We start from the raw sequence: 113830 nt of genomic DNA, 5'->3' as shown, positions 1-113830 counted from the left end.
TTCCCTTAAGGTGCAGCTAAATAATCGTCAGGACAACGCGCTCTCAAAGCCAGCAACGCTTTCAGATCGGAATTCCAAGGATGGAACGATCTCGTCCCGGGCACCGCTTTCAAGCCACAGCAGGACAAAAAAAGAGGCCGATGCGTCGCACCGGCCCTGGAGGGAAATCAGTCTCTGGGTGTCTCAGGCGGCGTTGCGAACGCTGCCGATGACATTGATCAGCTCGTCGACGATGCGCTCGACCTGGCCACGATCGTCGCCTTCCGCCATCACGCGAATGAGCGGCTCGGTGCCGGAGGGCCGGATCAGCAGGCGGCCGGACTTGGCGAGCTCCGCTTCGGCATCGGCGATCGCCTGGCGCACAGTGGCGTCTTCGAGCGGCTTGCCGGCGGAAACACGAACGTTCTTCAGCACCTGCGGCACCGGCTCGAAGCGGTGGCACACCTCGCTCACCGTCTTGCCCTGGCGCTTGATCACCGCGAGGATCTGCAGAGCAGCAACAAGGCCATCACCGGTTGTGCCAAAATCGGAGAGTACGATATGGCCGGACTGTTCGCCGCCGACGTTCAGGCCGTCCTGGCGCATCTGCTCGACGACATAGCGGTCGCCGACCTTCGTGCGCCGCAGATCGATGCCGCGTCCCTTGAGATAGCGCTCGAGGCCGAGGTTCGACATGACGGTGGCGGCAACAGCACCCCCGCGCAGCATGCCGTCTTCGGCCCAGCTATCGGCGATCACAGCCATCAGCTGGTCGCCATCGATGACTGTGCCGTTCTCATCGACGATCAGCACACGGTCGGCATCACCATCGAGCGCAATGCCGATGTCGGCGCGCACTTCGTGGACCTTTTTCGACAATGTGGCGGGATGGGTGGAGCCGCAATCGAGATTAATGTTGAGACCGTTCGGTTCGGTGCCGATGGTGACGACTTCCGCACCAAGCTCCCAAAGCGCCGTCGGCGCCACCTTGTAGGCTGCACCATTGGCGCAGTCGACGGCGATCCTGAGACCTTGAAGCGTGACGTCGCGCGGCAAGGTGCGCTTGGCATGTTCCAGATAGCGATAGATGTCGCCATCGACGCGCTTCGCGCGACCGATGTCTTCCGACTTCGCCAGCTGCCCCGAGAGATCCTGGTCGAGCAACGCCTCGATCTTCGCCTCGATATCGTCGGAAAGCTTGTAGCCGTCTGGGCCGAAAAGCTTGATGCCGTTGTCCTGGAAGGGATTGTGCGAGGCGGAGATCATCACGCCGATATCGGCCCGCAGCGAGCGGGTAAGCATGGCAACACCCGGCGTCGGAATCGGCCCGAGCAGGAAGACGTCAAGACCAGCGGCCGTAAAGCCCGCCACCATGGCGTTCTCGAGCATATAGCCCGAAAGGCGCGTATCCTTGCCGATCACCACGCGGTGGCGGTGAGCGCCGTTGCGAAAGATCGTACCGACCGCAATGCCGACCCGCATCGCCAGATCCGGTGTCATCGGAAACAAGTTGGACTGGCCGCGGATACCGTCGGTGCCGAAATACTTTCGCTTCATAAGAACTCCATCGTTCTGCCGGGTCAGGGCTGGCTTGGCCACCTCCGCCTGTCTGCGTTTTCCGCGACTGGGTTTCATTGACCGGACCTCATTCATACTTCTTGAATGCCGTCTGCCTGGCGATCAGCATTCCGTTCAAGGACAGCCATCGCAAACACGTCATGTCTTCTTTGACACAAAAGCGCAGCAAACGGCAGCGAGCCTAACATCAGAAATCGTTACATCCCGTTACCAAATGCCAGAGGCCGCGTGGCAACGAAAAGCCGCCGCTCCACTTGAGGAGCGGCGGCTCGGATATACTGCCAACCGTGGCAATTATTGCGGCTGTGGCTCGAACCCACCTTCGGATTCTTCGCCCTTGCCCGCCGGACCTTCCTTCTTGGAACCTGCCGAAGGAACGGCCGAGCCGCGATGCGGCGGCGTGTCGTCGCCAAGGTCGCGCGCCGGCTTTTCGCCGCGGATCAGCGCCTTGATCTCTTCGCCCGTCAAGGTTTCGTATTCCAGCAGCCCTTCCGCCAGCGCCACGAATTCGTGGTTCTTCTCGGTGAGGATCTTGCGGGCGGTCTCGTAGGCCTCATCGATCAGACGACGGATTTCGTTGTCGATCTTCTGCGCGGTCGCCTCAGAAACGTTCTTCTGCTGGGCAACGGAGTGGCCAAGGAAGACTTCCTGCTGGTTCTCACCATAGGAAACCTGGCCGAGCTGGTCGGAGAAGCCCCACTGCGTCACCATCGCACGGGCAAGCTTGGTCGCCTGCTCGATATCCGACGATGCGCCCGAGGTGATGTTCTCCTTGCCGAAGGTCAGTTCCTCGGCAACGCGTCCGCCCATCATGATGGCAAGGCGCGAGACCATCCACTTGTAGCTCATCGAATAGCGGTCGCCTTCCGGCAGCTGCATGACCATGCCAAGCGCCCGTCCACGCGGAATGATCGTCGCCTTGTGCAGCGGATCGGCCGAGGGAACGTTGAGCGCCAGGATCGCGTGACCGGCTTCGTGATAGGCGGTCAGCTTCTTCTCGGCTTCGGTCATGGCCGACGAGCGACGCTCCGCACCCATCATGATCTTGTCCTTGGCATCCTCGAATTCGAGCATGGTGACAAGACGCTTGTTTCGGCGGGCGGCCATCAGCGCCGCCTCGTTGACGAGGTTCATGAGGTCAGCACCGGAGAAGCCGGGCGTACCGCGTGCAAGCACCTTGAGGTCGACGTTCGGCGCCAGCGGCACGTTGCGCACATGCACCTTGAGGATGCGTTCGCGGCCGTTGATATCCGGGTTCGGCACGACGACCTGGCGGTCGAAGCGGCCGGGACGCAGCAGTGCCGGATCGAGAACATCAGGACGGTTAGTCGCCGCGATCAGGATGATGCCTTCGTTTGCCTCGAACCCGTCCATCTCGACCAGCAACTGGTTGAGCGTCTGTTCGCGCTCGTCATTGCCGCCGCCGAGACCGGCGCCACGATGGCGACCGACAGCGTCGATTTCGTCGATGAAGATGATGCAGGGCGCATTCTTCTTTGCCTGCTCGAACATGTCACGCACACGGCTGGCGCCAACGCCGACGAACATTTCGACGAAGTCGGAACCGGAGATCGTGAAGAACGGCACGTTGGCTTCGCCGGCTACGGAGCGTGCAAGCAGCGTCTTACCGGTACCGGGAGGGCCGACGAGCAGCACACCGCGCGGAATGCGTCCGCCGAGGCGCTGGAACTTCTGCGGGTCGCGCAGGAATTCGACGATTTCTTCGAGGTCCTGCTTGGCTTCGTCGACGCCGGCGACGTCGTCAAAGGTGACGCGGCCATGCGCTTCCGTCAGAAGCTTGGCCTTGGACTTGCCAAAGCCCATGGCGCCGCGCGACCCGCCCTGCATCTGGCGCATGAAGAACAGCCAGACGCCGAGGATCAGAAGCATCGGAAGAAGCGTGCCGATGTAGCTCAGGAAGCCGGACGAGCCGTCGGTTTCCGGGCGAACCGTGACCGTCACGTCCTTGGCTTCAAGGCGCTCGGTCAGCGCCGTATCGACTGAAGGCGCATAGGTCTGGAACGTTGCGCCGCTTTCGGAATAGCTGCCGATCACTTTCGAGCCGGTGATCACGACTTCCTTGACGCGGCTCGCATCCACGTCCTTGAGGAATTGCGAGAACGGGATCTCGCGCGAGCCGGTGCGCTCCGTCGGCTGCTGGAACATGCTGAACAACGCGATCAGCAGAAGCGCTATGATTGCCCAAAGGGCAAGATTACGAAAATTAGGGTTCATCGAACTCCCCGGAACCTGTCACGGCCCGCGCATTTCGCCGGGCCGCTGTCTTGCTCCCTAACATAGGGTTCTGGCGACGCATTGCCAAGGCAAACCGGCTTCTACCGTTCCATTTCTGTCAATAGATCGTGAACCGGTGGCGGAAGATAACGCTCTCGTCCGAACAATCCGGCGATCCTGTCTGCCATGATCCTGTCGAAACTCGGCAAAAAGGTGTCGTAGAGGCCGATCCTCGGCTCGATTGTGGCAGATGCGACATTTTTGACGTCGTCGGACACGATGCGGGGCGCCGACAACGACACACGACCGGCAACGCCCGGTGGCAGGCCTGCGGCAATAAGTCTCTGCTGTTGTGGTCCGCGACCGCCTTCCACCGTCAGCGCAAGAGGACCGTCGCCACCATTGCGGATCAGAAGGCGGTCATCCCAGACGCCGGTTTGCCCAGCCTGCAACGTCAGATCCTCGATACCGCGCGCCTCCCGATAGAGATAGAGCCCGGTCGAGCGCCGGTCGAAGACGACGCGTCCCGCGGTCAGCCGCCCCGGTGTCCCCTGCTCCAGGAAATTTGCCAGCCGTTCCACCGTCTCGGCCGCAGGCAGATGTGCACGGCCGCCGAGGACGGTCGCCAGCGCAAGCAGCGCCCGTTGCCAATCGATGTCGCGGCATTGGCCGGCCATCGAAGAAGGGATTTCCGCGACCAACCCCGCATGCACCCGCACGTGCCGTTCGAGCAGGGCGGCGGCAGCTGCCGACGATCGCGCCCGGGACCGGGCGTCCCAGGCGCCGGCACCGGTCTCCAGCGAAGATGCCAACGCGGTCCGCGCACGTACCCGCTCGAAGCGCGTGTTCAGGTTGCTCGGATCATCGAACCAGCCGACTTTGCGGTCGGTGAGAAAGGCGCGAATGGCTGTGCGGTCGAGCGTGAGGAACGGTCGCAGCACCCAGATGCGCCGGTCATAGAGCGTGGCCTCCGCCATGCCCGCGGCACCGGGTCCCTCCCCGCGCTGTGCGCGCATCAGGATCGTCTCTCGCTGGTCGTCGAGCGTGTGACCGGTGACGATTGAGGACGTTTCGAAGCACTGCGCAGCGTCGGCCAGCAATGCATAGCGCGCCTCGCGCGCCGCCGCCTGAATGCCGGTCCTGGGCTTCGGCCCGTCCCATCGGGTGATGATATGCGGTACACCCAGGCTCTCGCAAAAGGCCGCGACACCGCGCGCCTCATCGGCCGATTCCGGCCTCAGCGCATGATCGACCGTGCAGGCGGCCAGAGAAAACTGTGTGGGCTTGGTTGCCTCGATCGCCTCGTTGAGAGCGAGAAGCAGTCCTTTCGAGTCGCTCCCGCCGGAGACGGCCACGAGAATACGTGCTGGTCCGTCGAAGGAGGCAAGAAATCGTTTTGCCGTTTCGACAACGGCCATTGGCGGGTGGGCCTCAGCAGCCAAAACGGCTCTGCTCGCTCGTCACCTTTGCCTTTACCGCCGGCGAAGCCTTCGGGTAGCGCTTGTTGACCTCGCGCAGCGTCGCGCAGGCAGTTTCCTTGTTGTCGAGCGCGCCCAGCGACATGCCGAGCTTCAGCAGCATTTCCGGCGCCTTCGGCGACTTGCCGTGGGCCTGGTGCGCGTTCAGGAAGGTCTTGGCCGCGTCACTGTATTTGCCCTGCGAATATTGCGCCTCGCCCAGCCAGAAGCTGGCATCGGCCGCCTTGTCGCCCTGCGGGAACGCGGCCAGATAGTCGCCGAATTCCTGTTCCGCCATGCTGTAGTCACCGGAGAGAACGTGGCCGTAGGCCGACTGGTAGAGATCGCCGGGATTGTCGAGCGAGGCGGTCTGCTGATTGCCCGGGTTAGCGTTCAGGCCACCATCGTCGGCGGGCAGACCCGCACCGGCTTCGACACCCGGAGGCGTCGCGTTCGCGCCAGGTTGAGCATCGGTTGTCGCCGAAACCGGATTGCCGCTCTGGTCGAAGACGATCTGGCCAAGCGTGGTCGGCGCAGCCGCGCCATTGGAACCCTGGCTACCAGCCGAAGGAAGACCGGAGGCAGCCATGTCGCTGCCGCCSCCTGCCGGTGCCATCGTCTGGCTATCCGTCACCCCGGGGGTGACGGACGCCTGATCGCTGGTCTTCGGCGTCTGCAATGCGCCGCTCTTCTTCGGGGAGGCCTTGCCGCTTTCCAGGTCCTGGAAGCGGAACTCGTTGTCCTCCTGGAACTTCCGGATCTGCTCCTGCATCTGCAGCAGCTGGAAGCTCATTTCCTCGATACGCCCGTTGAGGGAGCGGATCTGTTCCTCAAGCTGGCCAAGCCGTGCGGTCTCGGCCGACTGCACCTTCACCACGGGCAGGTTCTGCGCGCCGGCTTGAGTTTCAGTCGTTCGGGCCAGCAGCCCTGAAAGCGGCATGGCGTTCGCCGTCTGGCCCAGGCCCGCAAGGGCCGCAAGACCGATCAGCCCCGCCACGACAAATTTCTTCATTTCATTTGTCCTGTTCGAATACCGGTTGTCCCACCCTTGACCAGGCCCCGCAATACATCTCGCCGAGTCAACTGGGTGATTGCCGCACAGTTTTCCAATTGCCCTGAAAAAGCAACGGAGTTCGGCCAAAGTGTGGTAAAAAAGCAAAGGGCGGCTGAGAGCCGCCCTTTTAATTTAGAAGTCTGTGATCTTAGGAACACGAGCATTCCCCCGAACACGTCATGCTACCCGACCGAGCCAGGCTCGGCCGTGAGATTACATGCCAGCGCCACCGAGGACGGTAACCGCGCGGCGGTTCTGCGACCAGCACGAGATGTCGTCGCAGACGGCAACCGGCTTTTCCTTGCCGTAGGAGATCGTCTTCATGCGGTTTGCCGGAACGCCCTGGCTAACGAGGTAGTCGCGGGTGGAGGCCGCACGGCGGGCGCCGAGCGCAAGGTTGTATTCGCGCGTGCCGCGTTCGTCGGCATGGCCTTCGATCGTGATTGCGTAGTTCGGGTACTTGGCGAGCCACTGAGCCTGGCGGGCGAGCGTCTGCTGCGCGTCGGCACGGATCGAGGTGGAGTCGGTGTCGAAGAAGATGCGGTCGCCGACGTTGACGGTGAAGTCCTGCTGCGAACCCGGCGTTGCGGCGCCCGCGCCGCCGAGGCCGAGCTCGTTGGCATTGTTCGGCATGTTCTTCTTCGATGCACAGCCAGCGATAGCAAGCGTCATGACCAGGGCGATCATGACCGGGTTGCGAGCGATGGTCTGCATGCGGCCTACGGCCGGGGTGTCAATTCGGCTCATGCGCCGGTCTCCTTGGGAAGTGTCTGAATTCACGGTTGCCAGACTGTAACCGGAAGCGGTTAATCGCTTTTCAACAGTTATGGTTAACAAATCGATAATTTTAGCTCGGGGCCTGCTAGACCAGCACTTTGCGGCGAGAAAGCGGCATCGCTGCCACATTTTCCCGCCGCAAATCGGGTCAGGCCAGAGCGGGATGAGGAAAACTGTGTGCGGTTTTCCGCCCGCATCCCGCTCCTCACCGTGATCTACTCAAGCAGCGGCGACCAGGCCGGGTCGGATGCGAAGCCCTGCGTCTGGATCGGCTGCTCGTTGTAGCCGGAAATATCGATCGAATAGAGCTGCGGTCCGCCGGCACCGGCGCCCTGACGGAAGAACATCAGCACGCGGCCGTTCGGCGCCCAGGTCGGCCCCTCGTTGTGGAAGCCGGTGGTCAGGATGCGTTCGCCCGAACCGTCGGGCTTCATCACGCCGATCGAGAACTTGCCGCCCGACTGCTTGGTGAAGGCGATGAGGTCCCCGCGCGGCGACCAGACCGGCGTCGAATAGCGACCGTCTCCGAAGGAGATACGGCGCTGGCCCGAGCCGTCGGCACCCATCACATAGATCTGCTGGCCGCCGCCACGATCGCTTTCAAAAGCGATCTGGCTGCCGTCAGGCGAATAGGACGGTGCCGTGTCGATCGCGGCCGTGTTGGTTAGGCGTGTCGTCGTGCGCGAGCGCAGGTCCATCGTATAGATGTTCGCGTTACCGTCCTGCTGAAGGCTCATGATCACGCGCTGGCCATCAGGCGAGAAGCGCGGCGAAAACGTCATGCCGGGGAAGTTGCCGACGACTTCGCGCTGTCCGGTTTCGAGTTGTAGCAGGTAGACGCGCGGCTGCTGGTTTTCGAACGACATGTAGGTGACTTCCTGGCGGTTCGGCGAGAAGCGCGGCGTCAGAACGATGTCGTTGGAATTGGTGAGCGCACGGGCATTGAAACCGTCCTGGTCCATGATCGCCAGCTGACGCTTGCGCGCCGTCTTCGGCCCGCTTTCGGCGACATAGACGATGCGGGTGTCGAAATAGCCCTTTTCACCGGTGACGCTCTCATAGATGGCATCGGCGATGATGTGGGCGACGCGGCGCCAGTTTTCCGGCTGGGTGAAGAACTGCTGGCCGGTCATCTGCTTGCTACCGAACGTATCCCACAGGCGGAACTCGGCCTTCAGCCTGCCGTCGCCTTCCTGCGTCACGCGGCCGGTGACAAGCGCCTGCGCATTGATGACCTTCCAGTCCTCGAAGCGCGGCGTGGCGTCAGGATTGCTGATCTTCTCGATGAAGGCGCCCTTGTTGATCGGTGCGAATAGGCCGGACCGCTTGAGGTCCGCTGCGACCACGTCGGAGATCTTCTGGCCGAGTTCACCCTGGAGGAAGTCGGTAACCGCGATCGGCAGGGGCTCGACCTTGCCCTTGTTGATGTCGATGACAACTTCCGCGTTTGCGGGCGCTGCCGCCACGACGGCGACCAACATGCCCGCAGCCACCATCAGGGCACGGAAAAGAGAGACCTTGATCATAGAGACAAGCCTTTCAGCTTAGTATGAAGGGTTTGCAGGGTTGGTTTGCTATCCGGCATGGGTTCCAATCCCGGCAGCGTTAAAGCGCGAATTCCGAGGGGTCGAAATTCAGCACGAGGGTATTCCATCCTTTTTCGCCTTCATATTTTTCAGGCGGCAGGTTTTGTAGCGGAGCTGAGCGGCGGAGCGCGCGCATGGTGCTGCTTTCAACGGCGCGGCGCGTACCCTCAGGCCCGCCAGTTGCAGTGACCTCAGGCTCGCCGACGATGTTGCCGGCCGGATCGAGCTGTACGCGGATCGTGACGCGAACCTCCGCGACACCAGTCAAGCCCGCGGTCAGCGCCCAATTGCTCTGGATCTGGCCCTTCACGCCGTCGATCTCGTTGGCGCTGAGGCCCACGCCGACGGTCTTCTTGCCGCCGAGCGCCGCCTCTTGCGTCGAGCGCTTGGCGCCACCGGCGGACGGATCCTGCCGGTTGAGCAGCGCTGCAATCTCGTCGGCGTTGAACTTGCTTTCCTCGGTGGAGGCTGCCTTCTTCTGTTCCTTCGGCGTTGCCTCGTTCTTGCGCTCAGGCGTCTTGGCGCTCTGGGCCGGCTTTTCGACCTTGGGCTTTGCGGCCGGCGTCGGCACCTTTTCGGGCAACGCTTCGGCTTCCGGGTTCTCCGCCGGCTTTTCTTCGGCTGGCGCCGGTTCCGGCTTGGTTTCCGGTTTCACTTCCTGCTTCGGTTCCGGCAATGCCGCAACTTCGGTCGCAGGCTCGGAGGCGGGCTTCGTCTCCTCGACCTTCTTGATTTCCTGCTCGACCGGATCAGGCGTCGGCTCGGGCTTTTCGTTCTTTTCCGGTGAGGCCGTGGCTTCGCTCTTCGACGGCTTGGCATTCGGCGTCGGCGGCGTCTTCAGATCGGTATCGTTGTCGCCGACATTCTCGGCAGGTTGGTTCGTTTCCGGACGCTTGGTCGGAACCGGCGACGACGTCTCCTTCTTCGGCGCCTTCTTGTCGCCCTGCTGAACCTGCGTCATTTCCGAATAGGGAACGATGTCGACGGGCAGAGCCTCGACGTCGGCGACCTGGAAGTCAGCCGGGCTGCCGAGCGACACCAGCGCCCAGGTCAGAACCAGGGCGTGGAGGACAGCAGATGTAGCAAGACTGCCCTTCATCGTGGACGATCACTTTTCCTGTTCTTGCAGCGTGACGAGGCCGAGGTTCTTGAACCCTGCGGCCGAGATGCGAGCCATGACCTTCATCACCGTGCCGTAGTCAGCATTGGTGTCGCCGCGCACATAGATGCGCTCGTTGTAACCGGTGGTGGCAATCGCCTCGAGCTTCGGCACGACCTCTTCGATCGCGATCGGCGTTTCCTGCAGGAAGATCTCGCCGGCCGGATTGACCGAAACGGTGATCGGCTGCGTATCGGAGTTGAGCGCCTTGGCCTGCGTTTCCGGCAGGTCGATCGGCACGCCGACCGTCATCATCGGTGCTGCCACCATGAAGATGATGAGCAGCACCAGCATCACGTCCACGAAGGGCGTGACGTTGATTTCGCTCATGATCGCTTTCTTGCCGCCGCGGCGACGACGACCGCCGCCCGAACCTTTGGCTCCGCCAACCGACATACCCATCAGCGTGGTCTCCGTGCTCTCTGGCGATTATTGCGCGGCCTGACGCGGGCTCTGCAGCTTCTCGTCGATCTGCCGCGACAGGATGGCAGAGAACTCGTCGGCAAAAGCTTCCATGCGCGCCGAGAGCTTGCCGGCGTCGGCCGAAAACTTGTTGTAGGCGATAACCGCCGGGATAGCGGCGAGAAGGCCGATTGCGGTGGCGAGCAGCGCTTCGGCGATACCGGGCGCCACGACCGCAAGGTTGGTCGACTTCGAACCGGCGATCGCCTGGAACGAGGTCATGATACCGACGACCGTACCGAAGAGGCCGATGAAGGGTGCGGCCGAACCGATCGTCGCGAGCGAGCCGAGGCGGGCTTCGAGCGATTCCGATTCCCGTGAAAGCGTCACGTCCATGGCGCGGTCGATACGCATCTGCAGGCCGATCGGCGAGCGGGCGCCGCGTTCGAAGCTCTTCTTCCATTCGCGCATGGCGGAAACGAAGATCGCCCCCATGCCGGCGGTCTGCCGGTCGGCAAGCGTGCGGTAGAGCTCTTCCAGCGACTGTCCGGACCAGAACACCTGCTCGAAGCTATCGAGCTGACGGCGCACACGGCCGTAGTTCAGCGTCTTGTCGACGACGATCGCCCAGGTCCAGACCGAGGCGGCAATCAGCCCCAGCATGACCAGCTTCACGACAAAGCCCGCCTGCATGAACAGCGACCAGAGGGTCACATCGTGCGTCGCAGCGGCCAATCCAACCTGTTCCATCGTCTTCAGTCCCCGAATCCAAACACCCGGCAAGAGCTGCTCATGCTCGTGACCGGGTAGCCCAAACGTCCTGTTTGCAAGAATGCCCGGCACCGCCGTAGATCGCACCATCGCGACCTTTATTAGCTTTAGGTTGCCTTCTTGCCGTCAATTTTGGTCAAAGGATGACGTGCACTGCACAAATCCTGATGCAGTGATTAAGACACCATTATGGTTAAGCAACCGTTACCGAACTGTGTCTTTGCAGTATCACCTGGCCGCCGGAACTTACGTTCGCCGGGCACGTTTCTTCGCCATGGCTCAGCAGACGACACGACAGCGCGACAAACGGCCCTCCTCACCGCATTTTGATCCGCGGGACCGGCTGATCCTGGCGCTTTACGCCCAACTCAAGGCCGAGCGCGAAACCCGCGCGGCGTTGGAGGACGCGCTTGCCCACGGCGTCCTGTCGTCCGATGTCCTTCAGGCAATCATCTCCGATCCAGTTCCGGTGGTCACAAGCGAGGAGATCGCCCACATCGAACGGGCCCTCGCCCACGAGACCCGACCGGCTGAATCCCCTGATGGGACGCCAACCCTCCGACGATTGAGTGGAGGCGGGTAATGGCTGCACGCCGTGATCCGCTCGCCGAATACAATAAGCGCCGCGATTTCAGCGAGACCCGCGAGCCCAGAGGCAGCCGCAGCCACAGCCGGTCGAACCGCAAGCGCTTCCTGGTGCAGAAACATGACGCCACGCGCCTGCATTACGATTTCCGGCTGGAATGGGACGGCGTGCTGAAAAGCTGGGCCGTGACCCGGGGACCGAGCCTCAACCCGCAGGACAAGCGTCTCGCCGTTCGCACCGAAGACCACCCGCTTGCCTATGGCGATTTCGAAGGAACAATCCCCGAGAAGCAATATGGCGGCGGCACCGTCATGTTGTGGGACACCGGTTGGTGGGAACCGGAAAACGATCCGGATGAAGGATTGCGTGAAGGCAAGCTGACGTTTCATCTGCACGGAGAGCGCCTGCAAGGTGGCTGGGCGCTGGTCCGCATGCGGCCACGCCCAGGCGAGAAGCGGGAGAACTGGCTGCTCATCAAGGAGGGTGACGACATCGCCACCGAAGATGGCGAAATTCTCTTGGAGGATTATCAGACGAGCGTCACCACCGGCCGCAGTATGGACGAGATCGCCGCGGGCAAGGGCGAACGGAAGAAACATGTCTGGGCTTCCAACGGGAGCACATCAGAGAACCTCAGGGCCGGCGCAGTCGATCCGCCGTCGACGAAACAGAGCAAATCGCCCACACTCTCGACCAGGACGATTTCCGAGGGGCAACGGAAGCGCAAGGAGGTAAGTGCCGTGACACCCGAAACGCCGAAATCGGCAACGAAGTCCGGGGGCAAATCCCAGGTGAAAGCCGCGAAGGCGTCGAGCACGAAAGGCAGCTCGAGCGCAGCAGAGGAAACGGTCCTCGGCGTACGGATCACCCATCCGGAGCGGATCCTGTTCGAAGGTCAGAGCATCAGCAAACTCGATCTCGCCCGCTACTATGCCGTCGTCGCGGATCGGATGTTGCCATACGCCGCCGAGCATCTGCTGTCGCTTGTCCGCGCCCCGCAAGGCGTCAAGGGACCACGTTTTTACCAGAAGCATGCGAGTGAAGGCTTCCCGGACGAGATCAAGGAAGTTCCCGTCACGGAGAGCTCCGGCGAGACCGAGAACTACATGTATGTGCGCGACGCCAAAGGCCTGGTCGCCGCCGTGCAGATGGGCACGCTGGAGTTCCACATCTGGGGCTCGCGCTTCGACAAGCTCGAGACCCCCGATCGGCTGATCTTCGACCTCGACCCCGACGAGGGCCTCGACTTCGCGGTGGTCAAGACGGCGGCCGTGGCGCTGCACGACGCGCTCGACGAGATCGGGCTGAAATCGATCCCCATGGTCACGGGCGGCAAAGGCGTCCATGTCATCGTGCCATTGGTAGCGCGGGCCACCTGGCCAGAAGCCAAGGGCTTCGCCAAGACCTTTGCCCAGGGTTTTGCCGAGCGCGAACCGGACAATTTCGTCGCCACCATGTCGAAGGAGAAGCGCAAGGGCCGCATCTTCATCGACTGGCTGAGGAACGAGCGCGGCGCGACCGCGATCGCCCCCTATTCCACGAGAGCACGATCCGGCGGACCGGTGGCAACACCCATCAGCTGGGACGAGCTTTCCGCGCTTGAAGCCGCCAACGGCTTCCGGATCCCCGACATTCTCGAACGGATTGAAAGCGGCATAGATCCCTGGCGGGACCTGGCGAAGGTCAGGCAATCCCTGACCAGGAAGATCCTGGACAAGCTCGGAGTCGAGGACGTCGACTAAACCGCGTTTGTCGAGGACGTGCCGGGCTATCCCGCGCTCTCCTTGGCGTGCTGGAACTTGTAGGCCAGCGCCTCCGGCAGCCGCCGCGGCCGGCCCTGGCCGTTGATGACGGCGATGATCACCCTGGCGGCGATCAGCAGTTGCTCGCCGCGACGGATTTCCTGCAGCAGCACCATCTTGGCGCCGCCGGCCTTCTCCGTAACCGTGGTGATCGTCAGGATATCGTCCATGCGCGCAGGCAGCTTGAAGTCGATCTCCATGCGATGCACCACGAAGACCAGACCTTCGCTGTCGCCCTCGATCGCAAGCGTCGCCTGTTCGACGCCGAGCAGGCGCAGGAAATCGGTGCGGGCGCGCTCCATGAAGTGCAGGTAGCGGGCGTGATAGACGACGCCGGAAAAATCGGTGTCTTCGTAATAGACGCGCTGGATCAGCCGATGGCCGTTTTCGGTCAGTTCGCCTGCGAGCGAAATCAGGGACATGCTTTTCTCCGCAAGTACATCCCGTTTCCTGTGCAGGAACAAAAAGCCATTTGCAAGCATTGCAGCGTTGTCACAATCCTATCCTATCACGTGACGGACTTCCTTCCATCGATCAGGAGAACGTGCATGAAGATTGCGATTCTCGGCGGCGACGGTTTCGTCGGTTGGCCTACGGCTCTTCACCTGTCCGATACGGGCCACGATGTCCATATCCTCGACAATCTCTCCCGCCGCTGGATCGATACGGAACTCGGCGTGCAATCGCTGACGCCGATGGATTCGATCCAGGAACGCACCCGCATCTGGCATGCCGAAACCGGCCGGCGCATCCATTTCAATCTCATCGATCTTGCCCGCGACTACGAACTCCTCAAGAACTGGCTCGCCGAGCACCGCCCGGATGCGATCGTGCATTTCGCCGAGCAGCGCGCCGCGCCCTATTCGATGAAGAGCGACCGCCACAAGAACTACACGGTCAACAACAACGTCAACGCCACGCACAATCTCCTGAACGCGCTGGTCGAACTCGGGCTCGACGCCCATCTCGTGCATCTCGGCACCATGGGCGTCTATGGCTATTCGACCATTGGTGCTGCGATCCCCGAAGGCTATCTGCCTGTCGGTATCGAAACGATGGGCGGCGAGACCGTCAGCCAGGAAATTCTCTATCCGTCCAATCCCGGCTCGATCTACCACATGACCAAGTGCCTGGATCAGTTGCTCTTCCAGTTCTACGCCAAGAACGACGGCCTCAGGATTACCGACCTGCACCAGGGCATCGTCTGGGGCACCCATACCGAGCAGACGCGCCGCCACGCCCAGCTCATCAACCGCTTCGACTATGACGGCGACTATGGCACCGTCTTGAACCGTTTCCTCATTCAGGCGGCGATCGGATATCCGCTGACGGTACATGGCACCGGCGGCCAGACGCGCGCCTTCATCCACATCCAGGATTCTGTCCGCTGCATCGAGCTGGCGCTGAAGAACCCGCCCGCCCGCGGCAGCCGCGTCGAGATATTCAACCAGATGACCGAGACCCACCGGGTGCGCGACCTCGCCGTGATGATCGCAGCGATTTCAGGATCGCAGATCGCCTGGCTGCCGAACCCGCGCAAGGAAGCGGCCGAGAACGAACTCGTCGTGCACAATGAGAAGTTCTTAGGCCTCGGCCTCAACCCGACGCGGCTGCAGGACGGGCTGCTGTCGGAAATCGTCGATGTCGCGAAGAAATTCGCCTATCGTGTCGATAGAACGCGCGTGCCTGCCGTCTCCGCCTGGACCAAGGACATCGCGCCGCTGATCAACCACGACCCAGAGGGCAAGCGGCTGAAATCCGTTTCATGACATCAAACGACCCTTCGGAGGGGCTGCGCCCCTCCTCGCCACCCTTGGCCGATCATGCCTTCGTGACGCTCGTCACTAATGCCGACTATGCGCTCGGTGCCCGCGCGCTCGCACGCTCCATCCGGCTCACGAGCACCAAGGCGGATATCGTCGTGCTCCATACGGGCGGGGTAGCGCTCGAAGCACTGGCGCCGCTGGCCGAGTTCGGCTGTCGCCTGATCGAGACCGATCTCTTGCCGCTTTCCGATGCCTTCAACGAGCGTCATCAGCGCCGGAACGTGCATGAGAAGGCACCCTTCACCAAGGGCCGCAAACCGGCCTTCCACTCGCCGCTCGACAACTTCTGCAAGCTCAGGCTCTGGCAATTAACCGAATACTGCCGCTGCGTCTTCATTGATGCCGACGCGGTTGTGCTCCGCAACATCGACCGGCTGTTTGCCTATCCGGAATTCTCCGCGGCCCCGAATGTCTATGAAAGCCTCGCCGACTTTCACCGGCTGAATTCCGGCGTCTTCGTCGCCGAACCGTCGTTGGCGACATTCGACAGGATGCTCGACCGGCTCGACGCACCCGATGCCTTCTGGCCACGCACCGACCAGACCTTCCTACAAAGCTTCTTCCCGGATTGGCACGGCCTGCCGGTGACGATGAACATGCTGCAATATGTCTGGTTCAACATGCCCGCGCTCTGGGACTGGCGCTCGATCGGCGTGCTGCACTACCAGTATGAAAAGCCCTGGGAAAAAGACCATCCGCGTGCCGGGGCCCTGCGGCCACTGATCGACCTCTGGTTCGCCTACCTGACCGGGGACGACATTCCGGAGATCGCCTCCCTCCCCAATCCGGCGCACCGATGAGCAGGGTGCTGGTCTCCGGCGGCACCGGCTTCGTCGGCCGCTTCATCGTCGAGCATTTGATCGCCCATCGCTACGAGGTGATCGTTAGCGGCCGCCATCCCCCCGATAACAGCTTTTTCTCGCGCAACCTCCCCTTCGTTCCGCTCGTCCTCGATCTGGATCGCGATCAGTCCGCCGCGTTCGATGGCATTGACGGCTTTGTTCATGCCGCCTTCGACCATGTCGAGGGCAAATATCGCGGCGGTGAAGGCGATGATCCGGAGGGCTTTCGCCGTGCGAACATCGATGGCTCGATCCGCCTGTTCGAGACCGCTCGCGCTGCCGGCGTCAAACGCTGCGTCTTCCTGTCGAGCCGCGCCGTCTACGGCAGCAGGCGCCCAGGCCCCATCGACGAGACATTCGCACCCGATCCGGACACGCTCTATGGCGCGGTGAAGGTCGCCGTGGAAGATCACCTACGCCTGCTTGCGACCGAGGATTTCAGCGTGGCAAGCCTGCGCGTCACCGGCGTTTACGGCGCGGCCGCTCCTGGCAGGCAGCACAAATGGGCCGAGCTGTTTGCGAACTATCTTGATGGAAAACCGATCCAGCCTCGGATCGGCACCGAAGTTCACGGCGACGACGTCGGCGCCGCAGTACGGCTCATGCTGGAAGCGGATAGCGACACCGTGCGCGGTGAGGTCTTCAACGTTTCGGACCTGCTGCTCGATGTCAGGCAAATCCTGTCGGTGGTGCAGACGCTGACCGGGTCTCGGCACCCATTGCCGGAGGCCGCTTCAGCGGATGGCTATCTCGTCATGTCGACCGAAAAGTTGCGCCGGCTTGGCTGGCAACCCGGCGGATCCGAGCTGTTGGCGACGACGATCAGGGAGTTGGTCACAGACAGCAAGTCGGCGTAAAACCCCCGACGCCTGACCGGGCTAACCGAGGTCGATGACGACGATCTCCGGCGGCACGCCGAAACGGACCGGTGCAAGCGAGCAGCCGAGACCGCCGGAGACGATCAGGTTGCGGTCGTCCTCGACCATGTGCCCATAGGCATAGCGATCGCCGAAACGCGAAGGCACCACGGGCGCGAAGCCGAGAAGCCGCACCTGCCCGCCATGGGTATGACCCGACAGTGTCAATGCGACCCGTGGGGGAACGCTCGGGAAGATGTCCGGCTCATGTGCCAGCAGAACGACCGGATCACCGTCATTCACCTGTGCGAGCGTGCCGTCGAGATCGTCGAGACCCGCCATGCGCTGGCGCTGCCACTTCTTGCCCGGCACCAATGCAAGCTGGTCTTCGAGACCGGCGATCCAGAAGCCCTGCCCGTCCTTTTCCAGCCGGATTGCCCGGTTGCTGTAAACGTTGATGCCGACATCCTGCAGCGCCTTGTGCCCGAAGGTCGGACCGCCGCCATTTTTCTGCGCGGTCTTGTCCTCCCACCAGTCGTGATTGCCCATGACGGCATGCACGCCGAGCGGCGCCGAGAGGGTCGCAAGCGCCTTCGCCCATTCGCTGGAATGCACGTAGCGGGTCACGAAGTTCATGCCGGCCGCATAATCCCCGAGCAGCACCGTCACGTCGCCGCCCAGCGCGTTGGCCTGACGGCAGATCGAAGCGATGCGACCTGCCGGCATCCAGGGCTCGCAGGCATGGATATCGGCGAGCGCGACGACGCGCAGCTTCAACCCGGGCGTCCAGCCGGGCGGCGTCAGGGTGTAGCGGGTCACGTTCAGCCGGGCCAACGGCTCGACGGCGAAGGCGTAACCGCCGAGCGCCGCCATGCTGGCGATACCGCCGCCGATCACTTTCAATAATCCGCGGCGGGTAATCATCTATTCGTCCTCGAGTGTCAGCCGGAACTGCGTCGCCTCGACCTCTTTCGGCGGGTTGAGGCCGATATGTTTCCAGGCATTTGCGGTCAAGATACGACCGCGCGGCGTACGCTGTATGAAGCCCTGCTGGATCAGGTAGGGCTCGATGATGTCTTCGATCGCATCACGCGGTTCCGAGAGACCGGCGGCGATGGTTTCGATGCCGACAGGCCCGCCGGCGAAATTCTGTGCGATCATGAAGAGATAGCGGCGGTCGAGCTGGTCGAGCCCCATATTGTCGACCAGCAGCCGCGTCAGCGCCTCGTCAGCGATCTTCCTGGTCACGGCTTCGGCGCGCGCCACTTCGGCGAAATCGCGCACCCGCCGCAACAGCCGGCCGGCAATACGCGGCGTACCGCGGGCGCGGCGGGCGATCTCGCGCGCGCCATCGTCTGTCATGCCGAGGCCCATCAGCCGGGAACCTCGGCGCACGATCGATTCCAGTTCCTCGACCGTGTAGAAGTTGAGACGCACGGGAATGCCGAAACGGTCACGCAGCGGCGTGGTCAAGAGGCCGAGGCGGGTCGTCGCCGCGACCAGCGTGAACTTCGACAGATCGATCTTTACCGAACGCGCCGCCGGGCCTTCGCCGATGATCAGGTCGAGCTGGAAATCTTCCATCGCAGGATAAAGAATTTCCTCGACCGCCGGATTGAGCCGGTGGATCTCGTCGATGAAGAGCACGTCGCGTTCTTCGAGATTGGTAAGCAAAGCCGCAAGGTCGCCAGCCTTGGCGATAACCGGACCGGAGGTCGAGCGAAAGTTGACGCCGAGTTCCTTGGCCATGATCTGCGCAAGCGTCGTCTTGCCGAGGCCGGGCGGGCCAACGAAGAGCACATGGTCCAGCGCCTCGCCGCGGTTCTTGGCCGCTTCGATGAAAATCTTCAGGTTGGCGCGCGCTTCCGCCTGGCCGGTGAATTCGTCCAGCGACTGCGGGCGCATGGTCGCATCGAGATCTTCACCGCGCTTTTCCGGCGTTATCAGACGTGCCGCGTCAGTCATGCATTCGTTCCAATTGGTCAGTCGTCATGGCGCAGGTACTCACCTGCGTCCGGCCCTCTTCCGTTCTGCCTTGAGCGCCCCGCCAAGGCAAGCGATCATCGCGCCAGTTCCTTGAGGCCGAGGCGAATGAGCTTGGCACTGTCGCCCCCCTCACCGCCATTCTTCAACGCGGCGGCCACCGCATTGGCCGCCTGGTCGCGTGAATAGCCGAGATTGGTGAGCGCCGAAACCGCATCCGATACCGGCGCGGACGCGACCCCTTCGCCGAGTTCCTGCTTGAGGCCGATCGAGCCCGACATCTCGCCGGCAAAGGACGGTGCCTTGTTCTTGAGCTCGGTGACGATACGAACCGCCACCTTGGGCCCGACGCCCGGCGCACGCGAGACCGAGGTCTTGTCCTGCAACGCAATTGCATTTGCCAGTTCGCCCGGCGTCAAGGTCGAAAGTACCGCGAGTGCCACTTTCGAGCCGACGCCCTGCACGCTTTGCAGGAGGCGGAACCATTCCCGCTCCAGCGCAGTCAGAAAGCCGAAGAGCTTCAACTGGTCCTCGCGCACATAGGTCTCGATGAAGAGCATCGCCGCCTCGCCGGCCGATCCGAGCTTGGACAGCGTGCGCGCCGAACAAAAGGCGACATAGCCGACGCCATGCACGTCGAGCACGACATGATCCTCGCCGATCTCGTCGATGGTACCCTTCAATTTGCCGATCATATGGCGTCTCTCGCGGTGGGCTGGGATGGTCGCTCAGACCATCGGAAAATTTCTTGTCTACAGTGCCGCGCGTCTACAAGACTCGCTAAGGTCGCTTTAACACTTTAGATCTGCTGCAACTACGCCATCAATGCGGCGAGCCGGCTTGTCACCGATTGGCGGTTGTGAGCATGACAAATGGCGATGGCCAATGCGTCCGCCGCATCGTTGCCCTTGAATTCGACCTTCGGCATCAGAACCTTGATCATCATGTGGATCTGCTGCTTCTCGCCGTGGCCGACGCCGATCACAGCCTTCTTGACCGCGTTCGGTGCATATTCGGCGACCCTGAGGCCCGCGCGCGCCGGCACAAGCATCGCAATGCCACGCGCCTGGCCGAGTTTCAGCGTCGCGGTTGCATCCTTGTTGACGAAGGTCTGTTCGACCGCCGCCTCGTGCGGCTGGTAGCTGTGCACCACCTCGGCAAGCCCGTCGTGCAGCTGGCAGAGTCGCGAGGCGAGATCCATCTCGCCATCGGAGGTCACCGTGCCGGAGGCCACGAAGCGCAGCGAGTTGCCGAGCGTCTCGATGATGCCCCAGCCGGTACGGCGGAGGCCCGGATCGATGCCGATGATGCGAATCGTGTTCTGCATGAAATTCACCCTATGATGCTCGCCCGGACGCTGCCAGCAAAAAGTGAACAAAACAAAAACATACGCACAGGTGAGACGGGCTTCAGGATTTCTTCGCCACTGCCCTTGGATTGAGGAAAATTGAGCTTACATAGCCTTTCATCAATTTCCCTCAATAAAGGGCTCCATGCCATGGCGACTTTCTCCGTCCTCGATCTTTCCCCGATCACGCAAGGAGGCAGCATCGCCCAATCACTCGAAAACTCGCGCCGTCTGGCCCAGGCTGCCGAGGAAAACGGCTACCAGCGCTTCTGGCTCGCTGAGCATCACGGCATGAAAGGCATTGCCAGTGCGGCGACCTCGCTGGTGATCTCGCATGTGGCCGCAGCCACGAAGACGATCCGCGTCGGCTCCGGCGGCATCATGCTGCCTAACCATTCGCCGCTGGTGATCGCAGAACAGTTCGGCACGCTGGCCGCACTCTATCCCGGCCGCATCGACCTCGGCCTCGGCCGCGCACCCGGCACCGACATGCGCACCGCCCAGGCGCTGCGGCGCAACATGGAAGCAAGCGGCAACAACTTCCCGAACGACGTCGTGGAACTGCAGGCCCTGCTCGGCCCTGTCGCAGAGGATCAGAAGATCATCGCCGTTCCGGGCGCCGATACCAACGTGCCGATCTGGCTGTTGGGCTCAAGCCATTTCAGCGCTCACCTCGCCGGCATGCTCGGCCTTCCCTTCGCCTTCGCATCGCATTTCGCGCCAGACATGCTGCTTTCGGCGCTGGAGATCTATCGCGAGCGCTTCACGCCGTCCGAGACGCTCGACAAGCCGCATGTCATGGTCGGTGTCATGGGCGTCGCCGCCGATACGGACGAAGAGGCCAACTATCTCTTCACCTCGATGCAGCAATCCTTCGTGGCGCTGCGGCGCAATGCGCGCGGACAGTTCCCGCCGCCGGTTCAATCGATGGATGGGCTCTGGAGCTATGACGAAAAGATCTTCGTCGACCATTCGATGATGTATGCCGTCGTCGGCGGGCCCGAGACGATCCGCCGGAAAATCGGAACCTTCCTCGATCAGACGAAGGCCGATGAACTGATCATTTCCATGCCGATCTTCGACATGGAGGCGCGCCTGCATTCGCTTCGCCTCTTCGCCGACGCGCAGAAGGAACTCGTCAAGGCCGCATGAAGCCGCAATCAGATCGCTCCGAAGGCCGGTGCGATTTCATCCATGCGTGAAAAGAACCGATCCGGTCCGAGCCCCTGCAGAAAGTTCGGATCGGCATAGCCCCAAGAAACGGCGCCAGCCGCCACGCCAACCTTGCGCGCAGCCTCGATGTCGCGCGCCTCGTCGCCGATCGCCAGCACGCGCGCCGGATCAAGACCGGAGTGACGGATCGCCCGCTTGAAGTGCTGCGCCTTGCCGAAAAGCGCCGCGCCACACTCATAGAGATCGACGGTCGCCGCCACGTCGCCGAGCGCGGCGCGAATGCCCTCCTCCGCGTTCGAACTGACAATCGCAATGCCGATGCCTGCCGCCTTCAATCGCAAAAGCAGATCGGCCGCACCTGGAAACAGCCGCACGGACGCGGCCTCGGACGCCATGGCCCGGCGCATGAAGCCGGCAATCTGCGGCAGCTTCCACATTGGCACGCCGAGATGCGCGATGATCTCGCGATTGCCCATCGTCCTCAGTGACTGGAATTCCTCGACGGAAAGCTCGCGGAAGCCGTAGCGCCGTGCAGCACTGTTGCACGCGGCCATGAAGCTCGCCGCCGTGTCGGCAAGCGTGCCATCGAAATCGAAGATCGCGAAGTCATAGGTCATCGGGCCATCCAAAGAAAAACCCGTGCCCTTTCGGACACGGGTGCATATTCCGGTAACGATAGGCCGTCCGATCAGGCCGACAGCTTCGCCAGGATCTCGTCCGACACTTCGAAGTTCGAATAGACGTTCTGGACGTCGTCGTCGTCTTCGAGCGTGTCGATGAGCTTCATCAGCGACTGCGCCTTTTCTTCATCGACCGGCACGGTGTTCTGCGCCTTCCAGATCGCATTGACAGTCTCGGCTTCGCCGAGCGTGTCTTCGAGCGCCTTGGAAACGTCGCCGATCGCTTCGAAACCGCAGATGATGGTGTGGCCGTCCTCGTCGGTGGTCACGTCGTCGGCTCCGGCCTCGATCGCCGCTTCCATCACCTTGTCGGCGTCACCGGCGGAGAGCTTGTAGGTGATTTCGCCGACACGATCGAAGGAGAACGAAACCGAACCGGTTTCGCCAAGCGCGCCGCCGGCCTTGGTGAAGGTCGAGCGCACGTTGGAGGCGGTACGGTTGCGGTTGTCGGTCAGCGCCTCGACGATAACGGCAACGCCGCCCGGGCCGTAGCCCTCGTAGCGGACTTCTTCGTAGTTTTCCGCGTCGCCGCCGGAGGCCTTCTTGATCGCCCGTTCGATGTTGTCCTTCGGCATCGACTGTGCCTTGGCGTTCTGGATCGCCAGACGCAGACGCGCGTTCATGGCCGGATCGGCCATGCCGGACTTGGCGGCAACCGTGATTTCGCGCGCGAGCTTGGAAAACATTTTCGAGCGCACCGCATCCTGACGGCCCTTGCGGTGCATGATGTTCTTGAACTGTGAATGGCCAGCCATGGCACCCTCTGCATGCATGAATTTGAATGGAATGGGGCGCCTTATAGTTTTATTGCTGCTTTCCGTCCAGCCGGGGCGCGGCTTTTCAGTCGGCAGAGACCTGCGCACGGCTGAGCAGAAAGCTGTGTCCGTCGTCGCGGCGACAGGAAAGGCCGGTGCGTTCGGAAGCACACGCGAACGGCCCCCGTGACCAGCTTTGCCCATAGTCGAGCACCTGAGCTGCCGAGCAGCAGCTCGGATCGCCAACGGCGTGATTGAGTGTGGCGGCCCCTGCACGGCCGAGCGTGGCGCGCACATAGCGCGGCGCGACGATATCGCAGGCAAGCTCAGGCCCACCGTCCTGAGGCTGGTACACCGCGGTGCCGCCGGCCGGCGTGTAGACGCAGCCGATATTGCCCGACGGCATCATGAACATCTCCTGTTCGCCCACGGGCTGTGCTGCCGTCTCGGGTAGACTTTGCTGCTGTTGTCCTTCGGGAGAGGGCATGCGCGGTGGCGGTGCGCCGCCCGCCGCGGCAAGGGTCGAAAGGGAGAGAAAAATCGAAACGCCGACCACAAGCAACTTCATTGGGCGATCCTGAGTGTTCAGACGCCCTTGAGAATATAAATCAATGGTTTGCTTGGCAAGGAACGCAACGATACTTTGATGCTGGCGCTGTCAGCGAAGCGTTTGTCGTAGTCGTCGCCGAACATGTCCAGAAAGGCGTCGATCGGCGGGCCACGGCGGTGCATCGGCAGGATCAGCGAGGCGCGCAGCCGGCTGACCACCCGGCTCATGCTCTCGGCACCCATGGTCAGGCCGCCATCGACAGGCACCATGAGCACATCGAGCCGGCCGATCTGGCGGTAGTGGCTGTCGTCGAGCTCGTGATGAAGATGGCCGAGGTGACCAATGCAAAGATCCGCTACCTCGAAGATGAAGATCGAGTTGCCATCGTGCTCCATTGCGCCACCCGCACGGATATCCGTCGTGACGTTACGGATATAGGTGTCGCCCACCACGAGGTCGTGACGGGCGGGTACGCCGTTCTCGCCCCAGCCATGCAGCACATTCTTGATCGCCGGGTCAGGCGCCAGCGTATAGTGGCTCGAATGCGCCTTGTTCATCGTCGCGACCGTCGGAGGCGACGAGGGCGCGAACCAGCCATTGTAATCGGTCGCGATCGACACGCCGTCTGGCGTCTCGATCAGAAAGGTGGAATGGCCGAGATAGGTGATCGTTACCTCACCGACCACGGCCTTTCCCTTGGTGGCAGCAACGGGCGTGAAGCTGGCGAAGGTCGCCTGCGGTATGGCTTCTGCAATCGCCTGGCACTGACTGACATGGCGGGGTGGTTGCTGCGCATGCGCGACCGACGGCCAGAACGCGTGAATGAGCCAGATGGCGGCGAACGTGTAGACAAGGTACCGGAGCATCAGCCTTCACCTCTCTCACTTGCTTTTCTGACCTCGGGCCCGAAGGGCACGTGGCAGATAGCCGTTGCACAGCGAATGGAAGCCTTTGCCTTCGCTCGGCCTGATGATGGCGTCACGGGCAGGGAGAGAATTGTTCAAGGGCCTGTCTGCGTCCAGTTACAAACGGCTGCCCGTGCTCACATTTGCGTCACCGCCCTCGGCAGGAACAAGGAAACCTGACTCGTCCAACGACAACGCCCCGGCATTGCTGCCGGGGCGTTGCAACCTTGCGATTGCGTCCCGCTACTCTGCTGGATGGGGCGCCGGTTCGGTCATCGTCGCCGGCTTGCGCCGCCGGAAGGACCTGAGCGCGACGTAAAAAACCGGCGTCAGGAACAGGCCGAGGAAGGTCACGCCGAGCATTCCCGAGAACACCGCGGTGCCGAGCGACTGGCGCATTTCCGCGCCGGGACCGGTGGCGATCATCAGAGGCACCACGCCGAGGATGAAGGCAAAGGCCGTCATCAGGATGGGCCTGAGGCGGAGTTGGCTCGCCTCCACCGCCGCCTCGATCGGGGTCTTGCCCTCGTCCTCACCTTGGCGTGCGAACTCGACGATCAGGATCGCGTTCTTGGCCGCAAGGCCGATCAGAACGATCAACCCGATCTGCGTCAGCACGTTGTTGTCGAGACCGCGGATGGACACGCCGACCAGCGCCGAGAGCACGCCAAGCGGCACGATCAGGATAATCGCCAGCGGCAGCACCCAGCTTTCATACTGGGCCGCCAGCGCCAGGAACACGAAGACCACCGACAGTGCGAAGATGAACACCGCGGTGTTGCCCGTCTGGCGTTCCTGGAAAGCGAGTTCCGTCCACTCAAAGGTCGTGCCCTGCGGCAGGATCTGGGCGGCGAGCGCCTCCATCTTGTCGAGGGCTGTGCCGGTCGAGACGCCCGGCGCAGGGTTGCCCTGCACCGGAACCGATACGTACATGTTGTAACGCTGCACGAGCGTCGGACCGGCGGTGTCGCGGATTTCGACGAGCGTGCCCATCGGCACCAGCGCCCCGGTTGCGGAGCGAACCTTCAGCGCCAGAATATCGTCGCGCTCGATACGGTACTGCTGATCGGCCTGCGCCCGCACCTGGTAGACACGGCCGAAGGCGTTGAAGTCGTTGACGTAGGAGGTGCCGAGGTTGATCGACAGCGCCTCGAAGATGTTGGGGATCGGCACGTTGAGCGTGCGCGCCTTGTCGCGGTCGATCGCCAGGAAGTATTGCGGGCTGGAGGCTGAGAAGGTGGTGAAGACCCCGGTCAGCCCTTCCGTCTGGTTGGCCGTACCCATCATCTGATAGGCAAGCCCCAGCGCGCGCCGCATGTCGGCGCCCTGCCGATCCATGATCTGCATCTTGAAGCCGCCGGAGTTGCCGATGCCGCGCACCGACGGTGGCGGTACGGCAATGATGAAGGCTTCCTGGATGCTCTGCAGGCTGCCATAGAGCTGGCCGATGATCTGGTTGGCACTCTGGCCGTGCTTCAACCGTTCTTCGAAACTCTCGAAGGGGGCGAAGACCACGCCCGAATTGGACGCGTTGGTGAACGTCGCACCGTTGAAGCCGGCAAAGGCGACGGCACTCTTCACTCCAGGGACGTCCTGGATGATCTTCGACGCCCGCTTGACCACCGCATCGGTGCGGTCGAGCGAGGCACCGTCTGGAAGCTGGATGACGACGATTGCGTAACCCTGGTCCATGGTCGGCACGAAGCCGCTCGGCACGATCTGTGCCATGTACCATGTGGCCCCGAGCAGGCCCACAAAGACGAGGAGCGCCGCGGCCACTGCCGTCTTCGTCGACACCAGTTTGCGCACGATCCAGGCATAGCCTTCGGCCATGCGGTCGAAACCGTTGTTGAAGCCGTTGGCCAGTGCCCGGCCGAAGCGCGTCAGCGGGTTGCGGCTCTCGTGATGGCCGTTTTCGTGCGGCTTCAAGAGGATCGCCGCCAGTGCCGGCGACAGCGTCAGCGAATTGAAGGCAGAGATCACTGTCGCCACCGAGATCGTCACGGCGAACTGCAGATAGAACTGGCCGGCGATGCCGGGGATGAAGGCCGTGGGCACGAAGACGGCGGTCAACACCAGCGAGATCGCGATAACAGCGGCACCCACTTCGTCCATGGTCACATGCGAGGCTTCGCGCGGGGTCATGCCGCGCGCGAGGTTTCGCTCGACGTTCTCGACGACCACGATCGCATCGTCGACGACGATACCGATCGCCAGCACCAGGCCGAACAGCGTCAGCATGTTCAGCGAGAAGCCGAAGGCGTAGAGGAAGGCGAAGGTGCCGACCAGCGACACGGGGATGGCGACGATCGGGATGATCGCCGTGCGCCAGGACTGCAGGAAGACGAGAACGACGATGGCGACGAGCAACGCCGCTTCGCCGATCGTCTTGTAGACCTCGTTGATCGATTCCGAAATGAACTCGGTCGGATTGTAGACGATCCGGTATTCGAGCCCTTCCGGGAAATCACGCGCGACGTCGGTCATCACCTTCTGGATCTGCTCGGCAGCGTCGAGCGCATTGGTGCCCGGCCGCGAGAAGATGCCGAGCGCCACCGCCGGGCTGCCGTCGAGATAGCTGTTGTTGACGTATTCGCGGGCACCGAGCTCGACGCGGGCGACATCCTGCAACTGCACGAGGCGACCGGTTTCCGTCGCCTTGACGATGACGTAGCGAAACTGCCGCGCATCGCTGAAGCGACCGTCGGTGGTGACGGTGTACTGGAAGGCGCTGTCGCCCGGCGCCGGCGGACCGCCGATCGAACCGCCGGAGACCTGCACGTTCTGCTCGCGCAACGCTTGCACCACGTCACCGGCCGTCATGCCATAGGCGGACAGTTTTTCCGGATCGAGCCAGACACGCAGCGCATATTCGCGCTCGCCGAACAGGATGACGTCGCCGACGCCGTCGAGCCGCACCAACAGATCGCGGATGCGCGTGCGGGCATAGTTCGAGACGTAGAGCTGGTCATAACGTTCGGTCGGCGAGAGCAGATGCACGACCATCATCAGGTCGGGCGAGCTCTTGGCCGTGGTGATGCCGATGCGTCGGACCTCTTCCGGCAGGCGCGGTTCGGCGATCGACACGCGGTTCTGCACCAGCACCTGTGCCTGGTCGAGATCGGTGCCGAGCTTGAAGGTAATCGTCAGCGCCATCGAGCCGTCAGCGGTTGAATAGGAGGACATGTAGAGCATGTTCTCGACGCCGTTGATTTCCTGTTCGAGCGGCGTCGCCACGGTGTTGGCGACCGTATTGGCGTCGGCGCCGGGATAGGCCGCCCGCACGACAATGGTCGGCGGCGCGATTTCCGGGTACTGCGCCACCGGAAGCTGGAAATAGGCAATGCTGCCGACGATCAAAAGGACGATCGAAAGCACCGACGCGAAGATCGGTCGATCGACGAAGAAGTGAGCGAACCTCATTGCGTCGTCCCCGCCGCTTGCGCCTCAGGGGGAAGCTGAATCATCTCGGGCTTTACCTTGGTGCCGGGGCGCGCCCGCATCAGGCCGTTGACGACAATGGTCTCGTCGCCCGTCATGCCGCTGCGGATGACCCGATAGCCATGCAGTTTCGGTCCGAGCCGCACGGGCTTGGTCACCACCGATCCATCGGCTGTCACCTCATAGACGATCCGCTCGTTCTGGTCGGCGCCGATCGCCTCATCCGGAATGAGCACGGCCTTGTAGGTGTTCGAGCCTTCGATCTGCACACGGCCGAAGAGACCAGGCTGCAGCACCAGCTTCGGGTTGTCGAGACGGGCGCGCACGCGCATGGTGCCGCTCTGCGGGTCCACACGGTTTTCGGCGAAGTCGAGCTTGCCCTTGAACGGTTCCTCCTGCGAGTCGGCGATTGTGACGAGTACCTCGAGCGCACCGCCGCCTTCCTGCAACGCACTGCCGCGTTCGCGCGCGACCCGCGCATAGGACAAGAGCCGCCGTTCGTCGACGTCGAAGTAGAAGTCGATCGGATCGAGCGAGACGATCGTCGTCAGGACGGTCTGGTCCGCCTGCACCAGGTTGCCCGTCGACAGCAAGCGCCGGTCGACGCGGCCGCTGAGCGGCGCGGTTATGGTCGTGTAGTCGAGGTCGAGCTTGGCGCGCTCGACCGCCGCTTCCGAACCGCGCACCAGCGCCTGCGCCGAAAGCAGCGCACGACGATGATCGTCAAGCGTCGAAACCGACAGCGTGCCGGTGCCCGTCAGCGATTGCGTGCGCTTGAACTGGGACTCGGCGAATTCCAGCGTTGAGCGCGCCGATTCCAGGGTCGACTCGGCCTGGGAGAGGGCCGTGCGGTAGGGACGCTGGTCGATGACGAAAAGCTTGTCGCCCTTCTTCACCAGGGCGCCGTCAGTGAAATTGACCTCGTCGAGATAGCCGCCGATGCGGGCGCGAACCTGCACCTCGTCGACCGGCTCGAAGCGGCCGATGAACTCGTCGCTGTCGATCACGTCACGCACGACCGGCTTGGCGACGGTCACGACAGGCAATTGCGCGTCCTGTGATTGGGCACCAACAGCGGAAAGAAGGGAAAGAGAAGCGCCGACGATCATCGGCAAATGCCATTTAGACAACATGCATGCCCTCCGAATGCACTCGGGACGACGATGGGCAGCCCGACCGACCAACCACCGCAATCGCTTTGAATACTTCAGAACAGGACATGAGCGGAAAATCGCCGCATCACTCTCCCGCTCCGCACAAATACTCGGATCGGCAGCGACCCAAGAGGCAAAGTCACACAAGCAATTAAATGATACAGCGGTCCCCGCTCTGGGCCGGCGAACACTGTTGGATCGAGATCGCCGGGCAGAGAGCGCCTGCTCCCTATTGTCCGGTGACGGCAGCACAAGCCCGCAATTCAGGACTGCGGACGGTATTCATTACTGGAAAACACTCGAATACATCACGCCCCGGCCCGGCGTGATTTCGCGATAACCTGCCATCATTTGATGGGGTTGTCACCTTGAAAAAAATCAATTCCCGGAAGGCGATACGTGGCAGCGCGCGCTTCAACCGGAAGCGCGTTCGACAAGCAGGCGGTGCTGCTGGCTTCGTTTTTTAGGACCAGAAATCCGGGATCGTCTCGGCCAGCCTCGGGCCGAGCCGCAGCGGCGCGATCTTTTCGGCAAGCCCGGTGCGGTCGGAGATCTCGACGCCAAGCCCGCAGATGGTCGCGGGACCGGAGGCGGCCTCGAAACGCCCCTTCGGCATCTTCGAAATGAACCGGTTGAGCGGCTCTTCCTTGTCCATGCCGAGCGAAGAATCGTAGTCGCCGCACATGCCGGCGTCGCTCATATAGGCCGTACCGCCATTGAGGATCTGGTGGTCGGCGGTCGGCACGTGCGTATGGGTGCCGACGACGAGGCTGGCGCGGCCATCGACGAAATGGCCGAAGCACTGCTTCTCGCTGGTGGCTTCCGCATGGAAGTCGAAGACAATCGCATCCGCCTGCTCGCCGAGCGGGCAAGCGTCGAGGATGGCTTCCGCCGTCTTGAAGGGATCGTCGAGCTCCGGATGCATGAAGACGCGGCCCATGACGTTGGCGACCAGCACGCGGGCGCCGTTGCGGGCGAAATACAGGTTGGAGCCGCGGCCGGGCGTGCCGGCCGGATAGTTGGCAGGGCGCAGGAACTGGTCGTGCCGCTCGCAGAAGACGACCGCTTCCTTCTGGTCCCAGACGTGATTGCCGGTCGTCACCACATCGGCGCCGGCATTGATCGTCTCGAGAAAGATGTCTTCGGTGATGCCGAAACCGCCGGCGGCATTCTCGCCGTTGACGATGACGAAATCGAGCTTGAGGTCACCAACCAGCCCTGGAAGCCGCTCCCAGACCGCCGTACGGCCCGTCTTGCCCACCATATCTCCCAGAAACAGAAGCCTCATGCTCGCTCAAATCCCACCAGGGCAGCCCCGGCGGAAGCGCGTCAGCGGTTGTTGCGTCCGGAACTGCATAAAACAAAGAGATAGAGCGTCTACACGATCCCGGCCGCGCAGGAAACGCCTTAGATGAAATCAGCGAAAACCGCGCAACGACCTGCCGCCCCCGACCTTTGCGATCTCAAGGCTTTAGCCCACTCCACCGTCTCGGCGAAATGAACTCAGAAATGCCGAAACCCGCTCTCGGTGAGCACGGCGTCGAGCGCGACATCGTGCGGTTCGGCCGGCACGGATGTCACTTCCTGGCAATCGAAGGCGATGCCGATCAGCTTTGGCAGGTGGCCCTTGTTGCGCAGCCGGTCGATGGCGCGGTCGTAATAGCCGGCGCCATAGCCGATCCGGTGGCCGGTCGAATCGAACGCGGAAAGCGGTACGAGCATGATATCCGGATCGAGTTCCGGTGCGTCCGGTCCCGGACCTGTCGTTCCGAATCCGGTGGCGATGACGTCGATGCCATCGAGCAATTCGCGGAAGATGATCGTCTGCTTGTCCATGATCACGGGAAGGCAGAGCCTGGCACCACGCTGCTTCAGCCGCGCCATCAGCGGCCGGATGTCGACCTCGGAGCGGATCGGCCAGAAGCCGGAGACGATATGTCCGGGATCGAGCGCGATGACGTCGCCAGCGTGATCGGCCATGGTCAGGCTCGCTTCGATCCGCATCTCCGCCGACATTGCATCGCGCAATGCCAGCCTCTCCTTGCGCAGTGCTGCCTTCAAATCCCTCGGTGACATCGCATCCTCTCCTGCCAACCCGCCGCCCGCCATCGTCGCCGGAGAAAAATCACTTCCCGAAATGGCACAAGTTCCCCATCTCTCGCCGATTCCCGGGCCGGCCACCAGCCTGTTTACGCAATGGTATCTTTCGCCCACCCACCGACATCGCCGCATTTGCAGCAGATTGCGACAATCATGCCACCCCCTTCCCGGTTCGGCACAGCATTAGCTTTCCATTCATCATGGGCAAGGGTTCCGCTTTCGCGAAACAGGAGCCGCGTGCAAATAAGGACACGATTTCAAATAATTAGCAGGAACTAATGCCCGTGTTCGATGTATGGACGCGCTCCTGCAGGCAGCAGTGGAAAAGCCGACGTCCATGAAGGACCAGATGAACGAACTCGACCCGTTGGAACTGCGTTGCCTGACGCTTGCCGCACGCGGCCGCACGCGCCAGGACATGGTGCGCGAGACCGACATTCCGCTCGATCGGATCGATCGGGCACTAACGGATGCCATGCGTAAGTTGCAGGCGGGCAATCTCGCCGAAGCGGTGTTTCGCGCCGCCAGGCTGGACCTCATCTCCTAGAGCATCCCGCTCTCAAGTGGAATCACTGGAGGCGGAAAGATGCTCTAGAATCAAAGTGCTAAAGCGTCTTTGTGCGTTCACCTGAACGCACGGCGCTCTAGTCCCGTATCTGCCGGCAGATACGCTCACAACAGCCAGTGCGACCGGTAGGCGATCGCCAGCTTTTCCCGCTGCATCATGTCGGCTGCCTCATGATAGATCCCCGCATCGCGCAGGAGCGCCGGCTTGCCTGATGGCACGTCCACCGGCACCTCGGGAAACAGGACGTCGCAAGACCATTGCATCGCTCGACGCCGGAGCGCGATGGAGGCTTCGGAAAACGCGAAGAGGGCAAGCACGCTCATGGAGAATGACCCTGCGCAAGATGATCGAACCAGCCAATCTTCGTCCTCGCGTTGACATCTGACAAACGAATTGCGAGCATGGCTGCTATCAGAATTTCTGATGGATACAACCATGTCCCTCCCCCTCGACAGCGAATTGCTCAGAACCTTTCTTGCGGTCGTCGACACCGGCAATGTCACACGCGCCGCCAATATTGTCGGGCGCACGCAATCCGCCGTCAGCATGCAGATCAAGAAGCTCGAGGACATGCTCGGCGACGCGCTGTTCGAGCGCCACTCGCGTGGCGTCGTGCTGACGCCGCAGGGATTGCGGCTGCTCGACAATGCCAGACGCATCGTCACGCTGCTCGACGACACGGCCACCGCGATGCGCCAGCCCGCTCTCGACGGCGCGGTCCGGATCGGCATACCCGAGGAATACATCAACTCTACCCTGCCGAAAGCGCTCGGAACCTTCGCCGCCATCCACCCCGGCGTCGAAGTGACCGTTCAGCAGGGCGCTTCGATGACCAACATCGCGGCACTGGAAGCCGGCGAGCTCGATCTCACTGTCGTCTTTGAACCCGGCGGGCGCACGAAGAACGAAGTGCTCATGATGGACCCGACCGTCTGGGTGACCTCGGAGCAGCACCGCACCGACGAGCGGCGACCGCTCCCGATCGCCACCTATACCTATCTGGAAGGCGGTTGGTGCGACGACCTCGCCCAGCGCAATCTCAGGAAATGCCGCCTGGAAAGCCGCGTGGCCTATGTCAGCCGCACGAGCGGCGGCTTGATGGCTGCAGTGGTGTCGGGCCTTGCCATTGCGCCGCTCGCCCGCAGCAGCATTCCGGCCGGGTGCCGCGAACTGACGGCCGATGACGGCTATGAAGTGATCGACCACTCCAACGTCGTGTTGCGGGTATCGAAAGCGGGGAACGGCAAGGACCGGATCGTCGAGGCCATGGCCGACGCCATTCGCCGGGCCTTTGCCGGAGATTGAACGGCTGCCTGAAGGGGGGGAGAAGGTGCGATCCACACAACCGATGGATAGTTTACGATCCCGGGTACCTACAAAGTAGGTGGGCGCCATGTGTCCAGACCCACGAGCCCGGACAGGGACGGCTCCCTTGAGATCGAGTATGGCCCCGGGGATTGTGGTTCCTGTCGGGAAGCGCAGACCGCAGTCGATATATAAAGTGTCTCGGTGCTTCGCGCCAGAGGCTCGCCACCGAAACCTTTAGCTTGCTGGTGTCGTGGTGCGGCCGTTCAGCTTGGCGGCAATGCTGTGGATCTGCGCGGTGACTTCGCTGAGCGCAGAGGCCAGCGCCTCCTCGCTCTTCATCTGGTCGGAAAGTGCGGCATCGCGACCATCAGTCAGATTGCCGACCTCGGCCTCGAGGCTCTTCAGCCGGCGGTTGACCTCGCTGAGCTCGTCCATGACCATGATGCCGGCCATGACGGTGAGGCGCAGATCGCCGATCTCGCCAAACTGGCTCTTGAGATGTCCGACATACTGATCGAATTTCGTGGCAAGCTCGGTCAGGTGACCTTCCTGCCCTTCCTCGCAGGCCATCCGGTAGGCCTTGCCGTCGATCGATACTGTGACCTGCGCCATGTCGCTTTATCCTAGCGGTCGAGCACCGCCCGAATGGTTTCCATCGCCGTCACGAGGCGGCGGGAAACCTCGCGGTTAACCTCCTCGAGCCGGTTCGCCCGGAACTGCGACTGGTCGAGTTCCTGTGCCAGTCGCGACCGGTCGGTGTTGACACGCCGAACCTCGCCTTCGAACTCGCCGAAATCCCGTTCCCTGTCAAACCGACCGTCGATCGCATTCTCCAGGGATTGCACTGCGTTCCGCAGTTCATCGATCGCCGCTTTGACAGTCTTTGCCGGCATGTGTTCCGAATACCTCGCCCGTGAGGCCGAATCGCCCGAATCCCGTCCGCCGCTTCGGCTCGATCTTTTTTAAACCTATTACGTAAGTCTCAACAATGCCAAGCTCCGCAAACAACTACGGAAGCTGTGGATGGATTGCGTAGCCGGCTTTCTTCAACGGCAGTGCGAAAGCTCTGTTGCATTGCGAGACAAGGACCGGAACGACCTGCCGTCAAATGGCCGCGGAAGGCCCGTATTTATTGACTCGCACGGCGCACCTGCTATGTGTCAGCCGCTTCTTGCGCGGTCTTTGGAGGATAGAGACCGTTCCCTGACCACCGAACGCAAAACGGAACAGTCATGATCTCTCGCGAAAAACACGACCGGATGGCAAATGCGATCCGTTTCCTTTCCATGGATGCCGTCGAGAAGGCAAATTCCGGCCACCCAGGCCTGCCCATGGGTGCAGCCGACATAGCGACAGTCCTCTTCACGCGCTATCTGAGCTTTGACCCCAAGAACCCCTCCTGGCCGAACCGCGACCGCTTCGTGCTGTCGGCCGGCCATGGCTCGATGCTGCTCTATTCGCTGCTCTATTTGACCGGCTACGAAGACATCACCATCGACGAGATCAAGAACTTCCGCCAGCTCGGCGCCCGCACCGCCGGCCACCCGGAATACGGCCACGCCGCCGGCATCGAGACGACCACCGGTCCGCTCGGCCAGGGCCTTGCCAATTCCGTCGGCATGGCGATCGCCGAACGCAAGCTTCGCGACGAATTCGGTTCCGACCTGATGGAGCACTATACCTATGTGCTCGCCGGTGACGGCTGCCTGATGGAAGGCATCAGCCAGGAAGCGATTTCGCTCGCCGGCCACCTGAAACTCAACAAGCTGATCGTCTTCTGGGACGACAACAACATCTCGATCGACGGCCCGATCTCGATCGCCGACTCGACCGACCAGCACGCCCGCTTCCGCGCCTGCCACTGGAACACCATCGCCGTCGACGGCCATGACCCGGAAGCGATCGCCGCCGCGATCGATGAGGCCCAGAAGTCCGACAAGCCGACGATGATCGCCTGCAAGACGACGATCGGCTTCGGTGCGCCGAACAAGGCCGGCACCCACAAGGTCCACGGCTCGCCGCTCGGCGCCGAGGAAATCGCCGCCACCCGCAAGGCACTCGGCTGGGAAGCCGAAGCCTTCGTCGTTCCCTCCGACGTGCTCGACGCCTGGCGTCTGGCCGGCCTGCGCTCGACCAAGACGCGCAAGGAATGGGAAGAGCGCCTCGAAAAGAGCGATGCCGAGAAGAAGGCCCAGTTCGTTCGCCGCTTCTCCGGCGAGCTCGAAGGCCGTCTGTCCTCCGCCATCGACGACTACAAGAAGAAGCTCGCTGAAACCAAGCCGTCGCCGGCAACCCGCAAGGCTTCCGAAGACGCGCTCGAAGTCATCAACGGCGTTCTCGCCGAAACCATCGGCGGCTCGGCCGACCTGACCGGCTCGAACAACACCAAGACGAGCCAGACCAAGTCGATCACGCCTGACGATTTCTCCGGCCGCTACATCCACTGGGGTGTGCGCGAGCACGGCATGGCCGCTGCCATGAACGGCATGGCGCTGCATGGCGGCGTCATTCCCTATTCCGGCGGCTTCCTGATCTTCTCGGACTATTGCCGTCCGTCGATCCGCCTCGCCGCGCTGATGGGCATCCGCGTCATCCACGTGCTGACGCACGATTCCATCGGCCTCGGCGAAGACGGCCCGACGCACCAGCCGGTCGAGCACATGGCAGCACTTCGCGCCATTCCGAACCTCCTGATGTTCCGCCCGGCGGACGCCACGGAAACGGCGGAATGCTGGCAGCTGGCGCTCGAAAGCCACAACCGGCCGTCCGGCATTGCGCTCACCCGCCAGAACCTGATGGCCGTTCGCACCGAGTATGAGGAAGAAAACCTCTGCGCTCACGGCGCCTATGACCTGATCTCGGCCGCCGACGCCAAGGTGACGATCTTCGCCACCGGCTCGGAAATCGAAATCGCCGTCAAGGCCTGCCAGGCACTGACCGCCAAGGGCATCTCGACGCGCGTCGTCTCCGTTCCCTGCTTCGAGCTCTTTGCCGAACAGAGCGAAGACTACCAGCAGGCGATCATCGGCAACTCGCCGGTCAAGATCGCCGTCGAAGCCGGCATCCGCCAGGGCTGGGATCATTTCATCGGCAGCGACGGCGCCTTCATCGGCATGTCGTCCTTCGGTGCCTCCGGTCCCTACAAGGACCTTTACAAGCACTTCGGCATCACGCCCGAGGCGGTGGTCGCCGCTGCGGAAGCAAAGCTTTCCTGATCAAGTTGCGGGGCGCGCCGAAAGGCGCGCCCCGATTTTTTCGTACTACGTCATCCAGACAGGGAGAGACCCGATATGACAGTAAAAGTCGCCATCAACGGTTTTGGCCGCATCGGCCGCAACGTGCTCCGCGCGATCGTCGAATCCGGCCGCACCGACATCGAAGTCGTTGCCATCAACGATCTCGGCCCCGTTGAAACCAACGCCCACCTGCTGCGCTATGACTCCATCCACGGTCGTTTCCCGGCCGAGGTGAAGGTCGAAGGCGACACGATCACCGTCGGCGGCCGCAAGCCGATCAAGGTCACGGCGATCAAGGATCCGGCAACGCTTCCGCACAAGGAACTCGGCGTCGACATCGCCATGGAGTGCACCGGCATCTTCACCGCCCGCGACAAGGCTGCAGCGCACCTGACCGCCGGCGCCAAACGCGTCATCGTTTCGGCTCCGGCCGACGGCGCTGACCTGACGGTCGTCTACGGCGTCAACCACGACCAGCTGACCAAGGACCACCTGGTCATCTCCAACGCATCGTGCACCACGAACTGCCTGGTTCCGGTCGTCAAGGTCCTGAACGATACCATCGGCATCAGCCACGGCTTCATGACCACGATCCACTCCTACACGAACGACCAGCCGTCGCTCGACCAGATGCACAAGGACCTCTACCGCGCCCGCGCTGCCGCTCTGTCGATGATCCCGACCTCGACCGGTGCTGCCAAGGCCGTTGGCCTGGTTCTGCCGGAACTGAAGGGCAAGCTCGACGGCACGTCGATCCGCGTTCCGACCCCGAACGTCTCGGTCGTCGACTTCAAGTTCGTCGCCAAGCGCAACACCTCGGTCGAGGAAATCACCAACGCCATCAAGGCCGCCTCCAACGGCGCGCTCAAGGGCGTTCTCGGCTACACGGAAGAGCCTCTCGTTTCGCGCGACTTCAACCATGACAGCCACTCCTCGATCTTCGCGATCGACCAGACCAAGGTCGTCGAAGGCAACTTCGTGCGTATCCTCACCTGGTACGACAACGAGTGGGGCTTCTCGAACCGCATGGCCGACACGGCGGTCGCGTTCGCCAAGCTCATCTAAGTCAGATGTTTCGCGCCCTTTCTCCAAAGACGGTCCGCTGGCGTCCGCTGGAAGGGGAAGGGCTCGAACACCTGACGCTGACGCAAACCGAAACAGCCGACGGCGCGGTCATCCGCGCCGTCGGCGTTCTGATCGGCAACCGCGGCGGCACGCCCTATGGCGTGCGCTACCGGATCGATTGCGACGACACTTGGCACGTTCGCAAGCTCATGGTCGACACGACGGACGGCCGGAGCCTGCATCTGCGCTCGGACGTCCCGGGCCAATGGATGACGGCGCGAGGCGCTCCCCTCTCCGAGTTCGATGGTTGCATCGATATCGACCTCGCCGGTACACCCTTCACCAACACGCTGCCGATCCGCCGGCTCGACCTCGGTCGCCAGTCCGGCACTGTAAAGCTCAAGATGCTCTACGTGCCGTTCGACACGTTCGAGCCCGTCGTGGACGGCCAGCACTACACCTGCCTCGATGATTTCAGGCTCTACCGCTACGAGGCCGAGGATCGCAGCTTTGCCGCGGACCTGCCCGTGGACGAGGACGGCCTCGTCATCCACTATCCCACCCTTTTCCAAAGACTATCACCGGAGACTATCTGATGACTTTCAAGACCCTCGACGATCTGACCGACATCGCCGGCAAGCGCGTGCTGGTGCGCGTCGATCTCAACGTGCCGGTCAAGGACGGCGTGGTGACGGACGCGACCCGCATCGAGCGTGTGGCGCCGACCATCCGCGAACTGGCCGAAAAGGGCGCCAAGGTCATCCTGCTCGCCCATTTCGGTCGCCCGAAGGGTGAACCGGTCGCCGACATGTCGCTGAAGACGATTGCGCCGGCGGTCGAGGACGTGCTCGACCAGCGCGTCCACTTCGGCGCCGACTGCATCGGCGACAAGGCGAAGAACGCCATTGCCGAAATGAGCGACGGCGACGTGCTGCTGCTCGAAAACACCCGCTTCCACAAGGGCGAGGAAAAGAACGAGCCGGCCTTCGTCGAAGCGCTTGCCGCCAACGGCGACATCTACGTCAACGATGCCTTCTCCGCCGCCCACCGCGCTCATGCCTCGACCGAGGGCCTTGCCCATCACCTGCCGGCCTATGCCGGCCGCACCATGCAGGCCGAACTCGAAGCGCTCGAAAAGGGCCTCGGCCAGCCGAAGCGGCCGGTCGTCGCGATCGTCGGCGGCGCCAAGGTCTCGACCAAGATCGACCTCCTCCAGAACCTCGTGACCAAGGTCGACGCGCTCGTCATCGGCGGCGGCATGGCCAACACCTTCATCGCCGCCAAGGGCATCAATGTCGGCAAGTCGCTCTGCGAGCATGACCTCGCCGACACCGCCAAGGCGATCATTGCTGCCGCCGACAAGGCCGGCTGCGCCATCGTTCTGCCGGACGACGGCGTCATCGCCCGCGAGTTCAAGGCCGGCGCCGACAACGAAGTGGTCGATATCAACGCCATTCCCGCCGATGCCATGGTTCTCGACGTCGGTCCGAAGTCGATCGCCGCCGTCAACGACTGGATCTCCAAGGCCGAAACGCTCGTCTGGAACGGTCCGCTCGGCGCCTTCGAGATCGCCCCCTTTGACAGGGCGACGGTTGCCGTTGCCAAGCACGCGGCCGCCCGCACCCGCCAGGGATCGCTGGTCTCGGTTGCCGGCGGTGGTGATACCGTCGCAGCACTGAACCATGCCGAAGTCGCCGACGATTTCAGCTATGTCTCGACCGCCGGCGGCGCATTCCTGGAGTGGATGGAAGGTAAGCCGCTCCCGGGCGTCGACATCCTCAAGCAGAAGTAACGCATCCAATCGGCGCGCGGACACAACCGCCGCGCGCCGGTCAATCAAGAAAAAATCTTGATTGTTCAATCGATTAAAAAATTTTAAATCGTTTTAGTCGCTTTTCTCGCCATTTTCCTGGACAATTTCGCCTGTTACTCGCGCCTCGTTTGGAGCGTGGCGGCTGCCCTGTGCGCCGTCGGTCCGAAACTGTTTGTTTCAGTACCTGCCTGGTCCCTGGTGATCAGCGCTGTCTAGGGAGAAAAACATGAGCGAAAGACTGGAAGACATCGCAATTGCCATGGTCGCCAACGGCCGGGGGCTGCTCGCCGCCGACGAGTCTACGGCCACGATCAAGAAGCGTTTCGATACGATCGGCCTCGAATCCACCGAGACCTCCAGGCGCGATTACCGCGAGATGCTGCTGCGCGCCGACAAGGCGATGCGCAAGTACATCTCCGGTGTCATTCTCTATGAGGAAACCCTGTTTCAGCATGCCGTCGACGGCACGCCGCTGGTCGAAATCATCCGTGCCGCCGGCGCGATCCCCGGCATCAAGGTCGACGCCGGCGCCAAGCCGATGACCAATTTCCCGGCAGAGACGATCACCGAAGGCCTCGATGGCCTCGCGCAGCGGCTGGCGAAATATTACGAAGCCGGCGCGCGCTTTGCCAAATGGCGTGGCGTGATCGCCGTCTCCGATACCCTGCCGAGCCCGGGCGCCGTTCGTGCCAACGCTCATGCGCTCGCCCGTTATGCCGCCCTTTGCCAGGAAGCCGGCATCGTGCCGATCGTCGAGCCGGAGGTGCTGATGGATGGAGCGCCAGGCGACCATTCGATCGACCGCGCGGAGGAAGTGACGGAGTGGGCGCTGCGCACCACCTTCGAGGAACTGGCCGCCATGCGCGTCAGACTCGAAGGCATGATCCTGAAACCGAGCATGGTCATCGACGGCAAGAAGGCCCGCAAGGCTTCCGTCGCCGAGGTGGCCGAGCGCACGATAAGGGTGCTGAAACGCACGGTGCCTTCGGCCGTGCCTGGCATCGCTTTCCTTTCCGGCGGTCAGTCGACCGAAGAGGCGACGGCCCATCTTTCGGCGATGAACGCCACCCACGACCTGCCGTGGAAACTCACCTTTTCCTATGGCCGAGCCCTGCAGCAGGAGGCACTCAACGCCTGGCACGGCAAGGCCGACAACATCGGCGATGGCCAGCGTGCCTTCTCGCATCGCGCTGAGATGTGCAGCCTTGCGGCCAAGGGCACCTGGAAGAAGGATCTCGAGAAGGCCGCATAAGGCATGGTCGAGAGATGAGATCCGAGGGGCCGCAAGTCGGCCCCTCTTTGCTTCGGCTACATCCGCAGCAGGAATGCGTCGTCAACATCGCGGAGCGCCTGGACAGCAGGGCCAGCCAAGAGCTGGCTGCCCGTGCCGGATGGAACTTGTCACCGGAACAAGTTGGCGCCTTTGACGCGTGCGAACGCTGGCTTAAGTCTTGGCTTCACAGCCAACCGTAGAGAAAGCCGGTGCCATGACCTCCGCCGCCTCGCCACAATCCATCGCCTACGTCACTGTCGACGTCTTTACCGCTGAGCGTTTCGCCGGCAACCAACTCGCGGTCATCCCGGATGCCCGGGGCCTGAGCGACCAGCAGATGCAGGCGATCGCGACCGAGTTCGGCTACTCCGAAGTCACCTTCGTGCTGCCGCCGCGCGACCCCGCCAACACGGCGGAGGTCCGGATCTTCACGCCGACGATGGAGATTCCCTTTGCCGGTCACCCGAATGTCGGCACCGCCTTCGTGCTCGGCCGACAGAAGGAAATCTTCGGCCGTGTGCCCGGCGGCATCCTGCGCTTCGAGGAAAAGGCGGGGCTCGTCGAGGCAACATTGTCGCGGGAGAAGGGCGAGGTCATCGGTGCCCGCATCGTCGTTCCGCGCGGTCTGACGGCCGGCCCGGAAATCGACGCCGGGACGATCGCTGCCTGCGCATCGCTCACATCGGAAGCCATCAGCACGCGCATCCATACGCCTATCCGGCTTTCCGTCGGCCTGCCCTTCGCGGTCGCGGAAATCAGTGATATCGCGTCACTTTCGACGGCGCGGCCGAATGTTACGGCCTTCCATGCAGCGAATGCGCGCTACAAGCCCGAGGAAGACAGCTTCAGTCTGTTCCTTTATGCACGATCGCCGCAAACGCCGTGGCAGATCCGGGCGCGCATGTTCGCGCCACTCGACAATGTCAACGAAGACCCCGCCACCGGCAGCGCCTCGGCCGCCCTTTCGGCCTATCTCGTCTCGCTGCTGCCGAACCAGGATATCGATGTCGAAATCGCGATCGAGCAGGGCGTGGAGATGGGCCGGCGGAGCCTCATCGGGGCGCATGTCCGCAAGCAGGGCGGCATCGTTCGCCAAGTCAGCCTTTCCGGCAATTGCATCAGTGCGATGCGCGGTCTGATCGACCTGTAGCGCTTTCCCGCGGCGACCGTTAGAGCATTTCACTGTTTCAATGAAACAGTGAAATGCTCTAACTGTTTGAAATTGCGCAATTCCGGACGGAAAACCGTTTCACACTTTTCCTCGAATTGCTCTAGGCGGCCTCGCCGGGCTCCGGCAACAGCTTCAGAATATCGGCGAACATATCCTGCCATTCGGCGTCGTCCATCTCGGCGAAACCGAAACCGCGCAACAGGAAGACGCCCTCGGTGGCGAGGAAGGCAAGCCGCGCCCGGCGCCCAGCCTCCGTCGACAGGTCGATGCCATCGAGGCGCGCGCGGTACCAGGCGCGGTTCTTCGCCATATGCTCTTCCCGCTGCAAAAGGGCTGCCATCATGCCGGATGTGCGGGCATTGTCGGCCGTGTTCATTCGCGCAGTCACCGACGCATGGGCGCGCATCGCCTTGACCGGATCAGGATCGTCGCCGCCCTCGGCCGCAACCGCGGTGTCGAACTCGTTGAACCAACGCTCCATCATCGCGTCGATCAGACCGTCCTTGTTGCCAAAGCAATATTGCACGCCGCCCTTGGTGATGCCGGCCGCCTTGGCGACGGCATCGATCGTCAGGCCGGCAGCGCCGACGGCGTTCACGATCGCCTCCGCCGCATCCAGAACCTTGTTACGATCGATTGTTCGACGTCGTCCCATCTTGACTTCCTATTTCAAATCCATACGTACGTATTTAAATAATGACCCTGACGTTAACAAGACCTAGCCCCCAATTCCCTGTGGGTGGCCAATTGAGGTGTACTATGCATCCGCAAAATCGCTGGCTCATTCTGGCCATCGTATCGAGCGCACTCCTTTTGATCGTCGTCGATATGACGGTGCTCTATACTGCCCTTCCCCGCCTGACCCATGACCTCGGCGCGAGCGCATCCGAGAAGCTCTGGATCGTCAACGCCTACGCCCTCGTCGTCGCCGGCCTTCTGCCTGGCCTCGGCACGCTCGGCGATCGGCTCGGGCACAAGACGCCCTTCATCGTCGGTCTCGCGGTCTTCGGCGTCGCGTCGCTGATTGCCGCCTACGCGCCCACCCCTGCGATCCTGATCGGCGGGCGTGTGCTGCTTGCAGTCGGCGCCGCGCTGATGATGCCGGCCACGCTGTCGATCATCCGCCTCACCTTCACCGACGAGCGCGAGCGGGCGCTGGCGATCGGAGTCTGGGCCGCGATCGCCTCCGGTGGTGCCGCCATCGGACCGGTGCTTGGCGGCTTCCTGCTCGAATATTTCTGGTGGGGCTCGGTCTTCCTCATCAACGTGCCGATCGTCGTCATTGCCCTCCTGCTCGGCCTCGTCGTGCTGCCGAACACATCAGGCAATCCGAAACATCCGTGGGATGCACTCGGATCGTTCCAGATCATGGTCGGTCTCGTCGGTCTCGCCTATGCCGTCAAGGAAACGAGCAAGCGCGAACCATCGCTGGAAGCTGGCCTCGCCGCCGTCGTGATCGGCGCCATCGCGCTCATTCTTTTCGTGCGCCGCCAGCGCCGGAGCCCGCATCCGTTGATCGATTTCAGCCTCTTCCGCAATGCGGCGTTTTCCTCCGGCGTCGCTGCCGCGCTGGTCGCATCCGCCTCGATCGTCGGCATCGAGCTGGTCCTGAGCCAGCAGTTGCAGCTCGTGGATGGTCTTTCGCCGCTTCAGGCCGGCCTCTTCATTCTGCCAATCCCACTCGCGGCGTTCGTCGCCGGTCCGCTGACCGGCACCCTGCTGCCGCGTCTCGGCGCGGAAGTGGTGCTGCGCTCCGGCCTCATTCTCGCGGCCCTCGGTCTCGGCGGATACCTGCTGGCCCATGAGGCCGGCGCGCTGACCCAGATCGTCACCCTCGTCGTCCTCGGCCTCGGCATCGGCGCCTCGATGACCGCCGCCTCCAGCGCCATCATGTTCAACGCCCCGCCGGAGCGGGCAGGCATGGCGGCATCGATCGAGGAGGTCTCGTTCGAGCTCGGCGGCGCGATCGGCATTGCCGTTCTCGGCACCGTCATGTCGGTCGTCTACACCGCCTTCCTCGTGCTGCCGGAGGGTGCAGCCATTTCGCCGATGGCCCGCGACAGCCTCGACGAAGCCCTGCTTCTCGCCGAGAAACTGCCGGCGGATGTGGCTGGCGAACTGGTAACCCGCGCCCGGCTCGCCTTCGAGCAGGCCTTTACCGCAGTCGTGATCGTGGCGACGGCCATGCTCTTTGTCACCGGCGCGGCCATCTGGTGGTTGACGGGTGGCCGCAGCACTGCGCCGGCGGAATCCCGTCAGGCAAGCCACCACTGAAAGCAACCGCCGGCACCCTCCGGCGGTTAGCGCAACCCCGCCTCGCATTGCGCGATCGCCTCGACCATCGCCTGGAAGCGGACATGGTGGCGAACCGCGTCGAGGTCGGAATCCTGCTTGAACCAGAGCAGCTGGTAGCATGAACTCTGTGGCAGCAAGGTTTCGAGCAGGTCGAGCGCCGCATCGGTATCGCCGAGGATGGAATAAACGCAGGCCGTATTGTACCGCGCGACCACGTCGTCGGGATCGATTGCCAGAGCGCGCGCCGCCCATTCCCGGGCGCGCTGGGCTTCGCCCATATGAGCGAGGGCCAACGCGCCGCGATGCGCGGGGCCGGAGTTTTCCGGATTGAGCTCCAGCGCCCGCTCCGCCCGAGATATCCCGATCCTTGCCCATTGCGCACGTTCGACGTCACGGCCGAGCGATTTATAGGCGCTCATGAGATGGATCGGCGACAGATAGTCGTCCGGCCGAATGTCAGCAGCGCGCTTGAAGAACTGGATCGCCGTTTCGAAGGCACCCTGCATAAACAGGAAACGGGCGTAATGGAAATTCGCCTCATAGAGGCCGGCATCGAGCGTCAACGCCCGCTCGAATTCGGCGACCGCCTCATCGTCCTGGCCGTCCTGGTGCAGCACCAGGCCGCGTGAGGCATGAGCCTCCGCAAGGTTCGGATCGATCTCCAGCGCTTTCGCGGTTGTGGAAAGAATGCTTTGCAGCGGGAACTCGTCCTCGTGCCAGTCGCGCAGCGCCGACTCGCAATCGGCGATGCCGGCATAGGCGCGGGCAAAGTTTGGGTCGAGTTCCACCGCCTTCAGGAACATGCGCCGGGCCAAGAGCAGATAGGACCGGGTCCAGGCATGCGAAAACTGCCGGCCGCGCAGGTAGTAGGTATAAGCTTCGACGCTCGTGGTCGGGTCGTTCTCGATCGCTTGTCTCTCCGCCGGCAAAAGCTTGATCTTGAGCTGATCGACGATGGCGTGGGTGATCTCGTCCTGAATGGCGAAGATATCGGTCAGGTCGCGGTCGTAGCGGTCGGCCCAGAGATGGGTACCGGTCAAGGCATCGATCAGCTGGCCGGTGATGCGCACCCGCGAACCCGCCTTGCGCACGCTGCCCTCGAGGATGTAGCGGACGCCCAGTTCCTGGGCCACCTGCTTCACCTTCACCGACCGCCCCTTGTAGGTGAATACCGTGTTGCGGGCGACGACATGCAGCTTCGAAATTTTCGACAGATCCGTGATGATGTCTTCGGTGATGCCGTCGGAGAAATATTCCTGCTCGGGATCATGGCTCATGTTGGTGAACGGAAGCACGCCGACCGAGAGCCCGTAGCCGTCATCAAGCACGATGGGGCCGACCCCGCTTGGCGCCGCCGCAACTTTCGTCGGCGCACCGAGCGCCACCGAATAGACATGCACGCACGCGGCAATGTTCTTCAGCGTGTGCTCACCCTTGTCGATGAAGCCGATATCGAGGCGCGTACCGACGTGATCGCGCACCGTGGCGGAAACGGCAACGCCGGATGGTTCCGCCAGCCCTTCGAGACGGGCGGCGACATTGACGCCATCGCCGAAGATATCTCCATCCTCGACGATGATATCGCCGAGATGCACGCCGATGCGTAGCTCGATGCGCTTTAGCTGCGGCACGCTTTCATTGCGGATCAGCATGCCGCGCTGAATATCGACGGCGCAGGCGACCGCATTCACCACGCTCGCAAACTCGACGAGAATGCCGTCGCCGGTCAGCTTGACGATGCGGCCCTTGTGGCGGTGGATCTTGGGATCGACGAGTTCATTCTTGTGTCGCTTCATCGCGGCCAGTGTGCCGGTCTCGTCAGCGCCGATCAGGCGGCTGTATCCCACGACATCGGCGGCGAGAATGGCAGCGAGACGGCGTTCCAAGAAACCCTCGAATTCACTTCCGGAGTGAAAGAGGTAATCTAGCGCGTTATTCCCCATCTGTCCTGCGCCCTTTTGTAGTTGTAGCGAATATACGTACAACCCAATAGCATCGCGCAATCGGCCCCGGAGTTTCCAAAGAAACGGGTAGTTAGAGGCAAGATGGCCCGGTTAAGGCCGGATCAGCACGGTCACCATCATCATGACGATGGCGAAGACCGCGATCTTCCAGAAGTCGCGGCGGCGGCGCAGGCCCGGGATCCCGAGTGGCCACAGAAGCTGGATAATCATTGCCAGGAGCAGGATAAGGGCGAGCGCCTTCTGCATATTGCCCTCGTCTTCCGGGAGGCTGCCTCAACCGGCCAAGCGTTCACAACGCCGGCACACTTCGTCGCACGGAGCACCGCTTCCCCCAAGGGCTAGCGATACGCTGCGCTTGGCAAAAAGGGCTAGTGTTTTCGCGGACGATTTGCAATGACCGGCAACCGCTTGTTTCCTTCAATCTCTCCGGTCAAAGGAAACAAGCGGCAAATCAAGGCACTGTAATCAAAGCGCTGTAGAGAGAAACCGGCTGGCAATTCACCAGGCACCGCCCTAACTTGCTGACGGCAGAACGAATTTCGGATGGATGATGAGAAAGAACCTGCTCCCGGTCGCTGCCCTCCTGCTCGGCACCTTGTTTCTCTTTCTGGGCAATGGTCTTCAGGGACTGCTTCTTCCCGTTCGCGGTACTGCTGAGGGATACCCGACCACCATCCTCGGTCTGATCGGTACGTCCTGGGCGGCCGGCTTCGTCCTCGGGTGCTTCTTCGCCCCGAATGTCGTCAAGCGCATCGGCCATGTGCGCGCCTTCAGCGTCTTTGCTTCTCTCATCGCCATCGTCGCGCTGTTGACCGGCATCATGATCGATCCGACCTGGTGGCTGATCCTGCGCGCGCTCACCGGCTTCTCCACCGCCGGCACGTCGATGATCATCGAAAGCTGGCTGAACGAGCGCGCCACCAATGAGAGCCGCGGCGTCATCTTCTCGCTCTATATCGCCATCACGCTTTTCGGCGTCGTCGGCGGCCAGATGATGATCCCCTTTGGCGACACCTCGACCAGCATCTTCTTCATGATCTGCGGCATCCTCTATTGTGTCGCCATGCTGCCGACCTTGATGTCCAAGGCCGCCTCGCCGCAACCGCTGAAGAAGGTCAGCCTCGACCTGCGCGGCCTCTACCGGAACTCGCCGGTTTCGTTCCTCGGCATCCTGCTCGTCGGCATCGCCAATGGCGCCTTCGGCACGCTTGGCGCCGTCTTCGGGCGACAGGCCGGCCTTTCCGACAGCACGGTTGCGGCAATGATGAGCGTGGCGATCTTCGCGGGCGCGGTGATGCAGCTTCCGGCAGGCCGCCTCTCCGACCGCATCGACCGTCGCTATGTCCTGGCTACCCTTGCCGGCGTCGGCGCCGTCGCCGGCCTGCTCATCTTCCTGATCGAGCCGAGTCAGGTCTGGATCGTGCTGACGCTGATCGCAATCTATGGCGCCGCCGCCAACGCGCTCTATCCGATCGCCGTTTCCCACGCCAACGACTTTGCAACCGCCGAAGACTTCGTGAAGGTCTCCGGTGGCCTGCTGCTGCTCTATGGCATCGGCACGATCATCGGCCCGACGATCGGCGGTCCGGTCATGACGGCAACCGGTCCGTACGGTTTGTTCATGATTACCGCCTGCGCCCACATTTTGATCACAGCCTATGCCATCATCCGCAGCCGGATGCGCGCGCCCGTGCCGGTCGCCGACCGCGACGCCTTCTCGCCGGTCAATGCCGGCGCGCCGACGACACCGGAAAGCCTGCAGCTTTCGCCGCGCGCTGCCCCGTTCGAGGAAGCGCATAGCGAACCGGACAACAACCAGAAATGGGAGGATCAGACGGATGAGCCTGTTTGACGACGACCGACCACAAAAGAAGCTGGTGCACGAAATCGGCAGCGATCTTTCACTGCTTTCAGTCGATGAACTCACCCAGCGTATCGCCCTGTTGACGGAGGAAATCGCCCGGCTCGAAGCCGAGCGGACGCGCAAATCCGCGAGCCGCTCAGCCGCCGAAGGCCTGTTTCGCTGAGACCTTGCGGGAGCGGCCGCAGCGCAGCAAAACGAGGCGCGTTTAACCGCAAATTAAGCATTATCTGCGATTGTCGGGGTATCCGGAGCTTTCCGGTTTCAGACAATTTCTCCGACTGGCGAATGGGTCTGATTTTTCTCCCTGTTTTACCTTGAGAGCCGCTTTTCGCGGCTCTTTTTTTGTTTTGGCATAGCTTTCGCTAAAGAACTGTGGAGATTAACCCTTTCTTAAGAATACCCTTGCGCGAAATGCGCTATCGGATCATTCTTCGAGCATAGAGACGGGCAAGGATTTATTTCCTATAACTGTCCACTACCTGACTGTCGTGATGCGTTTGAACCAGGGAAAACAGGTCATGTCCGAGAGAGGATTGAATACGGTCAGTTTCGCAGGACACGCAGCGTCCTCGGCACAATTCAAGACGCTCTATTCGGAAGGCATGGGTCTGGTCGAGGAAACGGCGACATACCTCGATGGTCCCGGCCGCGCCGCCTCGAAGGTTCTGCCGCGCATGGCGTCGGTGCTCTATGCAGCCGAGTCCATGCGGCTTACCACCCGCCTGATGCAGATGGCGTCGTGGCTGCTGCTGCAGCGCGCCGTCAACAACGGTGAGATGAGCCGTGACCAGGTGATGTCGGAAAAGAGCAAGGTGCGCCTCGACAGCTTCAACGTCGACAAGTCCGCTCCCGGCTGGGCCGAACTGCCGGAATCCTTCCGCGACCTTATCGAGCGCTCGCTGCGCCTGCAGAACCGCGTCGCCCTGCTCGACCGCGAAATCTACCGCCCGCACGAAGCCGCCGCCATCGTTCCGGACAACCAGAACGGCGTCAAGGCGCAGATCAAGCTGCTGCAGACGGCCTTCGGCACCAACTGAGAGCTCTTCGCTTCAGCGTGCGGAAAACAGAACCCGGCCATCGCCGGGTTTTTTGTTTCTCGCGTCGCTGGTGTCACTATCGCGCGCGCCGCATCTTCGCCAGCAGAAGCAGCACCAGCACGCAACTAAGGAAACCAAGAGCCAGCGGCAGTCCCCGATGGCCAAGCCACTGCATGGCTAGTCCTGTCGCGGGCGACCCCACGATGCCGCCGAGACCCCACGCAACCGCGAAAGCCGCATTGCCGGCGATCAGGGCCTGGCCGGTGAAACGTTCGCCGAGCTGGATCAACGACATCGTGTAGATGCCGAACGAGACCCCGCCCCAGAGGAAGACGAGCGGCCAGACGAGCCAGGAATTGAAGGCCCATGGCAGCAGCAGGCACCCGACCAGCGAGACCAGCACACAGAACAACATCGCCCGCATCGAGCCCATCTGCTCGGCCATGCGCCCGAGAAATATCTGAAGCAGCGCATTGCCGGCGATGAAACAGGTAATGAGAGAGGCGATACGCTCCACGGTGCTTCCGAGCGTGGCACCATAGGTGGCAAGCATCGAAAGCAGGATCTGCTCGAAAGCGGCAGCGGTGAAAACCGCAAACAGAAGAAGAGGTGCCAGCGCCAGGAAGCCGCCGACGGAAGTTGCCTCGCCATCCTGCGGCATATCAGGCAGGCGCGGCACGACTGCGAGCAAGATCATGCCGCAGAGAAGGAAAGCCACGATGCCGATGAGGAAGGGCGACCAGCCCTCCGTGCCGACGAGGCCGAGCGACAGCGGACCGATGGCGAAGCCGCCCGAAACAATCGAAGAATAGAGCCCCATGATGCGGCCCCGGCGCGACGGCGGGGTGATCGTGATCAGCCAGGTTTCGCTGATCACGGAAAGCGGATTGGCAAAGAAGCCGAGCAGGAAACGCAGCGGCATCCAGGCCCAGAGCTCCTGGGTCCAGGCGATCGCGATCAGCGTTAGCGCGGCAAACAACGAGCAAAGAATAGCAAGCCACGCCGCGCCGAAGCGCCGAACCAGCGCCGGAATGAGGGGAGCGGAAACGATGAAACCCAGCGGCGTCATCGCCGCCGACAGGCCGATCAGTCCCGGTGTCGTTCCCTGCCGCTCCAGAATGAAGCTGAGCAGCGGATAGGTCAGCCCCTGGGCGACCGCAAACACCGTGACCGTTGCGATGGTGCCGGCTATCGCCGCCCACAGGATTGGCTGTTCGCGCGGTAAGGTCATGTCGCGTAATTGACGACGCTGCGTCGCACGCAGAGACTCTTGGTCCGATATCATTTCGACACGCCCCTCATGCCTGCCAGAGATGTTTGGCGATTTCGATCTCGACCTGTCGCCTTGCGAGGCCGATATCGTCGATCAAATGCGGGTCGCTCCTCGAGACCCGTTTGAGGTCCCGGCGAAAACGGGCCCTCCTGTCCCAGGTCGCGATAACGCCTCTGAGCGTTGCGAGGCCGGCGCGCAAAGGCATCGGGTTTTCTTCGCGCACGCGTGCCTGATGCCGGAATAAAGGAATGGGAATGTGGTTCATGGCAGCCTCCATATCGGCCCGAAAGACCGACGAATTCTGCAGGACACGAACCGGGGCGTAATTAAGCGCGTCCAAAAAGTTCTCAAAAACCTCCAAACGAACTATAGATGCGCCCATGCAGGAAACGCGCTTCGCCTTTGGTCCCTTCGTACTTGATCCGGGTGCGGGAACGCTCCTCCGGGACGATGATCCTGTCGCGATCGGCTACCGTGGACTGAGGCTGCTTGCGGCGCTCGTCGGGCGGCCCGGCGAAATCCTGGGCAAAGCCGAACTGATGGATGCGGCCTGGCCGGAAACGGCTGTCGAGGAAGGCAATCTGACCGTCCAGATCGCGCAGCTCAGAAAGCTGCTTGGCCCCGCCGCCGATGGTGGCGAGTGGATCTCGACGATCCCGCGCGTCGGCTATCGCTTCACGGGAAGTTCGAGGACGCTCGGTGCGGCAAAGCGGCGCCTCCCCCTGCCGGACAAGCCGTCGGTCGCCGTTCTGCCCTTCGTCAACGTCAGCAACGATCCCGAGCAGGAGCCCTTCACGGATGGGCTGACCGAGGACCTGATCACCGACCTTTCGAGGATCCCCGGCCTGTTCGTCATCGCGCGGAACTCGTCCTTCGTCTACAAGGGCAAGGCGGTGGATGTGCGCGCGATCGCGGAAGACCTTGGCGTGCGTTACCTGCTGGAAGGCAGCGCCAGGCGCGCAGCAGGACGCGTGCGTATCAATGCCCAACTGGTCGACGCACTGAGCGGCGACCATCTCTGGGCGGAGCGCTTCGACCGCAGCCTGGAAGACATCTTCGCCGTTCAGGACGAGGTTACGGCCAAGATCGTGGAAGCGTTGCTCGGAAAATTGCGCCCGCCGCCGCCGCCACGCAACCGGCCCGGCAACATCGAGGCCTACGATCTCTGCGTGCACGCCCGCAGGTTGATGGATGATACGCCGCAGGCCGCCCAGGAAGCGCACCTGATGCTGACGCGTGCGGTTTCGCTCGACCCCGATTATGCCGAAGCCTACCGCTGGCTGGCGATGAACCACTGGATGGGACGGGTGCACTCCGGCGGACCGACAGAGGCCGCCCGCAGCCTTGCCCTGGAGCTGGCGCGCAAAGCGGTCACGATCGATCCAAACGATGCCGGCAGCCGCTGGATCCTGGCCTACCTGCTCGCCTATGAGCGCAGCTTTACCGAGGCGGAGGCGGAATTCGCCAAGGCGATCGAACTCGACCCGAACGAGGCCGACACCTGGGCGGCGTTGTCCGACATCGACGTTCTCGCCGGGCGGGTCGAAGAGGGCCTCGCGCATATCCGCAAGGCGTTCCGGCTGAACCCGTTTCCGGCAAGCTGGTACTATCTGACGCTCGGCCAGGCGCAATATGCGGCCGGCGATTACGAGGCCGCTGTCGAGACGCTGCGCAGGGACGAGACCTATCGCACGAGCTCACGCCGGTTCCTGGCGGCAAGCCTCGCCCAGCTGTGCCGCCTCGACGAGGCGCATACGGAAGCGGACCTGTTTCTCGTCGCCAACCCCGGCTTCACGATCCGCCACTGGGCGGCGACCGAGCCGTTCCGTAACGACGCCATGCTTGCGCATTTCGTCGACGGCTTTCGCAAGGCCGGCCTTCCCGAGTGACGGGCGAGCCGGCGGCATCCTGATCGGCCAACAAAAAGCCCGGCGCGATGGCCGGGCTTTAAGAATGCCGAGAGGCGTTCGATTAGAGGCCGAGGCCTTCGAAGCGCTTCTTGAACTTGGAGACGCGACCGCCGCGGTCCATGAGCTGCTGGTTGCCGCCCGTCCAGGCCGGGTGCGACTTGGGGTCGATTTCCAGGTTCATGGTGGCGCCTTCAGAACCCCAGGTCGAGCGGGTTTCGTATTCGGTGCCGTCGGTCATGACTACTTTGATGACGTGGTAATCGGGATGGATGTCTGCCTTCATAACGATCTTCCTAGAGTTCCAGGGTCCAATTGTCGCAAGGCATTGCGACTTCGAGACCGAACACGTAAATGAAGCCGCGGACCGGCTGAAGGGCCACGGCTTCCCAATTCGATGCCGTGCCTATACATCAAGGTCTGCGGGATAACAAGTGCCGCGCGGAAGACTCATGGGCAAAGCCTTTCCTCCGTGGTTGGCGAAAGGGGTCAAGTGTCCGAACGAGAAATCCAGGCGCCAGCGCGTAAATCCATCCGCCCGCTGGCCACGCTCCTACCTTATCTCGCCCGCTACCGCCATCTGGTCGTCGGCGCAAGTATCTCGCTGATCCTCGCCGCGGTCACGACGCTGGCGCTGCCGCTCGCCGTCAGGCGCATGGTCGACAACGGCTTCTCCAGTCCCGATTCCGGTTTCATCAACACCTACTTCTCGATGTTGATGATGCTCGCCATCGTGCTCGCTCTGGCAAGTGCGGCGCGCTACTACTTCGTCATCACACTCGGCGAGCGCATCGTCGCCGACCTCAGGCGCAACGTCTTCGATCGCGTCACCCGGCTTTCCGCCTCCTTCTTCGACGTCAACCAGTCCGGCGAGATCGTCTCGCGGCTGACGGCCGATACGACCCAGGTCAAGTCGGCGGTCGGCGCCACCGCCTCGGTGGCGCTGCGCAACCTGATCCTGTGTCTCGGCGCCATCGGCATGATGGTCTATACCAGCCCTAAGCTCTCGAGCCTGGTGCTGATCGCGATCCCGATCATCGTCTTCCCGCTTGTCGGCTTCGGCCGCTCCGTCCGCCGCCGATCGCGCGAGGCTCAGGACACACTCGCCAAGGCGTCCGCCTATGCCGGCGAGGCAATCGCCGCATCCCGCACCGTGCAGGCCTTCAATGGCGAGGCACTCGCCAACAACCATTTCGGATCCGCTGTAGAAGATGCCTATGGCGCTGCGCGCGCCGCGATCAAGGCGCGCTCGGTGCTCACTGCCTTCGCCATCACCATGGTTTTCGGCAGCGTCGTTGCGGTGTTGTGGTTCGGCGCGCATGATGTGCTGTCGGGCAATCTTTCCGCCGGCACCCTCAGCCAGTTCCTGCTCTACTCGGTCTTTGCCGCAGGCAGCCTCGGCTCGCTCTCCGAAGTCTGGGGCGAGCTCTCTCAGGCCGCCGGTGCCGCCGAACGGCTCAACGAACTGCTGACGGAGATCCCAGAGATCCAGGCGCCGGCAAACCCCGTCGCCATGCCCGCACCGGCCGCCGGCGCCATTGCCTTTGACGACGTTTATTTCGCCTATCCGGCGCGACCCGACTACAAGAGCCTGAACGGCCTCAGCTTTGCGATCAACCCCGGCGAGACTGTCGCCATCGTCGGCCCTTCCGGCGCCGGCAAGAGCACGGTCTTCTCCCTGCTCCTCCGCTTCTACGATCCCGCCAAGGGTGCTGTAACCGTCGACGGGCTCGATGTCCGCACGGTCGATCCGAAGGAACTGCGCGACCGGCTGGCGATCGTGCCGCAGGATGTCACCATCTTCGCCTCCTCGGTTCATGACAACATCGCCTTCGGCGTGCCTGGCGCGACCCGTGAGGCGGTGCGCGCTGCGGCCGTCGCCGCCCAGGCAGACGAGTTCATCAACCGCCTCGACAACGGCTACGACACGCTCGTCGGCGAACGCGGCATCACGCTATCCGGCGGCCAGCGGCAACGCATCGCCATTGCCCGCGCGATCCTCAGGAACGCACCGATCCTGCTCCTCGACGAGGCCACCTCGGCGCTCGATGCCGAAAGCGAGACGCTGGTGCAGAAAGCCCTCGATGGCCTGTTGCGCGAGCGCACGACGATCATCATCGCCCACCGGCTCGCAACGGTTCTGAAGGCGGACCGCATCCTGGTTATGGATCATGGCCGGATCGTCGAGGAGGGAACGCACGTCTCCCTCATCCGCCAGGGTGGCCTCTACGCCAAGCTTGCGCGGCTGCAGTTCGACCACGGCGCCGAGGCCCTGTTCGTCGCCACGAAAAACTGAGGCGTTGCGACGACGACCCTCCCGATTTCACACCTGGCAGTTGCCGGCTGAGAAGCGAGCCCTATTGTTATGGGGCCGGCCTGCCAAAGGCCGTTCTCTGCGGTTCGCAGACATGATCGGGAGGAAATTCGCATGGCATTTTCGCAACTGACCCGGCGCGCAACGCTGATGCTGGGCCTGATGGCGCTATCGGCGCTGCCCTTTAGCACCCCGGCCCTCGCCCAGGGCTTCCCGGACCGACCGATAACACTGGTCGTTCCCTTCGCCGCCGGCGGGTCGACCGACGTGGTCGCCCGCATCGTCGCGCAGAAAATGTCTGAAGACCTCGGCGAGCAGGTGATCGTCCAGAACGTCGCCGGCGCCGGCGGCAATCTCGGCGCGGCCAATGTCGCGCGCGCCGATGCGGACGGCTACACGATCCTGATGGGAACCGTCGCCACCCACGCGCTCAACCCGCTGATCCTCAAGACCAAGCCCTATGATCCGCAGAAGGACTTCGCTCCGATCTCGCTGCTGGTCATCGTGCCCAACGTGCTGGTCGTCAATCCGGAGCTTCCAGCCAAGAACGTCGAGGAACTGCTGGCGCTCTTGAAAGCCAAGCCCGACGAATACAGCTATGCCTCCTCCGGCAACGGCACGCCGCTGCATCTCTCCGGCGAGCTTTTCAAGAAAATGGCCGGCGTCAGCATGCAGCATATCCCCTACAAGGGCGCCGGTCCGGCGCTGAACGACGTCATCGGCAACCAGGTGCCGATCATGTTCGACAACCTGCCCTCGTCCTCCGGGCACATCAAGGCAGGCACGCTGAGGGCACTTGCCGTCACCACGGCGGAACGCGCGCCCTCCTTCCCCGATGTTCCGACGGTCGCTGAATCCGGCATCCCAGGCTATGAGACCTATACCTGGAACGCGCTCTTCGCCCCGGCGAACACGCCGCAGCCTGTGGTCGCCCGCCTCAACGAGGCAGCAAACAAGGCCCTGAAGGATCCCGCCGTCATCGAACGCATGAAGGAATTCAGCGCCAAGATCGTCGGCTCGACGCCGGAAGAGCTCAGTGCGCATGTGACGGCAGAACTGGCGAAGTGGACGCCGGTCGTCCGCGACGCCAACGTGCAGATGGATTGATCGTCAGCCGACTTGTCCAGACATTCGAAGCATTTGCCAAGTTTAGCTGCACGCTCGGCCGTCCCCTCTCCCCGCGTGCGGGGAGAGGGCTAGGGTGAGGGGCAGCCCAAAAGCGAGCGGCGGGAAGCGATCACACCCCAGCAGCACCCCGCCCCGCCACCCGGCCGGAAAAGATGCAACCGCCGAGGAAGGTGCCTTCGAGCGCATTGTAGCCATGCATGCCGCCGCCGCCGAAACCGGCGACTTCGCCGGCGGCATAGAGGCCCGGCACCGGCTCACCCGATTGTTCGAGCACCTGGCCCGAGAGGTTGGTCTGCAGGCCGCCCAGCGTCTTGCGGGTCAGGATATGCAGGCGAACGGCAATCAGCGGCCCGGCTTTCGGATCGAGCAGCCGGTGCGGCTTGGCAGTACGCAGCAGCCGATCGCCGCGATAGGCGCGGGCGCCGCGGATCGCGGTGACCTGCGCATCCTTGGAGAACGGGTTGGTGATCTCGCGATCGCGCGCCTCGATCTGTCGGCGTAGATGGTCGAGCGACAGCCGGTTCTCGCCCGTCAGTGCATTCATCGCCGGCACAAGGTCCTCGAGCCGGTCCCGGACGATGAAATCCTCACCCTTGTCCATGAAGGCCTGGACCGGCGCTGGCGGGTTCTTGCCGAGCCGCTTCAGGAGCAGAGAGATGCTCTTGCCGGTCAGATCCGGGTTCTGTTCCGAACCGGAAAGCGCAAACTCCTTCTTGATGATCGCCCGCGTCAGGATGAACCAGCTGTAGTCGTGACCACTGTCGCGGATCGCCTGCAATGTGCCGAGCGTATCGAAGCCCGGCATCGCTGGCGCGGAAAAACGGTTGCCGTCGGCGTCGCACCAGAAGGATGATGGGCCGGGCAGGATGCGGATGCCATGATCCGGCCAGATCGGGTCGAAGTTCCTGAGCCCCTCGGTGTAGTGCCACATGCGGTCTGAGTTGATGACCGAGCCGCGCGCCCGGCTGCTGATCTCCAGCATGCGTCCGTCGACGTGATGCGGCACGCCCGAGACCATGGTTGCCGGCGGTTGGCCAAGGCGCTTGCGCGGCCAATTGCGGCGAACGAGATCATGGTTGCCGCCGATACCGCCCGAGGTGACGACGATCGCACCCGCCGATATCTCGAAATCGCCGGAGACGTCGCGTGAACTGCGCTCGCCCCGCCCGACCGGATCCTCCTTCAGCAAGGCACCGCGGGCGCCCGTCACCGTTCCATCCGTGATGATGAGCTCATCGACCCGATGGCGGAATCGGAAGCGCACCAGACCGCGGCTTTCCGCCTCCCGCGTCAGCCGCACGAACGGATCGAGTACCGCTGGCCCCGTGCCCCAGGTGACATGGAAGCGCGGCACCGAATTGCCGTGGCCATGGGCAAGGCCGCCGCCGCGCTCGGCCCAGCCGACGACCGGAAACCAGCGCATGCCGAGGGAATGCAGCCAGCGGCGCTTTTCGCCTGCGGCAAAGTCGAGATAGGCTTCCGCCCAAAGCCGCGGCCAGTGGTCCTCCGGACGGTCGAACTGCGAAGACCCCAGCCAGTCCTGCCAGGCAAGCTCACGCGTGTCACGAATGCCCATGCGCCGCTGCTCGGGGCTATCGACGAAGAACAGACCGCCCAGCGACCAGAAAGCCTGACCGCCAAGGTTTTGTTCGCCTTCCTGATCGAGAACGATGACCTTGCGGCCAAGGGCGGCCGCTTCCGAGGCGGCAACCAGGCCGGCAAGGCCCGCACCGATGACCAATACATCGCAATCCACGAAATGCCCTCCCCTGCACCCCATACAGCGCCGCCATACGAATGGCTGCAGCAACTGTTACGCGTACGTCAAGGTCAATTCAAGGGTCGGGCGTTGGCCGCGGTATGTTTCGCGGCCGCGGCCTATTTTTCGGTCAGCTTGAGTTCGATGCGGCGGTTCTGGGCCCGGGCCTCCGGGGTCTCGCCCGGCGCAATCGGCTGATACTCACCGAAGCCGGCCGCGACCAGGCGATCGGCAGGCACCCCCTTCGAGATCAGAAATTTGACCACCGAGGTGGCACGCGCCGAGGAAAGTTCCCAGTTGTCCGCATAGCGGCCTGTTCCGGAAAGCTGGACATTATCGGTATGGCCGTCGACGCGCAGCACCCAGTTGATCTCCGCCGGAATCTCCTTGGCGAGATCAAGCAGCGCCGAGGCGAGCTTGCCCATCTCCGCCTGCCCCTCGGGATTGAGTTCGTTGCCGCCGGATGGGAACAGCACTTCCGACTGGAACACGAATCGGTCGCCGACGATGCGGATGTTTTCGCGGTCGGAGAGGATTTCCCTCAAGCGTCCGAAGAAATCGGAGCGGTAGCGGTTGAGCTCCTGCACGCGCTGGGCAAGCGCCACGTTCAGGCGGCGGCCGAGGTCGGCGATCTTCGTCTGCGACGCCTGGTCCTTCGCCTCCGATGCCTGAAGCGCGACCTCGATGGCGGCGATCTGGTTGCGCAGCGCGGCGATCTGCTGGTTCAGGAGCTCGATCTGGCTCATCGCCCGGGCGCTGATCTCACGCTCGTTCTCAAGCTCCGAGCCGAGGCGCCCGATCTTCTGGTTGGCGACATCGGTACTGCCGGCGCCCTGATCGAGCAGCGCCTGCAGCCGCGAGCGCTCGCCTTCCGACTGGGACAGGGAAGCCTGGAGATTGGCGAGCGAATCCTCGAGATCCTGCTTGCCGCTCTTTTCGAGCGCCAGGAGCTGCGTGAGCTCGTTGATCTGGCTGTTCAGCCGGGTCAGCACTTCGTCCTTGCCGCTGATTTCGCGGCTCAGCAGAAACTGCCCGAGAACGAAGACGGTGAGCAGGAACATGATCGAAAGCAGGAGCGTCGACAGCGCGTCGACGAAGCCCGGCCAATAATCGATCGTGCGCTGCGTGCGGCCTTTGCGGGCGAGCGCCATGGATTACTCTCCTCCGGTCTCGTCCAACTGTCCGAGCTTGGCCGGCAATGACGACCTCTCGCTTGTCACGGCGATCCGCTCGCCTCCGATGCGCGACGACAATTTGTCGAGCGTCCTGCGCATCGCCTTGGCCTCTTCCTGCTGGGCTTCGATCCAGTCCCGGAGCATCTGCTGCTCGCCGCGCATATTTTTCACCAGGCCCTGGATACCCTCGGCAAGGCTTGCCATGGCGGCGGTCGTGCGCTGGCTCGAACCGCCCTCCTGGTTGAGGCGGACCAGCTGATCCGTAAGCTTTTTCAACTCCTCGACCGGCGCACCCGACGGCGCATCGAGCGCAGAAGTCAGCTCGGAGCCGACATCGGTCACGGAAGAAAGCCAGTTTTCAAGCTCGGTATAGAAACGGTTCTGGGCGCGGCCGGCCTGCAGATCGAGGAAGCCGAGGATCAGCGAACCGGAAAGACCGAACAGCGATGTCGAGAACGCCGTACCCATGCCGGTCAGCGGCGCCGACAGGCCGCTCTTCAAGGCCGCCAGAATGTCTTCGGTGGTTCCCGAACCGGCATCCAGCGATTGGATGACCGTGTTGATCGAGCCGATGGTGCCCAAAAGACCCCAGAAGGTGCCGAGCAGACCGAGAAACACGAGAAGGCCGGTCAGATAGCGCGAGATGTCGCGGGATTCATCGAGGCGGGTCGCAATCGAATCCAGAATGGAGCGCAGCGCCGTCGTCGAGATCGCCGTCTGACGGGCACCGATCAGTGCCCGCATCGGCGCCAGCAGCACCGGATCGCGGCCCACCTTGTCGGCACTGCCGGCGGCGCGAAAGGAGTTGAACCAGCGCACTTCGGGACGCAAGCCCAGCACATGGGTGAATACGAGCAGGATGCCGATCAGCAGCACCCCAAGGATCAAGCCGTTGAGGCCGGGGTTGGCCAGAAAGGCGTTGTGTGCCTGCCGAAAGAGGATTGCGCCCACGAAACCGACGATGATCAGGAAGACCACCATGGTCCAGAAATAGTGCATGGGGCTCGAAAGCTTGTGCGGATTATAGCCTTCTTCCATGCCTTCCCGACCGTTCCATCCGGACAGATGCAGTTTCGTCATGGGTGTAAGTATCTCCCGGTTTTTACTTGTCGGAACGGCGCGGCGCCGGCCCGGAGACTACTGCATAATTCCCGAAACCGAAATCGATTCAAGGACGAAATTCAGCCGTTCCCAAAGTGGGGCGACGGCCGCGACGCGCGTAGATAGGCACAGGCATGTGGCACTGTCGTGTTGCCCCATTCCGGATCAAGCGGAAAAACAAAGCCTCCGGCGGGTGAGCGCCGGAGGCCGAGCATAGGAATAGGGTCGCTGATTACTTCGTCGGCACCGGGCGGTGCACGACGTCGTTCAGCGCCTTGACGATATATTCGTTGCCGCAGACGACCGAACCGTCGTCGACCGGCTTGGCGCCGCCGTTGATATCGTGCGCCCAGCCGCCGGCTTCCCGGATGAGAAGCACGCCAGCCGCGATGTCCCAGGCGGCGAGGTCGCGTTCCCAGTAACCGTCGTAGCGGCCGGCGGCCACATAGGCGAGGTCAAGCGAGGCGGCACCCATGCGGCGGATACCGGCCACTTCGCCCATCACGTGGCGCAGTTCGATCAGGTACTTGCCGTGGTTGCCGCGGCCGAGATGCGGCGTGCCGGTGGCGATCACGGCATCGGAAAGATGCTTGCGCGAGGCGACACGCAGGCGACGGTCGTTGAGGAAGGCGCCACCGCCACGCTCGGCGGTGTAGAGTTCATCGGTCGCCGGGTTGAAGATGACGGCGCCGACGATCTCGCCCTGGCGCTCGAGTGCGATCGAAACGGCGAAGTGCGGGATACCGTGCAGGAAATTGGTGGTGCCATCGAGCGGGTCGACAATCCAGCGATGCGCGCCGTCGGTGCCGACGATCTCTTCACCTTCCTCGCCAAGGAAGCCGTAGGTCGGACGGGCCTTGAGGAGTTCCTCGCGGATGAGCTTTTCGGCCTTGCGGTCGGCCTGCGAAACATAGTCGCCCGGTCCCTTGAGCGAGACCTGCAGGTTCTGGACTTCGCCGAAATCGCGGGCCAACGACTTGCCGGCCTTGAAGGCGGCCTGAACCATGACATTGAGAAGTGCTGAACGGGCCATCTGGCGATCCCTTGAAAACGAAGGCCGATCGAAAGCAATCGATCGGACGTTGAACCTGCTTGACGGAACACGGCCGCAATGCCGGCCCTAATTGCAAATTCCCTTGATCGGAACCGATCCAAGGACGCAGGGCAAGCCGCAGATTGAGCTCCGTCGTCAAAAAACCGAGTGAATAATCACTCCGCTCGCCGTCGCCGCAAACTGTCGCGGCACCACGAGCAAAACCGCGGCCTCAGAACCACAAATGGCCCGCAAGTTCAAGCGAAATAGCATTTCCGCCGAACGACCGCCAAAGATTCGACCGCGAGCGGCGCCGTTCAGCTCCGGCGATATTTGTTGGCGGCGCTGAGTGCCTGCTTCTGCTGCTCTTCGTTGAGACCGAGATAGAAGTCTTCGAGCGCGTCGTCTTTCAGACCGGCGCGACGCGAAAGCACATACCATTTCGCCGCCTCGACCGGATTGGGCCGGGTGCCGATGGCGTTGACGTAGAGATGCGAAAGCCGGTTCTGTGCAACCACGTTGCCGCCCTCGGCCGCCCGCCGCATCCAGCCGAAACCCACTTCGAGATTACGCTCGCCGGCAATGCCCTCGATCATCCAGATCGCGATGTCGAGTTGAGCGGTGTCGTACCCCGCCCGCGCCGCGCGGATCAGCCATTCGCGCGCCCGCGTCCGCTTGCTTTCCTCGATGCCATCGACATTGACCAGGATCTGCGACAGCGCATATTGCGCATCCGCGATGCCCTGTTCGGCCGACTTTTCGTAATAGGGCATCGCCAGTTTCAAACCCTTGGGTCCGGGATTGTCGGCGACGAGCGTCTGGCCGTAGTTGAATTGCGCCGAGCCATTGCCGAGATCGGCCGCCTTCTTCATCAGCTCTTCGGATTTCTTCCGGTCGCGCTTGACGTAACGGCCCTCCATCAGGATCAGCGCGTATTTGAACATCGCGGCCGGATCGCCTTTTTCCGCGGCCTGACCGTACCAGAAGGCAGCCTGCTGGGGATTGCGCACGACGCCCAGTCCCTGCTGAAGGATCTCGGCGATCAGGGTCTGCGCCGCCGGGTCGCCAAGCTGCGCGCGCGGCAGCGCCAGATCCATCGCGGTCAGATAGTAGCCGCGCTGGAACGCGCCATAGGCATCGTCGACCTTGCCGGTAAAGGGCTTTTCCGCTGGCAGTGCCGGCAATTCGGCACCCATGCGATCGAAAACAGTGACGCCGGACGATGGGACAGAGCCGTCGGCCGGCTTCTTATTGGGGCCGACAGCGGACTTGTCGTCTTTCTGGTCGGTCGGCGTCGCGCCCTCCGGCATCGCCGCCCCGTTGAAGGGCGTGATGCGGCCGCGCTTTTCGACGCCGGCGTCCTCGCCACTCTTCTGCTCCTGCGCATGCGCAGGCATTGCCAGGGCGACGGCCATGGCAACAAGGGAAAGACCTCGACTCAATCTGGAAGGCAGACGGCTCAACATCGAAACGTCTTAATCTTCAAACCGTGGCGCTTTTTCGTCGAGAAGTGCGTTGACCGCAGCAACGACGGAAGGCGCCTGGCCGGGTTCGCCGAAGACGGCAAGGCGAAGCGCCACGAACTCAGCACCGGTCTCCGCCACCGCCAGCGCCGATTGCGGGTCCGTGCCGCCCATGACGATGCAGGGAATCTCGATCATCGACGCCCACCATTCGGCCAGCGCCAGGTTCTTCGGATGCGCCTCCGGCTTGATGTCGCCATCGGTCTTGCCGAAGAACACGTAGTCCGGGCGCACTTCGCCGATCTCCAGCGCGTGGTGACGGTCGGCCGCATTGCCCCCGCCGACGATCAGCTTCGGCGTGTGCTTCTCGACCGCCTCGCCCAGCACTTCCGCATTGCCGGCAACGTGCAGGCCGTCGGCCTTGGCACGTCCGGCCACGCGGGAGTCACCCTCGATGAGCGCGGCGGCGCCGGCCTCCTGGATCACCGGCACCAGACGCTCGGCGTGCTTCTGGAACTCGGAGTCATCAAGTGCGTATTGCGGCACGATCACCGAGGCGACGTCGCCGCCCTTCAGGGCATCGGCGAGCACGTTTGCGCGTTCCGCCGCATCGGGCATGTCGGGCGCGATCAGCACCAGGCGGCAACGTTCTGTTGTCATATCAAGACATCCATTTCCGGCTGCATCCGCCAGGATGGCGAAACCAGCGCTCGATTTCATTTGGGAAAACCGATAGACGGAGACTGCAAAAGGATCAACCGCCCCCCATGCTTCCTGATCTCGACTTCTATCTTATCGCCATTCCGGCAGTTCTGCTCGTTGGCCTCAGCAAGGGTGGCATGGGGGAAGCGCTTTCGCTGATGGGCGTTCCGATCCTGTCGATGGCGGTGTCACCCGTCCAGGCGGCCGCCCTCCTCCTCCCGATCCTGATCGCGATGGATCTCGTCTCGCTTTGGATGTGGCGCAAGCACGGCGATCGCACCACCCTCTTCATGCTGTTGCCCGGCGCCATCGCCGGCATCTTCATCGGCTGGGCGACCTCGGCCTACGTCTCGCGGGACCTCCTTCGCCTGATCATCGGCCTGATCACCGTGCTCTTCGTGCTGCGATACGTCTACAATGTCTGGCGCACGCGCCTTGGCATCACCATCGCGCCGAAGAAGCAGCGGGCCGGTCCCGCAGCACTCTGGGGTTCCTTTGCCGGTTATGGCAGCTTCGTCGCCCATGCCGGGGGCCCGCCTTTCCAGATCTACGCGCTGCCGCTGCAGCTCGACCCGCGCGAATACACCGGCACCATCGTGCGCTTCTTCGCGATCCTGAATGCGGTGAAGCTCATCCCCTATTTCGCGCTCGGGCAACTGGATCTGAGCAACCTGAAAATCTCGGCGACGCTATTTCCGCTCGCCATTGTCGCAACCATGTGCGGCGCCTGGATCGTTCGCCGCATGAAGCCGCAGATCTTCTACCCCTTCATGTATACCATGGCCTTCATCGCGGGCTCGAAACTGCTTTGGGACGGTATCAACAGCCTGGTCGCAGGCGGGTGAGCCGCGGACCCAAGTATTACGGAAATATTGCAAAGCAAAATTAGCATTTCGCATCGCACAAATTTCTTGCTGCTTCGCAAAATTTCGCCTAACGTCCGCGCATGACGATCGCGGACCCTTTCGATGCCATTGCGGACCCGAACCGGCGCCACCTGCTGGAGGAACTGCGGCGCGCGCCGAGAACCGTGAACGAACTGGCGGAGGGCCTGCCGATCAGCCGCCCGGCCGTATCGCAGCACCTGAAGGCCTTGCTGGATTGCAATCTGGTCTCGGTTTCGGCGAGCGGCACCCGGCGGATCTATGCGATCAACCGGCCGGGTTTCGACCGTCTCAATCTGTGGCTCGACCAGTTCTGGTCCTGAGCCCGGCGGCGCGAACGCTGCGCCCGAAAGAAACAGACCGGGCGTCAAGCCCGGTCCAAAATTCCGTATATTCCACTGTGGGGGGATTGGTTCTAAACCTTGTTGCGCCTACTCAGAGGGGAGATGGCGCCTCCCGATAGTCCTGGGAAATACCGTTGATAATCAGTGAGTCGAGGAACGAAGCCTTTCGATTTCGTCCTTGATGCGCAGCTTCCTCCGCTTGATGTCGTTGATCAGTTCGTCTTCCACCGACGGCTGATTCAATGCCGCATGGAGCTCCTGCTCCAGGACGCCATGTTTTTTCTCAAGCGTTGCAAGATGAGCCTCAACAGTCATTTGGCAGTCCCTTCCTTTTGCTTGCATCCGGCATGCGAATGCCGGATGTTCCATGGTTTGTAACCTTACTACTGTGCCATGCCATTTTTCATTTGTCGAAGGCGAAATGATGACGTCGGATAACTTCCCGTTACCGCCCAAGATGTGATAGAGCGACGCATGGAATTCCGGTTCGAGGAGGACTTCGCAACCGGGCTGATGGGGATCGCTTTGCATGCCGGACCAGGACCAGGCCGAACTCAGACTGACCGCCGCGCGGCTGAGGCAGGAACATGAAGACTACGACGCTGCCATCAACGCTATGATCGAGACCGGCTGCGACGCGCTGAGAATCCAGCGCATGAAGAAGAAGAAGCTGGCGATCAAGGACAAGATCAGCAAGATCGAAGACCAGATCATCCCCGACATCATCGCCTGAACGCGGAACAGGACAGACGTGATCGACACCACGACCCCACCCGTCGCCATCATCATGGGAAGCCAGTCGGACTGGGAGACGATGAAGAACGCCGCCGACACGCTCGACGCGCTCGACATTGCCTATGAGGCTCGCATCGTTTCCGCCCATCGCACGCCCGATCGGCTGGTCAATTTCGCCAAGGGCGCTCGCGACGAGGGCTTCAAGGTGATCATCGCCGGCGCCGGCGGCGCTGCCCATCTGCCGGGCATGTGCGCCTCAATGACGCCGCTGCCGGTCTTCGGCGTGCCGGTGCAGTCGAAGGCGCTTTCCGGCCAGGACAGCCTGCTCTCGATCGTGCAGATGCCCGCCGGCATCCCCGTCGGGACGCTGGCGATCGGCCGCGCCGGCGCCGTCAATGCCGCGTTGCTTGCTGCAGCCGTGCTCGCGCTCAGCGACGACGATCTCGCCGACAGGCTCGACGACTGGCGCGAACAGCAGACGATTTCGGTCGCCGAATACCCGGTGGACCAGGCATGACCACCATCGGCATTATCGGCGGCGGCCAGCTCGGCCGCATGCTGGCGATGGCAGCTGCCCGATTGAACTTCCGCACCGTGATCCTCGAGCCGCAGGTCGACTGTCCGGCGGCACAGGTGGCGAATGAGCAGATCATTGCTGCCTATGACGACGAAGCCGCGCTCAGCCAGCTCGCGACCGTGAGCGACATCATCACCTACGAATTCGAGAATGTGCCGGTCGCGGCCGCCGAACGGCTCGCCGCGAAACGACCTGTCTTCCCGCCGCCGAAGGCGCTGGAAGTCGCGCAGGACCGCCTCGTCGAAAAACGCTTCATCAATGACTGCGGCATTGCGACGGCGCGTTTTCACGCCGTCGACAGCCAGGCCGATCTCGAAGCAGCACTCGCCGATTTCGGCGGATCGGGCGTGCTCAAGACCCGTCGCCTTGGCTATGACGGCAAGGGACAGCGCGTGTTCCGCTCCGCAGCCGACAGTCCTGCCGGCGCCTTCGCGGAGCTGGGCGGCGTGCCCCTGATCCTGGAGAGCTTCGTACCCTTCGAACGGGAGATCTCGATCATCGCCGCCCGCTCCACCGATGGCACGGTCGCCTGCTTCGATCCGGCCGAGAACGTGCATCGCAACGGCATCCTCCACACCTCGACGGTACCGGCAGCAGTCGGCGACGGCACGGCGGACGCGGCCCGCAAGGCCGCCAAGGCGATCCTCGATGCACTTGGTTATGTCGGCGTCATCGGCGTCGAATTCTTCGTACTTGCCGACGGCAGCCTGATCGCCAACGAGATGGCGCCGCGCGTGCACAACTCCGGCCATTGGACGGAGGCGGCCTGCGTCGTCTCGCAGTTCGAGCAGCATATTCGTGCCGTCTCGGGATTGCCGCTCGGCAATCCCCGCCGCCATTCTGACTGCGTCATGCAGAACCTGATCGGCGACGACCTCAACGATGTCCCGGCATGGCTTGCCAAGGACGATGTTCTGGTGCACCTCTATGGCAAGACCGAAGCGCGCGCCGGCCGCAAAATGGGCCACGTCACACGGCTCGTCCGCGGCTGAAGACCGCAGAAATGCGGGGCAAGACGCCAAAATGGGGCGTCTTGTGGTTGACACCTTAGGGGGGACACGGTATGTGCCATCCCACCTTAAAGGAGCGCGCTGAACGGCGCGCTTTTGATTGTTAGAAGATACCGGGCGAATTTTCGTTCCCCGAAACCTGCGGATCAGGAAAATGAAGATCAAGAATTCGCTCAAGTCGCTGAAGACCCGTCACCGCGAAAACCGTCTGGTTCGTCGCAAGGGCCGCATCTACATCATCAACAAGTCGAACCCGCGCTTCAAGGCTCGTCAGGGCTGATCTAAGCCGGGTGGCAGACATCGCTTCGGCGATGTCCCAAAATTGATTATGAAGTTGATCCATGGCGGGCTAACATGCTCGCCATGCGAGTTTTTGTACCCCTGATTCTGGCGTGTTCCGCCCTGCTCGCCACCTCCATCGGAGCTGGCAGTTTCTCCTTCGCGGCGGAAGCATCGACCCAAACGGAATCGGCCAGCCTCACCACACCCAAGCAACGACTGGACGGCCTGTTCGCGGACCTCAAGAAGGAACGCGATGCCGACAAGGCGCGTGAACTCGCCAACCAGATCCGTGTGGAATGGCAGGATTCCGGCAGCGCCACCGTCAATCTCCTGATGCAGTGGGCCGACAAGGCCATCACCGACAACAAGCAGGCGGCGGCGCTCGACATCCTCGATCAGGTGATCACGCTTGCGCCCAACTATGTCGAAGGCTGGAACCGTCGCGCGACCCTGCATTACACGATGGGCAACTATCGGAAATCGATGTCGGACATCAACCGCGTGCTGACGATCGAGCCTCGTCATTTCGGCGCGCTTGCCGGCATGGCAGCGATCCTCGGCGCCTCCGGCAAGGACGAGCTCGCCATGCGGGCATGGGAGCAGTTCCTGGACATCTATCCCGCCGATCGCAAGGCGCAGGAGCAGCTGGGCGAGCTCGCCGAGAAGCTCGCCGGCAGCAAGACCTGACTGAACGCGACACACTCGACCCTAGCCTTCAATGCCCCTCTGCACCAATGAAAGCACTCTTCTCGAAGTAGCGACAGCCGCTCGGCGTTTCATTGAGCCGATCTGGCTGGAATGGCACCGGGCTTGGGGTGGCGATCTCCCCGCGATCGCTTCACAATGGACCTGCGGCCGCTCGAGCCTGTTCCTGGCACGTGTCTTGATTGCCCAAGGCCTCGATGCCCATTGGGCCTCTGGAGCGCCGCGGAGTGCGCCTTCCGGGCCTGACATCGGCCCCTACGGCTTCTTCTGCGGGGAACGCTAGCAAAGCCATGCCTGGGTCGAATGCGGCGATTACATCGTCGACATCACCGCCGATCAGTTCGGCGCCCCTCCGGTGCTCGTTGTCGACAGCACGGACACCCGCTACAACAAGGGCGACCGGGATACCGCGCTGCCTGAGTTCGTGCTTGCCCGCCAGCGCGCCGTTGACGCCATCTGGCCACGATGGCAGTCGATGGGCTCCCCTGCCCCTGAAGCCTCTCCAACGCAGACGCCTTGACGGGCCTACGGACGCCGGAAGACAGATTGAGACAATGGTACCAGCCACATTCCTGCTCATTGGACTAGCGCTCGTCGGCATTGCCTACAGCCTCTGGCACGCGCGAGCCTTCACCCGGCGGTTTCCGAATGCCGGCGAACTGATCGACATCGGCGGTTATCGCATGAACAGCGTGCACCTGCCGGCAGGCGAGCAGGCCGATCTCCTGCCCGTCATCTTCATCCATGGTGCCAGTGGCAATCTGCTCGATCAGTTGCATGCCTTCGCCCCAGCCCTTGATGGCCGCGCCGAGATGCTGTTCGTCGATCGTCCGGGTCACGGCTACTCCGAGCGGGGCGGAGCGGAAAACGACCTTCCGGACGGCCAGGCGACGGCGATCGCAAAGCTGATGGAAAAGCGCGGCATCCGTCGCGCGGTCATCGTCGGCCATTCCTTCGGCGGCGCCATCGCTGCGAGCTTCGCCCTGCATCACCCGGAAAAGACGGCCGGCCTCATCCTGCTGGCGCCCGCGACGCACCCCTGGCCAGGCGGCATCGAATGGTACTATCGCCTCACGGCGCTCCCCCTCGTCGGCTGGCTCTTCGCCCATACGCTGGTGACGCCCCTGGGGCAGCGCCGCATCGAAGGCGGCACACACTCGATTTTTTCACCCAATCCGCGGCCCGACGACTACATCGACAAGACCGGCCCGCATCTGGTGCTGCGTCCGGCGACCTTCCGCAACAATGCGCGCGACATAGCCAATCTCCATGCCTATCTGACCGCGACGGCACCCCGCTACCGCGAGATCACGGCACAGACCGTGATCATCACCGGCGATAGCGACGGCATCGTGCTGGCCGACATCCATTCCCGCGGGCTGGCGCGCGATATCCCCGGCGCGGAACTGCTGTGGATCGGCAATCTCGGCCACAAGCCCGACTATGTGGTCACGGACGTGGTCGTGGCTGCGCTCGAAAAGATGGCGGGCCAGCCGACGGATCTCGAGCAAATAAAAAGGCGGGCCGAAGCCCGCCTTATCATGTCGTCCGAAGCCATCGGCCAAGTCTGACCCGCTTCGCACTTTGCCAAGGCTGCATCAGATGCCGCTCATGCCGTCCGAACCGATATAGGCGATGCGCAGCATGTTGGTGGCGCCAGGCGTACCCAAGGGCACGCCGGCAGAGATGATGACGCGTTCGCCGGGCTTGCCGAAGCCTTCGGCCGCAACGATGCGGCAGGCACGGTTGACCATATCGTCGAGGTCCGTCGCGTCCTCGGTGACGACGCAATGCAGGCCCCAGACGACCGAGAGACGGCGTGCCGTCTGGACGATCGGCGAGAGAGCGATGATCGGAACCTGTGGCCGTTCGCGGGCGGCGCGAAGACCGGTGGTGCCGGACGAGGTGTAGCAGACGATCGCGGCAAGACGGAGCGTCTCGGCGATCTGGTGGGCAGCGAGCGAAATCGCGTCGGCACCGGTTGCCTCCGGCGGCGTGCGCTGCGCGTAGATGATGCTGGAATAGTGCGGGTCGCGCTCGACGTTGCTGGCGATCGACGCCATGGTCGACACGGCCTCCACCGGATACTCGCCCGAGGCCGATTCTGCCGACAGCATGACGGCATCGGCGCCTTCGAAGACGGCCGTCGCAACGTCGGAAACTTCGGCGCGCGTCGGAACGGGTGCGGAGATCATCGATTCCAGCATCTGCGTGGCAACAACCACCGGCTTGCCAGCGCGGCGACATGCGCGCGTCAGCTGCTTCTGCAGGCCCGGCACCGATTCCAGCGGCATTTCGACGCCGAGGTCGCCGCGCGCGACCATCAGCGCGTCCGAAAGCTCGATGATCTCATCAATGCGGTCGAGTGCCTGCGGCTTCTCGATCTTCGACATCAGGCCGACGCGGCCGCGGGCGATCTTGCGGACTTCGGCCAGGTCTTCCGGCCGCTGCACGAAGGAGAGCGCCACCCAGTCGATCTCGCCGGTGGCGAGAACGGCGTCGAGGTCAGCGCGGTCCTTGTCGGTCAGAACACCGACCGCGAGCAGCGTGTCCGGCAGGCTGACGCCCTTGCGGTCCGAAATCTTCGTTCCCGCGACGACCGTGGCCACGATGCTCTTGCCGTCGGTCTTCTCAGCGCGCAGATGCAGCTTGCCGTCGTCGATCAACAGGCGATGGCCGGGCTTGACCGCTTCGAGGATTTCCGGGTGCGGCAGGTAGACGCGCGTGTTGTCGCCGGGCACGTCCTTGTTGTCGAGCGTGAAGGTCTGGCCGACCTTGAGATCCACCTTGCCTTCTGCGAACTTGCCGACGCGCAGCTTCGGGCCCTGAAGATCGGCGAGAATGCCGATCGGCCGACCACAGTGGCTTTCCACCGTGCGGATGCGCTGAACCAGCGTGCGCATCACGTCGTGGCTCGCATGGCTCATGTTGATACGGAACAGATCAGCCCCGGCCTCGTGCAGCTTCTGGATCATCTGCTCATCGGAAGACGCCGGTCCGAGCGTGGCGAGGATTTTGACTTTTCTGTTCCGCTTCATCAATTCTGGCTTTCCTGCGTGCCGGGCGTTTCGGAGAGCTGAACCATCCAGCTCCCTTGCCGCCCCGTGTCGTATTCCTTGAATCCCATGCGCTGGAAGCCGCGGGCGAAGCAGTCCTGAACGCCCGCGATCTTGAACTCGTTCTCGGCGACGCACATGTTGACGTCACCGGTCCAGCGGCCGCCGCGGGCCGCATCTTCCGCGTAGAGATAATAGTATCGTGACTCAAGCTCGCCCTCGATCAGGGTCGCGCAGGTGGTGGCCGGAACCTGCCACCAGCCCTCCGTTACCCAGCCTTCCTTGGCCCGGTAACCGATCGCCACGCCGACGAGATTTTGTGTGCCGTTGCAGACGCGAAAATCGGCGCGCGCTTCATCGGCAAAGAGAAATGAGCTTGAGGTTGCCAGGAAAAACAGGAGGATGCCTCCCAGTGTCGTCAGCCCCGGCTTCGCTTTGGAAAAAGGATTTCTGGACACGGTTTCCGATGGAACTCCGTTTTGATTTGCGTGGCACTTTCTTGCGACGGCCAGCCCCGAAAGTCAACGTAACTCTAATCGATTACAATCGGCAAATTGCGTTCAAATTGCGCTAAACAGTTGCGCGTTTCTTGCGATTGACGCGCGTGCGTGCGATCAGCGAGGACGAGGCTAGACAAGAGACTGGACCGGCATGCAACACTATTCTCCCTATGAGATTATCGAAGCCAAGCCTGCAACCGGGCTCGTTTTGCTTGCCGACCACGCGATGAACCGGTTGCCGCCGGAATACGGCAGTCTCGGCCTGCCCGCCTCGGCATTCGAGCGGCATATCGCCTATGACATCGGTGTCGAGGCGTTGGTGCGGCGGCTCTCGCGAATACTCGATGCGCCGGCCGTGCTCGGTTGCTTCTCCCGCCTGCTGATCGATCCCAATCGCGGCGAGGACGACCCGACGCTGGTCATGAAGATCTCCGACGGCGCGATCGTGCCCGGCAACCACCCGATCAGCGCAGAGGAATGGGAGAACCGGCTGAACCGGTTCCACCGCCCCTATCATCGCGCCGTTTCCGAGACGATCGGCCGAAGCGCCGAGGCGCATGGCGCGGCACCGCTGGTCATTTCGATCCACTCCTACACACCGGCCTGGAAGGGTGTGGCCCGCCCCTGGCACGCCGCCGTGCTTTGGGACAACGATCCGCGTGCCGTCCTGCCGCTGATCGAGAAGCTCGAGGCGTCGGGCGATATCGTCGTCGGCAACAACGAACCCTATGACGGTGCGCTGCGCGGGGATACCATGTTCCGGCACTGCATGATGCCGGGTATTCCCCACGCCCTGATCGAGGTGCGCCAGGACCTGATCGCCGACGAGACGGGCGTTGCTGGCTGGGCCGAGCGGCTGGCGCCAATCCTTGCGGGTCTCAACGCCATGACCGAATTGCATCGCTACGAGCGCCACGCCTCCCGCACCGGCGCCTATTAGAGCTTGGGTCCGGAAGTACGCAGTAACCGAAGAGGATCAACGTCCATGACCGAACTGACCCCGGAGCAGCAGACGGCATTCGAGGCAGCCGCCTTTCGCCGTCTCGTCACCCATCTGCGCGAACGCGCCGATGTCCAGAACATCGACCTGATGAACCTCGCCGGCTTCTGCCGCAATTGTCTTTCCAACTGGTACCGAGAAGCCGCCGAAGAGGCAGGCGTTGCTCTCGCCAAGGAGGAATCGCGCGAGATCATCTACGGCATGCCCTATGAGGAATGGCGCGAGCTCCATCAAAGGGAAGCGACCGCCGAGCAGAAGGCAGCCTTCGAGATCAACAGGCCGAAGGAATAAGGGCGTTTCGGCGGCGCTTGCCACGGAATTGACCGCGTTGTTGCGCATTGACCCTTGACCTTGGCGGCCGTTTTCGGCACGTCACGGCACCCACGAAATTCAATTCCCCGTATCAAGGAGAAGACCATGTCGGATGCTCACGGCGTCGCACGCGATCAGCTTCGCGCTTTCATCGAGCGGATCGAACGCCTGGAAGAAGAAAAGAAGACCATCGCGGACGACATCAAGGACGTCTACGGCGAAGCCAAGTCCATGGGCTTCGACACCAAGATCCTGCGCAAGGTCATCTCGATCCGCAAGCAGGACCACGACGAGCGCATGGAACAGGAAGCGATCCTCGACACCTACCTCCAGGCGCTCGGCATGGTGCCGGCAGCCGCCGAAGAATAAGCAGGCTTGCAGGGCCGCCGACAGGCGGCCTCGTCCGGACAGCGATGGGGAGCAGGCTGCCCCCGACCCGACCAGAGACGACAGCACTCGAAAGCACGATACAGAATCAAAAAGCCCGCCGGTTCGGCGGGCTTTTTCGTGTCTGCTGTTCGGCCGAAGCTCAGTTCGTGCTGAACTTCTTCACTTCCATGAAGTTGACCGCATTGCCGCTGAAGCGGGCCGTGTCCACCGTGCCAGCGCCGTTCGAGAAGCCGGCGGCATAGACCGTGGTCGGTGCGGTGCGGAGCGACTTGCTGACGAAGCGCGGCGCCTTGACCGGCTTGGAGAGCGTCGCCACACGACCCGTCGTCAGCGCCCATTCGGAAATGATCTTCTGGGTCAGCTTCGGCTCGGTGCGGACCGACGAGCGGGTCGCTGCGTCGGCGTCGTTCTTCTTCGGTCGACCGCCCTTTGCCGGCGCTTCGGCCTGCGTGTCGAAGGCGTTGTCGAAGACGGCCGCACGGGCGTTCGTGTTCGACTGCGGCGCATAGGCCGCCATTTCGATCGGCTGTTGCGATACCGGCTCGCGCTGGGCCGGCGTCGGAGCAGCAAGCGCCACACGGGTCGCAGCCTCGGCGGCAACGTCACGCGGCGGCTCTGCGGACGCAACGACCGGGCGCTCCGCGAAGGACGGAACCACGACCTGCGCATCGGCAACGGCGGCAAGGGCCGCATCACCCGCGGGCCGCATGGCCGGAACCGGAACGAAACCAAGCGCCTGCACATCCGCGGAAGGATCGGCCGAAGCGACAAGCGTATTCATGTCGCGACGGTCAAGCATCTGCGGCACCGGCACCTTCATCGAGCCGAGATCGGCGAATTCGCTCGGCATTTCCGAGGTCTGCGGCAGGGCAGCAGCAAGCGCATCCTGGGCCGCGTTCTTCTGCGGCGCCACCAGCGCAACGGCTACGCCGCCATCGGCAGGTGCATCCTTGAAGGCAGGACGGACAGCCGGGACCGGCGCGTTGATGTTCTGTTCGGCTGTTGCAGTGGCAGCAGCTGTCGGTTCGGCAGCAACCGAGCCGGCGACACCTGGAAGCGCTTCCTGGGCAGCAGGAGCGGAAGCCGTCTGTACCTTGGCCGGCGCAGCGCCGCCTTCATCGTCAGCGCCAGGACCGGCTGCGATCGCCGAGGGTTCTTCATCCTCGTCGCCGCCACCGCCAAAGAGCATGGCGAACAGGTTGCCGCGACGCTTGCCGCTTGCGCTATCGCCAGGACCGGTTGCACCGCCACCGGCGACTTCGATCGCCGAGGCACCGACGCGACGTTTGTAGTCGGCGACCGCCTGGTCATAACCCGGAAGCGGCTTGCCATCGGACGGCAGATGCATGGTCTTGCCATCAGGGAAGAGGCGAGCGAGTTCGGCGCGGCTCATGCGCGGCCAGGCGCGAACGCCGCCAACATCCATGTGAACGAAAGGCGAGCCGGAGGTCGGGTAATAGCCGACGCCACCCACCTGGAACTTCACGCCGATTTCGCGCAGCGTCTTCAGCTTCACGTCGGGAAGGTAGAAGTCCATTGCCTTGCCGAGCATGTGCTGGCTCTTCTTGGCGACACCCTTCGAGCGAGAACGCAGCATGCCGTTGGTTGCCGGCGAACGATAGGCCGAGACGACGTGAATATAATCGCGCGAACCGCTCTTCTGGTAGACTTCCCAGACGAGGTCGAGCAGGCGCGGGTCCATCTTGGTGGGTTCGTTGCGACGCCAGTCGCGAAGGAATCGGTTGATCTCCTGAAGGCCCTTGGTGTCGTAACGGCCATTGCGCTTGAAGGTGATCTGCGCCTTTTCCTGGGTATGAATGAAATAGAGTTTCAGTGTCCGGGTCTGGCCCGCGGCCTCTACGGGAGGCGCGAAACCTGGAGTCACGAGGGAAGCCGCAATAGCAACGGATGTAAGAACCTGCGGCACCTTACGGGTAAAGGCCGCGCAGACTCTCGCTAAGGAGCCGAGCGGCTTCTTAAAACCGAACAAATTTGGCATTCAATCCCCGTCCGACGGACAACCGTGCTTCGCTGTCTCAGATGACTGTCAAATAAGGTGACAGCATGGCAAATATGCCACAGTCGTCACCGCCCCTTATAATATAGTGAACACTTCACTAACAAGGTCTAAACGGCGGTGACTGAATAGCAGGGCTAATGAATTGTGAATGCGTCGATTTTATGCCGCCTCCCTCAATGGGTTCTCGGGATCGATGCCATAATCCTTCAGCTTGCGGTAGAGAGTAGACCGGCCGATGCCGAGCTTGCGAGCCACCTGGCTCATCTGTCCGCGGTAGAATTTGAGCGCAAAACGAATCAGTTCCTCTTCCACTTCGGCGAGTTTGCGGACGTCACCACCCTCGTCGACGCTGGCGATCGCGTTGTCCATCCGCGGGTCGTGCCCGGCATCGCCTTCCATCGATTTCGCCGCACTCGCGAAGTCCGGATAGACATTCGGCACCTGTTCCGCCGGCCCGCTTTCCCGTTCCGGACCGGCTTCGCCCCAGGAGAAGCCGGAGCGGTCGGAAACGACGTAGCCCGGGATCTGGGTGGCGATCTGCGGAAAATCCTTCACCGTCAGCTCGTTGCCTTCGGCAAGCACAACAGCCCGGAAGATCGCGTTTTCGAGCTGCCGGATGTTGCCTGGCCAGTCATAGGCAGTCAGCAGCGCCAAGGCGCCGCTCGAAATGGCGAGCGGTGTGTGCAGGCGCTGCTCGGCGGCAAAACGCTCGACGAAGGAACGCACCAGAACCGGGATGTCTTCCTTGCGCCGACGCAGCGCCGGGATGGTGATCGGGAAGACGTTGAGGCGGTAATAGAGGTCCTCGCGGAACCGGCCCTCGCGCACTTCGTTGATCAGGTCCTTGTTGGTGGCCGAGATCAGCCGCACATTGACCCGGTGCGGATGGCGCGCGCCGATCGTCTCGATCTCGCCCTGCTGCACGGCACGCAACAGCTTCACCTGGACTTCGAGCGGCAGGTCGCCGATCTCGTCGAGGAACAGGGTGCCGCCGTCGGCATCGACGAACTTGCCGGTGTGTTTTTCCGTCGCGCCGGTAAAGGCGCCCTTTTCGTGGCCGAAGAGAATGCTCTCGACCAGGTTATGCGGGATCGCGCCACAATTGACGGTGACGAAGGGCTTGCCGACCCGGTCGCTCGCCGACTGGATGGCGCGGGCCACCATTTCCTTGCCGACGCCGGACTCGCCTTCGAGCACGATCGGAATATTGGACTGGGCGGCACGGCGCGCCAGGTCGATCACCCGGATCATCGCCGGGCTTGCCGAAACGATGTCCTCGAAGCCGACGGCGCCGCCGCGCGGACGGCGCGAGGTTTTGACCTTGCCGTCGCGGCTCGCCATCTTCAGCGCATTGCTGATCGCGACCGACAGCCGCTCCGGAGAGACGGGCTTCACCAGGAAGTCGAAGGCACCCGCCTGCATCGCGTGAACCACGGTTTCGATGCCGCCCTGGCCGGTCTGTACGATGACAGGCATATCGACGCCGCGCTCGGCCAGCGCTTCAAGGAAGCCGTGCCCGTTCATCTCCGGCATCAACAGGTCGAGCAGAATGACGTTGATCATGCCGCCCTTGCGCTCCAGGAGCTCCAGACCGCTGCGGCCATTGTCGGCGAGATGCGCTACATGGCCGAGACGCTCGATCATGTTCGTCAACAACCGGCGCTGCACCGGATCGTCATCAATGACCAGAATATGTGATGTCACGGAAGCCTCCTGCTTTGGACACGCAGTACTATTTGGCCAACCTCATGTGCCAAATGACGTCAGGCATCTGTGCCATAAAGGGCTGAACATCATGTTTTGAGAAATGCTTGCATTTTATCCATTGCCGGCGATAGCAATGGAACCCATATCGCTTGCCCTCTTCCTGTCACGAACGAGAGAAATCCGACGATGACCTTCCGCCCCTTCGCTCCCGAGCAATCCGCTGTCCGCGCCGCCGCCGGGCAATCCCATGGCGCTACCGCGGATCTCGGCGACCTGCCCTCCTGGCGGCTCGAAGATCTCTATCCGTCGGCCGCATCGGATGCCTTTCGCAACGACCTGAAAAAGGCCGAGACCGAAGCGACCGCCTTCGAAACCAAGTGGAAGGGCAAGCTGGCCGAGGCCGCGACGAAGCGTGGTGACGACGGCATCGGCGCCGCCGTCCGGGAGTTCGAAGCGCTCGAAGATGTCATGGGCCGCATCGCTTCCTTTGCCGGCCTCACCTATTTCTCGGACACGTCCAAGCCCGAGAACGGCAAGCTTTATGGCGACGTACAGTCGAAGCTCACCGACATGTCGGCGCATTTGCTGTTCTTCTCGCTGGAGCTCAATCGGATCGATGACGCGATCCTCGACAAGGCGCTGGAAAACGATGCGCTTGCCGCGCACTACAGGCCCTGGCTGACCGACCTGCGCATGGACAAGCCCTATCAGCTCGACGACAAGCTGGAGCAGCTTTTCCTGGAAAAATCGATGACGGGTGCTGCCGCCTTCAACCGGCTGTTCGACGAGACGATGACGAGCCTCACCTTCAGCGTCGATGGCGAAGCCCTGCCGCTGGAAGTCGCCCTGAACCTGTTGCAGGATCCGGCGACAGAGGTCCGCAAGAAGGCGGCGATGGCGCTTGCCGAAACCTTCAAGGCCAATATCCGCACCTTCACGCTGATCACCAACACGTTGGCCAAGGACAAGGAAATCTCCGACCGCTGGCGCGGTTTTCAGGACATCGCCGACAGCCGCCATCTGGCGAACCGCGTCGAGCGCGAAGTTGTCGATGCGCTGGCCGAAGCCGTCAAATCCGCCTATCCGCGCCTGTCGCATCGCTACTACACGATGAAGGCAAAATGGCTCGGCATGCAGGAGATGGATTTCTGGGATCGCAATGCGCCGTTGCCGGAAACGCCGAACGCGCTGATTTCCTGGAACGAAGCCAAGGACACGGTTCTCTCCGCCTACAATGCCTTCGATCCGGAAATGGCCGCGATCGCCCGCCGCTTCTTCGACGAGAGCTGGATCGACGCGCCGGTGCGGCCGGGCAAGGCACCCGGCGCCTTCGCCCATCCGACGGTACCATCCGCGCACCCCTACGTGCTCGTCAATTACATGGGCAAGCCGCGCGACGTCATGACGCTTGCACACGAACTCGGCCACGGCGTGCACCAGGTGCTGGCCGGGGGACAGGGCGCGCTGATGGCGTCTACTCCGCTGACCCTGGCTGAAACCGCGTCCGTGTTCGGCGAGATGCTGACCTTCCGCGCGCTGCTCGACCGGACGAAGGACAAGCGCGAGCGCAAGGCCATGCTTTCCCAGAAGGTCGAGGACATGATCAACACGGTCGTGCGCCAGATCGCCTTCTACGAGTTCGAGCGCAAGGTCCACACTGCCCGCAAGGAAGGCGAACTGACGGCTGACGACATCGGCAAGCTGTGGCTGTCGGTGCAGAACGAGAGCCTCGGGCCGGCGATCCGAATCTCCGAAGGCTACGAGACCTATTGGGCCTATATCCCCCACTTCGTCCACTCGCCTTTCTACGTCTACGCCTATGCCTTCGGCGACTGCCTGGTGAACTCGCTCTACGCCGTCTACCAGAACGCCGAAAAAGGCTTCCAGGAGAAGTACTTCGAACTGTTGAAGGCCGGCGGCACCAAGCACCATTCCGAGTTGCTCGCGCCCTTTGGCCTCGATGCCACCGATCCGTCGTTCTGGGCACAGGGACTGTCGATGATCGAAGGGCTCATCGACGAACTCGAGGCGCTTGATAAGGCCTGATCCGGGCACAGGTCCGGATCACGGCGCGATCGACAAGACGACTTTATGAGCGACACCGCACCCTATGTGCTGTTCCGGGACGACAGCGAAAACCGCACCACGGTTTTCGCTGAGCCTTCGCGCATCGTCACCGCGCGCACGAAAGCCGAATTCACCCGCGGCCTTGCCGAGCTCGAGCGCGCCCACAAGGCGGGCAAGTGGCTCGCCGGCTTCATGTCCTACGAGGCCGGCCACCTCTTCGAGCAGAAACTCGCAAGGTTTGCCGAGGAGGGCCGCGAAACGCCGTTGATGTCCTTCGGCATCTTCGACGCGCCCTCGGAAGACCATCCCCTCGCCGAGCCGCAGCGCCGGACCGAGAACGAACCCTTCCTCGCTGAGCCACGCGCCGGCTGGGACTTCGGCACCTACCGCGAGCGCTTCGATCGTCTGCACCAGCATCTGCGCCAGGGTGATTGCTACCAGGCCAACCTGACGATGCCGATCCGTGCCCGCTGGTCTGGCGATCCGCGCGCCGCCTTCTGGTCGCTGATCGACCGCCAGCCGGTGAAATACGGGGCGCTGGTTGCGCTTGACGGGCCGGTCCTCCTGTCGCGTTCGCCGGAACTCTTCTTCCGCGTCGATGCGGACGGCTGGATCGAGACGCACCCGATGAAGGGTACGGCCAAGCGCGGCGCCTCTGCGGCCGAAGACGCCGAGATCATCGCGACCATGCGCGCCGACGAAAAGACCCAGGCTGAAAACCGGATGATCGTCGATCTCCTGCGCAACGACATCTCGCGTATCACCGAAGTCGGCACACTCAGCGTCCCCAAGCTCTTCGAAATCGAGACCTACCCGACCGTGCACCAGATGGTGAGCCATGTTCGGGCAAAGCTCCTACCCGAGATCGGTATCGAGGACATCTTCGCCGCCCTGTTCCCCTGCGGCTCGATCACCGGCGCGCCGAAGATGCGGGCCATGGAAATCCTGCACGACCTCGAAGACGGACCGCGCGACGCCTATTGCGGCGCCATCGGCTTCATCGCCCCGAGCGGGATCATGCGCTTCAGCGTCGCCATCCGCACGATTTCGCTTTTCCCCAACGGCGAGGCTATCTTCAATGTCGGCGGCGGCATCGTCTTCGACAGCAACGCCCGGTCCGAATATGACGAATGCCTGCTGAAGGCCCGCTTCGCCATTGGCGACGACAAGATCGCGCTCGGCGACGACAAGATCGCGCTGGGCGATGACGAGATCGCACGATGACGGACTTCTCGCTGATCGAAACGCTGCGCTACGAGCCCGAAAACGGCTTCGTCCGATCGCGCCTGCATCTGGCGCGGCTGAAGCGATCGGCGCGACGTCTCGGTTTTTCCGGAGCGGAAGGGGCAGAAGCGGCCTTGCTGGCCGCGGTGAAGAGCGGCGACGACAAGCTCGCACACCGGGTACGGCTCGAGCTTTTCCCCGACGGACGCATCGAGGTAAAGGCCGCACCGTTCGTACCGTTGTCGGACGATACGATCTGGCGGGTGCGGATCGCCGCCACCCGGCTCAACTCGCGCGATCCGCTGCTGCGCTACAAGACCAGCCGCCGGGCGGCCTATGAAACGGCCCGCAGCGAATATGCAGCGAGCGAGGCTGACGAGGTTCTTCTGCTCAACGAGAAGGGCGAGGTCTGCGAAGGCACGATCACCTCGGTTTTCCTCGACGACGGTAGCGGTGTCCTGAAGACACCGCCGATCGCCTGCGGGCTGCTCGCCGGTGTGCTTCGTACCGAACTCATCTGCCAACGACGCGCGCGGGTAGCGCGCCTTTCGCCGGCGGATCTTACAAGTGGAACGCTCTATGTCGGCAATTCGCTACGCGGTATGATCCGGGTGAGACTCCTGGTCTGAACCGGGTAGCGTGTAGCGTCTGACCCGATCCCGCCCATCGCGCTTGGCGAGGTAGAGCGCCTGGTCGGCGCGCGCATAGAGATCGCTGACGGAATCGCCATCACGATATTCCGCGAGCCCGACCGAACAGGTGTAGAAGAACTCCGGAATATTCTCGAGCGGCCGGGAGCTTCTGACCCTTTCGAGCAGACGGTCGAGAATGCGATTGCCTTCGCTGATGGTGGTATCAGGCAGGATGAGCATGAATTCCTCACCGCCGATCCGGCCGAAGCAATCCGAGCGGCGCACGAATTCCTGCATTTGACGCGCGAAGTCGAGCAGAACCTCGTCGCCGCGCTGGTGCCCGTGGCGGTCGTTGATCGCCTTGAAATAATCGATGTCGATGATCGCGACGCAACCCCACATATGCGGATTTTCGGCACAATTGGCGATGAATTCAGTCAACCGCCCCATCGTGTAGCGACGGTTGGGCACACTGGTCAGCTCGTCGACCTGGGCCGCCCGAAGCGCGAAATCGCGGTCCTGCCGGAGCTCGCGCTCGCCCGCATGGATAGTGGTGACATCGACGGCAATGCAAAGCATATAGCCGTCGGAATCCACCGTCTCCGTCATCCACAGCCAGCGGCCGTCATGCAAGTCGGTTTCCATGGCACGAAAAGGCACTTTGCCGCGCCGGTGAGCCGTCGAGGCAATCCAGGCGTTGACGTCGTCGGTTTTCAGGACGGTCCCCTGACCGGCCGCGTAGTTGCGGCGCATGATCTCCGCCCAGGTCGGGCTCTCGTCTGGACCGACGTGATAGGCCGCGCGAAATGCCGTGTTGGCAAACCGCAATCGATCGTGCTGATCGTAGAGCGCGATCAGTACGGGTGTTTTGCTCTGTAAGGCCGCAAGAGCCTTGAGATGACTACCGGTCACGGTCTGTCACGCCTCCGGGTCGGACAATATCAATCATGGCGCGAAGCGGATGCTTCAGACGAAGCTATAGCACGAAGTGCTTGTGACAAGCGTTTACGCGTGTGAAACGATGGGGATATGGTTAAATCACCGTCTTGGACCGGCCGAAGTGCATGAAGCATACGCCCTACGACGGTTCCTCCAAGCCCCTCACCATCGGCCTTGCCCAGCTCGATCCCGATCGCTGGATCGAGCCTGACGAACAGCTACAGCACTATCTCTCAGAAAAGAAGTGCCTTCTTGCGGAAGCGTGAGGCAGTCGCGGCCCTGCTTTCGATCGCCGGTTAAGCACTATCTCAGATAGCGGTTGACCCGCCGGCTCTTTATTGTGACAGCGATCTATGCTCTACAGCGCCCGCGTGCCGCATTCGGCACCGAAGCCGCTGCGGCACACCCGTCAAGCTGGAACAGCGGCACCAGCCGCTTCCTCATGCTTAGTCACCCACCGTCACAGGAAAGTTTCCTCAGGAGTAAGACAAAAATGGCAGATACCACCTACCCGGTTTACGGCGAGATCACCGGTCCGATCGTCATGATCGGTTTCGGTTCGATCGGTCGCGGCACCCTGCCGCTGATCGAGCGCCACTTCAAATACGACAAGAACCGGTTGATCGTGGTCGAACCCCGTGAGGACGCCGCCGACAACGAGATTTTCGAACGGCATGGCGTACGTCACGTTCGCGCTCATGTGACGAAGGACAACTACAAGGAACTGCTGAAGCCGCTGCTCACCGAAGGCGAAGGCCAGGGCTTCTGCGTCAACCTGTCGGTCGATACCGGCTCGCTCGACCTGATCAAGATGTGCCGCAAGCTCGACGTTCTCTACATCGACACGGTCGTTGAGCCGTGGCTCGGTTTCTATTTCGACGCCGAAATGGACAATTCCGAGCGCACCAACTATGCGCTGCGCGAAACCGTTCGCAAGGAAAAGGAAAAGAACCCGGGCGGCACCACGGCCGTTTCCACCTGCGGCGCCAACCCCGGCATGGTCTCCTGGTTCGTCAAGCAGGGCCTCTTGAACCTCGCCAACGACCTCGGCGTGAAGTTTGAAGAGCCGCATCAGGACGACCGCGAAGGCTGGGCGAAGCTGATGAAGAAGGTCGGCGTCAAGGGCGTGCACATTGCCGAGCGCGACACGCAGCTGACGAAGAAGCCGAAGCCGCTCGACGTGTTCTGGAACACGTGGTCGGTCGAGGGCTTCATCTCCGAAGGTCTGCAGCCGGCCGAACTCGGCTGGGGCACCCATGAAAACTGGATGCCGAAGAACGCCAAGAAGCACAAGAAGGGCTGCAAGGCTGCGATCTACCTGGAGCAGCCGGGCGCCAACACCCGCGTACGCACCTGGTGCCCGACGCCTGGCCCGCAGTACGGCTTCCTTGTCACCCACAACGAGGCGATCTCGATCTCGGACTTCTTCACCGTTCGCGATAAGGACGGCGAAGTGACGTACCGTCCGACCTGCCACTACGCCTACCATCCGGCCAACGACGCGGTCCTGTCGCTGCACGAGATGTTCGGCAACGGCGGCAACGCCCAGCCGGTCCATCACGTTCTCGACGAGAAGGAACTGGTTGAGGGCCTCGACGAACTGGGCGTCCTGCTCTACGGCCACGACAAGAATGCCTATTGGTTCGGCTCGCGCCTGTCTCTGGAAGAGACCCGCCGCATCGCTCCCTACCAGAACGCCACCGGCATGCAGGTAACCTCTGCGGTTCTCGCCGGCATGGTCTGGGCGATTGAAAACCCGAAGGCCGGCATCGTCGAAGCCGACGAGATGGACTACAAGCGCTGCCTGGAAGTACAGCTTCCCTATCTCGGTCCGGTTGAAGGCCACTACACCGACTGGACCCCGCTCGACGGTCGTCCGGGCCTGTTCCCGGAAGACATCGACACCAAGGATCCCTGGCAGTTCAAGAACATCCTCGTTCGCTAAGCTTTTGACGTAAAACGTCATCCGGCCCGGGGCACGACCGTGTCCCGGGCCTTTTCATCTGTGCGGGAAAAGGCGCCGGCCGCCCCCTGCCGCTCTTGCTTTCAACTCATGATCGCGGCATGGTCATGCCGGAATGAAACAGTCCGCTCGGCCCAATGCGGGGAAATCGCCTATGAAGCCATTCGCAGTTCTGACCCTAATCGCAACCGCTGCGGCCTTGGCGTCCTGCCAGTCGTCGCCCCGGATCATCGATGAGGGCGGGCCGTCGCGCCAGGCGACCGGCGTCGAAGGCTCCTGGGTGGACCCGAACGGCATCGTCTCGACTTTTGCGGGCGGCACCTTCTCGACCCGCACGACCGACACCAACCAGCTGCTTGCTTCGGGCAACTACGTCAAGACGAGCCCGACGCTCGTCGAGATCAACATGACCTCGCTCGTGCGCAATACCCAGTCCAAGGTCGCTTGCGCCCTGGTCACGCAGAACCAGCTCAATTGCACCACCGATGCCGGCGCGCAGTTCTCGCTGGCGCGGCGCGGCTAAAACAGCGCATACGCAAGTATCGAAGCCCCCGATCGGGGGCTTTTTTTGTTGCAGGATCGCAGCTTAACCTCGTTATAAATTGACAAAGCGAGCTTGGTTTTAGCGCTTGAAGTCACCTTCAAGTGATGAAAACATCCGGCCCGGCAAAGCCACTCCGACCGTGGGGAACGGTTCCGTCTTGACGGCTCCGGAAACGGTCGGCTGACAACCGGCAAACAGGAGAACATCATGATCAGACACATGCGGACCGGCCTGATGACCGCGTCCATTCTTGCCCTCTCCTCGGGCGCAGCCTTCGCCGATTATGAGCTGAACATCCTGCACATCAACGACCTCCATTCCCGCATCGAGTCGATCAACAAGTTCGACTCGACCTGCTCGGCGGAAGAGGAAGGCAAGAACGAGTGCTTCGGCGGCGTCGCCCGTCTGAAGGCCCTGATCGACACGAAGCGCCAGGAACTCTCCGGCAAGAACGTGCTGCTGCTCAATGCCGGCGACAATTTCCAGGGCTCGCTGTTCTTCACCACCTATAAGGGCCTGGCCGAAGCCGAGTTCCTCAACCTGATGAAGTTCGACGCGATGACCGTGGGCAACCACGAATTCGACGAGAGCGAAGACGGCCTGGCCGGCTTCCTCGATAAGATTACCTTCCCTGTCGTCACCGCCAACGTCCTGCCGAGCCACAAGTCGAAGATCGGCGACCGCATCAAGCCGTCGATCGTGCTCGACGTCGGCGGCCAGAAGGTTGGCATCGTCGGCGCCGTCGCCAACGACACGCCGGAACTGTCCTCGCCCGGCCCAGACATCCTGATCGGCGATGACGTTGCCACCACCACGGCCGCCGTCGAAGAACTGAAGAAGCAGGGCGTCGACAAGATTATTGCGCTGACCCATGTCGGCTATCCGCGCGATCTCGCAGCGATTGCCAAGATCCCGGACGTCGATATCGTCGTCGGCGGCCACTCGCACAGCCTCTTGTCCAACACCGACCCGAAAGCCGAGGGTCCTTACCCGACGATGGTCGACAATCCCGGTGGCTACAAGGTTCCGGTCGTCCAGGCCGCATCCTACACCAAGTATCTCGGCGATCTCGTCGTCACCTTCGACGACAAGGGCGTCGTCAAAGCCGCCAAGGGCGATCCGATCCTGGTCGACTCGTCCGTCAAGCCGGATGAGGCCGTGCTGGCGCGCGTCGCCGAACTCGGCAAACCGATCGAGGAATTGCGCTCGAAGATCATCGCCAAGACCGAAGCGCCGATCGACGGCTCTCGTGAGAATTGCCGCACCAAGGAATGCGAAATGGGCAGCCTGCTCACCGACGCCATGCTCGACCGCGTCAAGGGCCAGGGTGTCACCATCGCCATCACCAACGGCGGCGGCCTGCGCGCCTCGATCGACGCCGGCGACGTTTCGATGGGCGAAGCGATCACCGTTCTGCCGTTCCAGAACACCGTCGCGACCTTCCAGATCAAGGGCGACGGCATCCGTGAAGCGCTGGAAAACGGCCTCAGCAAGCTCGAGGAAGGCGGCGGCCGCTTCCCGCAGGTGGCCGGCATGAAGTTCTCCTTCGACAAGTCGAAGCCGGTCGGCAGCCGTGTCGTCTCGGTCGAGGTGAAGGAAGGCGAAGGCTACGTCGCCCTCGATCCGGCCAAGACCTATTCGCTCGTCACCAACAACTACATGCGCAATGGCGGCGACGGCTACGACATCTTCAAGGAGAAGGGTGAAAACGCCTACGACTACGGTCCGGGCCTCGAAACCGTGCTCGCCGACTATCTCGCTGCCCACCAGCCGTTCAAGCCCTATACCGATGGCCGCATCACCGAGGTCGCTTCGGCAGCAGGTGCTGCACCGGCGGAACCGGCAACGGAAACGAAGCCGGCGACGGGCACCGACACCACGGCAACCCAACCGGCAGCAACCTCCGGCGATGCATCAGCGCCCGCGGCAAGCGGCCCTCAGAAGCACGTGATCGCCAAGGGCGACACGCTCTGGGACCTCGCCAAGTCGTACTACGGCGAAGGCTCGCTGTGGAAGAAGATCTCCGAAGCCAACGGCAAGCCGGCGCCGCGCGCGCTGCATGTCGGCACGGAACTGGAAATTCCGGCAAAGTAAGACAATTTGCCTCTACCTTCAGAGCCGGCGCGGGCTTCCCCGCGCCGGCTTTTCTTTTTAGAAGGATTTGAAACCGAAAGCAGTGTCCCGATTGAACGGGACCGACGAGGACCGAGATGACCGAACAGCTTGACGTGACCGCCCCTGCCGACCACCCTTCCGTCAAATCCGGAAAGGTCGGCATTCTGCTGGTCAATCTCGGCACGCCCGACGGCACCGACTATACCTCGATGCGCCGCTACCTGAAGGAGTTCCTGACGGACCGCCGGGTGATCGAATGGTCGCGGCTGTTCTGGTACCCGATCCTGTTCGGCATCGTGCTCAACACCCGTCCCGGCAAGGTGGGCAAGGCCTATGAGACGATCTGGAACAAGGAGCTGAACGAAAGCTACCTCAGGACCTACACCCGCAACCAGGCGCAACTGATCGCCAAAACGTTCGCCGATCGCCCTGAGGTGATCGTCGACTGGGGCATGCGCTACGGCCAGCCATCGATTGCCTCGCGCATGGAGGCGCTGCAGAAGGCCGGTTGCGAACGCATCCTCGTCTTCCCGCTCTATCCGCAATATGCGGCAGCCACGACCGCCACCGTCAACGACAAGGCCTTCGAGGCGCTTTTGAAGATGCGCTGGCAACCGGCGCTGCGCACGGTTCCGCCCTACCACGACGATCCGGTCTATATCGACGCGCTCGCGACCTCGATCGAGCGCCATCTGGCGACGCTCGACTGGGAACCGGAAGTGGTTCTGACCTCCTTCCACGGGATTCCGAAGAGCTATTTCGACAAGGGCGACCCCTATTATTGCCAATGCCAGAAGACCGCGCGGCTGCTGCGCGAAAAGCTCGGCTGGTCCAAGGAGAAGCTGCAGGTCACCTTCCAGTCGCGCTTCGGGCCCGAGGAATGGCTGCAGCCCTACACCGACAAGACGGTCGAGAAACTCGCACAGGAAGGCGTCAAGCGTATTGCCGTCATCAATCCCGGTTTCGTGTCCGACTGTCTGGAAACGCTGGAGGAGATCGCCGAGCAGGCGGCCGAGAGCTTCCACCACAATGGCGGCGACAAGTTCACCCACATTCCCTGTCTCAACGACAGCGCCGAAGGCATGGCGGTCCTCGAACACGTCGTGCGCCGCGAACTCGCCGGCTGGCTCTAGCTCCCATTCCTTGCCGCGCCGCTTGAAAACGGTGCCCCGATCACCACTTCTGGATGAATGGAACACGCACGCGCTCACCGGCGAGTGCGCGTCCCTAACATTTTGAATCTACGCGCAATCCGCGGAAACCGATTCCGGACCGACAACTATTGCGCTAAAGTGCTGTCTCGGGTCGGGATTGCAAATTTAGGGGGGCTTCTCTTGGGCGGGTTGGATTATGCGGTCATCGCATTGGTGGTGCTGATGATCATTGTGATCATCGCGATGGTTAAGACGGTACCGCAAGGCTATCGCTATACGGTCGAACGCTTCGGTCGCTATACGAAGACGATGGAGCCGGGTCTGAACGTCATCCTTCCCTTCATCGATCGGATCGGCGCCAAGATGAACGTGATGGAGCAGGTGCTCGACGTTCCGACCCAGGAGGTCATCACCAAGGACAATGCCAGCGTCTCGGCCGACGCCGTTGCCTTCTACCAGGTGCTGAACGCAGCTCAGGCCGCCTATCAGGTCGCCAATCTGGAAAACGCCATCCTCAACCTGACGATGACCAATATCCGCTCGGTCATGGGCTCGATGGATCTCGACGAACTGCTTTCCAACCGCGATACGATCAACGACCGATTGCTGCACGTTGTCGACGAGGCTGCCAGTCCCTGGGGCATCAAGATCACCCGCATCGAGATCAAGGACATCGCACCGCCGAAGGACCTTGTCGACGCCATGGCAAGACAGATGAAGGCCGAACGCGAAAAGCGCGCCCAGGTATTGGAAGCGGAAGGCTCGAGAAACGCGCAGATCCTGCGCGCCGAGGGCGCCAAGCAGTCGGCGATCCTTCAGGCCGAAGGTCAGCGCGAAGCGGCCTTCCGCGATGCGGAAGCCCGCGAACGTCTGGCCGAGGCCGAAGCCAAGGCGACTCAGATGGTCTCTGCCGCGATTGCCGCCGGCGACATCCAGGCGATCAACTACTTCGTCGCGCAGAAGTACACCGAGGCGCTCGCCTCGATCGGCACCGCCAACAACCAGAAGATCGTGCTGATGCCGATGGAAGCCTCCGCACTGATCGGCTCGCTCGGCGGTATCGGCGCCATCGCCAAGGAGGTTTTTGGCGATGGACAGACGGCACCGGCGACACGCCCGCGCCCATCGACTCCTCGGACCACGCCCGCCTTCCCGGCAGATCCCTCGCAAGGGACGTAGGCGATGATCGAACGCGCCATTCAAGAACTCGGGCCCTGGAGCTGGTGGGTTCTCGGCTTCGTGCTGCTGGCAGCCGAACTCGTGGCACCCGGCGTGTTCCTGATCTGGATCGGCATCGCCGCGCTCATTATCGGAATTCTCTCCCTTATGCTCTGGGAGACCGGCTTCTGGACGTGGCAGGTGCAGTTCGTCCTCTTCGCCGTCCTCTCGGTGGTCGCTGTGCTGCTCGGCCGCCGCTTCGTTCTGTCCTCAGCCGAAACCACCGACGAACCCTTGCTGAACCAGAGAGCGGAAAGTCTCGTCGGTCGTACCGCGGTACTGGAGAAACCGATCGCCGAGGGACGCGGCCGTATCCGGCTCGACGATACGTTCTGGATCATCGAGGGACCGGACCTGCCGGCCGGCACCCGGGTCCGCGTCGTTTCCAGCCATGGCCGAAACCTGACCGTCGAAAGCGCCTGATCGGCAAGCGGCTGATGCCACGACGTTTTTCCCATTTGGAAACGATTGCTTAACCACGTCGCTTTACGATTGCGAAAGGATTGCAATCAGGCTTCGTGGACAAACGGCATATGGTGCCAGGCTCATCTCGCTCGACCAAAGGAGACGCGCGGCGTTCGACCTCGCTGGCGTTGCTATTGGCCGGCACTGCCCTGTTCGCACCATCGTCATTGCGCGCGCAAACGGCCACGGCCCCGACGACCTCCTATGGCGTCACCACCACCCCGGCAACAGTCCCGGCCACCACGCCCGCAATCGCCGATCCGCAAACCACCGGCGCCGTCAGCGGCGACGATCTTCCGCCGGCGCAGAACGAGGATTTCCTCCGCCTCAACCAGCGGGAGCCGACGATCGATGGCCTGAGGCTTCGAACCGATACGGAGGGGTATCGTACCACGCCGGGCGTTCGCATCGGGACCTTCACGCTGCGCCCCAGCGTCAGCGAGACCATCAACCATGAATGGCGCAACGACGGTGACACCAAGACGAACCGCGGCTATCTCGAAACCGGCATCCGCGGCACCCTGACCTCCGACTGGTCGCGTCACCAGTTGACCGTCACCGGCGAAGGCATCCTGCAAAACAACATCTCAGGCGAAGGGGAGGAAGAGCCGCGCGCCGATGTAGACGCGGAACTGCGCCTCGATCTCTGGGACGAAACGATTGCACGACTCCGGGCCGGATACAGTTTCTACCGAGAAGACGCCGACGACCCGAACGCGATTTCGAACGCCAAGACCCAGTCCGCGGTCAACACCTACCGCCTCGGTGCCGCCATCGAGCGCGATTTCGGTCTGATCCGCGGTTCGGTCGGAATCGATTTCGACCGCCAAACCTATGGCGATGTCGAACTCGAAAACGGCACGACACTGTCCGAGAAGGACCGCAACCGCAACACCGGAAACTTGATTGCCCGCGTCGGCTACGAACTGTCGCCGGCGCTGATCCCGTTCCTCGAAGCCTCCGTCGGCAAGTCGCTTTACGACCTGCGCGAGGACACGTCCGGCTTCGAGCGTTCCTACCAGATCTATGCCGGACGCGGCGGTATCGAGGTCGATCTCGGCGAGAAACTCTATGGTGAGCTCGGCCTCGGCTACGAGACCTATCGCTTCGATGATGACAGGCTCGAAGACGTCAGCGGCCTGTCCGTCGACGGCCGCCTCAACTGGTCGCCGCAGCGCGGCACCGATGTGCTCTTCGCGGTTTTGACGGATCTCGATCCGTCGACGACGGCGGGCGTTTCCGGATCGATCGACTATACCTTGACCAACATCATCACCCACCAGATGCGCTCCGATCTGGTCGCACGATTGTCCAACACTCTGATCATCCGCAAATATCCGTCGGACTCCCGCTCCTCCGACGAGACGACCTGGCGCACGGGCGCAGGCCTCACCTGGGATATGAACCGTTACCTCGCATTGACCGGCGACGTCAGCTACGAGCGCACCACGCCCGACGTCGGCGATCCGACCGACATCACCCGTGTCGGCGTCGGCCTCGTCCTGCGGCGTTGAGCCAAAGGTCAGCCGCCGGCAAAGCTAGAGCGGTAACAACACTCATTGCCAGCAGCCAATGAAAAAGGCCGCATTCCTCGGGGAACGCGGCCTTCTCGTTTCGGTGGAACCGAAATTACCTCAGGCTGCCGAGCAGCGTCTTCAGCGGCCCCTCGACGCTCGGGCGGATGTCGCCGCGTTCCAGAGCAAAGGCAACGTTTGCCAGGATGAAGCCGTCCTTGGCGCCACAGTCATAGGTGTCGCCACGGAAGTGATAGGCGGCGAACTGCTGGCTGTCGGAGAGCTTGAGCATGCCATCGGTCAGCTGGATTTCGTTGCCGGCGCCGCGTTCCTGCTTTTCGAGGATCGGGAAGATCTCCGGCTGCAGGATGTAGCGGCCGTTGATGAAGAAGTTGGACGGGGCTGTGCCCGGTGCGGGCTTCTCGACCATCTTGGTGATCTTGAAACCATCGCCCACCTTGTCGCCGACGCCGACGATGCCGTATTTGTGGGCCTGGTCCGGTGCACATTCCTCGACGGCGATGACGTTGCCGCCGCTCTGCTCATAGAGCTCGACCATGCCCTTGAGGCAGCCCTTTTCGCCCTTCATGATCATGTCCGGCAAGAGCAGCGCAAACGGCTCGTTGCCGACGAGGTCACGGGCGCACCAGACCGCGTGGCCGAGGCCGAGCGGGGCCTGCTGGCGGGTAAAGCTGGTCGTGCCGGCCTTCGGCAGAATGCTGTCGAGCAGGGCGATCTCGGCCTTCTTGTTGCGCTCGCGCAGCGTCTGATCGAGCTCGACCTGAATGTCGAAATAATCCTCGATCACCGCCTTGCTGCGGCCCGTGACGAAGATCAGATGCTCGATGCCGGCTTCCAGCGCCTCATCGACCACATATTGAATGACCGGCTTGTCCACCACCGTCAGCATTTCCTTCGGCACGGCCTTGGTAGCCGGCAGGAAACGTGTGCCCAGCCCTGCGACTGGGAACACGGCTTTGCGGACTTTACGCTTGTCGGTCATCGATACCTCCTTGATAGGAACTCACTCATAAGTCTTACCGGATGGTCCCGGACTACAATCCGTCTGAAACCATACAGCGCTCCGTAATGGAGCCGCAATCTCTATGCCGTCAGCTGAACACAGCCTGAACCGACGGAACAAATGCATATGCGAACTCCACGACCATGGCTTGACATTTTCTACAGCGGAAGACGCCACCACAATTTCATGGTAAAGGGTTTGTTGACCACGTTTCTGTAGATTCGTTGCAATCCGGCAATGCAACAATCGCGGCCGGATCCGAAACAGGAGCCGCCGACGACTGCCCCCACCGTCGAGGCTGGCCCCAGACTGCCACCTTGCGGAGTGATTCGGGCCATGACGGCCGAAGCCCCCGCAGAGAAACGGAACCGACAGCTGATGATCAGAAACCGCAGGACGTTTTTCCGTCATATCGCAGCCGCCCTCGTCCTATCCGCCGCAACACTCGGCACCTCGCCCGCGCGCGCCGATGCCGGATTCCAGAACTGGATCAACGAATTCTACACGACGGCCGCCAAGGCCGGCATCAGCAAGTCGACCTATCGCCAGGCCTTCGCCGGCGTGAAGTCGCCTGACCAGACGGTGATCGAGAAGGCGAACTACCAGCCGGAGTTCAAGCACAAGATCTGGGAATACATCGATTCCCGCGTGAACCCGTACACCAAGCGCGTCGGCCAGGAGATGGCGACGAAGCACGCCCGCACGCTGAACGCGCTGGAAAAGCACTTCGGCGTCGACAAGACCATCCTGCTGGCGATCTGGTCGATGGAATCCAACTACGGCGCCGTGCTCGAGAAGGATGACCGCCTGCACTATGTGCCGCGCGCGCTCGCCACCCTTGCCTATGCCGATCCGAAGCGCTCGAACTACGCCAAGAAGCAGCTGATCGCCGCGCTGAAGATCCTCCAGAGCGGCGACATCACGCCGCGCGAGCTGACCGGGTCCTGGGCGGGCGCCATGGGCCACACCCAGTTCATCCCGACGAGCTACCTGCTCTATGCGGTTGACGCCGACGGCAACGGTCACCGCGACATCTGGAACTCGGTGCCCGATGCGCTGGCGACCGCCGCCAACCTTTTGAAGAAGAACGGCTGGCAGCCGGGCGAAACCTGGGGCTACGAAGTCGCGCCGCCGGCAAATGCCGCGAAATATTCCGGCCAGACGAAGACGCTCGCCGAATGGGCGTCGCTCGGCTTCGGCCGACCCAACGGCAAGGGCTTCCGCAACGGCAGCATACGCGCCGAACTCAAGCTGCCGAGCGGTGGCGAGGGTCCCGGCTTCCTGATGACCAAGAACTTCTTCGTCATCAAGCGCTACAACGCCTCCGACAGCTACGCTCTCGGCGTCGGCCTTCTTGCCGACCAGATCGCCGGCTATCAGGGCATGCAGCAGCGCTGGCCGCGTCCGGACGGATCGCTCGACATCAGCGAAAAGTTCGAACTGCAGAACCGCCTGAAGGAGCTCGGCTACTACAGCGGCGAAGTCGACGGCAATTTCGGTTCCGGCTCGAAGGCCGCGATCCAGGCGTTCCAGTCGAAGAACGGCCTGGCGCCGGACGGAGAGCCGACCCAGATGCTGCTGCGCGCCCTTCGCAACTAGCGGCTCGAAACGGTTTCACGATCGCCACATCCGTGAGATAAATGACGAGTAGCGCGCTGCACCCCGCGCGGCGCGCTGAAACGTGAGGGCGGTTGAAAACCGGCGAACACGCGATCAACGGGGCAGAAGAGCAGATGACGAGCAAGCGCCGCAACCAACCGCGCCGAACGCCCTTCGGGATTGCGACGATCTGCATCGCCGCAATGGCGATGGTCGCCGTCAGCCTCTTTGCAAGCTTTGCCGAGGCGCAGGAGCGCGCCCAGCGGCGCACCCTGTTCCAGATGCTCTTCGGCGGCTTGTCGCGCGAGCGGCCGGTTCTTGAAGACCGCTCCTATTTCCCTGAGCAGCCGCGCCCGAAACGCCAACGCCAGCAGCAACAGCAGCGCCAGAAGGGCCAGGGGCAACAGAAGCAGAAGCCGAAGATCGCCGATGCACCGGCAGTCGCGCCGGTGGTGGTGGAGAAAGCGCCCGACGCCAAGAAGGTTCTGGTCGTCGGCGACTTCATGGCCGGCAGCCTCGGCGACGGCCTGAAGACCGCCTTCGAGATGACGCCCGGCATCGCCGTCGAGACACGGGCGAACGGCTCGTCCGGCCTGGTGCGCGAAGATTACTTCAACTGGCCGGGTACCCTTCCCGGCTACGTCGGCGAATTAAAGCCATCCGTGATCATCATCAGCCTCGGTGCCAACGACCGGCAGCAGATGCAGATGGGCGACGTCAAGGAGAAGTTCCGCAGCGATATCTGGAACGAGGAGTATCGCAAGCGCGTCAATGCGCTGGCGGCCCTTGCCCGCAAGGAGAAGCTGCCGGTTCTCTGGGTCGGCATGCCGCCGTTCCAGTCCGCCGCAATGACCGCCGACATGGTGACCTTCAACGGCATCTATCGCGAGGAAATCGAGAAGGTCGGCGGCCAGTTTGTCGACATCTGGGATGGCTTCGTCGACGAGGGCGGCAAATTCGTCCTGACCGGCTCCGACATCAACGGCCAGCAGGTTCGTCTGCGCGGCGCCGATGGCATCAACCTCACCAAGGCCGGCAAGCGCAAGCTGGCTTTCTACGTCGAGAAGGACATTCGGCGGTTGCTCGGCGATGCCGCCGCGACGGACAAGAACGTGCCCGGGGCAGGCGAACTCAAGGACCTGGTGGTGACGGCGCCGCTTGGCAACGAGGATATCGTCAAGACCCAGCCGATCGGCTTGACCGATCCGGCCCTGGATGGCGCCGGCTCCCTGCTTGGCAACGCCGCACCGGACAAGGGCAACGGCAAGAGCCCGCGCGACCTTTTGGTTGACAAGGGGGATGTCGCCGCCGCACCGACCGGCCGCGTCGATGACTTCCGCCTGTCGAAGCCAAGCACTGTCATCAGCAATCCGGTGATCCGCAACTAAAGCCTGTCGCGCAAAAGTGCGCAGCGGTTTTGCGGTATGCGATATATCAAAAACTTAAAGCGCAAGGAGCGAATCTGAAAGATCGCGACGCGCTTAAGAGCAATTCCAGGAAAAGTGTGAAGCGGTTTTCCGTCCGGAATTGCGCTATTTCAAAGACTTAGATCATTTCACCGTTTCGACGAAAAAATGAAATCATCTAGAACCAGCCGCGCCCAAGGCTGTCGAGCCTCCGGCAACAGCCCACAAAAAAGCCCCGCATCGCTGCGGGGCTTTTTTCATGCTTGGGAGTAAACCGTTTATCGCGGCAGGGTGGTTGAGCCCATCAGCGCCTCGTCGATCGCACGGGCGGCCTGGCGGCCTTCGCGGATCGCCCAGACGACCAGAGACTGGCCGCGGCGCACGTCGCCGGCGGTCCAGAGCTTCTCGACCGAGGTCTTGTAGTCGCGCTCGTTGGCAACCACGTTGGTCGAGCCGCGGCGGTCGGTGTTGAGCGTCAGCTTGTCGCCGAGATCCTTCAGCACGCTGCTGGTAAACGGACCGCGGAAGCCGATGGCGATGAAGGCAAGATCCGCCTTGATGATGAACTCCGTGCCGGCGACCGGCTTGCGGCGATCGTCCACCTGGCAGCACTTCACGCCGGTGAGGGTGCCATCCTCGTCGCCGATGAATTCGAGCGTTGCCACCTGGAACTCGCGGATAGCCCCTTCGGCCTGGCTGGACGAGGTGCGCATCTTCGTTGCCCAGAACGGCCAGACGGCAAGCTTGTCTTCCTTTTCCGGTGGCTGCGGGCGGATGTCGAGCTGGGTCACTTTGACCGCGCCCTGGCGGAAGGCGGTGCCGACGCAGTCCGACGCGGTATCGCCACCGCCGACGACCACGATGTGCTTGCCGCCGGCGAGGATCGGCTGCGACGGCCAGCCGACGCTGTCGATGTTCTCGCGGCCGACGCGGCGGTTCTGCTGCACGAGATAGGGCATCGCATCATGCACGCCAGCGAATTCGACACCGGGGATGCCCGCATCACGCGGCGTCTCCGAACCGCCGCAGTAAAGCACGGCATCGTGGTCGTCGAGCAGGCGCTGCATCGGCACGTCAACGCCGACATTGATGCCGCAGTGGAAGGTGACGCCTTCGCCCTTCATCTGTTCGACGCGGCGGTCGATGAAGTTCTTCTCCATCTTGAAGTCCGGAATGCCGTAGCGCAGCAGGCCGCCGGCCTTGGTCTCGCGCTCGTAGACGTGAACTTCGTGGCCGGCGCGGGCAAGCTGCTGGCCTGCCGCCATGCCGGCCGGGCCTGAGCCGATGACCGCGACCTTCTTGCCGGTCTTGGTGACGGCCGGCTGCGGCACGATGTAGCCCATCTCATAGGCCTTGTCGGCGATCGCCTGTTCGATCGTCTTGATCGCCACCGGCGTGTCTTCGAGGTTCAGCGTGCAGGCTTCCTCGCACGGCGCCGGGCAGACGCGGCCGGTGAATTCCGGGAAGTTGTTGGTCGAATGCAGGTTGCGGATCGCCTCATCCCAGTTGCCGTTGTAGACGAGGTCGTTCCAGTCCGGGATCTGGTTGTGCACCGGGCAGCCGGTCGGCCCATGGCAATAGGGGATGCCACAGTCCATGCAGCGAGCAGCCTGCTTCTGCACTTCCGGTTCTGACATCGGAATGGTGAATTCACGGAAATGGCGAATGCGGTCGGATGCCGGCTGGTACTTTGCCACTTGCCGGTCGATCTCGAGAAATCCAGTTACCTTACCCATCGTACTATCCTGAAAGCTTTGCGTCTGAACAGGCGCTTTTGACAAGCGCGCGTGAGGGACCCCCGAACCAGTCTGTGATGAACCGGGAGCCTTGGTCACCGGGGCCTCCTACTCAGCCGCCTCTGCCATTTTCATGCGTTCCATATCCTCGAGCGCACGGCGGTATTCGACCGGCATGACCTTGCGGAATTTCGGCCGGTAATCCGTCCAGTGATCGAGAATCTCCTTCGCCCGGGGCGAACCCGTGTGGTGAAGGTGGTTGGATATCAGCTGATAGAGCCGCTCTTCATCGTGGCGCGTCATGTCGCCGGAGACGTCGACCATGCCCTTGTGCATGATGTCGCCGCCGTGGTGATGCAGCTTCTCGAGCATGTCGTCCTCTTCCGGAACCGGCTGCAACTCGACCATCGCCATGTTGCAACGACGGGCGAAATCGCCTTCCTCGTCCAGCACGTAGGCAACGCCGCCGGACATGCCGGCCGCGAAGTTGCGGCCCGTCGTGCCGAGAACGACGACGACGCCGCCGGTCATGTATTCGCAGCCATGGTCACCCACGCCCTCGACGACCGCGACCGCACCGGAGTTGCGCACGGCGAAGCGCTCGCCGGCAACGCCGTTGAAGTAGCACTCGCCCGAGATCGCGCCATAAAGCACGGTGTTGCCGACGACGATCGATTCCTGCGGAACGATCGTCGCGTTTTCCGGCGGCCGGACGATGATGCGTCCGCCCGAAAGACCCTTGCCGACATAGTCGTTGCCGTCGCCCACCAGGTCGAAGGTGATACCGCGTGCCAGGAACGCGGCGAAGGACTGGCCGGCCGTGCCCCTCAGGGTCACGTGGATGGTGTCGTCCTTCAGGCCCTTGTGGCCCCAGCGCTTGGCAAGCGCACCGGCGAGCATCGCACCGGCCGAGCGGTCGACGTTCTTGATCGCAGCTTCGATCTTGACCGGCGCCTTGGTTTCGAGCGCGACCTTGGCTTCCTCGATCAGCTTGCGGTCGAGAATGTCGTCGATCGGGTGCTTCTGGCGTGTGGTCCAGTAGGTCTCTTCCTTGGCGGCTTCCACCTTGTGGAAGATCTTCGAGAAGTCGAGGCCGTTCGCCTTCCAGTGGGCAAGCGCACCGTCCTTTTCGAGCAGCTCGGAGGCACCGATGATCTCGTCAAGCTTGCGCACACCAAGCGAAGCCAGGATCTCGCGCACTTCCTCGGCGACGAAGAAGAAGTAGTTGATGACGTGCTCGGCCGTGCCCTTGAAGCGCTTGCGCAGAACCGGGTCCTGGGTGGCGACACCGACGGGACAGGTGTTGAGATGGCACTTGCGCATCATGATGCAGCCGGCAGCGATCAGCGGCGCGGTGGCAAAGCCGAACTCATCGGCACCGAGCAGCGCCCCGATGATGACGTCACGGCCGGTCTTGAGACCGCCGTCGACCTGAAGGGCGACGCGCGAACGCAGGCCGTTCAAGACCAGCGTCTGCTGGGTTTCGGCAAGACCGATTTCCCACGGGCTGCCGGCGTGCTTCAGCGATGTCAGCGGCGAGGCGCCGGTGCCGCCGTCGAAGCCGGCGACGGTGATGTGGTCGGCGCGCGCCTTGGCGACGCCGGCGGCAACCGTGCCGACGCCGACTTCCGAGACGAGCTTGACCGAGACGTCCGCTTCCGGATTGACGTTCTTCAGATCGTAGATCAGCTGCGCCAGATCTTCGATCGAATAGATGTCGTGGTGCGGCGGCGGCGAGATCAGGCCGACGCCCGGGGTCGAGTGACGGGTCTTGGCAACTGTCGCATCGACCTTGTGGCCGGGCAGCTGACCGCCTTCGCCGGGCTTGGCGCCCTGCGCCACCTTGATCTGCAGCATGTCGGCATTGACCAGGTATTCCGTGGTCACGCCGAAGCGGCCGGAGGCGATCTGCTTGATCGCCGAGCGCTCGGGGTTCATCGAACCGTCCGGCAGCGGCAGGTAACGGTCGCTCTCCTCACCGCCCTCGCCGGTATTCGACTTGCCGCCGATCCGGTTCATGGCGATTGCGAGCGTCGTATGCGCCTCGCGGCTGATCGAGCCGAAGGACATGGCACCGGTCGAGAAGCGCTTGACGATGTCGGTAGCCGGCTCGACCTCGTCGACCGAGATCGGCTTGCGGCCGAGAGCCTCGGCGCTCTTCACCGTGAACAGGCCGCGAATGGTGTTCATGCGTAGCGCCGAGTTGTTCACCATCTCGGAGAATTCGCGATAGCGGTCCTGCGCGTTGCCGCGCACGGCATGCTGCAGAGATGCGATCGCGTCCGGGGTCCAGGCGTGGCTTTCACCGCGCATGCGGAAGGCATATTCGCCGCCGATGTCGAGCGTGTTGGCAAGAACCGGGTCGGCACCGAACGCCGCCTTGTGGCGGGCGACGGTCTCGGCCGCGATCTCTTCGAGGCCGATGCCTTCGATCGTCGTCGCCGTGCCGAAGAAGAACTGGTTGACCAGCTTCGACGACAGACCGACGGCGTCGAAGATCTGCGCGCCGCAATAGGACTGGTAGGTTGAAATGCCCATCTTGGACATGACCTTGAGGATGCCCTTGCCGACGGCCTTGATGTAGCGATAGACGACCTCGCTCGCATCGACCTCCTTCGGGAACTCGCCGCGCTTGTGCATGTCGATCAGCGTATCGAAGGCGAGATAGGGGTTGATCGCCTCGGCGCCGTAGCCGGCGAGCAGGCAGAAGTGGTGCACTTCGCGTGGTTCGCCGGACTCGAGCACGATGCCGACCGAGGTGCGCAGGCCCTTGCGGATCAGGTGGTGGTGCACGGCGGCGGTCGCAAGCAATGCCGGGATCGCCACGCGGTCCGGACCGACCTGACGATCAGAGAGCACGATGATGTTGTAGCCGCCCTTCACCGCCGCTTCCGCGCGTTCGCAGAGACGGTCGAGCATATCGGGCATGCCTTCGGCACCGCGCGAAATGTCATAGGTGAAGTCGAGCGTCTTGGTGTCGAAGCGATCCTCGGTGTGACCGATCGAGCGGATCTTTTCGAGATCGCCATTGGTCAGGATCGGCTGGCGCACCTCGAGCCGCTTGGCATGGGCCATGCCCTCGTGATCGAGGATGTTCGGGCGCGGTCCGATGAAGGAGACGAGGCTCATCACCAGCTCTTCGCGGATCGGGTCGATCGGCGGGTTGGTAACCTGCGCGAAGTTCTGCTTGAAATAGGTATAGAGCAGCTTGCGCTTGTCCGACATCGCCGAGATCGGCGTATCGGTGCCCATCGAGCCGATCGCCTCCTGGCCGGTCGTCGCCATCGGCGACATCAGGATCTTGGTGTCTTCGAGCGTGTAGCCGAAGGCCTGCTGGCGGTCGATGAGCGAGACGTCGCGACGCAGCGCGCGCGGCTCCACCGGCTTCAGCTCTTCGAGGATGAGCTGGGTGTCTTCAAGCCACTTGCTATAGGGGTGCTTCTGGGCGAGCGAGGACTTCACCTCCTCGTCGGAGATGATGCGGCCCTGCTCCATATCGATCAGCAGCATCTTGCCCGGCTGCAGGCGCCACTTCTTGACGATCTTGTCCTCGTCGACCGGCAGCACGCCGGATTCCGAAGCAAGGATGACGCGATCATCAGAGGTGACGATGTAGCGGGCCGGACGCAGGCCGTTGCGGTCGAGCGTCGCGCCGATCTGGCGGCCATCGGTGAAGGCGACTGCCGCCGGTCCGTCCCACGGCTCCATCAGCGCCGCATGGTATTCGTAGAAAGCCTTGCGCTCGGGCGACATCAGCTGGTTGCCGGCCCAGGCTTCCGGGATCAGCATCATGACAGCATGCGACAGCGAGTAGCCGCCCTGCACCAGGAACTCGAGCGCGTTGTCGAAACAGGCGGTGTCCGACTGGCCTTCATAGGAGATCGGCCAGAGCTTGGAGATATCCTCGCCGAAGAGCGGCGAAGATACCGACGCCTGACGCGCCGCCATCCAGTTGACGTTGCCGCGCAGCGTGTTGATTTCGCCGTTATGCGCGACCATGCGGTAGGGATGCGCGAGCTTCCACGACGGGAAGGTGTTGGTCGAGAAGCGCTGGTGCACGAGCGCCACCGCGCTCTCAAACCGCGGATCGGACAGGTCCTTGTAATAGGCGCCGACCTGATAGGCGAGGAACATGCCCTTGTAGACGATCGTCGAGGACGACAGCGATACCGGGTAGAAATTGCTCTCCTCGCCCTTGTATTCGTCATAGATGCGGTTGGAGATCACCTTGCGCAGCGTGAAGAGACGACGCTCGAACTCGGGGTTCGTGGCGGCGTCGCGGCCGGCACCGATGAAGATCTGGACATGGCGCGGCTCGGTCGCGGCAATCTCGGGCGCCTTCGACAGCGACGCGTTGTCGACCGGCACGTCGCGGTAGCCGATGAGCACCTGGCCCTCTTCGGCGACGACGTCCTTGATCACCTGCTTGAAGTGTTCGACGAGCGCATCGTCCTGCGGCATGAAGATATGGCCGACGGCGTACTCGCCCGCCTTCGGCAGGGTGATGCCCTGCTTGGCCATCTCCTCGCGGAAGAAGCGGTCGGGAATCTGCACGAGAATGCCCGCGCCGTCGCCCATCAGCGGGTCGGCACCGACGGCACCGCGGTGCGTCAGGTTTTCGAGCATGAACAGGCCGTCGCGCACGATCTGGTGCGACTTCTGACCCTTCATATGCGCGACGAAACCGACGCCGCAGGCGTCATGTTCGTTGCGCGGATCGTAGAGACCCTGTTTTCGCGGCAGGCCAGTCGGGAATGCGGGCGTTTTTTCAGCCGTCGCAACGCTGTGTGCGAGGTTGAGCCCAGATTGCTGTGATGGCGAATGATCCGTCATCGTTTTCCCTCCTGTTAAACCCGGCACCGCCGGGCATGGCACCGCCCGCGCATGGCTCTTCGTTGCGCGCAAAGGCACGCCAAAAAGCCGGGGCACTATCGTCTCATGATCCTGATCAGGTCGCAAATAAGCACGGCATCATCAGGCACTGATGTCTGCGACCATCCTGACGGCAGGCGATAACAACCGGATGAAATCCGGCAAATCCCCCCGCTTCGCACGCCGGGTGCCATTTTTTTAGGCACTCGCGGCGATTGTTCCGGTCCCTAGACCGAAATAGGACAGCAAACCTGTCCTATTTCATGTGCTCTATGCCAGAAACTACCCCCCTCCGCAAGAGGCATATCAGCAAATAATAGAGAAGATTTTGCCGAACATTGCCGGAAGTTTCCGGCTTTTATAATTTAATTACGGCTTTCCGGCGTTTTCTTCCTTTTGGTTTCAAACTGGTCTCCAGTTGGCCTTTCGGCCGCCGACCGTGATTGATCCGGCCGAGAACTCGGCTAAGGTCGGCCAAATCCGTCGAAAAGACTGTAATACAGGGTGGAATGTGATGATTTTTTCGTCTGACAACTGGGCTGGCGCCCATCCCGCGATTGCCGAAAGCCTGATGGCGCATGCCGGCGGATATGCGTCCGCCTATGGCACCAGCGAGCTTGACCGGAAGGTGGAGAAGAAGTTCGCGGAAATCTTCGAAAGGGATGTCGCAGTCTTCTTCGTCGGCACCGGAACGGCTGCCAATTCGCTGGCACTTGCGACAGCCAATCGCGCAGGCGGCATCGCCTTCTGCCATCGCGAAGCGCATGTCATCGCCGATGAATGCGGCGCGCCGGAATTCTTCTCGCACGGCGCCAGGCTGAAGCCTGTCGATGGACCGCGGGGCAAGATGGAGGCCGCGCGCCTCGAAGCCGAGATCCGGCGCTTTCCGCTCGACAATGTCCACGGTGGCCAGCCGACAGCGGTCTCGCTGACCCAGGCAACGGAAAGCGGCACGGTCTATTCGCCCTCGGAGATCGAGGCGATCGCGGCCGTTGCCAAGGCGCACAAGTTGCCGCTGCATATGGATGGTGCCCGCTTCGCCAATGCGCTCGTCGGCCTTGGCGCAACGCCCGCTGAAATGACCTGGAAGCGCGGTGTCGATCTCGTCTCCTTCGGCGGCACCAAGAACGGCTGCTGGTGCGCCGAAGCGCTGGTGCTCTTCGATCTCGCGAAGGCGCACGAAATGCATTTCCTGCGCAAGCGCTCGGCCCAACTCTTCTCCAAGTCGCGTTTCGTCTCCGCACAGTTCGACGCCTACTTCGCCGGCGATCTCTGGCTGAACCTCGCGCGCCATGCCAACGCGATGGCTGCACGCCTCGCCGAGGGCATCGCCGCCTCGAAGACGAGCCGCCTCGCCTGGCAGGCGGACGCCAACGAGGTTTTCCCCATCATCAGGAAAGACGTGGCCACGAAGCTCAGGCAGGATGGCGCCGTCTTCTACGACTGGCCCGTGCCCCACGACCTCGATGGAAGTCTTGCGCCGGATCAGGGTCTCTACCGCCTCGTGACCAGCTTTGCGACGAAGGCCGACGACGTCGACCGGTTCGTCGCCGCGTGCTGAAGCAGTTCCAGGAAAACGGCCAGCTTTTCCATCCGGACGACCATCCCGCGACCTGAGCGGGGTGATCCCCTGCATCAAGCCTGTCCCTGCAGCGTCCTCACATTGGAGAGGATCTCGGCCGAAAGTGCTGCACTCAGCTTTCGGTCGACGCCCTTGCTCGGCACCAGCACGAACTCGACGTCTTCAAGCGGCGGCAGGGCGCCGGCGGGTATCTCCTTCAACCCCTGCGGCACCATGCTGCGCGGCTGCACGAGCACGCCCATTCCGGCGCGCGCGGCCGCCGTCAGCCCGCTGAGGCTGCCGCAGGTGCAGACGATGCGCCACGGCAGGCGATGCCGGTCGAGCACTTCGAGCGCGACGCTGCGGGTGATGCTCGGCGGCGGAAAGGCGATCAGCGGCAGCACCTTGTCACGCCTGATCCTTTCGGGGTCGCGGGCGAGCCAGACGAGCGGCTCGCGATAGACGAGCTCGCCTCTCACGTCGCCGAGCCTGCGCTTGGCGAGCACGAGGTCGATCTCGCCGTTGTCCTGCATCTGGTAAAGCACGCCGCTCAAGGCGACGGTCAGTTCGAGATCGACCGACGGATGAGCACGGACGAAATCTTCGAGAACCGCCGGCAGCCGGCTCATGACGAAATCCTCGGAAACACCAAGCCGCAGGCGACCACGCAGACTGCTTTCGGCAAAAAGCGCACGCACCTCGCCGTCGATCGCCAGCATCGAACGCGCATGGGCAAGCAGTGCCAGCCCATCCGCCGTCAGCGACACGCGGTGGGTATCGCGGGCGACCAGGGTTCGCCCGAGCGAGGCCTCAAGCCTTTGAATATGCTGGCTGACGGTCGATTGCCCAAGCGACAGTTTCTCCGCCGCCAGCGTGAAACTGCCCATCTGTTCGAGCGCGACGAAGCTGCGCAACTGCACGAGATCCAACATGGCTCATCCCAAATCGCGATAACTGTTATTCCTTGCATCCTGCTTCATAATGAGTGATCCCGGCAAGACGTTTCATCACCAGCAAGTGACCGGATATGCGCCGCTACCTTCCCGATACCTTCACCATCCTGCTTCTGGCGACGGTGCTCTTGGCATCCGTCCTGCCGATCCATGGTGAGGCGACCGCCTGGTTCGGATTGGCGACCAAGGTGGCGGTCGGCATGGTCTTCTTCCTGCACGGCGCCCGCCTCTCGCGCGACGTGGTGATCGCCGGCATCCTGCACTGGCGGCTGCACCTGACGATCCTCGCCTCCACCTTCGTGCTCTTCCCGCTGATCGGTCTTGCAATCGGCTTCGTCCCGACCTCGATCCTTCCGCAGTCGCTCTACACCGGCATCCTGTTCCTCTGCGTGCTGCCCTCGACGGTGCAGTCTTCGATCGCCTTCACCTCGATGGCCGGCGGCAATGTGCCGGCGGCGATCTGCTCGGCGTCTGCGTCCAACATATTCGGCATGTTCCTGACGCCGCTGCTGGTCGGGCTGCTGTTTACCGCCGGCGGCCACGGCGGCGTGACGCTCGACGCGCTGAAGCAGATCCTGCTGCAATTGCTTGCTCCCTTCGTCATTGGCCAGCTGTTGCAGCCCTTGATCGGCAACTGGATCCGGGCGCGCAAGGGGCTCTTGGCGCCCGTCGATCGCGGCTCGATCCTGATGGTCGTCTATCTCGCCTTCAGCCAGGCGGTGACATCGGGCCTTTGGCAGACCTATTCGCTGGCAGATCTCGGCGTCCTGGTCGTCATCGAGATCGTCATGCTGGCGCTCGTGCTTGCCGTCACCATGTTCGGCAGCCGCCTGCTCGGCTTCGACAAGGCGGATGAGATCGCCATCACCTTCTGCGGCTCGAAGAAGAGCCTTGCGAGCGGCGTTCCGATGGCGAGCGCCATCTTCGCCGGGCAGAACATCGGCGCGATCGTGCTGCCGGTGATGCTGTTCCACCAGATCCAGCTGATGGCCTGCGCCGTCATCGCACAGCGCTACGCCGCCAAGAAGCAGGCCTCCGCCGTGCCCGCGCCGGCCAGATCCTAAAGCCTGTCGCGCAAAAGTGCGCAGCGGTTTTGCGACAACGACATGCGAAACATCAAAAACTTGAAGCGCAAGGAGCGAATCTGAAAGATCGTGACGCGCTTTAGAAAGTCAGGAAAGTCCGAAGCGGTCTCTCTTCGGAACTGCGTGATTTCAATGAACCAATAAAAAAGCGGCGCCCCTGGGGGACGCCGCCTGTCTTGGGAGATTGTCTTCGCGGTTAGAGGGTCTGGGCCTCGATCTGCTTCGGCTGCGAGGCAACGGACGAAATCTCGATCCGGCGGGGCTTGGCTGCTTCCGGAATCTCGCGGGTGAGGTCGATGTGCAGCAAGCCGTTCTTCAGCGAAGCGGACTTGATCTCCACGTGATCGGCGAGCTGGAAGCGACGCTCGAAGGCACGCTTGGCAATGCCACGATGGAGAAACTGGCTTTCGTCGCCCTTTTCCTCGGCTTTTTCGCCCTTGACCGTCAGCGTGTGCTCACGGGCCTCGATCGAAAGCTCGCTCTCGTCAAAGCCAGCAACGGCCATGGTGATGCGGTAGGCGTTTTCGCCGGTGCGTTCGATGTTGTAGGGCGGATAGGTCTGGGCTTCACCCGGCTGACCGAGGCTGTCGAGCATCGTGAACAGGCGATCAAAGCCAACGGTGGAACGGTAAAGGGGAGAGAAATCAAAGTGACGCATTGTGTCCTCCTCGGAGCAACGGTTTGCGATGTCTGGTCGGCCACCCCATTCTGGCAGCGGCAAGACCGGTGAACGGACCCGTCTTCGGCGCCCGTGACCCTGATTTGGGGAGGCAAATTCGCGACTTCAAGACGCGAGCACTCACGATTTTCCCGTGAACCCGACATGAACGGCCGCTTCGGCTTCCGTTCAGCCCCGGTGGGCTAGAAGAAAACTCTGGGCGGCAACTCCCAGGCTGAAGTGATACGTCCCTTCCTCTTCAGCAGCCGGAAACGGTGATCGTCCGGATTTCACCCACCGTTTCCGGCTTTTTTCTTTGACGACTGAGACCCTGCCGCCTATCCCTTGATGATACCGATCAACCCGCTCTTCTTGGCCGTCACCACGTCATGACCTCGATCCTCCACTCGACACCGGACAATCCGACCCCGGAAAACTACGTGGCTGGGTTCTTCGATGGCGTCGGCGGGCGCAAGATTCGCTACGCGATCTTCAGGACGAAGCAGCCTGTTGCGCGCGGCACGGTCGTCCTGCTGCAGGGCCGCAACGAATCGATCGAGAAATACTTCGAGACAATCGCTGATCTCACGGCAGCAGGTCTTTGGGTCGCGACCTTCGACTGGCGCGGCCAGGCGGGCTCCGAGCGGCTGCTGCCACACCCGGGACGCGGCTACGTCGACCACTTCTCCGACTATGAACGCGACCTCAGCACCTTCCTCGAACAGATCGTGTTGCCGGATACGCGCCTGCCCTTCTCGATCGTCGCCCATTCCATGGGTGCGCTCGTTGCCCTGTCGCTGGCACCGATGCTAGCAAGCCGGATCGACCGACTGGTGGTGCTGGCACCCTTCGTCGGCCTTGGCGGACAGGCGCTCGGCGAGCCCAGCATTGCGGCGATTGCGACCCTCATGCGCTGCATCGGCCTCGGCACCCTGCCGGCCCATCCCGACAAGGGCAACCGCCCGTTCGAAAGCAACGTGCTGACGGCGGACCGCCGCCGCTACCTGCGCAACATCGCACTGACCGACACGCATCCGGAACTGAGGCTTGGCCCGCCCACCGCGCGCTGGCTGAGCGAGGCCTTCCGCGCCATGCGCCGCGTCATCCGCCGCGAGCATCTGACGCGCATCACCCTGCCGACGATCATCCTGGCGCCAACCGCTGACCGTCTGGTGCCGCATCTCGCCGTCGAGTGGTTGGCGCGCAACTTCCGCGCCGCCCAGATGATCCCGATCGATGGCGCCCGCCACGAACTGCTTCACGAAGCAGACCGCTATCGCGCCCAGGCGATGGCCGCGATCCTTGCCTTCGTCATCCCCGAAGAGGGTGACGAACGCGAAAACAGCGCCGCCTGATACAGGCGGGCACACTCGGCAATAATTTGATTTTGCATCTCGCTTCGATATCAGCGCCGGAGCGTGGCGTCCTCAGCCTTTGAGGATTTCCAGCGCCTGAGCATGCAGTTCGGCGCTGCCCGCAGCGATGACCTCGCCACCCATTTCCGCCGGTCCGCCCTGCCAATTGGTGACGATACCGCCGGCCTGCTCGATCAGGGGGATCAGACCGCCGACGTCGTAGGGTTTCAGTCCGCATTCGATCACCAGGTCGATATGACCGGCGGCGAGCAGCGCGAAGGCGTAGCAATCGCAGCCGTAGCGGAAGAGTCGCACCTTGTTCTGCACCGCCTCGTACTTGGTCTTGAAGTCACCCGTGTAGAGGTGCGGCGATGTGGTGAACAGCACCGCATCCGAAAGCGAATTGCAGGCACGGGTCGAAAGCACCTTTTCGCCACCGGGACCCCGGTAGGTCGTCTTCTCACCATCGGCGAAATAGCGCTCACCGGTGAACGGCTGATCCATCAGGCCCATGACCGCTTCGCCATTGCGATAGAGGCCGATCAGCGTGCCCCAGACCGGCAGGCCGGAAATGAAGGCGCGTGTGCCGTCGATCGGGTCGATGACCCAGACATATTCGCGGTCGAGCCCGACATTGCCATGCTCTTCGCCAAGGATGCCGTGCTCCGGAAAATGCTTCTCGATCAGCGCACGGATCGCCGCTTCCGCCGACTGGTCCGCCTCCGTTACCGGATCGAAGCCGCCTTCGATCTTGTTGACCACGCTGGTGCCGATCCGGAATCGCGGCAGGGTCTCTGCCTTGGCAGCTTCGGCAAGGCGATCGAAGAAGGCGCGGTCGGGCAGCATGGCTCTCTCTCAGGGAAGCATGGACGAAGGAAGGTTCGTCTTGCATAGACGAAATTTACCGAAAGGCAAACGAACTGATGCGATGGCAGCGGCGACCAAATCACCTGTGTTTTCAGATTTCTAGCGTTTCAATCGGTTCAGATACCGCTTTCGCCTAAAAAACGTTTGATGCACTGCAAAAGTTCTCACTGCTTCAACTTGACATTTGTGCAGTGCAATATTAAGGTTTGGGTACAGTCACCTGTGACTGTAAATACCCTCCTTGGGTGTTTCCTCCCTAGACTTGACCGCGCCGTTGGCGCGGTTTTTTTTGAAGGTCCACGACAGAAAATCCTAAAGTCACTCCGCTGCGAGCGGGAGGTAGGCGCCGTAGTCTTCGACATGGCGGGCAAGCGACGCGACGAAGGTCGTGAGATCTGCGACCAGCGAGCCGAAGCCGGGCTTGCGCACCAGTGTCGTCTCATCGACATAGAGCGCCCGGTTGATCTCGATCTGCAGCGCATGCAGCCCGCGTGTCGGGCGACCGTAATGCTCGGTGATGAAGCCGCCAGCATAGGGCTTGTTGCGCACGACACTGTAGCCGAGCTGCTGCAGCAGATCGACGGCGGCGCGCGACAGTTCACCCGCGGCACTGGTGCCGTAGCGGTCGCCGATGATGAAGTCGGGACGCTGGGCGCTGCCGGGCAGATGCACGTTCCCGGGCATCGAGTGACAATCGATCAGCACCGACAGGCCGAACTGCACGTGGGTGCGCGCGATCAGTTTGCGCAGGGTGGCATGGTAGGGCTTGTAGATCGTCTCGATCCGCGTCAGCGCGTCTTCCACCGGGAAACGTCCGCGGTAGATCTCCATGTTCTCGGCGACCAGCCGCGGTATCGTGCCGAGGCCGCCGGCGACGCGCATCGAGCTGATATTGGCGTGCGGCGGCAGCGGGCCGTCGAACATGCGCGGGTCAAGCTCATAGGGCTCACGGTTGACGTCGAGGAAGGCGCGCGGGAAATGCGCCAGCAGCATCGGCGCTCCGAGAAAAGTCGCGTTCTGGAACAGCTCATCGACATAGTGGTCTTCCGACCGGCGAATCGAAACAGCGTCGAGCCGCGACTGATCGAGAAAGCGCTGGGGATAGGACCGACCGCTATGCGGTGAATTGAACACAAAGGGAATGCGCTGGATCGGAGGTTCCAGGACCTCAAACAGTTCCCTCTCCGCAATTTCCCCCATCTGAACCCTTTTTTACCATATGCGGTTCTTACAATTGTCATCATGTTGCCAGTTGGTCCGCTCTGTGTCCATAGTGACCAATCATAGCTCCCGGGGAATTGACGTCCCGCGTTCACGAGATATTTACCGCGTTGGGGTTTGGATAAAACGCCGCAATCTACGCGCAATAAACTGAAAAAAGAGAAGCACGGCCGAATTCATGACTGCGAAAATCCTTCTTGCCGAAGACGACAACGATATGCGCCGGTTCCTGGTCAAGGCGCTCGAAAAGGCCGGCTACAAGGTCATGTCCTACGACAACGGCGCCAGCGCCTATGACCGGCTTCGCGAGGAGCCATTCTCGCTTCTCCTCACCGACATCGTCATGCCCGAGATGGACGGCATCGAGCTGGCGCGCCGCGCGACCGAACTCGATCCGGACCTCAAGGTCATGTTCATCACCGGCTTTGCCGCCGTTGCGCTCAATCCCGACTCCAAGGCGCCGAAAGATGCCAAGGTGCTTTCGAAGCCCTTCCACCTCCGCGACCTCGTCGACGAGGTCAACAAGATGCTGGCCGCGGCTTAAGCGACTAGTTTTCCACAGTCGCTGCCGCTTGCGGCACACTGTGGCGACAAGCCAAGACGATTTCCGATCGACCGCCGCGATCCACAAGGATCTCCGGCGGTCTTTTCGTTTCAAGGCCTTAGCAGGAATCCCGCAAATCCGGGCCCTCGCCACGCCGCCGCGACCGACCCCCGGATGGGAAAAAACATGCCTTCGAAATTTCTGTCAAAAAACCTTCGAAAACCCTATTGACGCGACAACGGGTTTTGTGGTCTATGCGCCGACATCGGATGGGCGTGTAGCTCAGCGGGAGAGCACTACGTTGACATCGTAGGGGTCACAAGTTCGATCCTTGTCACGCCCACCATTCGAATTCCAAGGGCCTTTCGAGAAATCGAGAGGCCCTTTTCGTTTGTCCCGGGACGCGCCGGTTGGCGACACCCTCCACCCATCCCAATTCTGTACGAAGTTTAATGTCTTGCGCCATGGAAGCGCCCCGTTCCGCGCCCTAGTTTGCATTCGCAATCCGATCGCACCCGCAGACCTTTAATCGCATCCGTGACCAACGGCCGGCCACCCATCTCGCGTCTCGATACGCGAACGCGACGTCGTGCCGACCACATCTTCTCTGAATGAGAAAGGAACGGACAATGCCTGCCGTCAAGAACATCCTGCTCGTACACGGCGCCTGGGGCGATGCTTCCCATTGGCGTCACGTGATCCCGCCACTCCACGCCAAGGGCTACAGGATCGCTGCAGTGCAGAACCCACTGACCTCGCTTGCCGACGACATCGAGCGCACGCGCAAACTGGCGGAATCGCTTGATGGCCCGACCCTGCTTGTCGGCCACTCCTATGGCGGCGCGGTGATCAGCGGCGCCGGCCATGCAGCCAATGTCGTTGGCCTCGTCTATGTCGCGGCCTTCGCGCCGGATGAGGGCGACAGCCTCGGCAGCATTTTTGCGCGGCGTAATCCACCCTCCGGTGCTGCCAGTATCCGCCCCGACAAGGATGGCTTCCTCTGGTTGGCGCAAGACACCTTCCGCCAGAGCTTCGGCCAGGATTTGAACGAGACCGACGCGCTGGTCATGGCGGTGACGCAGAAGCCGATTGCCGGGCGTTGCTTTGAAGACGAGGCCGGCCCCCCGGCCTGGAAGGAAAAGCCGAGCTGGTACCAGGTATCGCGCCACGACAACATGATCCCGCCGGAAACCGAACAGTGGATGGCTGAACGCATCAAGGCAAAGAAGATCATCACCCTCGACGCCAGCCACGCCTCGCTTGCATCGCATCCAAAGGAGATCGTCGCGCTGATCGACGAGGCGATCGCTTCACTCGGCTAAAGTATGTCGCGCAAAAGTGCGCAGCGGTTTTGCGATAACATCGCGACGAAAAACCCCGTCGATCACCGGACCGACGGGGCCTTGTTCCAGGATCACCGCCAACCGCCGTCGACGGCCAACCATCCAAAGTCGACGCCTTAATGCACCATGGCGGAGGCGGCGGACATCAATTCGTCGCGACGCGGGGCGCCGAACATGTTCTGGCCGCCGTCCGGGACTTCCGTGAAACTCCAGCGCACAACGCCATCACGATCGAGCAGGAACTCGCCGACGAGTTGCCCGGCCCCGGTCGCTATCATCCGTTCGTCAGCCTCGGTGATCTGGTAGTCTTCCGCCTTGTCGAGATAGGCCATAGCTGCGATCGGGTCCATCGGTTCCGGCAATTCGCCCGGCATATTCACCTTCATCGCCATGATCGTCTTCTGGGCGATCTTGTACGGCCAGGCGTCCTCGTCCTCGGTGAATTCGAGGTTGGGCAGCCCGAACGCCCGATGCGAGACCCGTTCCGGATCGGCGGCGGCCAGCAAATTCGGCACAGGATGATAACGGAAATAGAGGCGCGCTCGATCGATCGGCGTATTGACCACCGTCAGGCTCTCGATGCCCCGCTCCCGCAAGGCGCCGTCGAGTTGCGCCATGGCGGCGATCTGCCGTCTGCAGAACGGACAATGCAGGCCGCGGAACAGGCCGACCAGGACCGGTTTGCGGCCGCGAAAATCATCAAGGGCGATCTGACCTTCCTGCGTGATTGCGTCGAGCACCACGTTCGGCGCTCGGTCCCCCGGCTGCAACGGCCGTCCACTCAGCGGCTCAACCATGTTTCGTCTCCTCATCCCGGCCGGAACGCTCCAGCTACGCCTTGTGGCAAGGCAGGCGCTTTTTCTCCGGCAAACTGTGTGCAGCAATCAAAGCGCAGACGCCGCGCCCCAGGCGACGATCGGAAGTATCAGTCGAGAAACGGCAAAATCATCAACGCCTCGGGATCGAGACCATGTTGCGCACATATGTCTCTCGCCAAGGCGAAGTACCTTTCCGCTGCATCGAGATCGCCGGCGTCCAGGCAAAGCGTCGCCAAGCCATCATAACACGGAAACAGGAGCTGCGCCTCTTGCGTTTCTCCGCAAAGGTCGAGCGCCTCCTGATAAAGGCCGCGGGCGACATCTGCCCGGCCATGACACTGATGGATCTGGCCGAGCACCAGCAGCGACACCGGCAAGTGGTCGCGCTGGTCGAGTTCCCGGTCAATCGCAATCGCGCGCTCGGCTGCCGGCACGCCGTCCGGCGCACAGCGATCGGTGAAGGTGCAATAGGCGACGGCAAGGTTGGCGAGCAGGCGCGCCTGAAAACCGAGGTCGCCGATACGCCTTGCCATGTCGAAACCGCAGCGGCAAACCTCAATCGCACGTCTCGGATCGGTGACCGCGTAGAACACCGCCAGATTGGTATAGCCGCGGCAGGCGGCATTCAACAGGTTCGCGCCTTCCGCTGCCGCGACGCTTCGCTCGACGATACCGATCGCTTCGGCGCTGCGGCCAAGGCGGGCAAGCGTCACGGCCTTGGTGTTCAGCGCTTCGGCCATGACCCGCATCGCCTCCCGCTCAGTCTCTGGGGTCTCCGGCGTATATGTCGCAATGCGATCCAGGGCGTCGTCCGCCGCCTTGAGGGCGCCGGCATAGTCTCCCATGCGGAAGGCGAGGTGGCCGCATTCCTGCGAAAGATGCGCACCTTCAATCGGCGCGCTCACGCCTTCGAGCAGCTCGGCGGCTGCCGCGAAGGAAGCCAACGCCTCGTCACGCCGCCCGGTTTCCCAGAGATGATGGCCGAACTTGCGCCGGATTCGTGCCGCGGCAATCCGGTCGTCCATGGCGCTGTAAATCTCCAACAGTGCGCCGTAGTGCTGAACCGCCGCCTCACGCTGGCCGGTCGGGCCCAGGAGATCAGCGACGCGTTCGCGTGCGGCAAGCCATTCGGGGCCCTGTTCGCCGGTGGCCGCCAGTGCCGCCATCGCCTGTTCATAAAGCCGGATGGCATCATCATTGGCATAGAGCGCCCGCGCCCGGTCTCCGGCCGCGACCAGGTAATGTGCGCCCTTGGCCTTCTGTTCGGAGAGGCCGAAATGGTGGCCGAGCAGCGCCATTTCCTCGGGCCGGTCGGTATCCTCGCCGAACCGGCGCTCCAGCACCTTGCCGATTAATGCATGCCCGTCCGTGCGCCGACTGAGCAGCAGATTGTTGTAGACCACCTCCTGCAGCAACGTCTGGGTAAACCGATAGGTCTGTGTGCCCAGGAACCCGCCGCCGTCCCTGGCTTCTTCGATGATCTCCGCATCGCAGAGCAGATCAAGAATCGTATCCACCGGTGTCCGCCCCGAAACCGCTTGCAGCAGATCCGCATCGAATCGCGGCCCGATCATCGCAGCGTGGTGCAGCATTCGGCGGGCGTCCGGCGGTAGCCGATCGACGCGGCCGAGCAGTATCGCCTCGATGGTCACCGGAATGTCGGCGGCCGCTTCGCGCTCCACCACCCGCCAGGTCGAGCCGACCCGCTGCACTGCGGATACATCGATCAGGCCGCGCACGATTTCCTCGATGAACAGGGGATTGCCCCCGGCCCGTGCCAAGATGCGCTCGGCGAGCGCCTGAGGCAGCCCATCCCTACCGAAGAATGCCGCAAGCAAGCGACGCCTGTCGGCCTCCGAAAGCGGTGCGAGGCGCAACGCCGTCAAGTTTGTGTGTCCGGGCTTCAGCTGATCGGCATCGGCGTCGGGCCGCTGGGTGGTCAGCAGCATCAACGGGCTGCCTTCCGTCCGCTCGAGGACGAAGGATATGGCCTCGAGCGAGGCAGCATCGGCCCAGTGCAAATCCTCGATCACGAGCAGTAAGGGCGTTCGTGACAGGCGTCGTTCAAAAATCGCCCTCACCCCTGCGAAAAGCTGCCGGCGCATCTGTTCCGGCTCCACATGGCGCAACAGCTCATCCTGGGAACCCAAGCCCAGGATCCGCAAAAACAGCGGTACGAGCTGTTCGAGCTTGTCTTGCGCAAATCCGATCTCGGCCAGTCCCGCGGCGAGTAGCTCTGTCGTCCGCTGCAGGCTGTCGCTTATCGAAATCCCGTAGGCACCGCGCAGCACCGCCGCGAGAACGCCATAGGACGGTTCTCCGAGCGACGAACTGCCGGCGCGGCGAACGACGACGTTCGAAAAGCGCGGATCCGCGGCCACCCGTTCGAGGAATTCTTTGATCAGCCGCGATTTTCCGAGCCCTGCCTCTCCCGTCAGACGCACCAGTTGCGCCGTCCCGCCGCAGGCAAGCTCGAGGCAATCAATGAGGCGCTTCATCTCCGCCTCACGTCCGATCAGCGGCGCACCGAGCCCCAGCGCTTCGAGACCGCGTGCCGTGCGCGGTGCCTCCAGAGACTGCGTCAGCCTGTAGACCTCGACGCTTTCCGCTTTGCCGCGCAGCGTCATCGCGCCAAGCGCCTCGTAGGCAAAGGCGTGGCAGGTCAACCGATAGGTCACCGGCCCGACGAGGATCTCCCCAGGCCCTGCCAGCGTTTGCAGCCGCTGCGCCGTGTTGACTGCGTCGCCGGTCACCGAATAGGCCTTGCCGTCGCCAGCGCCCAAACGCCCCGCCACGACGGTTCCGGTGTTGAGCCCGATATGGAGGTTCAGTGGCTCGCCGATCCGCCGCTGCCAGCGTTCGCCGACCCGCCTTGCCCGAACGGTCATGTCGAGCGCAGCACGAAGCGCTCTCTCGGAGTCGTCTTCGTGCGCCACCGGCGCGCCGAAGAGGGCCAGCAACGCGTCGCCGATGAATTTGTCG

At 62.6% G+C, this 113830-nt stretch carries 101 protein-coding genes, 1 tRNA gene, 1 other RNA gene and 2 pseudogenes (1 of these 105 running past the window's edge); 52 read left to right on the top strand and 53 right to left on the bottom strand.

The window, feature by feature from the left end; genetic code table 11:
- Window positions 1–183 precede the first annotated feature (183 nt).
- The 9 genes from glmM to tolQ all read right to left on the bottom strand — a co-directional run bounded on the left by glmM (window position 184) and on the right by tolQ (window position 10977).
- Window positions 184–1536, bottom strand: a complete 1353-nt coding sequence (gene glmM, locus ASE60_RS27205; RefSeq protein ID WP_057254701.1) for a phosphoglucosamine mutase — start codon at window positions 1534–1536, stop codon at window positions 184–186.
- A 315-nt stretch (window positions 1537–1851) separates the two neighbouring features.
- A complete protein-coding gene (ftsH, locus tag ASE60_RS27200) occupies window positions 1852–3792 on the bottom strand; it encodes an ATP-dependent zinc metalloprotease FtsH (protein WP_057254700.1) in 1941 nt (646 codons plus the stop codon).
- Between the two features lie 101 nt (window positions 3793–3893).
- A complete protein-coding gene (tilS, locus tag ASE60_RS27195; RefSeq protein ID WP_057254699.1) occupies window positions 3894–5210 on the bottom strand; it encodes a tRNA lysidine(34) synthetase TilS in 1317 nt (438 codons plus the stop codon).
- 13 nt (window positions 5211–5223) lie between these two features.
- Window positions 5224–6261, bottom strand: a complete 1038-nt coding sequence (gene ybgF / locus ASE60_RS27190; protein ID WP_057254698.1) for a tol-pal system protein YbgF — start codon at window positions 6259–6261, stop codon at window positions 5224–5226.
- A gap of 255 nt (window positions 6262–6516) precedes the next feature.
- Complete coding sequence (pal, locus tag ASE60_RS27185) at window positions 6517–7050, bottom strand: peptidoglycan-associated lipoprotein Pal (RefSeq protein ID WP_057254697.1); 534 nt, start codon at window positions 7048–7050, stop codon at window positions 6517–6519.
- A gap of 245 nt (window positions 7051–7295) precedes the next feature.
- Window positions 7296–8606 (bottom strand): Tol-Pal system beta propeller repeat protein TolB, encoded by a 1311-nt coding sequence (tolB, locus tag ASE60_RS27180; RefSeq protein WP_057254696.1) that lies wholly within the window; start codon window positions 8604–8606, stop codon window positions 7296–7298.
- A 79-nt stretch (window positions 8607–8685) separates the two neighbouring features.
- A complete protein-coding gene (locus ASE60_RS27175; protein ID WP_057254695.1) occupies window positions 8686–9765 on the bottom strand; it encodes a hypothetical protein in 1080 nt (359 codons plus the stop codon).
- A gap of 9 nt (window positions 9766–9774) precedes the next feature.
- On the bottom strand, window positions 9775–10227 hold the full coding sequence (tolR, locus tag ASE60_RS27170) for a protein TolR (protein WP_025424730.1): 453 nt from the start codon (window positions 10225–10227) through the stop codon (window positions 9775–9777).
- A 27-nt stretch (window positions 10228–10254) separates the two neighbouring features.
- A complete protein-coding gene (tolQ, locus tag ASE60_RS27165) occupies window positions 10255–10977 on the bottom strand; it encodes a protein TolQ (RefSeq protein ID WP_057254694.1) in 723 nt (240 codons plus the stop codon).
- A gap of 295 nt (window positions 10978–11272) precedes the next feature.
- Here tolQ and ASE60_RS27160 point away from each other — a divergent pair, with 295 nt between their 5' ends.
- On the top strand, window positions 11273–11581 hold the full coding sequence (locus tag ASE60_RS27160; protein ID WP_057254693.1) for a hypothetical protein: 309 nt from the start codon (window positions 11273–11275) through the stop codon (window positions 11579–11581).
- Window positions 11581–13326 carry a non-homologous end-joining DNA ligase gene (gene ligD / locus ASE60_RS27155; protein WP_057254692.1) on the top strand — a complete coding sequence of 582 codons (1746 nt, stop codon included), beginning with the start codon at window positions 11581–11583 and terminating at the stop codon, window positions 13324–13326. Before ASE60_RS27160 ends, ligD begins: the two co-directional genes overlap by 1 nt.
- 26 nt (window positions 13327–13352) lie before the next feature.
- Here ligD and ybgC read toward each other — a convergent pair whose 3' ends face one another.
- Window positions 13353–13808 carry a tol-pal system-associated acyl-CoA thioesterase gene (gene ybgC / locus ASE60_RS27150; RefSeq protein WP_057254691.1) on the bottom strand — a complete coding sequence of 152 codons (456 nt, stop codon included), beginning with the start codon at window positions 13806–13808 and terminating at the stop codon, window positions 13353–13355.
- Window positions 13809–13934: 126 nt separating this feature from the next.
- On the opposite strand from ybgC, the gene ASE60_RS27145 reads away from it, so the two are divergent.
- The 3 genes from ASE60_RS27145 to ASE60_RS27135 are packed head-to-tail and all read left to right on the top strand — an operon-like array spanning window position 13935 to window position 16911.
- Complete coding sequence (locus ASE60_RS27145) at window positions 13935–15155, top strand: NAD-dependent epimerase/dehydratase family protein (protein WP_057254690.1); 1221 nt, start codon at window positions 13935–13937, stop codon at window positions 15153–15155.
- The gene (locus ASE60_RS27140; RefSeq protein WP_057254689.1) at window positions 15152–16012 is read left to right on the top strand and encodes a glycosyltransferase; all 861 of its coding nucleotides are present in this window, start codon (window positions 15152–15154) and stop codon (window positions 16010–16012) included. The genes ASE60_RS27145 and ASE60_RS27140 overlap by 4 nt, the downstream gene beginning before the upstream one ends.
- Entirely contained in the window at window positions 16009–16911 is a 903-nt protein-coding gene (locus ASE60_RS27135) for an NAD(P)-dependent oxidoreductase (RefSeq protein WP_057254688.1), read from the top strand. The genes ASE60_RS27140 and ASE60_RS27135 overlap by 4 nt, the downstream gene beginning before the upstream one ends.
- Window positions 16912–16932: 21 nt before the next feature.
- Here ASE60_RS27135 and ASE60_RS27130 read toward each other — a convergent pair whose 3' ends face one another.
- From ASE60_RS27130 to ruvC, 4 genes are all read right to left on the bottom strand, one after another.
- Entirely contained in the window at window positions 16933–17835 is a 903-nt protein-coding gene (locus tag ASE60_RS27130; protein WP_057254687.1) for a metallophosphoesterase, read from the bottom strand.
- Window positions 17836–18876 (bottom strand): Holliday junction branch migration DNA helicase RuvB, encoded by a 1041-nt coding sequence (ruvB, locus tag ASE60_RS27125; protein WP_057254686.1) that lies wholly within the window; start codon window positions 18874–18876, stop codon window positions 17836–17838. It abuts the gene before it with no gap.
- Window positions 18877–18971: 95 nt separating this feature from the next.
- Window positions 18972–19589, bottom strand: a complete 618-nt coding sequence (gene ruvA, locus ASE60_RS27120; protein WP_057254685.1) for a Holliday junction branch migration protein RuvA — start codon at window positions 19587–19589, stop codon at window positions 18972–18974.
- Window positions 19590–19708: 119 nt separating this feature from the next.
- Window positions 19709–20221 carry a crossover junction endodeoxyribonuclease RuvC gene (ruvC, locus tag ASE60_RS27115; RefSeq protein ID WP_057254837.1) on the bottom strand — a complete coding sequence of 171 codons (513 nt, stop codon included), beginning with the start codon at window positions 20219–20221 and terminating at the stop codon, window positions 19709–19711.
- 171 nt (window positions 20222–20392) lie between these two features.
- Here ruvC and ASE60_RS27110 point away from each other — a divergent pair, with 171 nt between their 5' ends.
- The gene (locus tag ASE60_RS27110) at window positions 20393–21394 is read left to right on the top strand and encodes an LLM class flavin-dependent oxidoreductase (RefSeq protein WP_057254684.1); all 1002 of its coding nucleotides are present in this window, start codon (window positions 20393–20395) and stop codon (window positions 21392–21394) included.
- Between the two features lie 8 nt (window positions 21395–21402).
- Here the strand turns inward: ASE60_RS27110 and ASE60_RS27105 are convergent, their stop codons facing one another.
- The 8 genes from ASE60_RS27105 to ASE60_RS27070 form a co-directional block, all read right to left on the bottom strand.
- Window positions 21403–22032: an HAD hydrolase-like protein gene (locus ASE60_RS27105; RefSeq protein WP_057254683.1), complete on the bottom strand. Its 630-nt coding sequence runs from the start codon at window positions 22030–22032 to the stop codon at window positions 21403–21405.
- A gap of 71 nt (window positions 22033–22103) precedes the next feature.
- Window positions 22104–22850, bottom strand: a complete 747-nt coding sequence (locus ASE60_RS27100) for a YebC/PmpR family DNA-binding transcriptional regulator (protein WP_057254682.1) — start codon at window positions 22848–22850, stop codon at window positions 22104–22106.
- Window positions 22851–22935: 85 nt separating this feature from the next.
- Window positions 22936–23418: a hypothetical protein gene (locus ASE60_RS27095; RefSeq protein ID WP_244495717.1), complete on the bottom strand. Its 483-nt coding sequence runs from the start codon at window positions 23416–23418 to the stop codon at window positions 22936–22938.
- 17 nt (window positions 23419–23435) lie between these two features.
- Window positions 23436–24269, bottom strand: a complete 834-nt coding sequence (locus ASE60_RS27090) for an MBL fold metallo-hydrolase (RefSeq protein WP_082616147.1) — start codon at window positions 24267–24269, stop codon at window positions 23436–23438.
- A gap of 279 nt (window positions 24270–24548) precedes the next feature.
- Complete coding sequence (locus ASE60_RS27085) at window positions 24549–27728, bottom strand: multidrug efflux RND transporter permease subunit (RefSeq protein ID WP_057254680.1); 3180 nt, start codon at window positions 27726–27728, stop codon at window positions 24549–24551.
- Window positions 27725–28879 (bottom strand): efflux RND transporter periplasmic adaptor subunit, encoded by a 1155-nt coding sequence (locus ASE60_RS27080; RefSeq protein ID WP_057254679.1) that lies wholly within the window; start codon window positions 28877–28879, stop codon window positions 27725–27727. Before ASE60_RS27080 ends, ASE60_RS27085 begins: the two co-directional genes overlap by 4 nt.
- A gap of 484 nt (window positions 28880–29363) precedes the next feature.
- Window positions 29364–30188 (bottom strand): YmdB family metallophosphoesterase, encoded by an 825-nt coding sequence (locus ASE60_RS27075; protein ID WP_057254678.1) that lies wholly within the window; start codon window positions 30186–30188, stop codon window positions 29364–29366.
- A gap of 215 nt (window positions 30189–30403) precedes the next feature.
- Entirely contained in the window at window positions 30404–30976 is a 573-nt protein-coding gene (locus ASE60_RS27070) for a 5-formyltetrahydrofolate cyclo-ligase (protein ID WP_057254677.1), read from the bottom strand.
- 373 nt (window positions 30977–31349) lie between these two features.
- On the opposite strand from ASE60_RS27070, the gene ASE60_RS27065 reads away from it, so the two are divergent.
- Complete coding sequence (locus tag ASE60_RS27065; protein ID WP_244495716.1) at window positions 31350–31547, top strand: transcriptional regulator; 198 nt, start codon at window positions 31350–31352, stop codon at window positions 31545–31547.
- A 125-nt stretch (window positions 31548–31672) separates the two neighbouring features.
- Here the strand turns inward: ASE60_RS27065 and ASE60_RS27060 are convergent, their stop codons facing one another.
- A complete protein-coding gene (locus ASE60_RS27060) occupies window positions 31673–31891 on the bottom strand; it encodes a hypothetical protein (protein ID WP_057254676.1) in 219 nt (72 codons plus the stop codon).
- A gap of 112 nt (window positions 31892–32003) precedes the next feature.
- Between ASE60_RS27060 and ASE60_RS27055 the strand changes: the two genes are divergently transcribed.
- Window positions 32004–32873 carry a LysR family transcriptional regulator gene (locus ASE60_RS27055; protein WP_057254834.1) on the top strand — a complete coding sequence of 290 codons (870 nt, stop codon included), beginning with the start codon at window positions 32004–32006 and terminating at the stop codon, window positions 32871–32873.
- Between the two features lie 25 nt (window positions 32874–32898).
- On the opposite strand, the gene ssrS is transcribed toward ASE60_RS27055, so the two are convergent.
- The 3 genes from ssrS to ASE60_RS27045 all read right to left on the bottom strand — a co-directional run bounded on the left by ssrS (window position 32899) and on the right by ASE60_RS27045 (window position 33769).
- Window positions 32899–33056: non-coding RNA, 6S RNA (ssrS, locus tag ASE60_RS34175), on the bottom strand.
- 54 nt (window positions 33057–33110) lie between these two features.
- The gene (locus tag ASE60_RS27050; protein ID WP_057254675.1) at window positions 33111–33488 is read right to left on the bottom strand and encodes a cell division protein ZapA; all 378 of its coding nucleotides are present in this window, start codon (window positions 33486–33488) and stop codon (window positions 33111–33113) included.
- Between the two features lie 11 nt (window positions 33489–33499).
- A complete protein-coding gene (locus tag ASE60_RS27045; protein ID WP_057254674.1) occupies window positions 33500–33769 on the bottom strand; it encodes a DUF4164 domain-containing protein in 270 nt (89 codons plus the stop codon).
- Window positions 33770–34108: 339 nt separating this feature from the next.
- Here ASE60_RS27045 and tkt point away from each other — a divergent pair, with 339 nt between their 5' ends.
- The 6 genes from tkt to ASE60_RS27015 all read left to right on the top strand — a co-directional run bounded on the left by tkt (window position 34109) and on the right by ASE60_RS27015 (window position 41413).
- On the top strand, window positions 34109–36091 hold the full coding sequence (tkt, locus tag ASE60_RS27040; protein ID WP_057254673.1) for a transketolase: 1983 nt from the start codon (window positions 34109–34111) through the stop codon (window positions 36089–36091).
- Window positions 36092–36166: 75 nt separating this feature from the next.
- On the top strand, window positions 36167–37177 hold the full coding sequence (gap, locus tag ASE60_RS27035; protein ID WP_057254672.1) for a type I glyceraldehyde-3-phosphate dehydrogenase: 1011 nt from the start codon (window positions 36167–36169) through the stop codon (window positions 37175–37177).
- Between the two features lie 5 nt (window positions 37178–37182).
- Entirely contained in the window at window positions 37183–37773 is a 591-nt protein-coding gene (locus ASE60_RS27030; protein ID WP_057254671.1) for a putative glycolipid-binding domain-containing protein, read from the top strand.
- A complete protein-coding gene (locus ASE60_RS27025; RefSeq protein WP_057254670.1) occupies window positions 37773–38969 on the top strand; it encodes a phosphoglycerate kinase in 1197 nt (398 codons plus the stop codon). The genes ASE60_RS27030 and ASE60_RS27025 overlap by 1 nt, the downstream gene beginning before the upstream one ends.
- A gap of 247 nt (window positions 38970–39216) precedes the next feature.
- Entirely contained in the window at window positions 39217–40242 is a 1026-nt protein-coding gene (locus ASE60_RS27020; RefSeq protein ID WP_057254669.1) for a class I fructose-bisphosphate aldolase, read from the top strand.
- Between the two features lie 235 nt (window positions 40243–40477).
- Complete coding sequence (locus tag ASE60_RS27015; RefSeq protein WP_057254668.1) at window positions 40478–41413, top strand: PhzF family phenazine biosynthesis protein; 936 nt, start codon at window positions 40478–40480, stop codon at window positions 41411–41413.
- Window positions 41414–41534: 121 nt separating this feature from the next.
- Here the strand turns inward: ASE60_RS27015 and ASE60_RS27010 are convergent, their stop codons facing one another.
- Window positions 41535–42089, bottom strand: a complete 555-nt coding sequence (locus ASE60_RS27010; protein ID WP_057254667.1) for a TetR/AcrR family transcriptional regulator — start codon at window positions 42087–42089, stop codon at window positions 41535–41537.
- A gap of 104 nt (window positions 42090–42193) precedes the next feature.
- Here ASE60_RS27010 and ASE60_RS27005 point away from each other — a divergent pair, with 104 nt between their 5' ends.
- On the top strand, window positions 42194–43708 hold the full coding sequence (locus ASE60_RS27005; protein WP_057254666.1) for an MFS transporter: 1515 nt from the start codon (window positions 42194–42196) through the stop codon (window positions 43706–43708).
- 26 nt (window positions 43709–43734) lie between these two features.
- On the opposite strand, the gene ASE60_RS27000 is transcribed toward ASE60_RS27005, so the two are convergent.
- Window positions 43735–45672 carry a tetratricopeptide repeat protein gene (locus ASE60_RS27000; RefSeq protein ID WP_156414731.1) on the bottom strand — a complete coding sequence of 646 codons (1938 nt, stop codon included), beginning with the start codon at window positions 45670–45672 and terminating at the stop codon, window positions 43735–43737.
- Window positions 45673–45783: 111 nt separating this feature from the next.
- Window positions 45784–45939 carry a hypothetical protein gene (locus ASE60_RS35310; protein WP_110879124.1) on the bottom strand — a complete coding sequence of 52 codons (156 nt, stop codon included), beginning with the start codon at window positions 45937–45939 and terminating at the stop codon, window positions 45784–45786.
- A 304-nt stretch (window positions 45940–46243) separates the two neighbouring features.
- On the opposite strand from ASE60_RS35310, the gene ASE60_RS26995 reads away from it, so the two are divergent.
- The 3 genes from ASE60_RS26995 to ASE60_RS26985 all read left to right on the top strand — a co-directional run bounded on the left by ASE60_RS26995 (window position 46244) and on the right by ASE60_RS26985 (window position 48594).
- Window positions 46244–47545: an MFS transporter gene (locus tag ASE60_RS26995; RefSeq protein ID WP_057254833.1), complete on the top strand. Its 1302-nt coding sequence runs from the start codon at window positions 46244–46246 to the stop codon at window positions 47543–47545.
- Window positions 47532–47720: a DUF1192 domain-containing protein gene (locus tag ASE60_RS26990; protein WP_057254664.1), complete on the top strand. Its 189-nt coding sequence runs from the start codon at window positions 47532–47534 to the stop codon at window positions 47718–47720. Before ASE60_RS26995 ends, ASE60_RS26990 begins: the two co-directional genes overlap by 14 nt.
- A gap of 355 nt (window positions 47721–48075) precedes the next feature.
- Window positions 48076–48594: a DUF1465 family protein gene (locus ASE60_RS26985; RefSeq protein WP_043610604.1), complete on the top strand. Its 519-nt coding sequence runs from the start codon at window positions 48076–48078 to the stop codon at window positions 48592–48594.
- Window positions 48595–48670: 76 nt separating this feature from the next.
- On the opposite strand, the gene ASE60_RS26980 is transcribed toward ASE60_RS26985, so the two are convergent.
- Together ASE60_RS26980 and ASE60_RS26975 are read right to left on the bottom strand one after the other, a co-directional pair.
- Window positions 48671–49825, bottom strand: coding sequence for an MFS transporter (locus ASE60_RS26980; RefSeq protein WP_057254663.1), 1155 nt, complete (start codon window positions 49823–49825; stop codon window positions 48671–48673).
- A gap of 67 nt (window positions 49826–49892) precedes the next feature.
- Window positions 49893–50072 (bottom strand): hypothetical protein, encoded by a 180-nt coding sequence (locus ASE60_RS26975; protein ID WP_057254832.1) that lies wholly within the window; start codon window positions 50070–50072, stop codon window positions 49893–49895.
- Between the two features lie 175 nt (window positions 50073–50247).
- Here ASE60_RS26975 and ASE60_RS26970 point away from each other — a divergent pair, with 175 nt between their 5' ends.
- Complete coding sequence (locus ASE60_RS26970) at window positions 50248–51756, top strand: winged helix-turn-helix domain-containing tetratricopeptide repeat protein (protein WP_057254662.1); 1509 nt, start codon at window positions 50248–50250, stop codon at window positions 51754–51756.
- An 82-nt stretch (window positions 51757–51838) separates the two neighbouring features.
- On the opposite strand, the gene rpmE is transcribed toward ASE60_RS26970, so the two are convergent.
- Window positions 51839–52060, bottom strand: a complete 222-nt coding sequence (gene rpmE, locus ASE60_RS26965; protein ID WP_034806140.1) for a 50S ribosomal protein L31 — start codon at window positions 52058–52060, stop codon at window positions 51839–51841.
- Window positions 52061–52267: 207 nt separating this feature from the next.
- Here rpmE and ASE60_RS26960 point away from each other — a divergent pair, with 207 nt between their 5' ends.
- Both ASE60_RS26960 and ASE60_RS26955 read left to right on the top strand, forming a co-directional pair.
- Window positions 52268–54070 carry an ABC transporter transmembrane domain-containing protein gene (locus ASE60_RS26960; RefSeq protein ID WP_057254661.1) on the top strand — a complete coding sequence of 601 codons (1803 nt, stop codon included), beginning with the start codon at window positions 52268–52270 and terminating at the stop codon, window positions 54068–54070.
- Between the two features lie 132 nt (window positions 54071–54202).
- Window positions 54203–55195 (top strand): tripartite tricarboxylate transporter substrate binding protein, encoded by a 993-nt coding sequence (locus ASE60_RS26955; protein ID WP_057254660.1) that lies wholly within the window; start codon window positions 54203–54205, stop codon window positions 55193–55195.
- 130 nt (window positions 55196–55325) lie between these two features.
- Here ASE60_RS26955 and ASE60_RS26950 read toward each other — a convergent pair whose 3' ends face one another.
- From ASE60_RS26950 to ASE60_RS26925, 6 genes are all read right to left on the bottom strand, one after another.
- Complete coding sequence (locus ASE60_RS26950; protein ID WP_093233896.1) at window positions 55326–56972, bottom strand: FAD-binding dehydrogenase; 1647 nt, start codon at window positions 56970–56972, stop codon at window positions 55326–55328.
- A 122-nt stretch (window positions 56973–57094) separates the two neighbouring features.
- The gene (locus ASE60_RS26945; RefSeq protein WP_057254658.1) at window positions 57095–58126 is read right to left on the bottom strand and encodes a peptidoglycan -binding protein; all 1032 of its coding nucleotides are present in this window, start codon (window positions 58124–58126) and stop codon (window positions 57095–57097) included.
- 3 nt (window positions 58127–58129) lie between these two features.
- Window positions 58130–59230 carry a hypothetical protein gene (locus ASE60_RS26940; RefSeq protein ID WP_057254657.1) on the bottom strand — a complete coding sequence of 367 codons (1101 nt, stop codon included), beginning with the start codon at window positions 59228–59230 and terminating at the stop codon, window positions 58130–58132.
- 253 nt (window positions 59231–59483) lie between these two features.
- Window positions 59484–60284 carry an inositol monophosphatase family protein gene (locus ASE60_RS26935; protein ID WP_057254656.1) on the bottom strand — a complete coding sequence of 267 codons (801 nt, stop codon included), beginning with the start codon at window positions 60282–60284 and terminating at the stop codon, window positions 59484–59486.
- 317 nt (window positions 60285–60601) lie between these two features.
- Window positions 60602–61681 (bottom strand): tetratricopeptide repeat protein, encoded by a 1080-nt coding sequence (locus ASE60_RS26930; protein ID WP_244495719.1) that lies wholly within the window; start codon window positions 61679–61681, stop codon window positions 60602–60604.
- 78 nt (window positions 61682–61759) lie between these two features.
- Window positions 61760–62407 carry a thiamine phosphate synthase gene (locus ASE60_RS26925; protein WP_057254654.1) on the bottom strand — a complete coding sequence of 216 codons (648 nt, stop codon included), beginning with the start codon at window positions 62405–62407 and terminating at the stop codon, window positions 61760–61762.
- A 107-nt stretch (window positions 62408–62514) separates the two neighbouring features.
- Between ASE60_RS26925 and ASE60_RS26920 the strand changes: the two genes are divergently transcribed.
- Window positions 62515–63294: a sulfite exporter TauE/SafE family protein gene (locus ASE60_RS26920; protein WP_057254653.1), complete on the top strand. Its 780-nt coding sequence runs from the start codon at window positions 62515–62517 to the stop codon at window positions 63292–63294.
- Window positions 63295–63395: 101 nt separating this feature from the next.
- Window positions 63396–63656, top strand: coding sequence for a metalloregulator ArsR/SmtB family transcription factor (locus tag ASE60_RS26915; protein WP_057254652.1), 261 nt, complete (start codon window positions 63396–63398; stop codon window positions 63654–63656).
- Window positions 63657–63818: 162 nt separating this feature from the next.
- Here ASE60_RS26915 and ASE60_RS34170 read toward each other — a convergent pair whose 3' ends face one another.
- On the bottom strand, window positions 63819–63992 hold the full coding sequence (locus tag ASE60_RS34170) for a DUF465 domain-containing protein (protein ID WP_082616141.1): 174 nt from the start codon (window positions 63990–63992) through the stop codon (window positions 63819–63821).
- 214 nt (window positions 63993–64206) lie between these two features.
- On the opposite strand from ASE60_RS34170, the gene ASE60_RS26910 reads away from it, so the two are divergent.
- The 7 genes from ASE60_RS26910 to ASE60_RS26885 all read left to right on the top strand — a co-directional run bounded on the left by ASE60_RS26910 (window position 64207) and on the right by ASE60_RS26885 (window position 68557).
- On the top strand, window positions 64207–64410 hold the full coding sequence (locus tag ASE60_RS26910) for a DUF465 domain-containing protein (RefSeq protein WP_057254651.1): 204 nt from the start codon (window positions 64207–64209) through the stop codon (window positions 64408–64410).
- 54 nt (window positions 64411–64464) lie between these two features.
- The gene (gene purE / locus ASE60_RS26905) at window positions 64465–64929 is read left to right on the top strand and encodes a 5-(carboxyamino)imidazole ribonucleotide mutase (protein WP_057254831.1); all 465 of its coding nucleotides are present in this window, start codon (window positions 64465–64467) and stop codon (window positions 64927–64929) included.
- Window positions 64926–65981, top strand: coding sequence for a 5-(carboxyamino)imidazole ribonucleotide synthase (locus ASE60_RS26900; RefSeq protein WP_057254650.1), 1056 nt, complete (start codon window positions 64926–64928; stop codon window positions 65979–65981). The genes purE and ASE60_RS26900 overlap by 4 nt, the downstream gene beginning before the upstream one ends.
- A gap of 172 nt (window positions 65982–66153) precedes the next feature.
- The gene (gene ykgO, locus ASE60_RS26895; protein ID WP_034806120.1) at window positions 66154–66279 is read left to right on the top strand and encodes a type B 50S ribosomal protein L36; all 126 of its coding nucleotides are present in this window, start codon (window positions 66154–66156) and stop codon (window positions 66277–66279) included.
- A gap of 74 nt (window positions 66280–66353) precedes the next feature.
- Window positions 66354–66968, top strand: coding sequence for a hypothetical protein (locus tag ASE60_RS26890; protein WP_057254649.1), 615 nt, complete (start codon window positions 66354–66356; stop codon window positions 66966–66968).
- Between the two features lie 373 nt (window positions 66969–67341).
- On the top strand, window positions 67342–67506 hold the full coding sequence (locus ASE60_RS34910; RefSeq protein WP_156414730.1) for a hypothetical protein: 165 nt from the start codon (window positions 67342–67344) through the stop codon (window positions 67504–67506).
- Window positions 67507–67540: 34 nt separating this feature from the next.
- On the top strand, window positions 67541–68557 hold the full coding sequence (locus ASE60_RS26885) for an alpha/beta hydrolase (RefSeq protein WP_082616139.1): 1017 nt from the start codon (window positions 67541–67543) through the stop codon (window positions 68555–68557).
- Between the two features lie 27 nt (window positions 68558–68584).
- On the opposite strand, the gene pyk is transcribed toward ASE60_RS26885, so the two are convergent.
- The gene (pyk, locus tag ASE60_RS26880; protein ID WP_057254648.1) at window positions 68585–70024 is read right to left on the bottom strand and encodes a pyruvate kinase; all 1440 of its coding nucleotides are present in this window, start codon (window positions 70022–70024) and stop codon (window positions 68585–68587) included.
- Window positions 70024–70404 (bottom strand): annotated as a pseudogene (locus ASE60_RS26875) (DUF1036 domain-containing protein); the annotation flags it as partial. The gene pyk and the pseudogene ASE60_RS26875, both read right to left, overlap by 1 nt.
- 289 nt (window positions 70405–70693) lie before the next feature.
- Between ASE60_RS26875 and ASE60_RS26870 the strand changes: the two are divergent.
- The 3 genes from ASE60_RS26870 to ASE60_RS26860 all read left to right on the top strand — a co-directional run bounded on the left by ASE60_RS26870 (window position 70694) and on the right by ASE60_RS26860 (window position 72223).
- Window positions 70694–71482, top strand: a complete 789-nt coding sequence (locus ASE60_RS26870; RefSeq protein WP_057254646.1) for an N-formylglutamate amidohydrolase — start codon at window positions 70694–70696, stop codon at window positions 71480–71482.
- 45 nt (window positions 71483–71527) lie between these two features.
- The gene (locus ASE60_RS26865; protein WP_057254645.1) at window positions 71528–71833 is read left to right on the top strand and encodes a DUF1244 domain-containing protein; all 306 of its coding nucleotides are present in this window, start codon (window positions 71528–71530) and stop codon (window positions 71831–71833) included.
- A 126-nt stretch (window positions 71834–71959) separates the two neighbouring features.
- Window positions 71960–72223: a DUF2312 domain-containing protein gene (locus ASE60_RS26860; protein ID WP_057254644.1), complete on the top strand. Its 264-nt coding sequence runs from the start codon at window positions 71960–71962 to the stop codon at window positions 72221–72223.
- Between the two features lie 160 nt (window positions 72224–72383).
- Here the strand turns inward: ASE60_RS26860 and ASE60_RS26855 are convergent, their stop codons facing one another.
- Window positions 72384–74243, bottom strand: a complete 1860-nt coding sequence (locus tag ASE60_RS26855; protein WP_057254643.1) for a DUF882 domain-containing protein — start codon at window positions 74241–74243, stop codon at window positions 72384–72386.
- Between the two features lie 180 nt (window positions 74244–74423).
- On the bottom strand, window positions 74424–75968 hold the full coding sequence (locus ASE60_RS26850; protein ID WP_057254642.1) for a sigma-54 dependent transcriptional regulator: 1545 nt from the start codon (window positions 75966–75968) through the stop codon (window positions 74424–74426).
- Window positions 75969–76157: 189 nt separating this feature from the next.
- On the opposite strand from ASE60_RS26850, the gene ASE60_RS26845 reads away from it, so the two are divergent.
- From ASE60_RS26845 to ASE60_RS26835, 3 genes are read left to right on the top strand one after another with little or no spacing between them, the layout of a single operon-like run.
- A complete protein-coding gene (locus ASE60_RS26845; protein ID WP_057254641.1) occupies window positions 76158–78017 on the top strand; it encodes a M3 family oligoendopeptidase in 1860 nt (619 codons plus the stop codon).
- A gap of 45 nt (window positions 78018–78062) precedes the next feature.
- Window positions 78063–79262, top strand: coding sequence for an aminodeoxychorismate synthase component I (locus tag ASE60_RS26840; protein WP_057254640.1), 1200 nt, complete (start codon window positions 78063–78065; stop codon window positions 79260–79262).
- Window positions 79259–79891: an aminotransferase class IV family protein gene (locus ASE60_RS26835; protein WP_057254639.1), complete on the top strand. Its 633-nt coding sequence runs from the start codon at window positions 79259–79261 to the stop codon at window positions 79889–79891. Before ASE60_RS26840 ends, ASE60_RS26835 begins: the two co-directional genes overlap by 4 nt.
- Here the strand turns inward: ASE60_RS26835 and ASE60_RS26830 are convergent.
- A complete protein-coding gene (locus ASE60_RS26830; RefSeq protein WP_057254638.1) occupies window positions 79856–80806 on the bottom strand; it encodes a GGDEF domain-containing protein in 951 nt (316 codons plus the stop codon). The two genes, ASE60_RS26835 and ASE60_RS26830, sit on opposite strands and share 36 nt — an antisense overlap.
- 152 nt (window positions 80807–80958) lie before the next feature.
- Here ASE60_RS26830 and ASE60_RS34905 point away from each other — a divergent pair.
- From ASE60_RS34905 to ASE60_RS26795, 8 genes and pseudogenes are all read left to right on the top strand, one after another.
- A pseudogene (locus tag ASE60_RS34905) lies at window positions 80959–81090 on the top strand (DUF3445 domain-containing protein); the annotation flags it as partial.
- A gap of 236 nt (window positions 81091–81326) precedes the next feature.
- Window positions 81327–82778 (top strand): homospermidine synthase, encoded by a 1452-nt coding sequence (locus ASE60_RS26825; RefSeq protein ID WP_057254637.1) that lies wholly within the window; start codon window positions 81327–81329, stop codon window positions 82776–82778.
- A gap of 172 nt (window positions 82779–82950) precedes the next feature.
- Window positions 82951–83319, top strand: a complete 369-nt coding sequence (gene omp10, locus ASE60_RS26820; RefSeq protein ID WP_057254636.1) for an outer membrane lipoprotein Omp10 — start codon at window positions 82951–82953, stop codon at window positions 83317–83319.
- Between the two features lie 228 nt (window positions 83320–83547).
- Complete coding sequence (locus ASE60_RS26815; RefSeq protein ID WP_057254635.1) at window positions 83548–85434, top strand: 5'-nucleotidase C-terminal domain-containing protein; 1887 nt, start codon at window positions 83548–83550, stop codon at window positions 85432–85434.
- A gap of 116 nt (window positions 85435–85550) precedes the next feature.
- Window positions 85551–86588, top strand: coding sequence for a ferrochelatase (hemH, locus tag ASE60_RS26810; protein WP_057254634.1), 1038 nt, complete (start codon window positions 85551–85553; stop codon window positions 86586–86588).
- Between the two features lie 201 nt (window positions 86589–86789).
- On the top strand, window positions 86790–87788 hold the full coding sequence (locus ASE60_RS26805) for an SPFH domain-containing protein (protein WP_156414729.1): 999 nt from the start codon (window positions 86790–86792) through the stop codon (window positions 87786–87788).
- Window positions 87789–87791: 3 nt separating this feature from the next.
- Entirely contained in the window at window positions 87792–88250 is a 459-nt protein-coding gene (locus ASE60_RS26800; protein ID WP_057254633.1) for an NfeD family protein, read from the top strand.
- A gap of 110 nt (window positions 88251–88360) precedes the next feature.
- Window positions 88361–89806 carry an outer membrane beta-barrel protein gene (locus ASE60_RS26795; protein WP_057254632.1) on the top strand — a complete coding sequence of 482 codons (1446 nt, stop codon included), beginning with the start codon at window positions 88361–88363 and terminating at the stop codon, window positions 89804–89806.
- A 115-nt stretch (window positions 89807–89921) separates the two neighbouring features.
- Here the strand turns inward: ASE60_RS26795 and galU are convergent, their stop codons facing one another.
- Complete coding sequence (gene galU / locus ASE60_RS26790; protein WP_057254631.1) at window positions 89922–90809, bottom strand: UTP--glucose-1-phosphate uridylyltransferase GalU; 888 nt, start codon at window positions 90807–90809, stop codon at window positions 89922–89924.
- A gap of 399 nt (window positions 90810–91208) precedes the next feature.
- On the opposite strand from galU, the gene ASE60_RS26785 reads away from it, so the two are divergent.
- A complete protein-coding gene (locus ASE60_RS26785; RefSeq protein ID WP_057254829.1) occupies window positions 91209–92429 on the top strand; it encodes a lytic murein transglycosylase in 1221 nt (406 codons plus the stop codon).
- A gap of 134 nt (window positions 92430–92563) precedes the next feature.
- The gene (locus tag ASE60_RS26780; protein ID WP_057254828.1) at window positions 92564–93817 is read left to right on the top strand and encodes a DUF459 domain-containing protein; all 1254 of its coding nucleotides are present in this window, start codon (window positions 92564–92566) and stop codon (window positions 93815–93817) included.
- 296 nt (window positions 93818–94113) lie between these two features.
- Here ASE60_RS26780 and ASE60_RS26775 read toward each other — a convergent pair whose 3' ends face one another.
- Both ASE60_RS26775 and gltB read right to left on the bottom strand, forming a co-directional pair.
- A complete protein-coding gene (locus tag ASE60_RS26775; RefSeq protein ID WP_057254630.1) occupies window positions 94114–95571 on the bottom strand; it encodes a glutamate synthase subunit beta in 1458 nt (485 codons plus the stop codon).
- Between the two features lie 108 nt (window positions 95572–95679).
- A complete protein-coding gene (gene gltB, locus ASE60_RS26770; RefSeq protein ID WP_057254629.1) occupies window positions 95680–100404 on the bottom strand; it encodes a glutamate synthase large subunit in 4725 nt (1574 codons plus the stop codon).
- A 553-nt stretch (window positions 100405–100957) separates the two neighbouring features.
- Here gltB and ASE60_RS26765 point away from each other — a divergent pair.
- Window positions 100958–102004, top strand: coding sequence for a low specificity L-threonine aldolase (locus ASE60_RS26765; protein ID WP_057254628.1), 1047 nt, complete (start codon window positions 100958–100960; stop codon window positions 102002–102004).
- Window positions 102005–102078: 74 nt separating this feature from the next.
- On the opposite strand, the gene ASE60_RS26760 is transcribed toward ASE60_RS26765, so the two are convergent.
- Window positions 102079–102936, bottom strand: coding sequence for a LysR substrate-binding domain-containing protein (locus ASE60_RS26760; RefSeq protein ID WP_057254627.1), 858 nt, complete (start codon window positions 102934–102936; stop codon window positions 102079–102081).
- A 95-nt stretch (window positions 102937–103031) separates the two neighbouring features.
- On the opposite strand from ASE60_RS26760, the gene ASE60_RS26755 reads away from it, so the two are divergent.
- Window positions 103032–104021: a bile acid:sodium symporter family protein gene (locus tag ASE60_RS26755; protein ID WP_057254626.1), complete on the top strand. Its 990-nt coding sequence runs from the start codon at window positions 103032–103034 to the stop codon at window positions 104019–104021.
- A 217-nt stretch (window positions 104022–104238) separates the two neighbouring features.
- Here the strand turns inward: ASE60_RS26755 and ASE60_RS26750 are convergent, their stop codons facing one another.
- Window positions 104239–104700, bottom strand: a complete 462-nt coding sequence (locus ASE60_RS26750) for an Hsp20 family protein (protein WP_057254625.1) — start codon at window positions 104698–104700, stop codon at window positions 104239–104241.
- Between the two features lie 389 nt (window positions 104701–105089).
- On the opposite strand from ASE60_RS26750, the gene ASE60_RS26745 reads away from it, so the two are divergent.
- Window positions 105090–106055, top strand: coding sequence for an alpha/beta hydrolase (locus ASE60_RS26745; RefSeq protein WP_057254624.1), 966 nt, complete (start codon window positions 105090–105092; stop codon window positions 106053–106055).
- 72 nt (window positions 106056–106127) lie between these two features.
- On the opposite strand, the gene hisN is transcribed toward ASE60_RS26745, so the two are convergent.
- On the bottom strand, window positions 106128–106901 hold the full coding sequence (gene hisN / locus ASE60_RS26740; RefSeq protein ID WP_057254623.1) for a histidinol-phosphatase: 774 nt from the start codon (window positions 106899–106901) through the stop codon (window positions 106128–106130).
- A gap of 339 nt (window positions 106902–107240) precedes the next feature.
- Window positions 107241–108122 (bottom strand): N-formylglutamate amidohydrolase, encoded by an 882-nt coding sequence (locus ASE60_RS26735; protein ID WP_057254622.1) that lies wholly within the window; start codon window positions 108120–108122, stop codon window positions 107241–107243.
- Window positions 108123–108321: 199 nt separating this feature from the next.
- Between ASE60_RS26735 and cpdR1 the strand changes: the two genes are divergently transcribed.
- From cpdR1 to ASE60_RS26720, 3 genes are all read left to right on the top strand, one after another.
- The gene (gene cpdR1 / locus ASE60_RS26730) at window positions 108322–108687 is read left to right on the top strand and encodes a response regulator CpdR1 (RefSeq protein ID WP_034786813.1); all 366 of its coding nucleotides are present in this window, start codon (window positions 108322–108324) and stop codon (window positions 108685–108687) included.
- A gap of 271 nt (window positions 108688–108958) precedes the next feature.
- Window positions 108959–109033, top strand: a tRNA-Val gene (locus tag ASE60_RS26725).
- Between the two features lie 283 nt (window positions 109034–109316).
- Window positions 109317–110009, top strand: coding sequence for an alpha/beta hydrolase (locus tag ASE60_RS26720; RefSeq protein ID WP_057254621.1), 693 nt, complete (start codon window positions 109317–109319; stop codon window positions 110007–110009).
- Window positions 110010–110146: 137 nt separating this feature from the next.
- Here the strand turns inward: ASE60_RS26720 and ASE60_RS26715 are convergent, their stop codons facing one another.
- Window positions 110147–110827, bottom strand: coding sequence for a peroxiredoxin-like family protein (locus ASE60_RS26715; protein ID WP_057254620.1), 681 nt, complete (start codon window positions 110825–110827; stop codon window positions 110147–110149).
- A 128-nt stretch (window positions 110828–110955) separates the two neighbouring features.
- Window positions 110956–113830, bottom strand: the 3' portion of a protein-coding gene (locus ASE60_RS26710; RefSeq protein ID WP_057254827.1) for an adenylate/guanylate cyclase domain-containing protein. It continues 386 nt past the right edge of the window; only the last 2875 of its 3261 coding nucleotides appear in the window; its start codon lies off the right edge, out of view; it ends in the stop codon at window positions 110956–110958.

The organism is Ensifer sp. Root278, assembly GCF_001429285.1.
Lineage (GTDB): Bacteria > Pseudomonadota > Alphaproteobacteria > Rhizobiales > Rhizobiaceae > Ensifer.
This window is presented reverse-complemented; position numbering and strand designations above follow the sequence as displayed.

Bases quoted from the DNA above. Each gene is read 5' to 3' on its own strand.
- tolQ (WP_057254694.1), bottom strand. From the start codon at position 10,977: ATGGAACAGGTTGGATTGGCCGCTGCGACGCACGATGTGACCCTCTGG.
- ASE60_RS27005 (WP_057254666.1), top strand. From the start codon at position 42,194: ATGCATCCGCAAAATCGCTGGCTCATTCTGGCCATCGTATCGAGCGCA.
- cpdR1 (WP_034786813.1), top strand. From the start codon at position 108,322: ATGACTGCGAAAATCCTTCTTGCCGAAGACGACAACGATATGCGCCGG.
- ASE60_RS26835 (WP_057254639.1), top strand. From the start codon at position 79,259: ATGACGGACTTCTCGCTGATCGAAACGCTGCGCTACGAGCCCGAAAAC.
- ASE60_RS26970 (WP_057254662.1), top strand. From the start codon at position 50,248: ATGCAGGAAACGCGCTTCGCCTTTGGTCCCTTCGTACTTGATCCGGGT.
- gap (WP_057254672.1), top strand. From the start codon at position 36,167: ATGACAGTAAAAGTCGCCATCAACGGTTTTGGCCGCATCGGCCGCAAC.
- glmM (WP_057254701.1), bottom strand. From the start codon at position 1,536: ATGAAGCGAAAGTATTTCGGCACCGACGGTATCCGCGGCCAGTCCAAC.
- ASE60_RS26825 (WP_057254637.1), top strand. From the start codon at position 81,327: ATGGCAGATACCACCTACCCGGTTTACGGCGAGATCACCGGTCCGATC.
- ASE60_RS26765 (WP_057254628.1), top strand. From the start codon at position 100,958: ATGATTTTTTCGTCTGACAACTGGGCTGGCGCCCATCCCGCGATTGCC.
- ASE60_RS27010 (WP_057254667.1), bottom strand. From the start codon at position 42,089: ATGGGACGACGTCGAACAATCGATCGTAACAAGGTTCTGGATGCGGCG.
- ASE60_RS26840 (WP_057254640.1), top strand. From the start codon at position 78,063: ATGAGCGACACCGCACCCTATGTGCTGTTCCGGGACGACAGCGAAAAC.
- hisN (WP_057254623.1), bottom strand. From the start codon at position 106,901: ATGCTGCCCGACCGCGCCTTCTTCGATCGCCTTGCCGAAGCTGCCAAG.
- ASE60_RS26745 (WP_057254624.1), top strand. From the start codon at position 105,090: ATGACCTCGATCCTCCACTCGACACCGGACAATCCGACCCCGGAAAAC.
- ASE60_RS27160 (WP_057254693.1), top strand. From the start codon at position 11,273: ATGGCTCAGCAGACGACACGACAGCGCGACAAACGGCCCTCCTCACCG.
- ASE60_RS27055 (WP_057254834.1), top strand. From the start codon at position 32,004: ATGTCCCTCCCCCTCGACAGCGAATTGCTCAGAACCTTTCTTGCGGTC.
- ASE60_RS26735 (WP_057254622.1), bottom strand. From the start codon at position 108,122: ATGGGGGAAATTGCGGAGAGGGAACTGTTTGAGGTCCTGGAACCTCCG.
- ASE60_RS27175 (WP_057254695.1), bottom strand. From the start codon at position 9,765: ATGAAGGGCAGTCTTGCTACATCTGCTGTCCTCCACGCCCTGGTTCTG.
- tolB (WP_057254696.1), bottom strand. From the start codon at position 8,606: ATGATCAAGGTCTCTCTTTTCCGTGCCCTGATGGTGGCTGCGGGCATG.
- ASE60_RS27050 (WP_057254675.1), bottom strand. From the start codon at position 33,488: ATGGCGCAGGTCACAGTATCGATCGACGGCAAGGCCTACCGGATGGCC.
- ASE60_RS26940 (WP_057254657.1), bottom strand. From the start codon at position 59,230: ATGACGAAACTGCATCTGTCCGGATGGAACGGTCGGGAAGGCATGGAA.
- ASE60_RS26845 (WP_057254641.1), top strand. From the start codon at position 76,158: ATGACCTTCCGCCCCTTCGCTCCCGAGCAATCCGCTGTCCGCGCCGCC.
- ASE60_RS27025 (WP_057254670.1), top strand. From the start codon at position 37,773: ATGACTTTCAAGACCCTCGACGATCTGACCGACATCGCCGGCAAGCGC.
- ruvB (WP_057254686.1), bottom strand. From the start codon at position 18,876: ATGACTGACGCGGCACGTCTGATAACGCCGGAAAAGCGCGGTGAAGAT.
- ASE60_RS34170 (WP_082616141.1), bottom strand. From the start codon at position 63,992: ATGACTGTTGAGGCTCATCTTGCAACGCTTGAGAAAAAACATGGCGTC.
- pyk (WP_057254648.1), bottom strand. From the start codon at position 70,024: ATGAAGCGGAACAGAAAAGTCAAAATCCTCGCCACGCTCGGACCGGCG.
- ASE60_RS26920 (WP_057254653.1), top strand. From the start codon at position 62,515: ATGCTTCCTGATCTCGACTTCTATCTTATCGCCATTCCGGCAGTTCTG.
- ASE60_RS26995 (WP_057254833.1), top strand. From the start codon at position 46,244: ATGAGAAAGAACCTGCTCCCGGTCGCTGCCCTCCTGCTCGGCACCTTG.
- ASE60_RS26975 (WP_057254832.1), bottom strand. From the start codon at position 50,072: ATGCCTTTGCGCGCCGGCCTCGCAACGCTCAGAGGCGTTATCGCGACC.
- ASE60_RS27060 (WP_057254676.1), bottom strand. From the start codon at position 31,891: ATGAGCGTGCTTGCCCTCTTCGCGTTTTCCGAAGCCTCCATCGCGCTC.
- ASE60_RS26890 (WP_057254649.1), top strand. From the start codon at position 66,354: ATGCTCGCCATGCGAGTTTTTGTACCCCTGATTCTGGCGTGTTCCGCC.
- ASE60_RS26750 (WP_057254625.1), bottom strand. From the start codon at position 104,700: ATGCGTCACTTTGATTTCTCTCCCCTTTACCGTTCCACCGTTGGCTTT.
- ASE60_RS26990 (WP_057254664.1), top strand. From the start codon at position 47,532: ATGAGCCTGTTTGACGACGACCGACCACAAAAGAAGCTGGTGCACGAA.
- ASE60_RS26775 (WP_057254630.1), bottom strand. From the start codon at position 95,571: ATGGGTAAGGTAACTGGATTTCTCGAGATCGACCGGCAAGTGGCAAAG.
- ligD (WP_057254692.1), top strand. From the start codon at position 11,581: ATGGCTGCACGCCGTGATCCGCTCGCCGAATACAATAAGCGCCGCGAT.
- gltB (WP_057254629.1), bottom strand. From the start codon at position 100,404: ATGACGGATCATTCGCCATCACAGCAATCTGGGCTCAACCTCGCACAC.
- ASE60_RS27015 (WP_057254668.1), top strand. From the start codon at position 40,478: ATGACCTCCGCCGCCTCGCCACAATCCATCGCCTACGTCACTGTCGAC.
- ASE60_RS26985 (WP_043610604.1), top strand. From the start codon at position 48,076: ATGTCCGAGAGAGGATTGAATACGGTCAGTTTCGCAGGACACGCAGCG.
- galU (WP_057254631.1), bottom strand. From the start codon at position 90,809: ATGACCGACAAGCGTAAAGTCCGCAAAGCCGTGTTCCCAGTCGCAGGG.
- ASE60_RS27110 (WP_057254684.1), top strand. From the start codon at position 20,393: ATGGCGACTTTCTCCGTCCTCGATCTTTCCCCGATCACGCAAGGAGGC.
- purE (WP_057254831.1), top strand. From the start codon at position 64,465: ATGGGAAGCCAGTCGGACTGGGAGACGATGAAGAACGCCGCCGACACG.
- ASE60_RS27065 (WP_244495716.1), top strand. From the start codon at position 31,350: ATGAACGAACTCGACCCGTTGGAACTGCGTTGCCTGACGCTTGCCGCA.
- ASE60_RS27130 (WP_057254687.1), bottom strand. From the start codon at position 17,835: ATGATTACCCGCCGCGGATTATTGAAAGTGATCGGCGGCGGTATCGCC.
- ybgC (WP_057254691.1), bottom strand. From the start codon at position 13,808: ATGTCCCTGATTTCGCTCGCAGGCGAACTGACCGAAAACGGCCATCGG.
- ASE60_RS35310 (WP_110879124.1), bottom strand. From the start codon at position 45,939: ATGCAGAAGGCGCTCGCCCTTATCCTGCTCCTGGCAATGATTATCCAG.
- ruvC (WP_057254837.1), bottom strand. From the start codon at position 20,221: ATGCAGAACACGATTCGCATCATCGGCATCGATCCGGGCCTCCGCCGT.
- ASE60_RS26925 (WP_057254654.1), bottom strand. From the start codon at position 62,407: ATGACAACAGAACGTTGCCGCCTGGTGCTGATCGCGCCCGACATGCCC.
- ASE60_RS27080 (WP_057254679.1), bottom strand. From the start codon at position 28,879: ATGTTGTCTAAATGGCATTTGCCGATGATCGTCGGCGCTTCTCTTTCC.
- ASE60_RS26865 (WP_057254645.1), top strand. From the start codon at position 71,528: ATGACCGAACTGACCCCGGAGCAGCAGACGGCATTCGAGGCAGCCGCC.
- ruvA (WP_057254685.1), bottom strand. From the start codon at position 19,589: ATGATCGGCAAATTGAAGGGTACCATCGACGAGATCGGCGAGGATCAT.
- ASE60_RS26885 (WP_082616139.1), top strand. From the start codon at position 67,541: ATGGTACCAGCCACATTCCTGCTCATTGGACTAGCGCTCGTCGGCATT.
- hemH (WP_057254634.1), top strand. From the start codon at position 85,551: ATGACCGAACAGCTTGACGTGACCGCCCCTGCCGACCACCCTTCCGTC.
- ASE60_RS26935 (WP_057254656.1), bottom strand. From the start codon at position 60,284: ATGGCCCGTTCAGCACTTCTCAATGTCATGGTTCAGGCCGCCTTCAAG.
- ASE60_RS26795 (WP_057254632.1), top strand. From the start codon at position 88,361: ATGGTGCCAGGCTCATCTCGCTCGACCAAAGGAGACGCGCGGCGTTCG.
- ASE60_RS26785 (WP_057254829.1), top strand. From the start codon at position 91,209: ATGATCAGAAACCGCAGGACGTTTTTCCGTCATATCGCAGCCGCCCTC.
- ASE60_RS27135 (WP_057254688.1), top strand. From the start codon at position 16,009: ATGAGCAGGGTGCTGGTCTCCGGCGGCACCGGCTTCGTCGGCCGCTTC.
- tilS (WP_057254699.1), bottom strand. From the start codon at position 5,210: ATGGCCGTTGTCGAAACGGCAAAACGATTTCTTGCCTCCTTCGACGGA.
- ASE60_RS26945 (WP_057254658.1), bottom strand. From the start codon at position 58,126: ATGGCGCTCGCCCGCAAAGGCCGCACGCAGCGCACGATCGATTATTGG.
- ftsH (WP_057254700.1), bottom strand. From the start codon at position 3,792: ATGAACCCTAATTTTCGTAATCTTGCCCTTTGGGCAATCATAGCGCTT.
- ASE60_RS27020 (WP_057254669.1), top strand. From the start codon at position 39,217: ATGAGCGAAAGACTGGAAGACATCGCAATTGCCATGGTCGCCAACGGC.
- ASE60_RS27030 (WP_057254671.1), top strand. From the start codon at position 37,183: ATGTTTCGCGCCCTTTCTCCAAAGACGGTCCGCTGGCGTCCGCTGGAA.
- ykgO (WP_034806120.1), top strand. From the start codon at position 66,154: ATGAAGATCAAGAATTCGCTCAAGTCGCTGAAGACCCGTCACCGCGAA.
- pal (WP_057254697.1), bottom strand. From the start codon at position 7,050: ATGAGCCGAATTGACACCCCGGCCGTAGGCCGCATGCAGACCATCGCT.
- ASE60_RS27095 (WP_244495717.1), bottom strand. From the start codon at position 23,418: ATGAAGTTGCTTGTGGTCGGCGTTTCGATTTTTCTCTCCCTTTCGACC.
- ASE60_RS26715 (WP_057254620.1), bottom strand. From the start codon at position 110,827: ATGGTTGAGCCGCTGAGTGGACGGCCGTTGCAGCCGGGGGACCGAGCG.
- ASE60_RS27045 (WP_057254674.1), bottom strand. From the start codon at position 33,769: ATGCCGGCAAAGACTGTCAAAGCGGCGATCGATGAACTGCGGAACGCA.
- ASE60_RS26855 (WP_057254643.1), bottom strand. From the start codon at position 74,243: ATGCCAAATTTGTTCGGTTTTAAGAAGCCGCTCGGCTCCTTAGCGAGA.
- ASE60_RS26910 (WP_057254651.1), top strand. From the start codon at position 64,207: ATGCCGGACCAGGACCAGGCCGAACTCAGACTGACCGCCGCGCGGCTG.
- ASE60_RS27075 (WP_057254678.1), bottom strand. From the start codon at position 30,188: ATGAGGCTTCTGTTTCTGGGAGATATGGTGGGCAAGACGGGCCGTACG.
- ASE60_RS27140 (WP_057254689.1), top strand. From the start codon at position 15,152: ATGACATCAAACGACCCTTCGGAGGGGCTGCGCCCCTCCTCGCCACCC.
- ASE60_RS26780 (WP_057254828.1), top strand. From the start codon at position 92,564: ATGACGAGCAAGCGCCGCAACCAACCGCGCCGAACGCCCTTCGGGATT.
- tolR (WP_025424730.1), bottom strand. From the start codon at position 10,227: ATGGGTATGTCGGTTGGCGGAGCCAAAGGTTCGGGCGGCGGTCGTCGT.
- ASE60_RS27000 (WP_156414731.1), bottom strand. From the start codon at position 45,672: ATGGGGAATAACGCGCTAGATTACCTCTTTCACTCCGGAAGTGAATTC.
- ASE60_RS26720 (WP_057254621.1), top strand. From the start codon at position 109,317: ATGCCTGCCGTCAAGAACATCCTGCTCGTACACGGCGCCTGGGGCGAT.
- ASE60_RS26915 (WP_057254652.1), top strand. From the start codon at position 63,396: ATGACGATCGCGGACCCTTTCGATGCCATTGCGGACCCGAACCGGCGC.
- ASE60_RS26980 (WP_057254663.1), bottom strand. From the start codon at position 49,825: ATGACCTTACCGCGCGAACAGCCAATCCTGTGGGCGGCGATAGCCGGC.
- ASE60_RS26955 (WP_057254660.1), top strand. From the start codon at position 54,203: ATGGCATTTTCGCAACTGACCCGGCGCGCAACGCTGATGCTGGGCCTG.
- omp10 (WP_057254636.1), top strand. From the start codon at position 82,951: ATGAAGCCATTCGCAGTTCTGACCCTAATCGCAACCGCTGCGGCCTTG.
- rpmE (WP_034806140.1), bottom strand. From the start codon at position 52,060: ATGAAGGCAGACATCCATCCCGATTACCACGTCATCAAAGTAGTCATG.
- ASE60_RS26860 (WP_057254644.1), top strand. From the start codon at position 71,960: ATGTCGGATGCTCACGGCGTCGCACGCGATCAGCTTCGCGCTTTCATC.
- ASE60_RS26815 (WP_057254635.1), top strand. From the start codon at position 83,548: ATGATCAGACACATGCGGACCGGCCTGATGACCGCGTCCATTCTTGCC.
- ASE60_RS27070 (WP_057254677.1), bottom strand. From the start codon at position 30,976: ATGTCACCGAGGGATTTGAAGGCAGCACTGCGCAAGGAGAGGCTGGCA.
- tkt (WP_057254673.1), top strand. From the start codon at position 34,109: ATGATCTCTCGCGAAAAACACGACCGGATGGCAAATGCGATCCGTTTC.
- ASE60_RS27100 (WP_057254682.1), bottom strand. From the start codon at position 22,850: ATGGCTGGCCATTCACAGTTCAAGAACATCATGCACCGCAAGGGCCGT.
- ASE60_RS26755 (WP_057254626.1), top strand. From the start codon at position 103,032: ATGCGCCGCTACCTTCCCGATACCTTCACCATCCTGCTTCTGGCGACG.
- ASE60_RS26760 (WP_057254627.1), bottom strand. From the start codon at position 102,936: ATGTTGGATCTCGTGCAGTTGCGCAGCTTCGTCGCGCTCGAACAGATG.
- ASE60_RS26870 (WP_057254646.1), top strand. From the start codon at position 70,694: ATGCAACACTATTCTCCCTATGAGATTATCGAAGCCAAGCCTGCAACC.
- ASE60_RS26930 (WP_244495719.1), bottom strand. From the start codon at position 61,681: ATGCCTGCGCATGCGCAGGAGCAGAAGAGTGGCGAGGACGCCGGCGTC.
- ASE60_RS26800 (WP_057254633.1), top strand. From the start codon at position 87,792: ATGATCGAACGCGCCATTCAAGAACTCGGGCCCTGGAGCTGGTGGGTT.
- ASE60_RS26900 (WP_057254650.1), top strand. From the start codon at position 64,926: ATGACCACCATCGGCATTATCGGCGGCGGCCAGCTCGGCCGCATGCTG.
- ASE60_RS27105 (WP_057254683.1), bottom strand. From the start codon at position 22,032: ATGACCTATGACTTCGCGATCTTCGATTTCGATGGCACGCTTGCCGAC.
- ASE60_RS27145 (WP_057254690.1), top strand. From the start codon at position 13,935: ATGAAGATTGCGATTCTCGGCGGCGACGGTTTCGTCGGTTGGCCTACG.
- ASE60_RS27085 (WP_057254680.1), bottom strand. From the start codon at position 27,728: ATGAGGTTCGCTCACTTCTTCGTCGATCGACCGATCTTCGCGTCGGTG.